At 59.5% G+C, this 91866-nt stretch carries 78 protein-coding genes, 2 tRNA genes, 1 other RNA gene and 2 pseudogenes; 51 read left to right on the top strand and 32 right to left on the bottom strand.

Annotation, left to right across the window (positions count from 1 at the left end):
- Nucleotides 1-88: 88 nt before the first annotated feature.
- From GZ093_RS02840 to merT, 4 genes and pseudogenes are all read right to left on the bottom strand, one after another.
- Nucleotides 89-1012, bottom strand: a pseudogene (locus GZ093_RS02840) (FAD-dependent oxidoreductase); the annotation flags it as partial.
- Nucleotides 1013-1062: 50 nt separating this feature from the next.
- Nucleotides 1063-1470: an organomercurial transporter MerC gene (gene merC, locus GZ093_RS02835; protein ID WP_296481775.1), complete on the bottom strand. Its 408-nt coding sequence runs from the start codon at nucleotides 1468-1470 to the stop codon at nucleotides 1063-1065.
- 29 nt (nucleotides 1471-1499) lie between these two features.
- A complete protein-coding gene (merP, locus tag GZ093_RS02830; RefSeq protein ID WP_296481773.1) occupies nucleotides 1500-1775 on the bottom strand; it encodes a mercury resistance system periplasmic binding protein MerP in 276 nt (91 codons plus the stop codon).
- A 13-nt stretch (nucleotides 1776-1788) separates the two neighbouring features.
- Nucleotides 1789-2139 carry a mercuric ion transporter MerT gene (gene merT, locus GZ093_RS02825; RefSeq protein ID WP_296481771.1) on the bottom strand — a complete coding sequence of 117 codons (351 nt, stop codon included), beginning with the start codon at nucleotides 2137-2139 and terminating at the stop codon, nucleotides 1789-1791.
- A gap of 71 nt (nucleotides 2140-2210) precedes the next feature.
- Here merT and merR point away from each other — a divergent pair, with 71 nt between their 5' ends.
- Nucleotides 2211-2645: an Hg(II)-responsive transcriptional regulator gene (gene merR, locus GZ093_RS02820; RefSeq protein WP_296481769.1), complete on the top strand. Its 435-nt coding sequence runs from the start codon at nucleotides 2211-2213 to the stop codon at nucleotides 2643-2645.
- 392 nt (nucleotides 2646-3037) lie between these two features.
- On the opposite strand, the gene ssrA is transcribed toward merR, so the two are convergent.
- The 6 genes from ssrA to GZ093_RS02790 all read right to left on the bottom strand — a co-directional run bounded on the left by ssrA (nucleotide 3038) and on the right by GZ093_RS02790 (nucleotide 6140).
- Nucleotides 3038-3424: a transfer-messenger RNA gene (gene ssrA / locus GZ093_RS02815) on the bottom strand.
- 12 nt (nucleotides 3425-3436) lie between these two features.
- The gene (locus GZ093_RS02810) at nucleotides 3437-4102 is read right to left on the bottom strand and encodes an HAD-IA family hydrolase (RefSeq protein WP_296481765.1); all 666 of its coding nucleotides are present in this window, start codon (nucleotides 4100-4102) and stop codon (nucleotides 3437-3439) included.
- 14 nt (nucleotides 4103-4116) lie between these two features.
- Nucleotides 4117-4839, bottom strand: a complete 723-nt coding sequence (gene ubiG / locus GZ093_RS02805) for a bifunctional 2-polyprenyl-6-hydroxyphenol methylase/3-demethylubiquinol 3-O-methyltransferase UbiG (RefSeq protein ID WP_296481763.1) — start codon at nucleotides 4837-4839, stop codon at nucleotides 4117-4119.
- Nucleotides 4840-4984: 145 nt separating this feature from the next.
- Nucleotides 4985-5060 (bottom strand) — tRNA-Lys (locus GZ093_RS02800).
- A 140-nt stretch (nucleotides 5061-5200) separates the two neighbouring features.
- On the bottom strand, nucleotides 5201-5749 hold the full coding sequence (locus GZ093_RS02795; RefSeq protein ID WP_296481761.1) for a MerR family DNA-binding transcriptional regulator: 549 nt from the start codon (nucleotides 5747-5749) through the stop codon (nucleotides 5201-5203).
- A gap of 94 nt (nucleotides 5750-5843) precedes the next feature.
- Complete coding sequence (locus GZ093_RS02790; protein ID WP_296481758.1) at nucleotides 5844-6140, bottom strand: SCP2 sterol-binding domain-containing protein; 297 nt, start codon at nucleotides 6138-6140, stop codon at nucleotides 5844-5846.
- Nucleotides 6141-6307: 167 nt separating this feature from the next.
- On the opposite strand from GZ093_RS02790, the gene GZ093_RS02785 reads away from it, so the two are divergent.
- The 15 genes and pseudogenes from GZ093_RS02785 (at nucleotide 6308) to GZ093_RS02715 (ending at nucleotide 27941) form a co-directional block, all read left to right on the top strand.
- On the top strand, nucleotides 6308-7918 hold the full coding sequence (locus GZ093_RS02785) for a carboxyl transferase domain-containing protein (protein WP_296481755.1): 1611 nt from the start codon (nucleotides 6308-6310) through the stop codon (nucleotides 7916-7918).
- A gap of 49 nt (nucleotides 7919-7967) precedes the next feature.
- A complete protein-coding gene (locus GZ093_RS02780) occupies nucleotides 7968-9122 on the top strand; it encodes an acyl-CoA dehydrogenase family protein (protein ID WP_296481753.1) in 1155 nt (384 codons plus the stop codon).
- An 8-nt stretch (nucleotides 9123-9130) separates the two neighbouring features.
- The gene (locus GZ093_RS02775; RefSeq protein WP_296481750.1) at nucleotides 9131-9955 is read left to right on the top strand and encodes an enoyl-CoA hydratase-related protein; all 825 of its coding nucleotides are present in this window, start codon (nucleotides 9131-9133) and stop codon (nucleotides 9953-9955) included.
- Entirely contained in the window at nucleotides 9952-11916 is a 1965-nt protein-coding gene (locus tag GZ093_RS02770; protein WP_296481748.1) for an acetyl/propionyl/methylcrotonyl-CoA carboxylase subunit alpha, read from the top strand. The genes GZ093_RS02775 and GZ093_RS02770 overlap by 4 nt, the downstream gene beginning before the upstream one ends.
- Nucleotides 11916-12788: a 3-keto-5-aminohexanoate cleavage protein gene (locus GZ093_RS02765; RefSeq protein WP_296481745.1), complete on the top strand. Its 873-nt coding sequence runs from the start codon at nucleotides 11916-11918 to the stop codon at nucleotides 12786-12788. Before GZ093_RS02770 ends, GZ093_RS02765 begins: the two co-directional genes overlap by 1 nt.
- On the top strand, nucleotides 12788-14662 hold the full coding sequence (locus tag GZ093_RS02760; protein WP_296481743.1) for a long-chain fatty acid--CoA ligase: 1875 nt from the start codon (nucleotides 12788-12790) through the stop codon (nucleotides 14660-14662). The genes GZ093_RS02765 and GZ093_RS02760 overlap by 1 nt, the downstream gene beginning before the upstream one ends.
- A tRNA-Arg gene (locus GZ093_RS02755) sits at nucleotides 14640-14716 on the top strand. The genes GZ093_RS02760 and GZ093_RS02755 overlap by 23 nt, the downstream gene beginning before the upstream one ends.
- 168 nt (nucleotides 14717-14884) lie before the next feature.
- Nucleotides 14885-14977, top strand: a pseudogene (locus tag GZ093_RS02750) (NERD domain-containing protein); the annotation flags it as partial.
- Nucleotides 14978-15197: 220 nt separating this feature from the next.
- Entirely contained in the window at nucleotides 15198-17927 is a 2730-nt protein-coding gene (locus tag GZ093_RS02745; RefSeq protein WP_296481741.1) for a DEAD/DEAH box helicase family protein, read from the top strand.
- 1 nt (nucleotide 17928) lies between these two features.
- On the top strand, nucleotides 17929-19998 hold the full coding sequence (locus GZ093_RS02740) for a site-specific DNA-methyltransferase (RefSeq protein ID WP_296481739.1): 2070 nt from the start codon (nucleotides 17929-17931) through the stop codon (nucleotides 19996-19998).
- Nucleotides 19999-20180: 182 nt separating this feature from the next.
- Nucleotides 20181-24269, top strand: a complete 4089-nt coding sequence (gene putA / locus GZ093_RS02735; RefSeq protein WP_296481736.1) for a trifunctional transcriptional regulator/proline dehydrogenase/L-glutamate gamma-semialdehyde dehydrogenase — start codon at nucleotides 20181-20183, stop codon at nucleotides 24267-24269.
- 179 nt (nucleotides 24270-24448) lie between these two features.
- Nucleotides 24449-25582, top strand: coding sequence for a branched-chain amino acid ABC transporter substrate-binding protein (locus tag GZ093_RS02730; RefSeq protein ID WP_296481733.1), 1134 nt, complete (start codon nucleotides 24449-24451; stop codon nucleotides 25580-25582).
- 361 nt (nucleotides 25583-25943) lie between these two features.
- Complete coding sequence (locus GZ093_RS02725; RefSeq protein ID WP_296481730.1) at nucleotides 25944-26171, top strand: hypothetical protein; 228 nt, start codon at nucleotides 25944-25946, stop codon at nucleotides 26169-26171.
- On the top strand, nucleotides 26168-26668 hold the full coding sequence (locus GZ093_RS02720; RefSeq protein ID WP_363260062.1) for a DUF2844 domain-containing protein: 501 nt from the start codon (nucleotides 26168-26170) through the stop codon (nucleotides 26666-26668). The genes GZ093_RS02725 and GZ093_RS02720 overlap by 4 nt, the downstream gene beginning before the upstream one ends.
- A 4-nt stretch (nucleotides 26669-26672) precedes the next feature.
- A complete protein-coding gene (locus GZ093_RS02715; RefSeq protein WP_296481726.1) occupies nucleotides 26673-27941 on the top strand; it encodes a DUF3443 domain-containing protein in 1269 nt (422 codons plus the stop codon).
- 8 nt (nucleotides 27942-27949) lie between these two features.
- Here GZ093_RS02715 and GZ093_RS02710 read toward each other — a convergent pair whose 3' ends face one another.
- Complete coding sequence (locus GZ093_RS02710) at nucleotides 27950-28597, bottom strand: GntR family transcriptional regulator (protein ID WP_296481723.1); 648 nt, start codon at nucleotides 28595-28597, stop codon at nucleotides 27950-27952.
- Nucleotides 28598-28752: 155 nt separating this feature from the next.
- On the opposite strand from GZ093_RS02710, the gene scpA reads away from it, so the two are divergent.
- The 11 genes from scpA to GZ093_RS02655 all read left to right on the top strand — a co-directional run bounded on the left by scpA (nucleotide 28753) and on the right by GZ093_RS02655 (nucleotide 42651).
- The gene (gene scpA, locus GZ093_RS02705) at nucleotides 28753-30933 is read left to right on the top strand and encodes a methylmalonyl-CoA mutase (protein ID WP_296481720.1); all 2181 of its coding nucleotides are present in this window, start codon (nucleotides 28753-28755) and stop codon (nucleotides 30931-30933) included.
- Between the two features lie 47 nt (nucleotides 30934-30980).
- Nucleotides 30981-31268 carry a hypothetical protein gene (locus GZ093_RS02700; RefSeq protein WP_296481717.1) on the top strand — a complete coding sequence of 96 codons (288 nt, stop codon included), beginning with the start codon at nucleotides 30981-30983 and terminating at the stop codon, nucleotides 31266-31268.
- On the top strand, nucleotides 31249-31668 hold the full coding sequence (locus GZ093_RS02695) for a PIN domain-containing protein (RefSeq protein WP_296481714.1): 420 nt from the start codon (nucleotides 31249-31251) through the stop codon (nucleotides 31666-31668). The genes GZ093_RS02700 and GZ093_RS02695 overlap by 20 nt, the downstream gene beginning before the upstream one ends.
- A gap of 89 nt (nucleotides 31669-31757) precedes the next feature.
- Nucleotides 31758-32756 (top strand): methylmalonyl Co-A mutase-associated GTPase MeaB, encoded by a 999-nt coding sequence (gene meaB, locus GZ093_RS02690; protein WP_296481712.1) that lies wholly within the window; start codon nucleotides 31758-31760, stop codon nucleotides 32754-32756.
- 62 nt (nucleotides 32757-32818) lie between these two features.
- Nucleotides 32819-34351: an acyl-CoA carboxylase subunit beta gene (locus tag GZ093_RS02685; RefSeq protein ID WP_296481710.1), complete on the top strand. Its 1533-nt coding sequence runs from the start codon at nucleotides 32819-32821 to the stop codon at nucleotides 34349-34351.
- 338 nt (nucleotides 34352-34689) lie between these two features.
- A complete protein-coding gene (locus GZ093_RS02680) occupies nucleotides 34690-36744 on the top strand; it encodes an acetyl/propionyl/methylcrotonyl-CoA carboxylase subunit alpha (RefSeq protein WP_296481708.1) in 2055 nt (684 codons plus the stop codon).
- Nucleotides 36741-37274, top strand: coding sequence for a VOC family protein (locus GZ093_RS02675; protein ID WP_296481707.1), 534 nt, complete (start codon nucleotides 36741-36743; stop codon nucleotides 37272-37274). Before GZ093_RS02680 ends, GZ093_RS02675 begins: the two co-directional genes overlap by 4 nt.
- 164 nt (nucleotides 37275-37438) lie before the next feature.
- On the top strand, nucleotides 37439-39265 hold the full coding sequence (locus tag GZ093_RS02670) for an FAD-dependent oxidoreductase (protein WP_296481704.1): 1827 nt from the start codon (nucleotides 37439-37441) through the stop codon (nucleotides 39263-39265).
- The gene (locus GZ093_RS02665) at nucleotides 39262-41112 is read left to right on the top strand and encodes a 2-oxoacid:acceptor oxidoreductase subunit alpha (RefSeq protein WP_296481702.1); all 1851 of its coding nucleotides are present in this window, start codon (nucleotides 39262-39264) and stop codon (nucleotides 41110-41112) included. Before GZ093_RS02670 ends, GZ093_RS02665 begins: the two co-directional genes overlap by 4 nt.
- Nucleotides 41109-42164 carry a 2-oxoacid:ferredoxin oxidoreductase subunit beta gene (locus tag GZ093_RS02660; protein WP_296481701.1) on the top strand — a complete coding sequence of 352 codons (1056 nt, stop codon included), beginning with the start codon at nucleotides 41109-41111 and terminating at the stop codon, nucleotides 42162-42164. Before GZ093_RS02665 ends, GZ093_RS02660 begins: the two co-directional genes overlap by 4 nt.
- A gap of 46 nt (nucleotides 42165-42210) precedes the next feature.
- On the top strand, nucleotides 42211-42651 hold the full coding sequence (locus GZ093_RS02655; protein WP_296481698.1) for a CBS domain-containing protein: 441 nt from the start codon (nucleotides 42211-42213) through the stop codon (nucleotides 42649-42651).
- Nucleotides 42652-42697: 46 nt separating this feature from the next.
- On the opposite strand, the gene GZ093_RS02650 is transcribed toward GZ093_RS02655, so the two are convergent.
- The 7 genes from GZ093_RS02650 to GZ093_RS02620 all read right to left on the bottom strand — a co-directional run bounded on the left by GZ093_RS02650 (nucleotide 42698) and on the right by GZ093_RS02620 (nucleotide 53388).
- Nucleotides 42698-43489 carry a peptidylprolyl isomerase gene (locus tag GZ093_RS02650; protein WP_296481696.1) on the bottom strand — a complete coding sequence of 264 codons (792 nt, stop codon included), beginning with the start codon at nucleotides 43487-43489 and terminating at the stop codon, nucleotides 42698-42700.
- 10 nt (nucleotides 43490-43499) lie between these two features.
- Nucleotides 43500-44234, bottom strand: coding sequence for a respiratory nitrate reductase subunit gamma (narI, locus tag GZ093_RS02645; RefSeq protein WP_296481694.1), 735 nt, complete (start codon nucleotides 44232-44234; stop codon nucleotides 43500-43502).
- Nucleotides 44231-44950 (bottom strand): nitrate reductase molybdenum cofactor assembly chaperone, encoded by a 720-nt coding sequence (gene narJ, locus GZ093_RS02640; protein WP_296481693.1) that lies wholly within the window; start codon nucleotides 44948-44950, stop codon nucleotides 44231-44233. Before narJ ends, narI begins: the two co-directional genes overlap by 4 nt.
- A gap of 3 nt (nucleotides 44951-44953) precedes the next feature.
- Nucleotides 44954-46477, bottom strand: a complete 1524-nt coding sequence (gene narH, locus GZ093_RS02635; RefSeq protein WP_296481692.1) for a nitrate reductase subunit beta — start codon at nucleotides 46475-46477, stop codon at nucleotides 44954-44956.
- A 70-nt stretch (nucleotides 46478-46547) separates the two neighbouring features.
- On the bottom strand, nucleotides 46548-50357 hold the full coding sequence (locus GZ093_RS02630; RefSeq protein ID WP_296481690.1) for a nitrate reductase subunit alpha: 3810 nt from the start codon (nucleotides 50355-50357) through the stop codon (nucleotides 46548-46550).
- Nucleotides 50358-50478: 121 nt separating this feature from the next.
- On the bottom strand, nucleotides 50479-52107 hold the full coding sequence (locus GZ093_RS02625; RefSeq protein ID WP_296481687.1) for an antiporter: 1629 nt from the start codon (nucleotides 52105-52107) through the stop codon (nucleotides 50479-50481).
- A 24-nt stretch (nucleotides 52108-52131) separates the two neighbouring features.
- Nucleotides 52132-53388, bottom strand: coding sequence for a nitrate/nitrite transporter (locus tag GZ093_RS02620; protein WP_296481685.1), 1257 nt, complete (start codon nucleotides 53386-53388; stop codon nucleotides 52132-52134).
- Nucleotides 53389-53671: 283 nt separating this feature from the next.
- Between GZ093_RS02620 and GZ093_RS02615 the strand changes: the two genes are divergently transcribed.
- From GZ093_RS02615 to mdoH, 6 genes are all read left to right on the top strand, one after another.
- On the top strand, nucleotides 53672-53851 hold the full coding sequence (locus GZ093_RS02615) for a hypothetical protein (RefSeq protein ID WP_296481779.1): 180 nt from the start codon (nucleotides 53672-53674) through the stop codon (nucleotides 53849-53851).
- 2 nt (nucleotides 53852-53853) lie between these two features.
- Entirely contained in the window at nucleotides 53854-55275 is a 1422-nt protein-coding gene (locus GZ093_RS02610) for a HAMP domain-containing sensor histidine kinase (protein WP_296481683.1), read from the top strand.
- Entirely contained in the window at nucleotides 55259-55921 is a 663-nt protein-coding gene (locus GZ093_RS02605; RefSeq protein WP_296481679.1) for a hypothetical protein, read from the top strand. The genes GZ093_RS02610 and GZ093_RS02605 overlap by 17 nt, the downstream gene beginning before the upstream one ends.
- Entirely contained in the window at nucleotides 55918-57351 is a 1434-nt protein-coding gene (locus GZ093_RS02600; RefSeq protein WP_296481677.1) for a sigma 54-interacting transcriptional regulator, read from the top strand. Before GZ093_RS02605 ends, GZ093_RS02600 begins: the two co-directional genes overlap by 4 nt.
- A gap of 204 nt (nucleotides 57352-57555) precedes the next feature.
- A complete protein-coding gene (locus GZ093_RS02595; RefSeq protein WP_296481676.1) occupies nucleotides 57556-59124 on the top strand; it encodes a glucan biosynthesis protein G in 1569 nt (522 codons plus the stop codon).
- Complete coding sequence (gene mdoH / locus GZ093_RS02590) at nucleotides 59100-61103, top strand: glucans biosynthesis glucosyltransferase MdoH (protein ID WP_296481673.1); 2004 nt, start codon at nucleotides 59100-59102, stop codon at nucleotides 61101-61103. The genes GZ093_RS02595 and mdoH overlap by 25 nt, the downstream gene beginning before the upstream one ends.
- Before the next feature lie 325 nt (nucleotides 61104-61428).
- Here mdoH and GZ093_RS02585 read toward each other — a convergent pair whose 3' ends face one another.
- On the bottom strand, nucleotides 61429-62403 hold the full coding sequence (locus GZ093_RS02585) for an NADPH:quinone oxidoreductase family protein (RefSeq protein ID WP_296481669.1): 975 nt from the start codon (nucleotides 62401-62403) through the stop codon (nucleotides 61429-61431).
- 124 nt (nucleotides 62404-62527) lie between these two features.
- On the opposite strand from GZ093_RS02585, the gene surE reads away from it, so the two are divergent.
- The 5 genes from surE to rlmD all read left to right on the top strand — a co-directional run bounded on the left by surE (nucleotide 62528) and on the right by rlmD (nucleotide 67527).
- The gene (gene surE / locus GZ093_RS02580) at nucleotides 62528-63289 is read left to right on the top strand and encodes a 5'/3'-nucleotidase SurE (protein ID WP_296481667.1); all 762 of its coding nucleotides are present in this window, start codon (nucleotides 62528-62530) and stop codon (nucleotides 63287-63289) included.
- Nucleotides 63286-64080 carry a protein-L-isoaspartate(D-aspartate) O-methyltransferase gene (locus GZ093_RS02575; RefSeq protein WP_296481665.1) on the top strand — a complete coding sequence of 265 codons (795 nt, stop codon included), beginning with the start codon at nucleotides 63286-63288 and terminating at the stop codon, nucleotides 64078-64080. The genes surE and GZ093_RS02575 overlap by 4 nt, the downstream gene beginning before the upstream one ends.
- An 11-nt stretch (nucleotides 64081-64091) precedes the next feature.
- On the top strand, nucleotides 64092-64946 hold the full coding sequence (locus tag GZ093_RS02570; protein WP_296481661.1) for a peptidoglycan DD-metalloendopeptidase family protein: 855 nt from the start codon (nucleotides 64092-64094) through the stop codon (nucleotides 64944-64946).
- A gap of 18 nt (nucleotides 64947-64964) precedes the next feature.
- Entirely contained in the window at nucleotides 64965-66026 is a 1062-nt protein-coding gene (locus GZ093_RS02565; RefSeq protein ID WP_296481659.1) for a sigma-70 family RNA polymerase sigma factor, read from the top strand.
- A 67-nt stretch (nucleotides 66027-66093) separates the two neighbouring features.
- The gene (rlmD, locus tag GZ093_RS02560) at nucleotides 66094-67527 is read left to right on the top strand and encodes a 23S rRNA (uracil(1939)-C(5))-methyltransferase RlmD (RefSeq protein WP_296481656.1); all 1434 of its coding nucleotides are present in this window, start codon (nucleotides 66094-66096) and stop codon (nucleotides 67525-67527) included.
- A 24-nt stretch (nucleotides 67528-67551) separates the two neighbouring features.
- Here the strand turns inward: rlmD and GZ093_RS02555 are convergent, their stop codons facing one another.
- On the bottom strand, nucleotides 67552-67926 hold the full coding sequence (locus GZ093_RS02555) for a hypothetical protein (protein WP_296481654.1): 375 nt from the start codon (nucleotides 67924-67926) through the stop codon (nucleotides 67552-67554).
- Nucleotides 67927-68044: 118 nt separating this feature from the next.
- The gene (locus GZ093_RS02550) at nucleotides 68045-68740 is read right to left on the bottom strand and encodes a Bax inhibitor-1/YccA family protein (RefSeq protein WP_296481651.1); all 696 of its coding nucleotides are present in this window, start codon (nucleotides 68738-68740) and stop codon (nucleotides 68045-68047) included.
- A 185-nt stretch (nucleotides 68741-68925) separates the two neighbouring features.
- Between GZ093_RS02550 and GZ093_RS02545 the strand changes: the two genes are divergently transcribed.
- Nucleotides 68926-69333, top strand: coding sequence for a heme-binding protein (locus GZ093_RS02545; RefSeq protein WP_296481648.1), 408 nt, complete (start codon nucleotides 68926-68928; stop codon nucleotides 69331-69333).
- A gap of 60 nt (nucleotides 69334-69393) precedes the next feature.
- The gene (locus GZ093_RS02540) at nucleotides 69394-69864 is read left to right on the top strand and encodes an SRPBCC family protein (RefSeq protein WP_296481645.1); all 471 of its coding nucleotides are present in this window, start codon (nucleotides 69394-69396) and stop codon (nucleotides 69862-69864) included.
- A gap of 46 nt (nucleotides 69865-69910) precedes the next feature.
- On the opposite strand, the gene GZ093_RS02535 is transcribed toward GZ093_RS02540, so the two are convergent.
- Together GZ093_RS02535 and GZ093_RS02530 are read right to left on the bottom strand one after the other, a co-directional pair.
- Entirely contained in the window at nucleotides 69911-71077 is a 1167-nt protein-coding gene (locus GZ093_RS02535) for an HD domain-containing phosphohydrolase (protein ID WP_296481642.1), read from the bottom strand.
- A 152-nt stretch (nucleotides 71078-71229) separates the two neighbouring features.
- Nucleotides 71230-72156, bottom strand: a complete 927-nt coding sequence (locus tag GZ093_RS02530) for a DUF808 domain-containing protein (RefSeq protein WP_296481640.1) — start codon at nucleotides 72154-72156, stop codon at nucleotides 71230-71232.
- Between the two features lie 104 nt (nucleotides 72157-72260).
- Here GZ093_RS02530 and GZ093_RS02525 point away from each other — a divergent pair, with 104 nt between their 5' ends.
- Both GZ093_RS02525 and GZ093_RS02520 read left to right on the top strand, forming a co-directional pair.
- Complete coding sequence (locus tag GZ093_RS02525) at nucleotides 72261-72941, top strand: rRNA adenine N-6-methyltransferase family protein (RefSeq protein ID WP_296481637.1); 681 nt, start codon at nucleotides 72261-72263, stop codon at nucleotides 72939-72941.
- Between the two features lie 153 nt (nucleotides 72942-73094).
- Nucleotides 73095-74213: a beta-ketoacyl-ACP synthase III gene (locus GZ093_RS02520; RefSeq protein ID WP_296481634.1), complete on the top strand. Its 1119-nt coding sequence runs from the start codon at nucleotides 73095-73097 to the stop codon at nucleotides 74211-74213.
- 13 nt (nucleotides 74214-74226) lie between these two features.
- Here GZ093_RS02520 and GZ093_RS02515 read toward each other — a convergent pair whose 3' ends face one another.
- Complete coding sequence (locus tag GZ093_RS02515; protein ID WP_296481631.1) at nucleotides 74227-74754, bottom strand: GNAT family N-acetyltransferase; 528 nt, start codon at nucleotides 74752-74754, stop codon at nucleotides 74227-74229.
- 165 nt (nucleotides 74755-74919) lie between these two features.
- Between GZ093_RS02515 and GZ093_RS02510 the strand changes: the two genes are divergently transcribed.
- The 6 genes from GZ093_RS02510 (at nucleotide 74920) to GZ093_RS02485 (ending at nucleotide 80207) form a co-directional block, all read left to right on the top strand.
- Nucleotides 74920-75501, top strand: coding sequence for a DJ-1/PfpI family protein (locus GZ093_RS02510; protein ID WP_296481628.1), 582 nt, complete (start codon nucleotides 74920-74922; stop codon nucleotides 75499-75501).
- A 61-nt stretch (nucleotides 75502-75562) separates the two neighbouring features.
- Entirely contained in the window at nucleotides 75563-75928 is a 366-nt protein-coding gene (locus GZ093_RS02505; RefSeq protein ID WP_296481623.1) for a ribbon-helix-helix domain-containing protein, read from the top strand.
- A gap of 142 nt (nucleotides 75929-76070) precedes the next feature.
- Nucleotides 76071-76223, top strand: a complete 153-nt coding sequence (locus GZ093_RS02500; protein WP_296481622.1) for a hypothetical protein — start codon at nucleotides 76071-76073, stop codon at nucleotides 76221-76223.
- Between the two features lie 176 nt (nucleotides 76224-76399).
- Nucleotides 76400-78436, top strand: a complete 2037-nt coding sequence (locus GZ093_RS02495; protein WP_296481776.1) for a PAS domain-containing sensor histidine kinase — start codon at nucleotides 76400-76402, stop codon at nucleotides 78434-78436.
- On the top strand, nucleotides 78426-79073 hold the full coding sequence (locus tag GZ093_RS02490) for an RluA family pseudouridine synthase (protein WP_296481620.1): 648 nt from the start codon (nucleotides 78426-78428) through the stop codon (nucleotides 79071-79073). Before GZ093_RS02495 ends, GZ093_RS02490 begins: the two co-directional genes overlap by 11 nt.
- Before the next feature lie 102 nt (nucleotides 79074-79175).
- On the top strand, nucleotides 79176-80207 hold the full coding sequence (locus tag GZ093_RS02485) for an adenosine kinase (RefSeq protein WP_296481619.1): 1032 nt from the start codon (nucleotides 79176-79178) through the stop codon (nucleotides 80205-80207).
- Nucleotides 80208-80226: 19 nt separating this feature from the next.
- Here the strand turns inward: GZ093_RS02485 and GZ093_RS02480 are convergent, their stop codons facing one another.
- Nucleotides 80227-80679, bottom strand: a complete 453-nt coding sequence (locus GZ093_RS02480) for a DUF192 domain-containing protein (RefSeq protein WP_296481617.1) — start codon at nucleotides 80677-80679, stop codon at nucleotides 80227-80229.
- Nucleotides 80680-80760: 81 nt separating this feature from the next.
- Nucleotides 80761-81234: a hypothetical protein gene (locus GZ093_RS02475; RefSeq protein WP_296481615.1), complete on the bottom strand. Its 474-nt coding sequence runs from the start codon at nucleotides 81232-81234 to the stop codon at nucleotides 80761-80763.
- Between the two features lie 212 nt (nucleotides 81235-81446).
- Between GZ093_RS02475 and icd the strand changes: the two genes are divergently transcribed.
- The 3 genes from icd to clpA all read left to right on the top strand — a co-directional run bounded on the left by icd (nucleotide 81447) and on the right by clpA (nucleotide 85703).
- Entirely contained in the window at nucleotides 81447-82700 is a 1254-nt protein-coding gene (gene icd / locus GZ093_RS02470) for an NADP-dependent isocitrate dehydrogenase (protein ID WP_296481613.1), read from the top strand.
- Between the two features lie 165 nt (nucleotides 82701-82865).
- Nucleotides 82866-83228 carry an ATP-dependent Clp protease adapter ClpS gene (gene clpS, locus GZ093_RS02465; protein ID WP_296481609.1) on the top strand — a complete coding sequence of 121 codons (363 nt, stop codon included), beginning with the start codon at nucleotides 82866-82868 and terminating at the stop codon, nucleotides 83226-83228.
- Between the two features lie 147 nt (nucleotides 83229-83375).
- Nucleotides 83376-85703, top strand: a complete 2328-nt coding sequence (clpA, locus tag GZ093_RS02460) for an ATP-dependent Clp protease ATP-binding subunit ClpA (protein WP_296481607.1) — start codon at nucleotides 83376-83378, stop codon at nucleotides 85701-85703.
- 10 nt (nucleotides 85704-85713) lie between these two features.
- Here the strand turns inward: clpA and GZ093_RS02455 are convergent, their stop codons facing one another.
- The 6 genes from GZ093_RS02455 to GZ093_RS02430 all read right to left on the bottom strand — a co-directional run.
- Nucleotides 85714-86757 (bottom strand): extracellular solute-binding protein, encoded by a 1044-nt coding sequence (locus GZ093_RS02455; RefSeq protein ID WP_296481606.1) that lies wholly within the window; start codon nucleotides 86755-86757, stop codon nucleotides 85714-85716.
- A gap of 68 nt (nucleotides 86758-86825) precedes the next feature.
- Nucleotides 86826-87434: a chromate transporter gene (locus GZ093_RS02450; RefSeq protein ID WP_296481603.1), complete on the bottom strand. Its 609-nt coding sequence runs from the start codon at nucleotides 87432-87434 to the stop codon at nucleotides 86826-86828.
- Nucleotides 87431-88030, bottom strand: coding sequence for a chromate transporter (locus GZ093_RS02445; protein WP_296481601.1), 600 nt, complete (start codon nucleotides 88028-88030; stop codon nucleotides 87431-87433). The genes GZ093_RS02450 and GZ093_RS02445 overlap by 4 nt, the downstream gene beginning before the upstream one ends.
- Before the next feature lie 6 nt (nucleotides 88031-88036).
- Nucleotides 88037-88540, bottom strand: coding sequence for a hypothetical protein (locus tag GZ093_RS02440; RefSeq protein ID WP_296481598.1), 504 nt, complete (start codon nucleotides 88538-88540; stop codon nucleotides 88037-88039).
- Between the two features lie 292 nt (nucleotides 88541-88832).
- A complete protein-coding gene (locus tag GZ093_RS02435; RefSeq protein WP_296481595.1) occupies nucleotides 88833-89729 on the bottom strand; it encodes an alpha/beta fold hydrolase in 897 nt (298 codons plus the stop codon).
- A gap of 73 nt (nucleotides 89730-89802) precedes the next feature.
- Nucleotides 89803-91866, bottom strand: a 2064-nt coding sequence (locus GZ093_RS02430; protein WP_296481592.1) for a 3-hydroxyacyl-CoA dehydrogenase NAD-binding domain-containing protein, incomplete at its 5' end; no start/stop codon positions are given.

The following is a 91866-nucleotide window of genomic DNA, read 5'->3' as shown; positions in this document are numbered from 1 at the left end:
AAATCTATCTAACCATGAAGCCCTGAGCGCTGCAAATCACCAACACCCAAAACTAAATTTCGGAAATTTACAGAAAAGAAGTTGCTTTATCCCGAAAAAAGAGCGTGTTGCGCGCCAGGATAGTTACCTTGCTGCCTAGCCTGGCGAATGCTTGCGCCAGCTCTAAGGCCACTACCGAAGATCCGATGACCGCCAGCCGAGGCGGAATCGAAGCACTCACCAGCGCTTCGGTTGAAGTCCAATACGGCGTCTCCTTTAGGCCAGCGATCGGTGGCACAGCTGGACTGGCTCCGGTAGCGATCAGGCATCGGTCGAACGCTACCGTTTGTTCGCCGCCTTCATTCAGGCTAACGATCAGGGTGTGGTCGTCCTTGAAACGGGCGTCGCCATGCAGCACGGAAATAGTCGGCGTGCTGTGCAGGATTCCCTCGTATTTAGCGTGCCGCAACTCATCAACGCGCGCCTGCTGCTGTGCCAGTAGTTTTGCGCGATCAATCGTTGGCTCGGTTGCTTCGATGCCACCGTCGAACGGACTTTCGCGGCGCAGATGGGCGATGTGGGCGGCGCGGATCATGATCTTCGACGGTACGCAGCCGATATTGACGCAAGTGCCGCCGGTAATGCCGCGCTCGATAAGCGTGACGCGCGCACCAAGTTCCGTGGCTTTGAGGGCTGCTGCCATCGCGGCCCCGCCGCTGCCGATGACGGCGATATGCAATGCATTTTCACTGCTACCGGCTTTATCTTTGCCGCCCAACCATCCCAGTGCCTTGTCGAACAAGCCTGCCTGCTTTTCAGTCGGTGGCGCATCGGTGAGTGTGGATCGATAGCCGAGCCCAGCCACGGCGGCCATGAGCGCATCTAATTGGGTGCCCTGTTCAAAGGCTAGTTGCGCCGTGCCCTGCGCGTAGGACACAACCGCCGAGCGCACGCCCGGCACTTTTTCCAGCGCTTCTTTCACGTGTGTCGCGCATGAATCGCAGGTCATACCGGTAATGCTCAATTGGGTCATAGGACTTTCATTTTTCCGTTTCGTTGGTGATGCGTTGGCGACCCTTGCCGTCAAGCCTGTTCGGCGGGTAAGGCGCAGCCGTCTGGCGCGCAGCGGCGATTGGCCGGCGAGACGAAATCCCAGATTGACACGCTGACCATCATGGCCAGCCCGACATAGAGAAGTTTTTCCGCCATCGCGAAGGAGGCGATCAGCACAATTGTTGGCCCAATCATGCCCAGTACGCTGCGATGCCACTGGCGATGCCGAAGCCATCCCAACGCGTTGGCCAGTAGAGCCAGTGCAGCGAAAAACGGCAGCAGCACGGTGATGAACAAGCCTTCGTATTGGCTCAGGAAACCCAGCCCAATGGCGCTGCCGAAGCTCGCGAGCGCAGGAAAACAGGCGCCGCAACCCATAGCCGACACGATACTGCCGAGGCCGCCCGCTTTGTTGCCGATTGAATCAAGTAAGGGCATGGAATATCTCCAGTTTGAGATTAATTCACTCAGCGTTTGACACTTGACGGATAGCCCGCGTTTTCGGTCGCTTGGGTCAGCTTCTGGACACTTGTTTTGCCATCATCGAAAGTGACAACGGCTTCGCGACTGTCATACGTCACACTAGTCTTGCTTACGCCCTCAACCTTGGAGAGCGCTTTCTTGACAGTGATTGGACAGGCAGCACAGGTCATGCCGGGCACCGACAGCGTGACGGTTTGCATGGCGGCCCAAATTGGATTGGAAATGGCAGCGAGTGCGAGGATGGCAAACAGTTTTTTCATAGTGAACTCTGGGTTAGTAAAACAAGGGAAGGACATAAGGAAATCCGAGCGCGATCAAAACCAACACGACCACGACCCCAAAGATGAGTTTGTAGGTGTGGCGCACCCGGGGGATGGCGCAGACCTCGCCCGGTTTGCACGCTTCCACCGGGCGGAAGATGCGCCGCCAGGCGAAGAAAAGGGCGATCAGTGCCGCGCCGATGAAAATCGGCCGGTACGGCTCCAACACGGTCAGATTACCGATCCAGGCTCCGCTCACGCCAAGGCCGACAAGAACCAACGGCCCCAGGCAGCAGGTAGAAGCAAGGATGGCGGCCAGCCCGCCGGTGACAAGGGCGCCGCGCCCATTTTGTAGCTCAGACATGCGCTTTTCTTTCGAATCCTTTTGTGAATAGCGTAAGCTTACTTACGTAGTCATGTACGGAGTCAAGCGGTATGGAAAACAATTTTGAAAACCTGACCATTGGCGTCTTTGCGAGAGAGGCTGGGGTCAATGTGGAAACCATTCGGTTCTATCAGCGCAAGGGCTTGTTGCCAGAGCCAGACAAGCCACAAGGCAGCATTCGCCGTTATGGCAAGGCGGATGTGACGCGGGTGCGCTTCGTGAAATCCGCTCAGCGGCTTGGATTCAGCCTAGACGAGATTGCCGAGTTGCTGCGGCTGGAGGATGGGACCCACTGTGAGGAAGCCAGCAGCCTGGCCGAGCAAAAGCTCAAGGATGTCCGAGAGAAGCAAGCGGACTTGGCACGCATGGCGTCAGCGCTGTCCGATTTGGTGTGTGCCTGCCGTGCAACGAAAGGCAACGTCTCCTGTCCGTTGATCGAGTCGCTGCAAGCGGAGAAAGCACTTCATCCCGCAGGCGCGGCGTAATCGATGATGGTTTGAACTTAACTTACTTTAAATGTTGATTTCGAACCATTTTTGGCAATTAATGACTGCTATAGACAAACCAAACTGAGGAGCAGCTTCCTGCCATGAACAGTCACTCAACGTTCTAATGCACTCCAGACCCTATTCTTCGCTCTCTGTCGCCTGCGCCTGACCAACTTACTTTTCGAACCCATTACGCGCAAACCCGCATGAATGCTGGAAAGTAGGTCGCGAACGCTCGCGAGGCAAACAGAGAACAGAGAGAGAAAATGGCCGGGAATGGCCCCAAAACCAGGTACCCGGGGTGGTGGACGCTCGCGAGAGAAAGTGCCGTTTCACTGGGGGAATAGGCAAAAAAAATCCCAACCGATAAGAGTTGGGATTTCCATATATGGTGGAGCTGGCGGGATTTGAACCCGCGTCCGCAAGCCATCTTCGAGCAGATCTACATGTTTAGTGGTCTGATTTAGGTCTCGCCCTTGTGAACGCGCAGCCACACGCTTTCACAGTCGCCAGCACCCTATTGTCTTGCTCCAAACCAAGGTACCCGGTTCAGCGCCAGCCGATGTGCATGACCTTACAGCCTGGAATCCCTAGCTTGCGCTAAAGACCCCTTGCCCAGCCCATCGGCCTGCTGTTGTAAGGCTCACTGGTGTTTAAGCAGCGAGTGCGAAACGTTCGTCGTTTGCAGTTAGTTTTTTTGAATCAGTTTTACGAGCGCATTCAGCTCGACATGCACCACAGCGATTCCGTACCCACGTCGAAACCAGTGCAGCCCCAAGCTCGCTATTTTAAGCCTTTTGCAGAAATTGCAAGAGGTCAGGTGGAAAATTGATGATTGCGTGCGCGCCCCACTGGCGTGGATCGGCCTTTTGGCCCAGATAGCCATAGGTCGCAGCCACCGTACCCATGCCCGCCGCCCGTCCCGCCACAATATCGCGTTCATCATCTCCAACATAAAGGCAACGCGCTGGGGCAATGGCGAGTCGCCTGGCGGCCTCAAACAGGGGTTCGGGATGCGGCTTGGCGTGGGGCGTAGTGTCACCACTTATCACCACCCTGGCTGAGTCAAACAGCGGCATGCTGCCGGTCAGGGGATCCGTAAATCGCCTGGATTTGTTGGTGACAACACCCCACGGCAGACCTCGCCTCACCAAGCAACTGATCAATTCGTGGACGCCGTCAAAAGCATAGGTTGTCTCTGTCATGCATTGTTCGTAATTTACGAAAAACTCTTCGCGCAAAACGTCGAAATTTGCTTGATCAGGCGTCACCCCCAATGCGACCTCAATCATTCCTCTTGCCCCGGCGCCAGCCATGGGACGATAGTGGGCCATCGGCAGTGAAGGCAGACCACGAACCACACGCATTTTGTCGGCAGCAGCACCCAAATCCGGGGCACTGTCAATCAAAGTGCCATCCAGGTCAAAAAGTACCGCCTGTATGTCGGCAAACATGCCGCGACTGCTTGTCACAGGATGGGTGCCTGCGACTTTTGCGTGGCAAAAAGATAGTTCACGCTGGTGTCGTCGCTCATCCAGTAGCGCCGGGTCAGCGGGTTGTACTGCATGCCGCGCGTGTGGCGCAGGTCAAGTTCCACCGATCGACAGTGACCTGCCAACTCACTGGGGCGAATCATCTTGGCGTATTCGTGGGTTCCGCGTGGCAGAAGGTTGAGTACGTACTCGGCACCCACAACGGCCAGAATAAACGACTTGGGGCTGCGGTTCAGCGTGGAAAAAAATACCCAGCCACCGGGCTTGACCAGAGTGGCGCAGGCCCGAACCACCGAGGCTGGATCGGGGACATGCTCCAGCATTTCCATGCAAGTCACAACATCAAAGCTGCCTGGTTGCTGTGCGGCCAAGGCTTCAACGCTGACTTCCTGGTACTGCAAGTTGGGGGTTTGCGTTTCAAGGGCGTGCAACTGCGCTACTCTGAGCGCCTTGCTGGCCAGATCAATCCCGGTCACCTGGGCACCCAGCCTCGCCATCGAGTCTGCTAGGATGCCACCGCCGCAGCCCACATCAAGGACTTGCTGGCCCGTGAGCGGACAAAGATGGTTGATCCACTCCAGGCGCAGGGGGTTGATTTGATGCAATGGACGAAACTCGCCATCCATATCCCACCAGCGGTGGGCAAGATCAGAAAACTTGGCCAGTTCGGCCGGATCAGCGTTCAGGGTTGAAGTCATGGAGCGATTATCCGCAAAATGGTGTCTGTAAGAGGACTTTGTGGGTGCTCTTGATGTTTTTCTGAAAAGTCCAATCAGCGCCGAAGCCAAAAAAAAAGCCTGCTATTTGATACATAGCAGGCTTTCAATGCCCATACGGGCTAATTGGTGGGATGTGCGGGGGTCGAACCCACGACAAACGGATTAAAAGTCCGCTGCTCTACCAACTGAGCTAACATCCCTTCTTGCTTTGAATCGAAGCTTTCGATACGCTGCAAAGCCGCAAATTATAGCGTCATTTTTTTGACCGTTTCAAAGTCGAATCCTTGCCTGTTAGTTGGAGAACGGCGCTACTGCGCAATATGGCCACGAGCACATGGCTTCAAATAGCGACTTTTCGCTGTTTGGCCTGCGCAGGAGTCTGGGGCAGACGCTTCTTGGTAGGCGTCTGTGCAGAGGGTGGAGGACTGACGCCTGTCTCTGCCGACACTGAATGGCCCTCAACTTGTCGGCGTTCCTGCAGATGTTTGCGGCACGTTGCATTGATGAGCTGCAGTTCGGCAAGCGTTTCATCGATCTGGGCGCGTTTTTGCTCCAGTTCTGCAATGGCGGTGTCGGTGCGCTCAATCACGAAGCCGAGTTGCTGCGCGCGGCCCTCGCCATGGTCGCCATACAAATCCAGGTAGCGTTTGATTTCTGACAGCGGCGAGCCAATGTCTTTGGCCCGAAGAATCAGGGCCAGCCGGGCCCGGTCGCGCCGCGTATACACGCGCGCACCGTTGATGCGCCTGGGTGACAGCAGGCCCTTGTCTTCATAGAAGCGCAGCGCACGCAAGGTGATGCCGAACTGCTGGCATAACTCGGTAATGCCAAACAACTCGGTGGTTCCCTCGTCGCGATGCGCGTCGACAAAGGCCTGCGCGTCGCTCATGACCGCAGCAACCGCGCCAACAGGCTTGCTGCGCGTTCGCGCTGCATTCGCTGTTGAAGTACTTGACGCCACGACCGTGCCAAAAAGGGGGAAGTCAGATGACGCGTTGCAGCCGCATGGCGACGCTCATGTCGCCTGTCACCTTGAGCTTGCCCATCATGAAGCCGGTGGCCGGTTCCAGGTCGCCTGCCAGCATGGCGTTGAGATTCTCCAGCGTGATGCCGACCGTGCAGTCGGCATCCGTATTGCTATTGCTGACCGAGTTGGGCGCGGACTTTCCGTCAATGTAGATCACGCCATCGTCGCCACAGTCAAATTTCAGGGTGGCTTCCAGGCCGCTGTCGGCACCAACTTTGGTGCGAATGGCTTCGGTGCAGGCTTCAATGTTCATGGGTTTCCTATTAAAAAAAGTGGGCAAGCAATGCGCTTGCATTGACTGCGACCGAATGCTATCAGAGCCGCATCACCTAAAGTATAGGGGAAATACCTATACGAAATCTGGTTGACGTTAACGTTACCTTTATGTCTAATGCGGAGCAATCAAGAGGGTTCAATTCAATGCCAGTCATTCGTACCAAGATCAATGCCAAATCCGATGCGTTCGGCGCCAACGCGCAGCGCATGCGTGAACTGCTCTCGGAGGTCCAGCGCCTGGAGCAGATGGTCATTGCAGAGTCGGAGTCCAAACGCGAGAAGTTCGAAAAGCGTGGCCAGCTGCTGCCGCGCGAGCGGGTCGCGCGCTTGCTCGATCGCGGTTCGCCGTTTCTGGAACTCAGCCGCCTGGCCGGGCTCAATATGCACGACGACGATGGCAAAAAGTCGGTTCTGGGCGGGGGCTCCATCGTCGGCATTGGCGTGGTCGCCGGCAAGCGTTGCCTGATTTCTGCGAGTGACAGCGCGGTCAAGGGCGGGACCGTGGCGCCGATGGGCTTGCGCAAGGCCTTGCGAGCCCAGGAAATCGCACGTGAAAACAAGTTGCCGGTGATCTACCTGGTGGAAAGCGGTGGCGCCAACCTGATGTACCAGAGCGAAATCTTCATTGAAGGTGGGCGCAGTTTTGCGAATCAGGCCCGGATGTCGGCTGCAGGTCTGCCGCAAATCGCCGTGGTGCACGGGTCTTCCACGGCCGGTGGCGCCTACCTGCCGGGCTTGTCGGACTACGTGATTCTGGTGCGCGGGCGCTCCAACATCTTTCTGGCGGGCCCGCCGCTGGTCAAGGCCGCTATTGGCGAGGACTGCACCGAGGACGAACTGGGCGGCGCCGAGACCCACGCGCAGGTGACGGGCCTGGGTGAGTACCTGTGTGAAGACGACGCGCACGCCATTGGCATGGCGCGCGAAGTGCTGGACAAGTTGCAGTGGGACCTGGCACCGGCTGCGGCAAATTTTTCGGAACCGCTGTTTGATGAGCAGGAGTTGCTGGGCATCGTGCCGTTTGACGAGCGCGAGCCCTATGACGTGCGCGAAGTGATTGCCCGGCTGGTCGATGGCTCGGACTTTCTGGAGTTCAAGGCCGAGTACGCCAGCGAGATGATGTGCGGCCATGCCCGCGTGCAGGGTCGGCTGGTGGGTATTTTGGGCAACAACGGCCCGATTCAGCCCAGCGGTTCCACCAAGGCCGGGCAGTTCATCCAGCTGTGTGACCAAACCGGCACGCCGCTGATCTTTCTGCAAAACACGACCGGCTACATGGTGGGCTCGGTGGCCGAGCGCAGCGGTGCCATCAAGCATGGCTCCAAGATGATTCAGGCGGTCGCGAATGCGCGCGTGCCCAAGTTCACGGTGGTGCTGGGCGGCTCCTATGGCGCTGGCAACTATGGCATGTGCGGTCGCGGTTTTGACCCGAATTTCATCTTCTCCTGGCCCACGGCCCGCACCGCGGTGATGGGTGGCGCGCAGGCGGCCAAGGTGATGGACATCGTCAACCGCGCCAAGATCGAGCGCACTGGCATGGCCGCCAATGAAGAAGCCCTGAAGGCCATGTCGGACGGCTTGCGGCTGCGGCTGGACAAGGAGTCTGCCGTCCTGTTTGGCACCGCACGCTTGTGGGACGACGGCATCATCGATCCGCGTGATACGCGCCGGCTGCTTGGCCTGTGCTTGGGCCTGGCGCACGAGGCGCAAAGCCGCCAGTTGCACGGCAATACTTTTGGTGTGGCGCGCTTTTAAAGCAACTCTTTCTCTACCTTCTATTTGCCTATTCAACAGCGAGGTTTTCATGAAATTCACCCCCGAACACGAACAAATTGCCGACACGGTGCGCAAATTCGTTGCCAAAGAGATCAATCCGAATCTGCCGCAGTGGGAGGCAGCACAGCACTTCCCGGCGCATGAATTGTTCAAGAAAATGGGCGACCTGGGGCTGCTGGGCATCAAGTACCCGGCGGAGTACGGCGGCATGGGGCTGGACTTCAGCTACTCCATGGTGATGGCCGAAGCGCTGGGCGAATGCAACGCAGGCGGCGTGCCGATGGCCATCGGGGTGCAGACCGATATGTGTACGCCGGCCTTGGCGCGCTTTGGTTCCGATGAACTCAAGCGCGAGTTTTTGGCCCCCAGCATCGCCGGGGACATGGTCGGTTGTATTGGCGTGAGTGAGGTTGGCGGTGGCTCGGATGTGGCGGCCCTCAAGACCACAGCCAAAAAGGACGGCGCTGACTACCTCATCAACGGCTCCAAGATGTGGATCACCAATGGCATGCAGGCCGACTGGTGTTGTCTGCTGGCCAACACCTCGGAAGGGGCGGTGCACAAGAACAAGTCGTTGATCATGGTGCGGCTGGACAGCCCCGGCGTCACGCGGCAAAAGATCCACAAGATCGGCATGGATTCAAGCGACACGGCGCAGCTGTTTTTTGACAACGTGCGGGTGCCCCAGCGCAACCTGATCGGGCAGGAGGGCATGGGTTTCATGTTCCAGATGTTGCAGTTTCAGGAGGAGCGGCTGTATGGCGCCGCCGGCTGCCTGCGCTCGCTGGACCGTTTGATTGACCAGACCATTGACTACACACGTCAGCGCCAGACCTTTGGCAAGCCGATTCTGCACAACCAGGTGGTGCACTTCCGGTTGGCCGAGTTGCGCACCGAAGTGGAGGCCTTGCGCGCCTTGACCTACCGGGCGGTTGAATCCTATATTTCGGGCAAAGACGTGACCAAACTGGCGTCCATGGCTAAGCTCAAGGCCGGACGCCTGAGCCGCGAGGTGGCCGACAGTTGCATGCAGTACTGGGGCGGCATGGGCTACACCTGGGACAACCCGATTGCGCAGGCTTACCGTGACGGGCGTTTGATCTCGATTGGGGGCGGTGCTGACGAGATCATGCTGGGCATCATCTGCAAGTTAGAGGGCACCCTGCCGGGCAAAGGGCAATGACAGTTGCTATGAATTACGAAGCTATAAAGGTAGATCAGACGGGGGCTACGGCTCATATTACCTTGAACCGACCGGCATTGCGTAACGCCATGTCGCTGCAGATGGTGGCTGAGTTGCGCGCCGCGCTCATCACCCTGGAGGCCGATGGCAGCGTGCGCATCGTGGTGTTGCGTGGGGCAGGCGGGCATTTTTGCGCTGGCGCTGATTTGCAGGACATGGCAGCCGCGCGCATGCGGGCGATGCAGAACCCGCCCGCGTCGGCCCAAGCGGGCGCCGCGCTGGATGCTGTGGCGCAGGCCAACGCGCAGTTCGGCGAACTGTGTGTCGCCTACGCCAACACGCCGCTGGCGCTGGTGGTGGTGTTAGAGGGCAGCGTCATGGGCGGTGGCCTGGGCTTGGCCTGCGTGGCGGATGTGGCGCTGGCGAGCGAGTCGGCGGTATTTCGATTGCCGGAAACCGCTTTGGGCGTGGTGCCGGCCCAGATTGCACCGTTCCTGGTCGAGCGGCTGGGCTACTCCCAGGCCAAGCGGCTGGCGGTGACGGGCGGGCGCTTGAGCGCGGCCAATGCCCTGGCGATTGGCCTGGTGCACGCGGTGCATACGCCCGAGCAGATTGACGCCGCCGTTGCGGCCGTGCTGACCGACATCCAGGCCTGCGCGCCTGGTGCTGTTGCGGCCACCAAGGCTTTGATGGCGAAAGCACGTTTTGCCGAGCCCGCCACCCTGGTGCAGGAGGCTGCCCGCATTTTTTCCCGCGCCGCACAAGGCCCCGAGGGGCTGGAGGGCACCACCGCCTTTTTTCAAAAGCGCAAACCAAGCTGGGCCTTGCAATGACCTTCTCAAAAATACTGATCGCCAACCGGGGCGAGATCGCCTGCCGAGTCATGCGCACCGCGCGCAACCTGGGCTATAGAACCGTCGCCGTCTACAGTGATGTTGACAGAGACGCGCCGCATGTGCGCCTGGCCGACGAAGCCGTGCATATTGGGGGCTCAGCGGCAGCGGATTCGTACCTGCGGGTGGATGCCTTGCTGGAAGCGGCGCGCAAGACCGGTGCTGACGCGATTCACCCCGGTTACGGATTCCTGAGCGAAAACGCGGGCTTCGCCCAGGCCTGCCTGGACGCTGCTTTGGTATTTATCGGCCCGCCGCCTGCCGCCATGCTGGCCATGGGTGACAAGGCACGGGCCAAGCGTCGCATGCTGCTGGCGGGCGTGCCCTGTGCGCCGGGCTACCTGGGCGAGGCGCAGGACGATGCGCGCCTAACCGAGGAAGCGCTGAAACTGGGGTTTCCCTTGCTGGTCAAAGCGGTGGCCGGTGGCGGTGGCCGTGGTATGCGCCTGGTACGCTCGGCCAAGGAGATTGCGCAGGCGATCGTCGGCGCGCGGCGCGAGGCGCAGGGCGCCTTTGGCGACGGCACCCTGATGCTGGAGCGCCTGATTGACAACGGCCGGCATATTGAAATTCAGGTCTTTGCCGATGACCACGGCAACGCCGTGTACCTGGGTGAGCGCGACTGCACGGCCCAGCGCAGGCGGCAAAAAGTGATCGAAGAGGCGCCGTCGCCTGTCGTCAATGCGGCAATGCGCGAAGCCATGGGCAAGGACGCCGTGGCTGCCGCCTTGGCCGTGGGCTACCGCGGCGCGGGCACAGTGGAATTCATCGTGGATGCCGACCTCAAGCACTACTTTCTGGAAATGAACACGCGCTTGCAGGTCGAGCACCCGGTGACCGAACTGGTGACGGGCTTTGATCTGGTGGAGTGGCAGCTGCGGGTGGCGGCGGGCCAGCCGCTGCCAGCAATTCAAGCCGACATCAAGCTGACGGGCCATGCGATCGAAGCACGCCTGTATGTGGAAGACCCATACGCCGGTTTTGCGCCGCAAACCGGCACGGTGCGCTTTTGGCGCCCGCAGCAGGCCCTGTTTGACGGTGTGCGCATTGACGCCGGCATTGAAGAGGGCAGCGAAGTTTCTCCCTATTACGACCCGATGGTGGCCAAAGTCATCGTGCACGGCCGTGACCGCGATGACGCGATCCGGCGCCTGCGCGCCGCCCTGGAGAACGCGCCCCTGCTCGGACTGCGCAACAACGCTCGTTTCCTGGCGGACCTGGTGAATCACCCGGCCTTTCGCGCCGCCGCCATGACCACCACCCTGATCGACCAGTGGCAAGAGGCGGGCGAGGCGCTGTTACAACGTCCGCTTGCGGACGACCAGGCCTGGTGTGTGGCGGCATCAGCCCTTGCCATGCAAAGCGGCGCCAACTGGCGTGCTGACAGCGTGGCAGCCTTTGATATTCCCCTGCGCTGCGATGAACTCACAAAAACACTGCGCGTGCATCCGGATCGCAGCGGGCAGGTCACGGTGACGTTGGCAGGTCAACAGCATCGGGTGCGGATCATTGACTTTAAGGACGGCCATCTGCGCTATGAGATCGACGGGGTCACGCGCAGCGCCATCGCGGTGCGGCATCAGCAGGAGCTGCACATCGCGTTGGGAGGCAGCTCCTTTGTCTTGCACGAGGTGTCGCCGTTCCCGAGCAAGGACGCTGCGCTGGACGCCACGCGGGCGTTGTCCCCGGTGGCGGGCAAGGTCACGCAAATTCAGTTTGCGGTGGGCGAGGGCGTCAAAGAAGGGCAGGCACTCGTGTGCGTTGAGGCGATGAAGATGGAAATGTGGCTGACGGCGCAGGCCGCCGGCACGGTGGTGGCGCTGCATGTGAAAGTTGGCGAGCAAGTCGAATCGGGTGCCTTGCTGATCGAAATTGAGCTGCAAGACAAAGAGGAAGCCTAATGGAAAAAGCAATTTTGACTTGCGCCCTGACCGGCGTTCTGACCAACCCGAAGCAGCACCCGGTGCCGGTGACCCCAGCCCAGATGGCGGCCGAGGCGCGCGATGCCTTCAACGCGGGCGCCTCCATCATGCATGTGCATGTGCGCAACCAGGAAGAGGGCATGGGCCATATGCCGTCGTGGGACCCGGATGTGATGGAGTCGGTGGTCAATGCCATCCGCGAAGCCTGCCCCGGCGTCATCATCAACCTGACCACCGGTGTGGTCGGCAAGGACATTTCGGGCCCCTTGGCCTGCATCCGCCGCGTCAAACCCGAGATTGCCGCCTGCAACGCGGGCAGCCTGAACTACCTGAAGATCAAGGAAGACGGCAACTGGGCCTGGCCGCCCATGGTGTTTGACAACCCGGTGGCCAAGGTGCAGCAGTTTCTGGATGTGATGGCCGAATGCGGCACCCACCCCGAGTTTGAGTGCTTTGACGTGGGCATCGTTCGTGCCGTGGGCATGTTCGTGAAAAACGGCATGCTCAAACCCGAGATGGGCCGCCCTGAATACAACCTGGTGATGGGCGTGGCCTCTGGCATGCCGTGCGATGCCGATCTACTGGCCTTGCTGCCCCAGTGGATGGTGACCAACAGCGTCTGGCAGGCCACGCTGATTGGCCGCACTGAAATCTGGCCGGTGCATCAAAAAACCGCCGATCTGGGCGGCATGCTGCGCACTGGCCTGGAAGACACCTTCTATCTGCCCAATGGCGAACGCGCCAGCGGCAACGGTGAACTGATCACTGCCTTAGCCGCCTGCGCCCGCAACGCCGGTCGCTCGGTGGCTAGCCCGGCGGAAGCCAGGGCCTTGCTCGGACTGGCGCGCTGATGAACGCTGCACCCACCCACCCCACCCTGGTCGCGGGCGTTCCCTTTGTTGCGGCGCCGGCGCGTTTTTTGGCCACCGCGCAGCAGCGCGGCGCGGCACCGGCCTACTATGAACGCGGCGACACCGCATGGCAACCGACCAGTTGGACGTCTTATGCGGAGCAGGTGCAGTGCGCAGCGCGGGCACTGGTCGCGCTGGGCGTCAAGCCGGGCGAGGCTGTGTGTATTTTGGGCTTCAATCGCCCCGAGTGGGTGATCATGGATCTGGCCGCGATGATGATTGGTGCGGTCGCGGCGGGCGTCTACTGGACCAGTGCGGCCAGCGAGGTTGAGTACATCATTGACCATTCGCATTGCACGGTGCTGCTCGTAGAAAACGAGACGCAATGGGCCAAGGTGGCAGATCGCCGCGCGGCACTGCCACGTTTGCAACGCGTGGTGCTGATGCGCGGTGCCAAGGCAGACAGTGACTGGCAAATTACCTGGCATGACTTTTTGGCGTTGGGCGAGCAAAGGCATCAGGCCGAGGTGGAACGCCGCCTGGCGGCGTTGGGCCCCGATGATCTGGGTACCCTGATCTACACCTCAGGCACGACCGGTGCGCCCAAGGCCGTGATGTTGTCGCATGGCAATCTGGCCTGGACCGCAGTGACCCTGTCTGCTGCCTTTGACTGCAAGCCGACTGATCGCCTGATCTCGTACCTGCCGCTGGCGCACGTTGCCGAACAGCTCGGTGGTATTCATAACCATGTGACCATCGGTTACGCGCTCTATTTCGCCCGGAGTATTGAATCCTTGGGCGATCATCTCAAAGAAGTACATCCGACGATTTTCTTTGGTGTGCCACGTGTCTGGGAGAAGATGCACGCCGGCATCGCCGCCAAACTGGCGGGCGCCACCGGAGCCAAGGCGGTGTTGGCGCGCTGGGCGCTGACGGTTGGTCAGCGCTGGCACGCCAGCGAGCTGGCCGGCAAGTCGCCGGGCGTGTTGCTGCGGATGCAGAAGGCGCTAGCGTCAAGATTGATTCATCAAAAGGTGCAGAAGGCGTTGGGCCTGGACCAGGCGCGCTTGATGATCTCGGCCGCCGCGCCGATTGCGCCCGAGAATCTGCGGTTCTTCACTGGCCTTGACTTGTTGATCCGCGAGGTTTACGGGCAGTCCGAAGATTGCGGCCCGACCTCCATCAGCCTGGTCGGCAGTACCCGTATCGGTGCGGTGGGCAAGCCACTGGCGGGCAGTCAGGTGCGAATTGCTGACGATGGCGAAATATTGGTGCGTGGACCGCATGTTTTTCAGGGCTACATGGGGCGACCCGAAGATACCGCGCAAACGCTGGTGGCTGGCTGGCTGCATTCCGGTGACCTGGGTCGCTTTGATGAGGATGGCTACCTTTACGTGACGGGTCGGAAAAAAGACCTGCTGATTACCTCCGGTGGCAAGAACATATCGCCGGCAAATATTGAAGCGCAGTTGATGAGTCTTCCTTTGGTCGAGCATGCAGTTGTATGCGGTGATGGGCGCCATTTTTTGACTGCGCTGCTGACGCTCAAGCCCGATGTGCTGAAGTCGCTTCTGGCGGCCAGTGATGTCTCTGATGTTGGCGGCGCAGACGCCTGCCAGCATCCGCTGGTGCTGGCTGAGTTGCAGAAGGGCGTTGACGCGATCAATCAGAGTCAGGCCCACGTTGCGTGGATTCGCAAGTTCAGTGTGCTGACTGAGCCCTTGTCGATTGACACTGGCGCATTGACGGCAACCATGAAGATCAAGCGCAAAGCGGTGCTGGATCGCCACCGCGATGTGGTCGAGAAGATGTATATGTCGGCTGAGCCCGTCGGGTATAGTCCTCATGCGGCTGCCCGTAGCTCAGTTGGATAGAGCAACAGCCTTCTAAGCTGTGGGTCGGGGGTTCAATCCCCTCCGGGCAGACCAGCACAATCCACCACATCAAACAGTTCCGATCCCTATCGAACGCTGTTGATCTCTGCGCTTTCTCTGCCGCAGCCGCAATGCCGCCATACCAGTTGACCCACATCAATCTGCGCAAGTTTTGACCCAGCTCATAATGGGCTCAAAACAAATTCAGGGCCGAGGTGACAAATGGCAACACTGCTACCAGCATTTGGTGCTTGCGCTTCGCGCATGACACCGGGCGAACGCCGGTTGGCCGAGCGGCTGGAACACAAACTCGACGACTAGCCTCTTAATCCCACCCTAGCCGGACGGTGCAGTAGTCCTAGCCCGCCGGGTAAGATTGCGGCCGTCGTCCCTAAGTCGCTCTATGTCATTTTTACTCGAATCACTCCAATATCAAAACCAGGCAGTCGGAGCGATTGTGAAGGTGTTCGCTGGCACTCCGCGTCAGACACCTGATTTTTGGCAAGGCACGTCCGTTTTGCCAAACCGCTGTCCTTTGAGCGGCGAGGACCTTTCCCGCAATCTCGATGTTGTGGCCCGCAAGTACCTGAAAGACCCCACCTCGCTTGAAAAGAGTGTCGCACCTGCGCAGCCATTTCCGCTTGAGCTGTGCGTTGAAATGGAAACGGGCACGGGCAAAACGCTGGTCTATCTGAAAAGCGTCTACGCGCTACACAAACATTACGGATGGAGCAAGTTCATCATCGTTGTGCCGTCCGTCGCTATTCGCGCGGGGGTTCTGAGCACCCTGAAAAGCTTTGGCAGTCAATTGGCCGATGAGCATCAGCTCAATTCCCCTATCAGCCACTTTGAATACGACAGCGCCAAACTCACACGGCTCAAGCAATTCATCACCAACACAGAGCCGCAAATCATGGTGATGACCTTGCAGTCGTTCAGCGCCGATGACCGCGTCATCAACCGCGCCGGACGCGACGACGCTATCGACGGCAAAACTTGGTTCGCAGCACTGGCTGACTGCCACCCCGTGGTGCTCATGGACGAGCCACAAGAAGGCATGGACACAGACAACGCCGTTGAACGCCTTGCCAGCCTCAAGCCTCTGGCCAAACTCCGGTTTTCGGCAACGCATGCCGTGGTCAAGAACCGCATCTTTCGCCTTGCGCCCGCTGACGCTTACGCGCAAGGTTTGGTCAAAAAAATTGAAGTCTTGTCCGTTTCCGAGAAAAACGACGAAGCCACCCTCAAGATTGAACTGATTGAGATACAGGCCACGGATGTGAGCGCCCCCAAAGCCAAGCTACGCCTGTGGATTCGCAATGCCAAAGGTGAATTTATCTGGAAAGAGAGCCGCTGGCTCAAAAAAGACGATGCACTGGCAAAAGTCAGCAACAACATCAGCTATGGCGACTTCACGATTGAGCGTATCTACAAAAAAGGCCTGCGCAATGGCATCTGGACCGTGCTTTTCACCAACGGCATTGAAATGCAGCTCAATCAACGCTCGGGTGACATGGCCGGATTATTCCGAGCTCAACTGAGCTGGCTAATTCAAACCCACTTTGAGAAAAAGGCAAAGCTGGTAAGTAAAGGCATTAAATGCCTGTCACTGGTGTTCATTGACAAAGTCGACAACTACCTGGCCAGCGATGCCACTGCGGCACCCCTCATCAAAACCCTGTTTGAAGAGGAATACAGCCGCATCGTCGGCGAGCGAACGGGTCGTACGCCAACGCCGCAAGAGGTTCATGCAGCCCAAGGGTCTTATTTTTCACGCACAAAATCAGGTGACTACACCGACCGGGCCGACTCCATGGCGGCCAACGCTGAAATTTACCGACGCATTCTCCACGACAAAGAAGGTCTGCTCAAACTAGGTGACCCAATTGAATTCATCTTTTCGCATTCGGCGCTGGGCGTGGGTTGGGACAACCCCAACATCTTCAACATCGCCACGTTGAACCAGAGCTACAGCGAAAGCAAGAAGCGGCAAGAAATCGGACGCGGCTTGCGCATCTGCGTTAACCAAAATGGCCAACGTGTTTATGACGCCATCGATGTGGTTGAAGGTGAAGAAACCAACCTGCTCACCGTCATCCCCAACGAGACCTACGCCACCTTTGCCCGCCAATACCAGCAGCAAGTACAAGACGACTATGGCGATGCCAGCGCGGGTGCCAAACTGCGCGAAAACCACAAAGGCCAGCGCAAACACAACACCATCAACCGCAACGACAAGCTGTTTAACAGTGCGGCGTTCAAGAGCTTCTGGCAGCGCATTGCGCGCACTACCCGCTACACCGTCAGCTTCAACGAAGACGAGATTGTGACGGATGCAGCCCCGAAAATCGACGAAATCGCCATGGCGGTGTACGAGGCAGAAGCAACCCTCACCCGCATCAAAAGCCTGGGCGACAACCCGAACGGGGCGGGCGCACAAAGCAAAGATGAATACGTTTTGAACGGTGAATGGCAAGGCAGCGCGACCGAAACTCTTAAAGCCCGCTTTGCGCCGCTCGATCTGGTCGAAGAGTTATCGGAAGGCACCAGCCTGTCACTGCGCGCCACGCACCGGCTGCTGGCCGGCGTGCTGCAAGACCCGGTTCGCGCGGCCAACCTGCTGCACAACCCCCAGCGTTTTTTGCAGCAAGCCACCACCATTGTGAAAAATGCCGAAACCGAAGCCATGCTGCGCGGCCTGCGTTACGAGCTGGACGGCGGCACCCTCCCTCTGGCAACACTGCAAGCCAGCATCAACACTTATAAATCCGTGGTGGGCACCCCAAAAACCGGCTTGTACGACCAGGCGATGTGCGACAGCGGCAAAGAAATCGAGTTTGCCAGGCAGGCGGACTACGACCCGCAGTTGCTGTGTCTGCTCAAACTGCCGGATGGCTACAAAATTGCCACGCCCATTGGCACCACCTACACCCCCGACTTTGGCCTGGTTTTCAAGGCTGGCAACCGCGCTGCCATGCCCGGCAGCCAAATGAGTTTCGATGACACACGAGCGCTTGACGACAACAGCTTCATCTTTGTGGTCGAAGTCAAAGGCACCAACGACCTGGACGACCGCGCGGCCCTAACAGAGGACGAACGCCTGAAAATTTTGTGCGCCGAAAAGCACTTCAAAGCCTTGGGGTTTGAAACCCGGCGCAACGGCCGCGCCCTGACGCTGCTGCCCGGCCAAGGTGCCTACAGCGCGCCCCACGCCACTTACGACCACTTCAAAACCGGCTTGACGCTGGGCAACCCCAGCACCTGAGATGAGCACCATACCCACCCCTCCCGCCACTGCCGCTGTTGAAGCGCCTCGTATGCCTCAGAGCCCGGACCTGCTGGCCGAACGCTTGGCCCGTTTGAAAAGCGACTTTCCCGACCTGTTCACCGATGAAGGCCGACTGAACCCAGCCGAACTGCAACGCTTGGTGGGCGAAGGCGAAAGCGAGCGCTACGAGTTTCGCTGGCACGGCAAAGGCGAAGCCAAGCGACGCGCCTTCATGCCGACCACGGCGGCGCTGAACTATGACGCATCCCGCAGCATGAACCCGGACCAAGCCCGCGGCAACCTCATCATCGAAGGTGAAAACCTCGAAGTTTTGAAGTTGTTGCTCTCCAGCTACCGGGGCCAGGTCAAGTGCATCTACATTGACCCACCCTACAACACGGGCAAAGACTTTGTTTACAGCGACAACTACACCCAAGACAAGCGCCCCTACTGGGAGCAAACCGGGGTCACCGAAGGCGGCGTGAAGGTCGACACCAATGCACAGGCTGATGGCCGCTACCACTCCAACTGGCTCAACATGATCTACCCCCGCCTGCTGGTGGCGCGCCAACTGCTGCGTGAGGATGGCGTGGTTATGGTGTCGATTGACGATTACGAAATTGACAACCTGCGCCGCACCATGGACGAGGCGTTTGGGGAAGAAAACCACGTTGCCACCTTGGTTTGGGAGAAGGGACGCAAAAACGACGCCAAATTATTTTCAGTCGGACATGAGTACATGGCGGTCTACGCCAAAGACTTGCAGGCCCTGAAAGACGCCAAAACCATCTGGCGCGAAGCCAAGCCCGGCGCCAAGGAGATTTGGGATGAGTATGTGCGTCTGCGCAAAACCCATGGTGAAAGCGACTTGGCGATTGAGGCCGACCTGACGGAGTGGTTTCGCAATCTGCCTGCGGGCCATGCTTCCAAGAGGCTTGCGCGCTATCGGCGGGTGGACAGCAATGGGCCATGGCGCGACCGTGATATCTCATGGCCGGGTGGCGGCGGGCCACGCTACGACGTGCTGCATAAAGACACAGGGCTTCCCTGCAAAGTGCCTGAGCGTGGTTGGGGTATTTCGGCACCGGACGAAATGCAACGGCAGATTGATCTCGACCTGATTGTGTTTCGCGCTGATCACACCGAACCGCCATTCCGTAAAGCACATTTGCGCCCGGTGGCGGATGAGCTGGACCCAGAGAACGGTCTCGATGAAGAGGATGAAAACGCAACGGCCGACCCGGATGACGCTGGATTGGCAATGCAGGTGCGTGGATCGTGCATTTACAAGCAATCGCAAGTGGCCGTCAAGGCGCTGCGCAAGCTGATGGGCGCCAAGGTGTTCCCCAATCCCAAAGACTATGAAGAGTTGGCCAAACTGATTCAGTACGTGACGGGCGGCGACCCCTGCGCGCTGGTGTTGGATTTTTTTGGCGGCAGTGGCAGCACGGCCCATGCGGTGCTCAAGCTCAACAGGGAAGATGGCGGTAACCGGCAGTTTGTAACGGTTCAACTCCCCGAGGAAATCAAACCCAAAGAGGCCGCTTACAAACAGGGTTATCGGAAAATCAGCGACATCACCATCGACCGCGTCAAGCGTGTGATCGCCGGCACGGGTGACAAGCCGCAGCCGCTGGACGCGGGCTTCAAAGTGTTCAGCCTGGTCAAGTCCAACTTTCCGCGTGTTGAATTTGCGCCTGACCCTGACAAGACTGAAGCAGAGAATTTGATCGCACTCAAGGCCTACATTCAAGCCAAAGAGGCCAGTCTATTCAACGTCCTGCCGCGTGAATTGATTCAGGATGAGGTTTTTCTCAAGTGCGGTTTTCAGCTGGACTATCAGTTGGAACGCGTGACGGAATTAACGGGCAACGAGGTCTGGCGAGTGAGTGATAGCCAGGCCACGCCGCGTACCGCTGTGGTGTGTTTTGACACGCAATTGACGGCCGTCACCCTGGACTGGTTCAAAGCGCAAACAGGCCGCGTTATTTTGCTGGAGGCTGCGCTCGACACCACCATGAAGTGGAACCTTCGGCATACGTTGGGGGCAAGGTTCATTGCGTTTTAGGGGTGAATCAGCATTGACGTATTGGGCAGGTAATGCACCACTACCTCGTGCTACCCAATTGCCGGAGCGGTGCCATGGCATGGGTAGCGCAAGCTTCGCAAGCGACGAGGGTTAACCCTGATTAAATATGGGTTGCACCCAAATTAAAATAGGTGCAACTCATTTTGGAAATAGGTGCAACCATGGCCACAGTCACACTCGGTATCAAGGTTGATGAGGCGCTGCGAACGCGCATCAAGGAGGCCGCAATAGCCCAAGGGCGGACGTCCCACTGGCTTATCAAGCAGGCGGTTCTGCACTACGTTGAGAGCATCGAACGCGGACATGTTCCGCTTGGTGCAAACCAAGGCGCAACCAACACCCTCTCCGGCGTCGAGACTGACGAAGAGGAAGACGTGGCGCCGCCGCCCAGTGCACCGTCTTCAGCACCCCAGCCCTTCCTGGACTGGGCCCAAAACGTGCTGCCGCAGACCGAGATGCGCGCTGCCATCACCGCCGCCTGGCACCGTCCCGAGCCTGAATGCCTGCCGATGCTGGTGCAATTGGCGCATGTGAGCGACGCGGACCAGCGCGCCGCGATTGAAGAAGTCGCGACCCGGTTGGTTGAAGGCCTGCGCAGCAACAAGACCGGCGGCGGCGTGGAGGCGTTGGTGCAGGAGTTTTCGCTCTCCAGCCAGGAAGGCGTGGCGCTGATGTGCATGGCCGAGGCGCTCCTGCGCATTCCCGACAACGCCACGCGCGACGCGCTGATTCGCGACAAAATCAGTCACGGTGACTGGCATTCGCACCTGGGCAACTCGCCCTCGCTGTTCGTCAACGCCGCCGTCTGGGGCCTGATGCTGACCGGCAAGCTCACCGCCACCGCCAGCGAGAAGAGCATGGGCAACGCGCTGACCCGCATGATCGGCAAGGGTGGCGAGCCGCTGATCCGCCAGGGCGTGCACCGCGCCATGAAGCTGATGGGCGAGCAGTTCGTCACCGGGCAGACCATCTCCGAGGCGCTGGCCAACAGCCGCGCGCTGGAGAAAAAAGGCTTTCGCTATTCCTACGATATGCTGGGCGAGGCGGCCACCACCGAGGCGGATGCGGAGCGCTATGTCGCCTCCTACGAGCAATCGATCCGCGCCATCGGCATGGCGTCCAACGGCCGTGGCATCTTTGAAGGCCCGGGCATTTCGGTGAAGCTGTCGGCGCTGCACACGCGCTACAGCCGCGCCCAGCGCGATCGTGTCATGGATGAGCTGCTGCCGCGACTGACCAAGCTGGCGCTGCTGGCGCGCAAGTACGACATCGCCATCAACATCGACGCTGAAGAGTCTGACCGCCTGGAACTCTCCCTGGACCTGTTAGAGAACCTGTGTTTCGACCCCAGGCTCAAAGGCTGGAACGGCATCGGCTTCGTGGTGCAGTCCTACCTCAAGCGCTGCCCTTATGTGATCGACCATGTGATTGACCTGGCAAGGCGCAGCGGCCACCGCCTGATGATCCGCCTGGTCAAAGGCGCTTACTGGGACGCAGAGATCAAGCGCGCCCAGCTCGACGGCCTGGACGGCTACCCGGTCTACACCCGCAAGGTGCATACCGATGTGGCTTACCTCGCTTGCGCGCGCAAGTTGCTCGCCGCACCCGAGGCGGTTTACCCGCAATTTGCCACCCACAACGCGCAAACCGTGGCGTCGATTTACCAGATGGCGGGCAACAACTACTACGCCGGGCAGTACGAGTTTCAGTGCCTGCATGGCATGGGCGAGCCGCTGTACGAGCAGGTCACCGGCACGGTGGCCGACGGCAAGCTGGGGCGCCCATGCCGCATTTACGCGCCGGTGGGCACGCACGAGACGCTCTTGGCGTATCTGGTGCGCCGGCTGCTGGAGAACGGCTCCAACTCATCCTTTGTCAACCGCATTGGCGACCTCAAGGTGCAGGTCGATGACCTGGTGGCCGACCCGGTGCTGGAGGCGCAGGCGATTGAGGCGCAGGCGGGCCAGCTGGGCGCGCCGCACCCCAAGATTGCGCTGCCGCGCCAGCTGTTTGCCGCCCTGGGCGCCCAGTCGCGCTTGAACTCATCGGGCCTGAATCTGGCCAACGAACAACAGCTGGCCTCGCTCGCCGCGGGCTTGCTGCGCAGCACGCAAGTGATCCATGCCGCTTGCGCCACGGTGGCGCAGGTGGCGCCAGTCAGTGCGTCCACTGCCGTGGCGCAGGGCTGGCAAGCGGTCTGCAACCCGGCCGACACGCGCGACCAGGTCGGCTGGGTGCGACCGGCTTCGGTGGCCGAGCTTGAGCTCGCAGTTGAGCGCGCCGCTCGCGCGACCCAAATCTGGCAAGTGACACCACCCCAAGAACGCGCCGCCTGCCTCAAGCGCGCCGCCGACTTGCTGGAGCAGCGCACGCAAAGCATCCTGGGCCTGATCGTGCGCGAAGCGGGCAAGTCGCTGCCCAACGCCATTTCCGAAATCCGCGAGGCGGTGGACTTCTTGCGCTATTACGCGGCCCAGGCAGAAGCCACCTTTGACAATCAGACGCAGCGCTCGCTCGGTGTGGTGCTGTGCATCAGCCCGTGGAATTTCCCGCTGGCGATCTTTGCCGGCCAGGTTGCCGCCGCGCTGGCCAGCGGCAACTGTGTGCTGGCCAAGCCGGCAGAGCAAACGCCGCTGGTCGCTGATCTGATGGTGCGCCTGCTGCACGAAGCCGGCGTGCCGCTGGATGCGGTGCAACTGGTTCCCGGCACCGGTGAGGTCGTGGGCACCGCGCTGGTGGCGCACGCGCAGGTGGCGGGCGTGATGTTTACCGGCTCGACCGAGGTGGCGCGGCTGATTGCGCAAACCTTGTCACAGCGCCTGAGCCGGCAGGGCCACTGCATCCCCTTGATTGCCGAGACCGGGGGCCAAAATGCCATGGTGGTCGATTCATCGGCATTGGCTGAGCAGGTGGTGGGCGATGTGTTGTCTTCAGCTTTCGACTCGGCCGGCCAGCGCTGCTCGGCGCTTCGATTGCTGTGCATCCAGGAAGACGTGGCCGACCGGGTCATTGGCATGATCAAGGACGCGATGCGCGAGTGGGTCATGGGCAACCCGGACCGCATGCACACCGATGTGGGTCCGGTGATCGACGAGGAGGCAAGGGTGCAGATTGAGCAGCACATTGAGGCGATGCGCTCAGACGGCCAAGCGGTGACCCGCATGGCGCGCGACGAGAGCGCAGGCCAAGGTCATTTTGTGATGCCCACGCTGATTGAGATCGACCGCATCGAGCGCCTGCAGCGCGAGGTGTTCGGCCCGGTGCTGCATGTGCTGCGCTACCGGCGCGACGACCTCGCCAGTGTGCTCAATGCCATTAACGCCACCGGCTACGGCCTGACCTTTGGGGTGCACAGCCGCATTGACGAGACCATCGCCCAGGTCACGCAAAAGGTGCAGGCGGGCAATATATACGTCAACCGCAATGTGATCGGCGCGGTGGTGGGAGTGCAGCCTTTTGGCGGCATGGGCCTGTCGGGCACTGGGCCCAAAGCGGGCGGGCCGCTCTATCTGTACCGGCTCTTACAGCAAGATGATGCCCAATGCAACCCGGCTTTGAGTGCCCTGGCGGCCTCGCCTGCCAGTCGCGCGCTGCCGCTGGCCAGCGCCGAGCGTCACCTCAACGCGCATCCCGCTTTGCTGGCGCTGCAGAGTTTGATGGCGAGCCTGCAAGGGCCAACGCTGGTGGCGGCAGGGCAAGGGGGCTTAAGCGGCCTGGACATGGCGCAGGCCACGGCCGCGTGCGCAAGGTATCGGGCCGCCAGCGTGCTTGGCCAGGTCTTTCTGCTGCCGGGCCCCACGGGGGAGTCGAACCGCTACCAGCTGCTGGCGCGGGGCGCGGTCTGGGCCGTGCCACAGACGGCGCTTGGGCTGATCCACCAGGTGGCAGCTGCCTTGGCCAGTGGCAACCCGTGCTGGATCGAGACCCCCGCCAGCGACAGCGCCGTGGCCCATGTGCTGAGCACCTTGCCGCCCGAGGTGCAGCGCTTTGTGCAACAGCGCAGCTTTGATCAGTTGCGCAGCGAGCAGCACGTGAGCGCCATGTTGTTTGAAGGTGATGGCGATGCGCTGCAAGCCCTGGCCCCGACCGTGGCGCAGCAGGCGGGAGCCCTCGTGCGCATTGAAAGCTTGTCGCCCGCGCAGTTGGCATCAGGTGCCTGCTACGACTTGAGCGCCCTGATGCATGAGCAAAGCATCAGCACCAACACGGCCGCCGCCGGTGGCAACGCGCAACTCATGACGATGGACTGAGCCGTGCAGCAGGTTCAGGTGCCAGAGCGGCACCCTGAGCTGATTCAAAAGAACCCACAACGAGGAGACCTCAATGAAATTCAAGACACCGCCGTGACGACCGGATCGACCCCAATCCAATCCAATCCAAATCAAAACCCAGGCCCCAAAACCGGCCCCCTTACTTTCAGGAAACACACATGAAACTCAAAAGCACACTCCTTCCCCTGGTTGGCGCTCTGGCGCTGGCCTTTGCCAGCCAGGCTTATGCGCAGGAACAAAAGGTCGTCATCGGCCTGAGCGGCCCCTTGTCAGGCGCCAACGCCTTTGCCGGCAAGGACAACGAAAACGGCGTGCGCCTGGCGATTGAAGACCTCAACAGCAAAAAGATCAGCGTCGGGGGCAAGACCCTTAAATTTGAACTGTTGTCCGAAGACGACCAATGCGACCCCAGAGCCGGCGTCATGGTGGCGCAAAAGCTGGTCGACAGCGGCGTCAAATTTGTCATGGGTCCGTATTGCTCGGGCGTGGCGGTGCCGGCATCGCGCCTGTACAGCCAGGGCGGCGCCATGCTGTCAACCGTGGGCACCAACCCCAAAGTCACGCTGGGCGGCTACAAGAACCTGTTCCGGATCATTGCCAGCGACAACCAGATTGGCGCCAGCATGGCCGCTTATGCGGACAATGTGCTCAAGCTCAAATCGGTGGCCGTGATTGACGACCGCACCGCCTTTGGCCAGGGCGTGGCCGAAGAATTCACCAAAGAAGCCAAGAAGTTGGGGCTGAGCGTGGTGGGTCAGGAATTCACGACCGACAAAGCGACCGATTTCACCGCCATCCTGACCAGCTTGAAGGCCAAGAAGCCAGAAGCCATCTTCTTCGGCGGCTATGCACCGCAGGCCGGACCTATGGCGCGTCAGATGCAGCAGCTCGCGCTCAAGACCAAGTTGCTGGGCGGCGACACGTTGTGCAGCCCTGAAATGGGAAAACTCGGTGGTGAAGCGGTCAATGACGTGGTCTTTTGTGCCCAGGGTGGTTCGATTCTGGACAAGGCCGCCAACGGCCCGGCCTTCAAGGCGAAGTTCAAGAAGCGCTTTGGCCTGGACCCCGATGTGTACGCCGCGCCTTTTTATGACCAGACCATGTTCATTGGCGAGTCCATGCAAAAGGCCAACTCCATCGACCCGAACAAGGTCGGCGCAGAAATCTACAAGTCGAGTTACAAGGGCGTCGCTGGCACCTACAGCTATGACGACAAGGGCAACATGAAGCAGGCGCCGATCACGGTCTACACCTTCAAGAACGCCTTGCCAGTGCCACTGGCAAGTTATTGATATTGAATTAGGTTAGACCCTTGGTCATTTGAGGCCGCCCGCCGCGTGCGGTGGGCGGCCGAAAAAAGTTGTAAATGAATATTTCAAATGGCAACGCCAACGCGGATGTTGTCCCGACTGCCCCGACAATGCCCGAGGCGCTTGCCATGTCAGAGGCTGTTTGCTTTCATATTAATAGCTATGTATGCAATATACACGGGGGCTAGAGGCTTAAAACGTGTAGATGTCTAGTTGACTCGCGATATTGCGTTATTGATGCTCGACCTTGGTAATAATCGAAATTCAGGGGGTCGCCCAGTGGCATCGCAGAGGGGTGGCATGAGGATGAGTTGTTCAGCGCAAGACCAGAAAGAGGTGAGAAATGAGAGCAGGTATGGGTATTTTGGGTTTGTTGTTGGCGCTGGTCGTCGTTGGGCTGCTGGCCAAAAAACAGTTGGGCGCGGTGGCAGGCACAGCACCCGCAACCCAGTCTGGCGTTTCGGCTCCAGTGGGCACGCCGCAGCAACAAAGCCAGCAGTTGCAGGACCAAGTCAAAAAATCGGTTGAAGAGGCGATGCAACAGAAGCGGCCCGAGTCGCCGGATCAATGATGAGCCTGAACCACTTGCTCAATCAGCTTCGGCTGCTGCTCGGCTTGGTGTTGACAGTCAGCGCCGGCGCGGCGACTGCCACTTTGGGGCAGTCACCCTGGGCAGCCGGGGCTACTGCAGCGTCGTCTGCGGTGCCCGCTGCAAAAATGCAGGCTGTCACGCCCGTGGCCCCAAGCAGTCTTTACACGCTTCACGAGATTCAGCTTGAAAATGGAACCACCGTTCGCGAATATGCGACGCCTGCCGGAATTGTTTTTGCGGTGTCGTGGCAGGGGCCGGTGTTGCCCGATCTGAGCGCGCTGCTGGGCACTTATTTCAACACCTTCAAGCAGGAAACTGAACGGCTTCGCGCTGCGGGACGACGCGGAGGACCGGTGAGCATTGAGCATCCCAATCTTGTCATTCAATCGGGCGGCCGGATGCGAAATTTTTTTGGACATGCCTATGCGCCGGCCCTGATCCCGACCGGTCTCAATATCAAAGATGTACTGCAATAAATTCTTGAATCGCGCCCTCGCGCTGGCGCTGGTTGCGACGCTCGTCACGGCGTGCGGTGGCGGCGGTGGCGGCGACTCGACGCCTGTGTCCGTTACGCCTGAAGCGCCGAGTGCACCTGTGGTACAGCCTGTGCCCGCGGCGGCCAACGTGAGCCAACTGACGGTAGACGCTGGCCCCTCCGGCACGGGCTACAACGTCAACCGCCTGTACACCACGGTCAAGGTCTGCAGTCCCGACAGCACGCAATGCAAGACCATTGAGCACGTGCTGGTGGATACCGGCTCCTTTGGCGTGCGGCTGTTGGCCAGCGCGATGGATCCCACCTTGAACCTGAAGCAGTCGACCGGCGCCAACGGTTCTCCTCTGCTCAATTGTGCGAAGTTTGTCGACGACAGCTTTGCCTGGGGCCCGGTGGTGAAGGCCGATGTGGTGATGGGCGGCATGACGGCCGCCAGTGTGCCGATTCAAGTCATCGCAGACCCGGCGTTCAACGGCCTGGCGGCTGCATGTTCGGTCGGCGGTACGGCGATCACCAACGCAACGGTACTTGGCGCGAACGGCATCCTTGGGATTGGCCTGTTCAAGGAAGACTGTGGGGAACGCTGCAACCAAATTGTCAACAACGGTTCTTATTACACCTGCACTGACGCCAACTGCACCGCCACCACCGGTGCGAAAACCAGTATCGCCCAACAGGTGAAGAACCCGGTGCCCTTGTTCGCATCTGACAGCAATGGCGTGCTGATCGACTTGCCAGGTGTGAGTGCGGCCGGTGCACCCAGTCTGAACGGATCGCTGATTTTCGGCATCGGCACACAGCCCAATAACCGATGGACCCCCGGCGCGGTTCTGACAACCGATTCTGTGGGCTATGTCACTACCTTGCTGGCAGGGCAAAACCTGCCCAGCAGCTTTACCAACAGCTTTTTCGACTCGGGCTCCAATGGCTTGTTCTTTGATTCCACGATCACAAAATGTGGGACCAGTGCTGACGGGTTTTATTGTCCAACGTCGCCTGTCAATTTGTCGGCCACATTGGTGGGGGCCAATCGGGCGACAAGTGCCATCTCGTTTTCCGTTGACAAAGCGACCGACTTGTTTGCCGGTGGCGTCAATCACGTGCTGCCCACCTTGGCGGGCGGCATTGGTGACATCCCAGGCCATCCGTCTACCTTTGATTGGGGTTTACCCTTCTTTTACGGCCGACGGGTGTTTTTTGGCATCGAGGGGCAGGCATCGATGCTGGGAACCGGCCCGTTTTACGCCTTCTGAACCACGGTTCAGTTGGCGGCTTCCAGCCCGTTCTTGAAGTGCTCCTGCATCCGCCGCACGGACAGCGCCGCGTCCCGTGCCGCAAGGGCCGCCATCAGGGCACGGTGTTCATTCAATGATTCCTCGATGCGCCCGGATTTCAGCAGCGAGTTGTGGCGGTTGAGCTTCATCACCTTGCGCAAGTCGGCCACCATCTGGTTGCGCCAGCGGTTGTTGGCAATCTCCAGCAAGCGCATGTGGAAGCGTTCGTTAATCTCAAAAAAGAGTTCCCGGTTTTGGCCGTCCGGGGCGGCAGCCGCTTCCAGTTCAAGGTGCAGCGCCTGCAGCTCTTCGATTTGGGGTGCCGTGGCCGTGGTTGCCACCACGCCGGCACCATCAGATTCCAGCAGGCTGAGCAGGTGGTACACATCTGACAAGTCGCGCTCGGATACCTCGGTCACATAAGCGCCACGGCGCACCTTCATGGTGACCAGCCCTTCGGCCGCCAGCACTTTGAGCGCTTCACGCAGCGGTGTGCGGCTGATGCCATAGGCTTCGGCAATTTTCAGTTCGTCAATCCAGCTGCCGGGCGCCAGTTCACGCGTGAAAATGCGCTGACGCAGGAGCTCAGCCACCTCTTCATAGAGTGCGCGAGGAGAAAGGGAAAGCGCTGCCATGGGGCGAATTGTAAGCTTGAAACAATATTCTGAATCAATAATTATAAATAACGTGAACTACAATTGGTTTGCCGAGGCATGCACAGGGCCGCAGGGGTCCGGTGCGATTCGGTACACGATTGACTTCGATCAACCCATTGCGAGCGGCCTCTGTCATGACCCAAAAATATCCTGAATTTCAGACTGCCAACCTTGAGGCCTGGGCCAAAGCGGCCGCCAAGTCCGCACCGGGCGGCAATGTGGAGGCACTCAACTGGCAAACGCCCGACGGCATCACGGTCAAGCCGCTCTACACCGCAGCCGACACCCAGAACCTGCCTTACGCCAACACCCTGCCGGGTTTTGAGCCCTACCTGCGCGGCCCGCAGGCCACCATGTACGCGGTGCGGCCCTGGACGATTCGGCAATACGCCGGCTTTTCCACGGCAGAAGAGTCCAACGCGTTTTACCGCAAGGCGCTGACCGCCGGCGGGCAGGGCGTGAGCGTGGCCTTTGATCTGGCGACCCATCGGGGTTATGACAGCGACCACCCGCGTGTGACGGGGGACGTGGGCAAGGCCGGTGTGGCGATTGATTCGGTCGAAGACATGAAGGTGCTGTTCGACCAGATTCCGCTGGACAAGGTCAGTGTGTCCATGACCATGAACGGTGCTGTGCTGCCGGTGCTGGCTGGTTACGTGGTGGCGGCAGAAGAGCAGGGCGTGAGCCAGGATAAGTTGAGCGGAACGATTCAGAACGACATTCTGAAAGAGTTCATGGTGCGCAACACCTACATCTACCCCCCAAAGCCTTCGATGCGCATCATTGGCGACATCATCGAGTACACGGCCAAAAACATGCCGAAGTTCAACTCGATTTCGATCAGCGGCTACCACATGCAGGAGGCTGGCGCCAACCAGGCGCTCGAGCTCGCCTTCACGCTGGCTGACGGCAAGGAATACGTCAAGACCGCCATCGCCAAAGGCATGGATGTGGACGAGTTTGCCGGGCGACTGAGTTTTTTCTGGGCCATCGGCATGAACTTCTACCTGGAAGTCGCCAAGATGCGCGCCGCGCGCCTGCTGTGGTGCCGCATCATGAAAGGCTTCAACGCCAAATCGCCGAAGAGCCTGATGCTGCGCACGCACTGCCAGACGAGCGGCTGGAGCCTGACCGAGCAGGACCCCTACAACAACGTGGTGCGCACCACCATCGAGGCGATGGCGGCGGTGTTCGGCGGCACGCAAAGTCTGCACACCAACAGCTTTGACGAAGCCATCGCGCTGCCGACCGAATTCAGCTCGCGCATCGCCCGCAACACCCAGCTCATCATTCAGGAAGAGACCCACATCCCCAACGTGATCGATCCCTGGGCCGGCAGCTACATGATGGAAAAGCTGACGCAGGACATGGCGGACGCGGCTTGGGCCATCATTGAGGAAGTCGAAGCCATGGGCGGCATGACCCAAGCGGTTGACAGCGGCTGGGCCAAGCTGAAAATTGAAGCGGCCGCTGCGGAAAAGCAGGCGCGCATTGACAGCGGCAAGGATGTGATCGTCGGCGTGAACAAGTACAAGCTCAAGCTGGAGGACGTGATCGAATCGCGCGACATTGACAACGTGGCGGTGCGCGACGGCCAGATCGAGCGTCTCAATAAAATCAAGAAAAATAGGGACGCAGCCCAGGTGCAGCAAGCGCTGGCAGCTATCGAAACTGCAGCAGCCAGCGGCACCGGCAATCTGCTGGACTTGTCCATCAAAGCGGTGCGCGCACGCGCCACGGTGGGTGAAATCAGCGATGCCATGGAAAAATCCTTCGGCCGCCACCGCGCCGACACGCAAAAAGTGACCGGTGTCTATGCCGCCGCTTTTGACACCGACACCACCGACGGGGACACCATGGATTACTGGAATGCGCTCAAGGCCGAGATTGCCGACTTTGCCGCCGCGCAAGGCAGGCGCCCGCGCGTCATGATCAGCAAGCTGGGCCAGGACGGCCACGACCGCGGTGCCAAGGTGGTGGCCACGGCCTTTGCCGACCTCGGCTTTGACGTCGACATTGGCCCGCTGTTCCAGACCCCCGAAGAATGCGCCCGCCAGGCGATTGAAAACGACGTGCACGCCGTCGGCGTCAGCACGCTGGCAGCCGGTCACAAGACCCTGGTGCCTGCCATCATCGCTGAGTTGCACAAGCAGGGCGCCGATGACATCATCGTGTTCGTGGGCGGCGTGATTCCGCGTCAGGACTACGCCATGCTGTATGACGCGGGTGTCAAAGGCATTTACGGCCCGGGTACGCCGATCCCTGCCAGTGCCAAGGACGTGCTGGCGCAGATCAAAAAAGCCTTGAATGTCTGAATTGACCGTTGTTATACTGTAATACCGTATTTCACCCGGAGCCGATCATGGCTGTGTCTGTTCGCATGGATCCCTTGCTTGAGAAAGAGTTGGAACTTGCCGCCAAGCGCAAGGGCCTGACTAAGTCGCAGTTCATCATCGATGCCGTCGAGCGTGCGCTGGGGCGAAAAAATCCGTTTGAATTGATGACAGCTCTCAAGGCGGAAGAAAGTCGACCTGAATACCAATCGGTCACGCTGGCCTACCAGGGGTGGGAACAGCCTTATGACACCGATGCATCCAGAGCGCAACTGATTGAACGACTCAAGGCCAAGCATGCCAGCAGCACTGATTGATGCCAGCGCGCTGGTGGCTGTTTTTGGCACTGACCAGCCCAAAGGGCAGCATTACCAGACCTTGTTTCAAAGCGCGTCAGAGCAACGTTGGTCTCTGTCAACGACCTGGCCCTGCGTGACTGAGGCCAGTTACATGGTGGCACCGCCGCAGCGTTACACCTTGTTGCGTTGGTTGGGCCATGGCGCCATTTCGGTGTATCCATTTGAACAAGAGGAACTGATTGATTTTGCCGATCTCATGCACCGCTATACGCAAGCACCACGCTCTGAAATGGATCTGGCCGATGCCTCGCTGCTGTGGTTGGCCGAGCAAACGGGTGTCACTCGCATCATGACGCTGGATGTGCGCGACTTCTCGCGCTATCGGCTGCCTGATGGTCGCTCGTTTGAAATTTTATGAGAAATAAGCCTGTAGCCCCCGTCCAGACTGCACAAGCAGCTTCTTATTTAATAGCGGGCTCGGCATCGCAGGGTACGCCTTGGAACCGCTTGCATGAAGCGATTTTGCAGGGCACGCCGCCGCAGCAACGCCGCGCCATCGCCAAAGCCATCACCTTGCTGGAATCGACCCGCGCCGACCACCGGCTGCAGGCTGACGAGCTTTTGACCGCCTTGCTGCCTCACACCGGCAAGTCGTTTCGTCTGGGCATCAGCGGCGTTCCGGGCGTCGGCAAGTCGACCTTTATTGAGGCTCTGGGCCTGTACCTGATTGCGCAGGGCCACCGCGTCGCCGTTCTCACCATTGACCCCTCCAGCACCGTCTCGGGCGGCTCCATCCTGGGCGACAAGACGCGCATGGAAAGGCTCTCGGTGCACGAGCACGCCTACATTCGCCCCAGCCCCAGCAGCGGCACTTTGGGGGGCGTGGCCGAGAAAACGCGCGAGGCAATGCTGGTGTGCGAGGCCGCCGGTTATGACGTGGTGATTGTCGAAACCGTGGGCGTCGGCCAGTCCGAGACGGCGGTGGCCAACATGACCGACATGTTCGTGCTGATGCAGTTGCCCAACGCGGGTGACGATCTGCAGGCCATCAAGAAAGGCGTGATGGAACTGGCCGACCTGGTCGTCATCAACAAGGCCGACATCGACCCCAACGCCGCGACGCGCGCGCGCGCCCAGATCACCTCGTCACTGCGCTTGCTGGGGCTGCACGGCAACCCGCAGCACATGCACCATGACGAAAAAATCTGGCACCCGCAGGTGATCCAGCTTAGCGCGCTGCAGGGGCAGGGCGTTGACACTTTCTGGGCCGCAGTGCTGCAATTCAGATCCTTGCAGCTTGATAGCGGCAGGTTTGGCGCGCGGCGCCAGCAGCAATCGCTGGCCTGGATGTGGGAGCGCATTGATGCCGGCTTGAAACAGGCGTTTCGTGAGCATCCGCAAGTCAATCAATTGCTGCCGCAGTTTACAAAGCAAGTGCTGGAGGGCCGTATGGCGGCCTCCACTGCAGCACGAAATATGCTTCTAGCCCAGGTAAATAGGGCATAGTTAGCTATAAAAGTAATAGTATAAATCGACCGAGACGATCACACCTTAAGAAAGAGAAAACCATGCACGACATCCTTGAACAACTTGAAGCCAAACGCGAGCTTGCGCGCTTGGGGGGTGGCCAAAAGCGCATTGACGCGCAACACAAAAAGGGCAAGCTCACCGCCCGTGAACGCCTGGAGTTGCTGCTCGACGAGGGCACGTTTGAAGAGTGGGACATGTTCGTGGAGCACCGCTGCGTCGATTTCGGCATGCAGGACCAGAAGATTCCGGGCGATGGTGTGGTGACAGGCTACGGCATGATCAATGGCCGCCTGGTGTTTGTGTTCAGCCAGGATTTCACCGTGTTTGGTGGTGCCTTGAGTGAGGCGCACGCGGAAAAAATTTGCAAAGTGATGGATCAGGCCATGAAGGTCGGTGCCCCCGTGATTGGTCTCAACGACTCGGGCGGTGCCCGCATTCAGGAGGGTGTGGCGTCTCTGGGCGGTTACGCCGACGTGTTTCAGCGCAACGTGATGGCCAGCGGCGTGGTGCCGCAGATCAGCATGATCATGGGCCCGTGTGCCGGTGGTGCCGTGTACTCGCCGGCCATGACCGACTTCATCTTCATGGTCAAAGACAGCTCCTACATGTTCGTGACCGGCCCCGAGGTGGTGAAGACCGTGACCCATGAAGAGGTGACCGCCGAGGAACTCGGTGGCGCCATCAGCCACACGACCAAAAGTGGTGTGGCCGATCTGGCGTTTGAGAACGATGTGGAAGCGCTCTTGATGCTGCGCCGCCTCTACAACTACCTGCCGCTCAACAACCGCGAGAGAGCGCCAGTGCGCCGCAGCGGTGACCCGGCCGAGCGCATGGACCTGAGCCTGGACTCGCTGGTGCCCGATAACGCGAACAAGCCCTATGACATGAAAGAGCTGATCGTCAAGACCGTCGACGACGGTGACTTTTTTGAGCTGCAGCCCGAGTACGCCAAAAACATCCTGATCGGCTTTGGCCGCATGGAAGGACAGACCGTGGGCATCGTGGCCAATCAGCCGCTGGTGCTGGCTGGTTGCCTGGACATCAAGAGCTCCATCAAGGCGGCGCGCTTTGTGCGCTTTTGCGATGCGTTCAATATTCCGGTCATCACCTTTGTCGATGTGCCCGGCTTCATGCCCGGCACGGCGCAAGAGTACGGCGGCATCATCAAGCATGGCGCCAAGCTGCTCTATGCCTTTGCCGAGTGCACGGTGCCCAAGATCACCGTCATCACGCGTAAAGCCTATGGTGGCGCTTATGACGTGATGAGCTCCAAGCACCTGCGCGGCGATGTGAACTTTGCCTGGCCCAATGCTGAGATTGCGGTGATGGGGGCCAAGGGCGCGGTGGAAATCATCTTCCGTGAAGACAAGAGCGACCCCGCCAAGATCGCGGCCAAAGAGGCCGAGTACAAAGCCCGCTTTGCCAACCCCTTTGTGGCCGGCGCGCGCGGCTTCATCGACGACGTGATCCTGCCACACGAAACCCGCAAACGCATTTGCCGTTCGTTGGTGATGCTGCGCGACAAGAAGGTTGAGAACCCGTGGCGCAAGCACGGCAATATTCCGCTGTGATTTGCACCGGTATGAATACCAACTCGTGCCGCGCTGGATCGGGCCACCCGGACGTTTTGCTCCGTGTCCCCCGGCCTTCGGCCTCCTCCTTTACCTGCGCAAAACGCCCAGGAAGCCCGATCCTGGGTGTTGGGTATTGCTCTGTCCCTAGCCAAACTTCCTTCGCAGCAATGGGCATGGCGTATCTGCCGCAGCGAAGTAAAGGAGGAGCCCGCTTCGGCGGGCGGGGGACATGAGCGGAGGTAGATACGCCGTGCCCATTGCGGGCTCAGACACGACGCACCACAACCAGAACGAAAGCCAACGCTGGCTCTCTAGAAATTGTTAGGAGTATTGAAATGTTTACCAAAATCCTGATCGCCAACCGTGGCGAAATCGCCTGTCGCGTCATCGTCACTGCCCGCAAGATGGGAATAAAAACGGTGGCGGTGTATTCCGACGCCGACAAGGACGCGCGCCATGTGCTGCTGGCCGACGAGGCCGTCAACATCGGCCCGGCGCCGAGCCGCGACAGTTATTTGCAGGGCGACAAAATCATCGCCGCTTGCAAGCAGACCGGCGCCCAGGCACTGCATCCTGGCTATGGTTTCTTGAGCGAGAACGCCGCGTTTGCAAAAAAAGTGGAAGAAGAAGGCATTGTCTTCATCGGCCCCAAGCACTACTCGATGGCCGCCATGGGCGACAAGATTGAGTCGAAGAAGCTGGCTGGCGCGGCCGGGGTGAACTGCATTCCGGGCGTCAACAGCGCAATAGAAACGGCTGAAAGCGCGGTTGAAATTGCCCAGGGCATTGGCTACCCCGTCATGATCAAAGCCAGCGCGGGCGGCGGCGGCAAAGGCCTGCGCGTCGCCTACAACGACAAGGAGGCGTTTGAGGGCTATACCAGCTGCCGCAACGAAGCGCGCAGCAGCTTTGGTGACGACCGGGTATTCGTCGAGAAGTATGTCGAGGAGCCGCGCCACATTGAAATCCAGTTGATTGGCGACAGCTTTGGCAACGTGGTGTATCTCAATGAGCGGGAATGCTCGCTGCAGCGCCGTCATCAAAAGGTGCTGGAAGAAGCGCCCTCATCCTTCATCAGCGAGGCGACCCGCAAAGCGATGGGCGAGCAGGCCGTGGCCTTGGCCAAAGCGGTGAACTACCAGAGTGCCGGCACGGTCGAGTTTGTGGTCGGCAAGGACCAGAGTTTTTACTTTCTGGAGATGAATACCCGCTTGCAGGTCGAGCACCCGGTGACTGAGTGCATCACCGGCCTGGACCTGGTGGAGTTGATGATTCGCGTCGCCGCCGGTGAAAAGTTGCCTTTGACACAGGCCGAAGTGAAGCGCGATGGCTGGGCGATTGAGTGCCGCATCAACGCAGAAGATCCGTTCCGAAGCTTCTTGCCCTCCACCGGACGTTTAGTGCGATTCCAACCACCGGCGCAGACCATGTTTGCCGCCGACACTGACCATTGGTTCGGCGTGCGGGTCGATACCGGGGTGCAGGACGGCGGCGAGATTCCCATGTTTTACGACTCGATGATCGGCAAGCTGATAGTGCACGGCAAGGACCGCCTGGATGCCATTGCCAAAATGCGCGAAGCGCTCAATGGTTTTGTGATTCGGGGTATCAGCAGCAACATCCCGTTTCAGGCCGCTCTGCTGGCGCATCCCAAGTTTGTGGCCGGGGACTTCAACACCGGCTTCATCGCGGAAAATTATTCAAAAGGTTTCCGCGCCGAAGATGTGCCGCACGCTGATGCTGACTGGTTGATTGCGCTGGCTGCCTTTGTTAACCGCATGTACCGCAACCGCGCCACCTTTATCAGCGGGCAGATGGAGGGTCATGAGGTCGAGGTGGGCGAAGACTTTGTGGTGGTGACCCTCGGTCAGCAAGGCGTCTCCAAGCCGACCCCGGTTGTGGTCACAGATTTTGAAGGTAAAACAGGCTCCAGCCTAGTCAGGGTGGGTGCCAGAAGCTACAAAATTTGTAGCAATTATCATCTCGGTCAAGTGCGTGTGGAGGGCACTTGCAACGGCGATCCGTTCACCGCTCAGGTCGAGCGCGGCAGCTTGGCGGGCAAAAATCCGCTGGCGATCCGGGTCTCGCACAACGGCACGCAAATCGACACGCTGGTGCTGTCCAAGCGTGCGGCCGAACTCTATACCCTGATGCCCTACAAGGCGCCGCCCGACATGAGTCGCTTTGTGCTGTCGCCGATGCCAGGCTTGCTGGTGGAAGTGGCGGTGGTACCCGGGCAGAAGGTGCTCGCGGGTGAGCGCGTGGCGGTGATTGAGGCGATGAAGATGGAAAACGTGTTGTTTGCGACAGCCGATGGTGTGGTGGCCAAAGTGTTGGCGGCCAAGGGAGAGAGTCTGACCGTGGATCAGGCGATTGTGGAGTTTGCATGAGCAGCCAATCGCTTGGACCTTTCGTCAAGCTCAGCACCGACCAGGCGCAGGAGCGGCCCTTTAAGGTGCTGGGTATCCAGCAAGTTGCCATTGGTGGAACAGACAAAACCAGACTGCAAAGGCTCTGGGTTGACATGCTGGGTCTGGAGGTGACCGGTACTTTCAGGAGCGAGCGCGAAAACGTGGATGAAGATATTTGCGCCATGGGTAGCGGCCCGTTCAAGGTCGAGGTTGACCTGATGCAGCCAGTCGACCCCGATAAGAAGCCTGCCGTGCAAAGCACACCGCTGAACCACATCGGACTCTGGATAGACGACCTGCCAGCTGCCGTGCAATGGCTCACGGCCCAAGGTGTTCGCTTTGCGCCCGGGGGCATCCGCCAGGGTGCCGCTGGTTTTGACATCTGTTTCCTGCATCCCAAATCGAATGACGAATTTCCAATCAGTGGCGAGGGCGTCTTGATTGAGTTGGTGCAGGCCCCGGCAGAGGTTGTTGTTGCGTTTGGAAACCTTTTGACAGGGGCCGCCTGACCTTTGGATGCGGGTCAATGTCAGCTATTTGCGTTGGGTCAAAAACTAACGCCTTTGTGGCTCACGACTGCCGGATTCACTTGAGAGTGAATTACAGTCCTACCCGTGTACACTTTTTCAAGCACCCTCGCAGCAGCGGTGTATCAAGGGTATAGGAGACAAAATTGCAAGCTACCAATCTGGGCAATCCGGCTTATTTTCACAAAGTCGTTGACTGTCAATGGGCCTGTCCGGCTCACACCCCCGTTCCTGAATACATTCGTCTGATTGGTCAAGGGCGTTATACCGACGCCTACATGATCAACTGGGTGTCCAACGTGTTTCCAGGCATTCTCGGGCGCACCTGCGACCGTCCTTGCGAGCCCGCCTGCCGTCGTGGTCGGGTCGAGGAAAACAATGGTGTCAAGCCCGAGCCGGTGGCGATTTGTCGCCTCAAGCGCGTGGCTGCGGACAACAAGGATGATGTCAAGGCACGCATGCCGCAGGTGGCGCCGTCCAATGGCAAGCGTATTGCCTGTGTTGGCGCCGGGCCGGCATCGCTCACCGTGGCACGCGACCTCGCGCCGCTGGGCTACCAGGTGACCGTGTTTGAAGGCGAAGCCAAGGCCGGCGGCTTTGTGCGCACCCAAATCCCCCGTTTTCGGCTGCCGGAGTCTGTCATTGACGAAGAAACCGGCTACATCTTTGACCTGGGCGTCCAGTTCAAGAATAACCAGCGCATCGACTCCATGAAGGACTTGTTGACGCAGGGCTATGACGCGGTGTTTGTCGGCTGCGGCGCGCCTCGCGGGCGCGATCTGGATGCCCCTGGCCGCAAAGAGGCTGCTGCCAACATCCACCTCGGCATCGACTGGCTGGCTTCGGTTTCATTTGGCCACGTCACCAGTGTGGGACCACGTGTCATCGTGCTGGGCGGTGGTAACACGGCCATGGACTGCTGCCGCTCTGCGCGGCGTCTCGGCGGCACCGATGTCAAAGTGATCGTGCGCAGCGGGTTCGAGGAAATGAAAGCCTCGCCTTGGGAGAAAGAAGACGCGGTGCATGAAGGCATCCCGATCATCAACTACCACGTTCCCAAGGCTTATGAACACAAGGATGGCAAGCTTGTCGGTATGACTTTCGAGATCGTGAGCGCTGTCTATGACGAAAAGGGTCGTCGCTCTCTGGTTCCAACGGGCGCACCCGATGTGTTTTTCGAGTGTGACACCGTCCTCGTGGCGGTCGGTCAAGAAAACTCGTTCCACTGGATTGAGCGCGATTGCGGCATTGAATTTGACCGCTGGGGCTTGCCGGTGCTGGGAGAGAACACCTTCCAGTCCGGGATGCCCAAGGTTTTCTTCGGCGGCGACGCGGCCTACGGACCCAAAAACATCATCACGGCTGTGGCGCATGGGCACGAAGCCGCGGTGTCGATTGACCGGTTTCTCAATGGCGAGGCGGTTGATGTGCGCCCGGCACCGCGCACCAACCTGATGTCCCAGAAGATGGGCATTCACGAGTGGAGCTACAGCAACGATGTCTCGGGCGACAAACGTTTTGTCGTGCCTTGGGCCAAGGCCGAAGTGGCGCTGGCCAGCATCCGCGTGGAAGTGGAGTTGGGCTTTGATGCGGCGACGGCATTCAAGGAAGCCAGTCGTTGTCTGAACTGCGATGTGCAGACCGTGTTCAACCGCGACACCTGCATCGAGTGTGATGCCTGTGTCGATATCTGCCCCATGGACTGCATCACCTTCACCAGCAATGGTGACGAGGCCGATTTGCGTACGCGGCTGAAAGCCCCGGCGCACCATACGTCGCAAGACCTGTATGTCTCGGGCGAGCTCAAGACCGGGCGCGTCATGGTAAAGGACGAAGACGTCTGCCTGCACTGTGGTTTGTGTGCCGAACGTTGCCCAACCGGCGCCTGGGACATGCAGAAATTCTTGCTGAACACGACCCAGGCCGGTTCCGGGTGTCGTGACAGCCGCAAAGTACAAACGGAGGCCGCATGAAGCGCATTGAAGCCATTAACGATTTCGTCATTAAATTTGCCAATATCAACGGGTCTGGCTCGGCGTCTGCCAATGAGCTGTTTGCCAAGGCCGTGATGCGCATGGGCGTGCCGGTCAGTCCGCGCAACATTTTCCCCAGCAACATTCAGGGCATGCCAACCTGGTACGAAGCGCGGGTCTGCGAAAAGGGCTATCACGGACGTCGCGGTGGCGTCGACATGATGGTCGCCATGAATCCCCAGACCTGGGACGCGGACGTGGCCGAAATCGAGCCCGGTGGCTATCTTTTTTACGATAGCACGCGGCCCATTCCCGAGTCCAAGTTTCGCAAGGACGTGCAGGTCATCGGCGTTCCCCTGACCGAAATCAGCAATGCGGCGTATACCGAACCCCGGCAACGCCAGTTGTTCAAGAACATCATTTATGTGGGCGCACTGTCGGTGCTGCTCGACCTCGACGCCAGTGTCTTTGAAAAGCTCTTTGCCGAGCAGTTCAAGGGCAAGGAGCGGCTGCTTGAGTCCAATGTGCGCGCGATCCATCTGGGCCGCGACTACGTCAAACAGCATATGGAGGCGCCGCTGGGCATTCGGGTGCGCCGGTCTGACAAAGTGGGCGACCAGATTTTTACCGATGGCAACAGCGCGCTCGGTTTGGGTTGCGTCTACGGCGGCGCCACAGTCGCGGCCTGGTACCCGATCACGCCATCGTCCTCGGTGCCTGAGGCGTTCCAGAAATACTGCGACAAGTACCGTATTGATCCGGAAACCGGCCAACACAACTACGCGATTGTGCAGTGTGAGGACGAACTGGCGTCGATCGGCATGGCGATTGGCGCAGGTTGGAATGGGGCACGCTCTTTTACCGCCACCTCTGGCGCCGGCATATCGCTGATGACCGAGTTCCTTGGCCTGGCTTATTTTGCCGAGATTCCGGTCACGCTCATCAATGTGCAGCGCGGCGGCCCTTCCACCGGCATGCCCACGCGCACGCAGCAGTCTGATCTGCTCGCTTGCGCCTATGCGTCGCATGGCGACACCAAGCATGTGATGTTGTTTCCGCAAGACCCGCATGAGTGTTTTGAGCATGCAGCAACGGCACTTGACTTGGCAGACCGACTGCAAACGCCAATTTTTGTGATGTCCGATCTGGACATTGGCATGAATCAGCGTCTGTGCAAGCCTTTTGTCTGGGACGACGCGCGTGAGTACGATCGCGGCAAGGTCATGACCGCTGAAGAACTTGAAGCCGGCAAAGATTTTGGTCGGTATAAAGACGTTGACGGCGACGGCATTCCTTGGCGCACGCTGCCGGGTACGCATCCAAGTAAGGGTTCCTACTTTACGCGCGGCACGTCCAAGGATGCCTACGCCCGCTACTCCGAGAAGGGGCCGGATTACATCTACAACATGGAACGTCTGCTCAAGAAGTTCAAAACCGCCGCCGATCTGGTGCCGCAGCCTTTGCTGCGCAAGGCACCTCAGGCCACCCGTTTTGGTGTGATCTACTTTGGCTCCACCAGCCCGGCCATGCGCGAAGCGCTGGATGTGCTTGAAGAGCAGGGCGTGCATCTGGATGCCATGCGCCTGCTGGCATTTCCGTTCCCGGCCTCGGTGGATCGCTTCATTGCGGAGCATGACAAGGTGTTTGTGGTCGAGCAAAACCGTGATGCGCAAATGCGCTCGCTGCTGGTCAACGAGTTGGAGGTTGATCCCAAGCGCCTGGTCAAGGTGCTGCATTACGACGGCACGCCGATCACGGCGCGCTTTATCACCCAGGCCATCAGCAAGAACCTGAACGCGCTGGTCTCAGATTCTTCCATTACTTCCCTGCAAAAGGAGGTCGCATGACCTACATTGCCAAACCGCGGATGCATCATCCAGAACTGACCAAGAACAAGGTCGGTTACACCCGTCGCGACTACGAAGGCCCGGTTTCTACACTGTGTGCCGGCTGCGGCCACGACTCCATCTCCGCGGCCATTATTCAAGCCTGTTTTGAATTGGACATTGAGCCGCATCGGGTGGCCAAGTTGTCGGGCATTGGCTGCAGTTCCAAGACGCCTACTTATTTTCTGGGCGCTTCGCATGGCTTCAATACCGTGCACGGGCGCATGCCCTCCGTGTTGACGGGTGCCAATCTGGCTAACCGCGACTTGCTCTACCTGGGCGTGTCGGGCGATGGCGACTCTGCCTCCATTGGTTTAGGACAGTTCGCCAATGCCATGCGGCGCGGCGTGCGCATGGCCTACATTGTCGAGAACAACGGTGTTTATGGGCTGACCAAGGGGCAGTTTTCGCCCACGGCCGACCGCGGCTCCAAGAGTAAGAAAGGGGCCATCAACCGTGACAGCCCCGTCGATCTGGTTGGCTTGGCCCTGCAACTGGGCGCAACTTATGTGGCGCGCAGCTTCTCGGGCGACAAGGCGCAGCTGGTGCCCCTGATCAAGGGTGCGATCGAGCACGGTGGTGCGGCGTTCATTGACGTGATCAGTCCTTGCGTGACCTTCAACAACCATGGTGGCAGCACCAAGAGCTACGACTATGTGCGTGCGCACAATGAAGCGGTCAGCCGCATTGATTTCATCCCGCAGCACAGTCCCATCACGACCCAGTACGCGCCGGGCGAGGTGGTCGATGTCGAGCAACACGACGGCTCCACGTTGCGTCTGCGCAAGCTGCACACCGACTACGATCCGACTGACCGTTATGCGGCGCTCAGCTACATCAACGCGCACCAGGAACGCGGCGAAGTGGTCACAGGCCTGCTATACATCGATCCGCTGGCCGTTGATCTGCATGTGTCACAAAACACCAGCGACACGCCCCTGAACAAGTTTGGTGCCAAGCAACTGTGCCCGGGAGCTCAGGCGCTCGACAAGATCAACGCAGCCCTGCGCTGATGCTGGTCCGCACTTTCCCCTCTACTTTTTGAACAGGACGCAAATCATGACTGAACGCACTGTGTTTCAATCAATTCCACAACGCCATGTCGTGAGTCTTTTGCCGCAGGCCAGCGTGTGGGATGCCGCTTGCATCATGACCAAGGCCAACTGCGGCAGTATTTTGGTTATCGATGCGGCCGGGACGCTGCAAGGCATCCTGACCGAACGTGACTTGATGACCCGCGTGTTGGCCAAGGCGCTCGACCCGAAGTCCACGCCTGCGTCGGAGGTGATGACGCGCAACCCCATCAGCATCGTTCCTGAAATGAAAGTGGCCGAGGCCGTGGTGATCATGATCGAGCGTGGCTTTCGGCATTTGCCGATCATCAATGCGGCGGGCAAGATTCTTGGCGTCTTCTCGATTCGCGACGCCATGCCGCGCGAGCTTGGCAATGCCGTCAGCCTGGCCGAGTTCAATGATCAGGTCAACGACGCCCTGGGTTAGAGGGCCGTTTTTTCGTCACGCTTAGGGCTTGTTCACGGACAAGCCCCTATTGCACCAGGGGCGTGCTGGACGCCTCCAGGTCGACGCCGTTGATGAGCGCTTGCCCAGCCAATAGCTGCAAGTATTGACGCAAGGCGGTGACATAGGTCGTTTTCTTGAGTGACATCGCGACCGCGCCGCTGACAGCCTCGAACGGCCGCTCCTGCCCCGGCTCGCGTGCTAGCACTTCAACCACGTGCAAGCCAAAACGGCTGTGCACCAGTCGCGGCAGCACGCCCACCTCTTTGTTCCCAAAAATCTCCTTGGCAAACTCTGGGGCACAGTCTGCTGTGCCAAGCCATCCCAGTTGGCCGCCCTGCGCCCCGCTGGGGCAATTGGACAGCGTGCTGGCGGCCTTCGCAAATCTGTCTTCAGCGGCGCTGCCGTCATGACAACGCACGTCGAGCAAAGTGGTCTCGGCCCGGTTGCGCAGGGCCACCACATCGACGCCTTGGGTCACGGCGAACAGAATGTGCCTCACCTCGACGCGCTCGCCGGTGCTGTAGAGGCTCATGTGTGCGGCGTAATGGCGCCGGCACGCCTGCTCGGAGGGCTCTGGCATGGCCAGGCTCTGCTCCAGCAGGGCTTCAATCGCGCTGCTGGCGTCTTCGCTGAGCACGCCGTTGGTGGACAAGCTGTCGCCGGTCGGCAACAGGCCCTTCGCAATAGCCGCTTGGCGCAGCAATTCGGAGCAGGCGCGTTGTCGCAGTTCGTCGGCCGAGAGATTTTCGCCAGCCGCGTGCAATGCAAAGCCGTTGATGCTGGCAACTTCGGGTGTATCAAGCGTGTTGGTGGGCATGATTGACTCCTTAGACGCCAGCGTCGGGACGACGCGGCTGGTTATGGCCTGCCGGCACGTTCAGGCGACGGGCGCGAACCACCTGGTAGGGGCGGACCAAGTAGCCGACAACCGCAAAGCCACTCCAGACGTGCACCAGCCGGGTGAACGGAAAGATCAGGAAAATGCTCATGCCCAGGAACAGGTGAATCTTGAAGAGCATGCCAGCCCCGGCCAGAAACTCGACTGCGCCGGGACGCAAGGTCACGATGTGTTGCGCCCATTCGCCAAATGCCATCATCAAGCCGCCGTCCATGTGATTAGCCGACACGGCAATGGTCGCCAGACCCAGCGCAAACTGGAGCCACAACAGGAGCAGCAACACAATGTCACTGGTCTTGGAGTTGATGCGAATACGCGGCTCGAACAAGCGGCGGTGCAGCAGCAAGCTCACACCGATAAAGCCCAACGCTCCTGCGATGCCACCGGTGATCATGGCCATCAATTGTTTGTCACCAGCGCTGACAAAGCGCTCATAGACAAAGTGTGGCGTCAGCAGGCCCGCGAAGTGACCGAAGAAGAGAAACAAGATACCAATGTGAAACAGGTTGCTGCCCCAGCGCAACTGACCGGCTTTGAGCAACTGCGATGAGTCGCTCTTCCAGGTGTATTGGTCCCGGTCAAAGCGGATCAGGCTACCGAGCAGGAAAACTGTCAGGCAGATGTACGGATACAAGCCAAACAGAAAATTGTCGAGTGCATTCATAGTGAAACTCCTTGTGGCGTTGCGGTCTTCGCGCTGGTGTGAGCCGCATTTTTTTTGACAAAGTGAATGGGTTGGCTTTGTCCCGGCGCGGCCTGTCCTTTGGATGAGCAGCCGCCGAAGACCACCGGCTCTTCCCAAGCCGCGTCAAGGGCTTCATCGGGGACGACCTTGACGGCATGGGCTTTCTCTCCGGCCAGTTCCAGCAACGCACCCAGCACGCTGGCGTAGGCGCTGCTGCGTTGCTGCAAGGCATTGAAAATGGCGTTGAAGATATGGGCCATTTCGCCCAGGAAGGCGCGCGCCTCTTTGGGCGGCTGGGTGGAGACAAACTCAAGCACCACCGGCAGGTAGTCCGGCATTTCATCGGGACCCAGGTACAAGCCAGCCTTTTCATAGGTCTGTGCCAGGTCGATCATGGCCGGCCCGCGGTCGCGTGAATCACCGTGCACATGCTCGAACAGGTGCAGCGAGGTGGCGCGGCCCCGGTCGAAAATCTCCACGTACTGCGCTTCGATCTCCAGCGCATCGCTGCATGCCAGTGTCGTCATCAGTGCCTCCAGCTCGGCCAGGCGCTCAGCCGGGACCGTTCGGTCGGCGTGCAGCGCGGCGCGCAAGTCGCCGAGTTGGCTGCGCAACTGGGCGTCAGGGTAAGACAGCAGACGAGCCAGGACTCGCAGGCTGATAGACGCGTTGGGTAGGTTCGATAGCAGTCCCATGATTCAGACCTCCGCCTTGATGGGAATGGTGCGGCGCTTGCCGCTGCCAAAGAGACTGGTGTCGCTGGCGCCGTCCGAACAGCCATTGCCGAACGAGAAGCCGCAGCCGCCCCGCATGTCAAAGGTGTTTTCGGCGTATTCACGGTGGCTGGTTGGGATCACGAAGCGGTCTTCGTAATTGGCAATTGCCATCACGTGGTACATCTCTTCCACCTCCGCCTGGGTCATCTGGACTTGGTCCAGCGCCGCGGTGTTGATGCGGCCATCCACGTGCTTTTCGCGCTGGTAGGCGCGCATGGCGAGCATGCGCTCCAGGGCGCGTTCCACCGGCTGGGTGTCGCCCGCGGTCAGCATATTGGCCAAGTACTTGACCGGAATGCGCAACTGCTTGACATCCGGAATCTCACCGTTGGTGCCGAGGTGTCCGGCATTGGCCGCCGCGCTGATCGGGGAGAGCGGTGGTACATACCAGACCATCGGCAAGGTGCGGTACTCGGGGTGCAGCGGCAGCGCGACCTTCCAGTCGACCGCCATCTTGTACACCGGGCTCTTGCGTGCGGCTTCCATCCATTTGTCGGGAATACCGTCGATACGGGCCTGCTCGATCACCTTCGGGTCGTTCGGGTCGAGGAAGATATCAAGCTGCGCCTGGTACAGGTCACGGTCATGCTCGACGCTCGCGGCTTCCTGAATGCGGTCGGCGTCATAGAGCAGCACGCCCAGGTAACGAATACGCCCGACGCAGGTCTCCGAACACACGGTCGGCTGGCCGGCTTCAATGCGCGGATAGCAGAAGATGCATTTCTCGGCCTTGCCGCTTTTCCAGTTGTAGTAAATTTTCTTGTAGGGGCAGCCGCTCACGCACATGCGCCAGCCACGGCATTTGTCCTGGTCGATCAGCACAATGCCGTCTTCCTCGCGCTTGTAGATCGAGCCCGAGGGGCAGGACGCGACGCAGGCCGGGTTCAGGCAGTGCTCGCACAGCCTGGGCAGGTACATCATGAAGGTGTTTTCAAACTGGCCGTAAATGTCCTTCTGGATGTCGTCGAAATTCTTGTCCTTGCTGCGCTTGGAGAATTCGCCGCCGAGGATTTCTTCCCAGTTCGGACCCCACTCGATTTTTTCCATGCGCTGGCCGGTGATCAGGCTGCGCGGGCGCGCTGTCGGCACCGCTTTGGACTCCGGTGCCGATTGCAGATGGTCGTAGTCGAAGGTGAAGGGCTCGTAGTAATCGTCAATCTCGGGCATGTTGGGGTTGGCGAAGATGCGCATCAGCAGCTTCCACTTCGGTCCCTGGCGTGGCTCGATCTTGCCGTTCGCCTTGCGTACCCAACCGCCGTTCCACTTGTCCTGGTTTTCCCATTCCTTGGGGTAGCCGATGCCGGGCTTGGTTTCAACGTTGTTGAACCAGGCGTACTCCATGCCGGGGCGGCTGGTCCAGACGTTTTTGCAGGTGACGGAACAGGTGTGGCAACCAATGCACTTGTCCAGGTTCAACACCATGCCGATTTGCGCGCGTATTTTCATATTGATTCTCCAGATCTTTGTGGGACAGACCGCAGCTACGCGAAGCGAGCCAGCTCTGTCCTCAAACTGATTAGTTGTGGGCGGTGGTGGTAGCACTGGATTCATCGTCCAGCCAATCAATCTTGTTCATCTTGCGCACCACCACGAACTCGTCGCGGTTGGTGCCGATGGTTCCGTAGTAGTTGAAGCCGTAGCTGAACTGGGCGTAGCCGCCGATCATGTGGGTGGGTTTGAGCACAATGCGCGTCACCGAGTTGTGAATGCCGCCGCGGGCACCGGTAATCTCGGAGCCGGGGGTGTTGATGATCTTTTCCTGCGCGTGGTACATCATCACCATGCCGGGATTCACGCGCTGGCTGACGATAGCGCGCGCCGCGATGGCGCCGTTGATGTTGAACAACTCGATCCAGTCGTTGTCGACAATGCCGGCGCTCTTGGCGTCGTCTTCGCTGAGCCAGACCACCGGGCCGCCGCGGCTGAGCGTGAGCATCATCAGGTTATCAGTGTAAGTGGAGTGGATGCCCCACTTCTGGTGCGGCGTGATGAAATTCAGCGCAATTTCCTTGTTGCCGTTGGGCTTGATGCCCTGAATTTCGGACGTTGTTTTCAGGTCCACTGGTGGCCGGTAGCTGCTGAAACCCTCGCCAAAGGCGGTCATCCACGGGTGGTCCATGTAGAACTGCTGGCGCCCGGTGAGGGTGCGCCATGGGATGTACTCATGCACGTTGGTGTAGCCGGCGTTGTACGACACGGTTTCACTCTCGATGCCGCTCCAGGTCGGCGAGCTGATGATCTTGCGCGGCTGCGCCTGAATGTCGCGGAAGCGGATCTTCTCGTCCTCTCGGTGGATCGCCAAATGGGTGTGGTCCAGCCCGGTTTGTTTGCTCAGTGCTGCCCAGGCCTTGACGGCGACGTGGCCATTGGTCTCGGGTGCCAGTTGCAGCACGACTTCGCAGGCGTCGATGTCGGTGTCGATTTTTGGCATGCCGCAGGTAACGCCTTCGTCCGTCACCAGACCATTGAGCTCGCCCAGCTGCTTGACCTCGATCTGGGTGTTCCAGTTGATGCCCTTGCCGCCATTGCCGACCTTGTTCATCAGTGGCCCCAGGGCCGTGAATCGCTTGTAGACATTGGGGTAGTCGCGCTCCACCACCGTCATGTTGGGGCCGGTCTTGCCGGGGATCAGGTCAATCTCGCCACGTTTCCAGTCCTGCACGCCAAAGGGTTGTGCCAATTCAGCGGGAGAGTCGTGCATCAGGGGGGTGAGCACCATTTCGCGCTCGACACCCAGATGGCCAATACACACTTCGCTGAACTTCTTGGCAAAGCCCTTGTAGATATCCCAGTCGCTGCGTGATTGCCAGGCCGGGTCCACCGCGGTGGACAGCGGGTGGATAAAGGGATGCATGTCGCTGGTGTTGAGGTCGTTCTTCTCGTACCAAGTGGCCGTGGGCAGCACGATGTCGGAGTACAGGCAGGTCGTGCTCATGCGGAAGTCCAGCGTCACCAGCAAGTCCAGCTTGCCTTCGGGCGCCTGGTCGTGCCACACCACTTCGGTTGGCTTGGCTTCATCCTTGCCCAGGTCTTTACCCTGCACGCCATGGCTGGTGCCCAGCAGGTGCTTCAGGAAGTACTCGTGGCCCTTGCCGCTGGAGCCGATGATGTTGGAGCGCCAGACAAACATATTGCGTGGCCAGTTGGCGGGATGGTCGGGGTCTTCGCAGCTCATCTTGAGCGAGCCGTCTTTGAGGCCCTTGACGGCGTAGTCTTTAGCATCCATGCCGGCGGCGGTCGCATCGCGCACCACTTGCAACGGGTTGGTCTTGAGTTGCGGCGCAGACGGCAGCCAGCCCATGCGCTCGGCGCGCACGTTGTAGTCGATCATGCTGCCGGCGTACAGTTTTTTGTCGGCCAGCGGTGACAGCACTTCTTCCATGCCCAGCTTCTCATAGCGCCACTGGTCGGTGTGGGCGTAGAAGAAGCTGGTGGAGTTCATCTGCCGCGGTGGACGAATCCAGTCCAGCGCAAAGGCCAGTGCGGTCCAGCCGGTCTGGGGCCGCAGCTTTTCCTGGCCCACATAGTGCGCCCAGCCGCCACCGCTTTGGCCAATGCAGCCGCACATCATCAGCATGTTGATGACACCACGGTAATTCATGTCGGCGTGGTACCAATGGTTCATGGCAGCACCGATGATGACCATCGACTTGCCATGCGTCCTGTCGGCGTTGTCGGCAAACTGGCGCGCCACGGTGATGAGCTGTTCGCGCGGTGTGCCGGTGATGCGCTCTTGCCAGGCCGGCGTGTAAGGCGTGTCGTCGTTGAAGTCCTTGGCAGCGAGTTCGCCGGGAAGGCCGCGGGCGACACCATAGTTGGCGACCTGCAGGTCAAACACGGTGGCGACCAGCGCCTCACGCTGGTCGCCTTCCTTGCCCAGGGAAATGCGCTGCACCGGCACCGTGCGCACCAGCACATTGTTGGCCCCCGCACCGGTGGCGTTGTTCGGGAAGTGTTCGCTGACGATGCCGCCAAAGTAGGGGAAGCCCACCTTCGCGGTCTCTAGGCTGGGGTTTTCACCTTCCATCACCGACAGTTTGAGCTTCACCTCGCCGCCGTGGCGTGCTTCCTTGGCCTGCAGATTCCACTGGCCTTCGTCGGCCCGGCCGTCCGGGCCCCAGCGGAAACCGATGGCGCCGTTGGGTAGAACGACTTTGCCGGTGTCGTCAAAAGCGACGGTTTTCCACTCGGGGTTGTTGGCTTGCCCGAGCTTTCCATTGAAATCAGAGGCGCGCACATAGCGATCCGGCACCATGACGGTCTCACCACCGGGCAACTGATGTTCTTTGAGCATCACCAGCATCGGCATATCGGTGTAGCGGCGCACGTAGTCGTCGAAGTAGGCGCTGCGTGGCTTGCCGCCGTCGGGAAAGTAAAACTCCTTCAGGATGACATGGCCCATCGCCATCGCCACCGCAGCGTCGGTGCCCTGCTTGGGCTTCATCCAGATGTCGGACAGCTTGGCGACTTCGGAGTAGTCGGGTGTCACCGCCACTGTTTTGGTGCCTTTGTAGCGAACCTCGGTGAAAAAGTGCGCATCGGGTGTGCGGGTTTGCGGCACGTTCGAGCCCCAAGCAATGATGTAGCTCGAGTTGTACCAGTCGGCCGATTCGGGCACGTCGGTCTGTTCACCCCAGACTTGGGGAGAAGCCGGTGGCAAGTCGCAGTACCAGTCATAAAAGCTCATGCTGACGCCGCCGATCAGGCTCAAATAACGGCTGCCGGCCGCATAAGAGACCATCGACATGGCGGGAATGGGCGAGAAGCCGATGATGCGGTCCGGCCCGTGCTGCTTGATGGTGTAGACGTTGGCTGCCGCCACCATCTCATTGACTTCATCCCAGCTGGAGCGCACAAAGCCGCCCAGGCCGCGCACGCTCTGGTATTCCTTGCGCTTGGCGTCGGACTGGGCAATCGAGGCCCAGGCATCGACCGGGTCATTGGCGGTGCGCGCTTCGCGCCAGAGTTTGAGCAAACGCCCGCGCACCATCGGGTATTTGACCCGGTTGGCGCTGTACAGGTACCAGCTGTAGCTGGCGCCGCGCGAGCAACCGCGCGGCTCGTGGTTGGGCATGTCCCAGCGCGTGCGCGGGTAGTCGGTCTGCTGGGTTTCCCAGGTGACGATGCCGCCTTTGACGTAAATCTTCCAGGAGCAGGAACCGGTGCAGTTCACGCCGTGGGTGGAGCGCACGATCTTGTCGTGCGCCCAGCGGTCGCGGTAAGCGTCCTCCCAGGTGCGGTCTTCACCCGTGGTGACGCCGTGGTCGCCGGAGAAGGACTCCCGGGCTTGTGAAAAGTAACTGAGTCGATCCAGAAAATGGCTCATGGGATACCTCGTCAAAAAAAGAAAAAATTTATATAAAAACAGGCTCTATCCCCCGTCTATCATGCGCATGTAGCTATTAAATCAATAGCTAAATGATGCGATGAATGGCGGGCTTGCTGGCTTAGGGGTTCTTGATCTCCGAGCCTGCACGCAGGTAGAACCACCAGTTGAGCACCAGGCACAGCGCGTAGAACACGGCAAAGCCATACATCGCCATCTGCGGTGTGCCGGCCTTGATCTGGGCGCCAATCACCACGGGGGCGATAAAGGCGCCGTAAGCGGCCACGGCGGAAGTCCAGCCCAACACCGGGCCCGCCTGCTGGCGGTCAAAAATGACGCCAATGGTGCGGAAGGTGGAACCGTTGCCGATGCCGCTGGCAGCGAACAAGAGTACAAAGAGCCACATGAAGGTGGAGAAATACTGCTCGGGCGTGGCCGAGGCATAGGCTTGCATCATCACGTAGCCAACCGAGCCGGAGGCCCCGACCATCACCGCCGAGATCACCTGCGTCACGATCGAGCCGCCAACCTTGTCAGCGATCCAGCCGCCGACCGGGCGAATCAGGGCGCCGACGAAGGGACCGATCCAGGCGTAGGTCAATGCCGAGGGGGCATTCGGATTTTTCAGTGCATGCTGCATCACGCCAGCGGCATCAGGGATGTGGCTGACGCCGAAGATCACCGTGATGGACAGGGGAAGCGCCATCGAGAAGCCGATGAAGGAACCGAAGGTCACGATGTACAAGAGCGTCAACGACCAAGTGTGCTTGTTCTTGAAGATTTCAAACTGCTTGGCGATGTTGCCCTTCATCTCGCCAAACGCGGCAAGCTTCATGGCCGCCAGGGTAGCCACGATGGTCAACGGCAAGGCGATCCACATGTTGAGCAGACCCAGACCGGTTGGCGCGGGCAGGTACAAGTACAAGCCCAGGCCGCCAATGACAAAGGTAATGCCCCACAGGTAAAGGATCTTGCTGAACGCCTTCACCGTGCCGCCGTAGTTGGGTGACAGCGGCAACAGGTTGTTCATGCCAAACCAGGCAGCAATGACCAGCGGCAGCAAGATGGCGGCCCAGATGAAGCCGGCGTTCTGGATGAAGGTGGGGGTACCCGCCAGGATTTTGCCCATGATCCAGCCGCTGTCCTTGGTCAGCACCATGGAGCCGCCGCCGACCGCGCCAAACAGGCCGACCGTCATCACCAGCGGAATCAGCACTTGCATGGTGGTCACGCCGAAGTTACCCAGGCCGGCGTTGAGGCCCAGTCCCGTGCCCTGCAGGCGTTTGGGGAAGAAGCCGGTGATGTTGGACATGGAGCAGGCAAAGTTGCCCCCGCCAATACCTGACAAGAAGGCGCAGGCCTGAAACACCCACAGCGGGGTGTTCTTGTCTTGCAGCGCAATGCCGGTCCAGATTGCCGGAATGATCAGCAGCGCAGAGGTCAGGAAGATGGTGTTGCGCCCGCCCGAGAGTCGAATGAAGAACGAGGCCGGGATGCGCAGCGTGGCGCCCATCAGGCCGGCAATGGCGGTCAGGGTGAACATGTCTGCGGGCTTGAACGGAAAGCCCAGGTTGATCATCTGCACGGTGATGATGCCCCACATGGCCCACACCGCAAAGCCGCACAACAGGTTGGGGATTGATATCCACAGATTGCGGTTGGCAATGCGCTTGCCGGTGCTTTCCCAGAACTGCTCGTCTTCAGGGCGCCAGTCGGCAATGTCAACACCGGATTGCTTTTGATTGTTCATCGGGTTCTTTCAGTGAATGGGAAATCAGTTCGGCGCGGTCGATGGGCTGGCCTTGTTGCCCAGGTATTCGCTGCCCCGCACCTCGGTCCAGTACATCCAGATCAGCGACACCCAGACGATGCCGTACAGCAGCATGAAGGCGCTCGAGCGCATGCCCGTCAGGTCCATCAGGGCGCCGAACATGATGGGCAGCAAGAAGCCACCCATGCCACCGGCCAGACCGACAATGCCGCTGATGGCGCCGATGTTGTGCGTGTAGTCATCGCTGATGTACTTGAAGACACTGGCTTTGCCAAAAGCCCAGGCAACGCCCAGCGTGAACATCAAAATCGTGAACATATAGACGTTCAGGCCGATGTGAAAGGTTTTGGGCCCCGACGTGGTGGCGATCGTCAAGTCGGTTTGCGGGTAGCTGAGCAAGAACAGGCAGACCCAACTCACCCACAGCACCCACCAGGTCATGGAATGGGCGCCGTATTTGTCCGACAACCAGCCTCCGACCGCGCGCAGGATGCCCCCGGGCAAGGAAAAGCAAGCGGCCAGCAGGGCGGCGGTGCGAATGTCAAGCCCGAATTCGCCCACGTAGTACTGCACCATCCACAGCGACAAGGCGACATAGCCGCCAAACACGATGCTGTAGTACTGGCAGTATTTGAAAACTTTGGGGTCCTTGAGCGACTTGAGCTGGTTCATGAAGCTCACTTGTTTGGCCGCATGGTGCTCCGGGTCAGTGTGGCTGAACAGCCAGAACAGGATGACAGTGCCGAGCATGATGCCCGCATACACCTGCGGCACCATGGTCCAGCCAAAGCCCACCACCAGTGCCGGTGCCACAAACTTGTTGACGGCGGCGCCCGCATTGCCCATGCCAAAGATGCCCATCGCAAAACCCTGCTGGTTTTTCGGGAACCAGCGCGCTACATAGGGGGTTCCGACCGAAAATGACCCCCCCGCCAAGCCGACAAACAGGCCAATGACCAGGTAATGCCAGTAGGCGGTGGCGTAAGCCATGAGCCAGATGGCGGGTACGGTGCAAGCCATCAAAGTGGCAAACACAATGCGGCCGCCAAACTTGTCAGTCCAGATGCCCAGAGGCACGCGCACCAAGGAGCCGGTCAGCACCGGCATGGCCATCAACAAACCAAACTGGGTTGAGTTGAGGTCAAGTGCCTTCTTGATCGGAATGCCGATCACCGCAAACATCATCCACACCATGAAGCACACGGTGAAGGCGAATGTGCTCACAATCAGCACCGAGAGCGCTTGCCCTTTCTTGGTCATGTCGAAAACTCCTTTTTGGATTGACATGACTTTAGGTTTTGCGACCCTGCGACGCTATCCCTCTATGGAACAGGTTTTTATTGAAAATGGAACTATGCGCGATGCGACTCCCCTAGTTCTAAAGAACTAGGGGCAGCGGGTTTGCGGGTTTGGAAATGCGCCCGATTAAACTACCAATCGATGCACTTTTTAGTTGAATCTTCACAATAAAACAGGCTGTAGCCCCCGTCAATAATGAATAATGTGCTATAAAAATAGCAGTAACTTATTTGAAATCTCCGCCATGTCCAAAAGAGTTCTTATCAAAATCTTCGGCCGCCAGATGAACGGGTACGGCTCGGACAAGATAGCCGACGTGCTCCACGCCGCGCAAGGCGATGAGTCCACCGACAAAGTGGACAACATCGATGAAGCGGCCTCGTTGACCGGCATCACTTTCACGACCTCACCTCCTGGCCTTTGAAAATGCTGCAGAAATTTTCGTTCCGGCAACTGCTGGTGATCGCTTTTTTGCTGATTGCCGCTTTGCTGGGGGCGGCTTCGTTGCGCGCCCTGTTCACGCTGGAAGACCTCACGCTGCAAAGCCGCAACGGCGCGTCCCGATCGTTGGAGCTCAGCCGGCTCGCTCAGTCACTGAGCGAGCTCAGCGTTTCAATGGAACGCACATCGCGCCAGTCCGTGGTGCTGGACGACCGCGTCCTGCGCCTGCGCTTTTCCGACCAGGCACGCGAGGCCAGCGGCATCCTCGGCAGCCTGACAGCGCAAGGCCTGCCAGACGGCCCCAAACAGCAGTGGCAGACGCACCTGCAAGCTGCTGGCGTCCTGTTGACCGGCGCGCCCGAGACCGCGCTGGAGCGGGAACGCCAGATAGCCCAAAAGTTTCGCTCACTCGATCGTGTCAATTCGGCCATCGCGGTGCAGGTGCAAAAGACCATCCAGCAACGCAACCTGGCGCTGGAAACCAAGCTCGAAGAAAGCCGAAGTCACCTGGCGCAGCAGGTCACCTGGGCCATCGCGCTGGCGGTCGCCATGGCGCTGGCTTTCGGCATCTGGTTCACGGTGCCCCTGAAGCGGCTGGAACACGCCATCGTCGGCCTGGGTGAGAACCGGCTCGATCAGGTGATCGCCATTCGGGGGCCGGCCGACCTGGTCATGGTGGGGCAGCGGCTGAACTGGCTGCGCCTGCGACTGGTCGAGCTCGACGCCGACAAGTCACGCTTTTTGCGTCATATTTCCCATGAACTCAAGACCCCGCTGGCATCGCTGCGTGAAGGCGTGTCCCTGCTGGAGGACGGCGTGGCCGGCGAACTGAGCCATGAACAGAGTGAAATCGCGCAAATCCTGCGGCACAACACCGGTGTCTTGCAGGGCCAGATTGAAGACCTGCTGCGTTTTAATACAGCGGCGTTTGAGGCCCGCCAGTTGCACCGCCAGACCACCGACTTGCTGGAGCTGGTTGAAGCGCAGGTTGACGCGCAGCGTCTGCAATGGCGCGCCCGTGAGCTGTCGGTCACCGTCGTCGGCAAGCCGATCCTGGTGGCGCTGGACCCCGAAAAAATCGGCACGGTGCTGGCCAACCTGTTGTCCAATGCCATCCGCTACTCACCGCTGAAAGGCGAGATCCGCCTGGAGCTGAGTACACTGCCGGGCCTGGTCCGCATCGACATTCACGACCAGGGTGTGGGGGTGGCTGCGGCTGATCGCGAGCGGATTTTCGAGCCGTTTTACCGTGGCGAGCGCCAACCCAGCGACGTGGTGCGAGGCAGCGGCATTGGTCTGTCCATCGTGCACGAATATATTGCCGCGCACGGCGGCCGCATCGAGCTGCTGCCGGATCCAGTCGGTGCCCACTTCAGAATCGAGTTTCCTCATGTTTTTAAGTCCTGATTTTCGACATTCCCGTCGCCTGGTCCGTCTCGGTCTGGTGGCATCCATCGCTGTATCGGTGCTGGCGGGCGGCTGCGCTGGCCATTTCGGTCAGCGCGGTGACGACGCGACGGGCGCAACAGTCACGCCGTCTGCTGCCCCCAGACCCCAGCTCTGCCTGCCAGAGTCGCCGGCCAGCCCGGCCGCGCCGCTGGCGACTGACGCCGTCACACGCATGCTGGCCTATGCGGACCGGGTGCGCCGGCTGGCGCCGGCAGAGTTGAGCCAGGAAGTGATCCGGCTGGGCGACGCGGCCGGCCCGACCCAACAGCTGCAGCTGGCCTTGGCCCTGAGTCAGCTTCATCAGCTGAGCGAGCTGCTACGTGCCCAGGAACTGCTGGGACGCGTGCTGGCCAATGCCGATACCGAGGCGCAGACGCTGCATCCGCTGGCCGGCATGCTGGCCGCGCGCTACGGCGAGCAGCGCCGCGTGGAAGAACAGCTTGAGAAGCAAACGCAGCAGACACGCGACATGCAGCGCCGGCTGGATCAGACCAATGAGCGGCTGGAAGCACTCAAGGCGATCGAACGCAGCCTCACGAGCCGTCCGCCCGCAGCCAGCGTTCCGGCGCCGGGCAATCGTGGCACGCGCCCCCCAGCGCCATGAGCGATCTGCCCAGCCCCCCTGTCGCGCCGCCCACCGCGGTGCCTCCGGCACCCGGCCCCCATCTGCTGGTGGTTGACGACGACGCCGACATGCTGCGCCTGCTGACCATCCGGCTCACAGCGGCGGGCTACCGCGTGACGGCGGTCACCTCGGCCGAGGCCGCCATGACCCAGCTGCATATCGAACGGCCGCAGCTGGTGCTCAGTGACGTGCGTTTGCCGGGCCGCGACGGCCTGGCCCTGTTTGACGACATTCGCGCGCAACACCCCTCGTTGCCGGTTATTTTGCTGACCGCCCATGGCACGATTCCCGATGCGGTCCAGGCCACCGAGCGCGGTGTCTTCTCCTACCTGACCAAGCCCTTCGATGGGAAGAGTCTGCTCGACAAGATTGCGCAGGCGCTGTCGCTCAGCGCCCCGGCCCATTCGGCCAAGCCCGGCAGCCCGCAGGCGTGGCAGAACCAGATCATCAGCCGCTCCAGCCGCATGGCCGAAGTGCTGGCGGAAGCGCGCATGGTGGCGCAATCGGACGCCAGCGTGCTGCTGCGCGGCGAAAGCGGCACCGGCAAGGAACTGCTGGCCCGGGCGATTCACCAGGCCGGCTCGCGCGCCAGCAAACCCTTCATCGCGGTGAACTGCGGTGCCATTCCGGAGCCCTTGCTGGAGTCGGAGCTGTTTGGCCACGTCAAGGGTGCATTCACCGGCGCCGTGGCGAATCACATCGGGCTGTTTCAGGCGGCCGACGGTGGCACCCTGCTGCTCGATGAGATTGGCGACATGCCGTCTGCGCTGCAGGTCAAGCTGCTGCGCGTGCTGCAGGAGCACATGGTGCGGCCCTTGGGCTCGAGCCAGTCGATTCCCGTGGATGTGCGCATCATCTCGGCCACGCACCGCGACCTCGACCTGGCGATGGCTGAGGGCCAATTCCGCGCCGACCTGTATTACCGGCTCAATGTCGTCACCTTGACCTTGCCGCCGTTGTCCGAGCGGCGCGAGGACATCGCGCTGCTGGCCAACTATTTCTTGGTCAAATTGGCCGACAAATACAAAAAACGCCTGAGCGGATTCGCGCCCGAGGCCCTGATCGCCTTGACCACGGCCGCCTGGCCGGGCAATGTGCGCCAGCTCTACAACGTTGTGGAGCAGGTCTGCGCCCTGTCGACCTCGCCGCTGGTGCCGCTGGCCCTGGTTCAGCGTGCCCTGCGCTCGCCCAGCGTCGAGGTGCTGACCCTGGCCGAGGCCCGGCAACGCTTTGAGCGCGACTACCTAGTGGGCCTGCTCAAGCTCACCGACGGCAATGTGGCCGACGCCGCCCGTCTGGCCGACCGCAACCGGACCGAGTTTTACCGCTTGATGCAAAAGCACGGCCTGACGCCCGGGCTGTTCAAGGCCGACAGCAGCGGGCTAGCCTCACCCACCGTTTCAAGCTGAGTCGCTCACAGGCGACAGCCCTAAGCGCTTGATTTGAAAGGGATTTCAACTTAAGAGGCCGGATGTTGTCGCTATTCGGCGACAAAAACGCCGGTTTGCGCCGGATTCCGTCCAGTTTTCCGGGCCGTTGTTTTCTGAGTGTTGCCAAGCTGTTGATTTAAATAGATTTTTAAGGGTTGGCATAGGGTTTGCACTAGTATTGCCATGCCCACTATTTGCCTCCCTTATTACCATCGTCGCGGACACACCTTTGCGGCCCGCTTTGTCACCCTGATAGTTGCCAGCGTCCTGGCCTTGGTTGCCGGTCAGGCACAGGCGTGGACGCTCGACGATGTCGCCGGGCTCGCTCGCCAGCAAGCCCAGGCACCCTTTAAACCGGCAAGCCACGCGATTCCGGTGGAACTCGCCAATCTTGATTACGACGGTTACCGGGACATCCGCTTCAACGCGGCCAGCACCTTGTGGCGGGCGGACAAGCTGCCTTTTGAGGCCAATTTTCTTCACATCGGGAAAAGCGGCGACTCCGTTCGTGTCCATGAGATCACGCCGCAAGGCATCAAGCCAATTCCCTACAACCATGCCGACTTCAACTTCGGAAAAAACAAGGTGTCACCGCAGACCTGGGGCAATCTCGGCTTCGGTGGCCTGCGCGCCTTCAACAACCTGAACTCGGCGACGTACAAGGACGAACTTGTCGTTTTTTCCGGCGCCAGCTACTTCAGGGCGCTGGGCAGCGGCCAGCGCTACGGCCTGTCCGCACGCGGCCTGGCGGTTGACACGGCGGGCAGCGCCAAGGAAGAGTTCCCGCGCTTCACCGAGTTCTGGCTTGAAAAGCCGGCCGCCGATGCCAAGCAACTCACCATCTATGCGCTGATGGATTCGCCGCGCATGACGGGCGCCTACCGTTTTGACATCACGCCCGGCGAGCAGACCGTGACCGAAGTGCATGCCCGCATCTTCATGCGCCCGACCGACACGCCCGTGGCGACGCTGGGTCTGGCGCCGCTGACCAGCATGTTCCTCTTTGGCGAGAACCAGCCCCGTCCCGGCGACTTTCGCCCGGAAGTGCATGACTCCGACGGCTTGATGGTGGCCACCGGCGAAGGCGAATGGCTGTGGCGACCGCTGCAAAACCCGGCGTCACCGCTCACAACCTCGTTCAGCATGAAGAGCTTGAAGGGCTTTGGCCTGATGCAGCGCGACCGTGCCTTTAACAGCTTTGAGGACACCGAAGCCCGCTATGAACTCCGACCCAGCGCCTGGGTCACGCCCTTGGGCGACTGGGGCGCCGGCCGGGTCGAGCTGCTGCAATTTGCAACACCCGACGAAACCCACGACAACGTGGCCGCCTATTGGGTCCCAGAAAAAATACCGAAACCTGGTCAATCGCTGGATGTCGCCTACACCATTCACTGGCAGGGCAAAAACCAGCAGTTGCCACCCAACGGCTGGGTCACGCAATCGCGCCGCGGCACGGGCTACACCAAGATCGGCGCCGAGGCCCTGGGTCAGCAAATCCAGTTCGTGATTGATTTTGCCGGCCCGGCCCTGGATGCATTGCCCGAGGACGCGCCGGTCAAGGCCATCGCCACCGCCAATGCCAATGGCCGCGTGCTGGAGAGCCTGGCCTACAAGAACCCCGCCACCGGCGCCTGGCGCATGACATTGCGCGTGCAGCGACTCAATCCGGCCCAGCCGGTCGAGCTGCGCGCCTTCCTGCAACACAACAACCAAACACTGAGCGAAACATGGACCAACCTGATCACACCGTGAGCCCCATCAGCGGGCGCAGCGTCTTGCGCGAAGAACGTCACCCCAACGCAGTCACGGCACCGCCGGTGAACCGCGGCAGCATGGTGCCGCGGCCATGGCGAGGTTTCTGGAACAGCCTCGCCAGTGCGGCCCTGCTGCCCGTTCTCAAGCAGACGGGGAGGGTCCAGGCCGAGGCGCTTCCAACTGCTTCGATCGCTGACAAGCCTGAGCCGTGGCAGCAGGCCGCCAGACGCCGGCGCACCGTATTTTTGCTGCTGACGGTGATCAGTACGGTACTGGCCACCAGTCTCTTTGCGGACATACAGCCCGACTACGACAACGCCTTCTTGCAGTACGGCCAGGCCACACTGTTTGCCTTGCTGTCGGCCTGGGTGGTGACAGGCTTCATGACCGCGATGATGGGTTTTTACGTGATGCTGCGCGGCGACAGCCACAGTTTGTCGGCCAAAAAGGTTCAGCACCATACGCTCGATGCCGCCACGCGCACCGCCATCATCATGCCCATCTGCAATGAAGATGTGCGCACGGTGTTTGCCGGCCTGCGCGCCACCTGTGAATCGGTGGCGCTAACAAAGCATGTCCAGGCCTTTGACGTGTTTGTGCTGTCTGACAGCAACGACGTCGCGATTCAGAAAGCGGAACGCGCCGCCTGGGAAGAGCTGCGGGCCCAACTCGCCAGCCAGCCCGACCAGCCGCAAATCGAGGTCTATTACCGTCTGCGCAAGCGCCGCACCGACCGCAAGTCCGGCAACGTGGCCGACTTCTGCCGTCGCTGGGGCAAGGACTACCGCTACATGGTGGTGCTGGACGCCGACAGCGTGATGAGCGGCGACTGCCTGGTCTCCATGGTCAAGCTGATGGAAGCCAACCCGACCGCTGGCATCATCCAGACCGCCACCCAGGCCATCGGCCATGTCACCTTGCACGCCCGGGCGCAGCAGTTTGCCTCACGCGTCACGGGGCGCCTGTTCACGCTGGGCATGCAGTTCTGGCAAATGGGCGAGTCGCACTACTGGGGCCACAACGCCATCATCCGCGTTGCGCCATTCATGCAGCAATGCGCGCTGGCGCGCATTGCGGGCACCGGCGGCATGTCGGGCAGCATCATGTCGCATGACTTCGTCGAAGCGGCACTGATGCGCCGCGCCGGTTACCACGTCTGGCTGGTGGCCGATCTGGTGGGCAGCTACGAACAGCAGCCGCCTGATCTGCTGGCCGAACTGCAACGCGACCGCCGTTGGTGCCAGGGCAACCTGCAAAACTCGCGACTGATTGCCGAGCCCGGCATTCACCCGGTGCACCGCTCCATGTTTGCCACCGGTGCCATGGCTTACCTGTCAGCGCCTCTGTGGTTGAGCTTTATGACGCTGGGCACGGCGCTGTGGCTGTCGGGTTCGCCGATGGTTGCCAACTGGATGCTGCTGCCTGGCGAATTGGTAGCGCTCTGGGTCTGGACACTGAGCATGCTGTTCTTGCCGCGCATTCTGGGCCTCGCCGCCGTGCTGCTCAGCCGCCAGCAGCAGGCTTATGGCGGCACGGCCAGCCTGCTGCGCAGCGCCCTGCTAGAAACTCTCATCGCCTTGCTGCAGGCGCCCGTTCGCATGCTGGCGCATTCGCTGTTTGTGGTGGTGGCGCTCACTGGTCTCAAACTGGAATGGAAATCGCCCCCGCGCGAAGCGGCGGCAGTGCCGTGGCGTTATGCACTGGCGCAACTCGCCCCCATGAGTTTGATGATTGCGGTACTGGCTGGCGGCGTCGCCATGATCGACCCACGCGCCCTGGTCTGGTTGCTGCCCGTCGGGCTGCCGTTGCTGCTGTCCATTCCCATGACCGTCGTGACCAGTCGCGTCGGCTTGGGGACGGCGATGCGGGCGCAAAATTTCCTGCTGATTCCCGAAGAAACCAAGTCGCCGACCGTGCTGCGCCGTGCTTGGCTGCACGCCAGCCAGCGGGCCAGGCCACGGCTGCGAGCCGCCTGAGCCTGTCAGCAGCAAAGGGTCCGGGACTCTTTGCTTCTAAAGTTATAGCTGTATAAGCAATAAAGACGGGGGCTAGAGGCCAAAATCCATAAATGTTGGTTGATCATCGCGCTGGCGCACTTCGTGTCGCTGCGATCCGTCCCACAAGTTGAACAGCTCCACCGATCAGTGGCGTGTGAATGGATGAGATCAAGCAATAAGACGCGCCAAATGATGCGATGCGCCTGATCAGCGCATGAACCATCATTGCAGCTATCGCGGGCCAGGAACCCAGGTGGCTAGAAATATTGGGAAAACTCGCGACTCAGCCCCATCCGTGTCCCGGTCAGTTCACCATCACCAGCTTGCCCTTGACGCCGCGTGAGCCCATGTGGGCAAAAGCGGCTTTGAGCTCGGCCATTGGCAGGGTGCTGTCGATGACCGGCTTGATCTTGCCCTGGCCGTACCATTGGGCCAACTCCATCATCATGGCGGCGTTGGCCTTGGGTTCACGCTTGGCAAAGTCGCCCCAGAACACGCCGACGATGGAGGCGCCTTTGAGCAGGGCCAGGTTGAAGGGCAGGGCGGGAATCGGCCCGGCGGCAAAACCCACCACCAGGTAGCGCCCGCGCCAGGCAATGGAGCGAAAGGCGGGCTCGGCGAAGTCGCCCCCGACCGGGTCGTAAATGACATCCGGGCCCTTGCCATCGGTGAGCGTCTTGACCGCCTCGCGCAGATTTTCACGGCTGTAGTTGATGGTGGCATCGGCGCCAATGGATTGGCACAGCGCGCATTTCTCATCGGTCGAGGCCGCCGCAATCACTTTCGCCCCGCAGGCTTTGGCAATCTGGATCGCTGCGGTGCCGACGCCGCCGGCAGCACCGAGCACCAGCACGGTCTCCCCGGCTTTGAGTTGCGCCCGGTCCACCAGCGCGTGGTGCGAGGTGGCGTAGATCATGATGAAAGCGGCGGCATCCACAAACGGGAATCCATCGGGCAGCGGCAGGCACAGCGCTGCCGGCGCCACCGTGTGCGTGCCAAAGCCGCCGGTGCCGGACAGGCAAGCCACGTGCTGGCCAACCTTGAGGTGGGTGACGCCATCGCCTACGGCCTGTACCACGCCCGCATATTCGGAGCCCGGCACAAAGGGCAGCGGCGGTTTCATCTGGTATTTGTTCTGCACGATCAGGAGATCGGGGAAGTTCAGGCTCGCCGCCTTGATCTCGATCAGGACTTCACCCGGCTTGGGGCTCGGGGTGGGCAATTCTTTCCAGGTCAGGGCATCAACGCCCACGGGGTTTTCACAAAGCCAGGCATGCATGAGGGGGAGTCTCCTAAATAGTTGCGTAGATGATAGTGGCTCGCAACTTCTGAAAATGTCGCTCGCGTGACCGGGCCGACCGGGGCCCTGTGCCACCTACAATAAATATCAACTGGGCTCCAACATGAAAATTCTTATTTGCAATGACGATGGTTACCAGGCGCCGGGCCTGGTGGCGCTGTATGAGGCCCTGAAAGACGTGGCGCAGGTCGAGGTGGTCGCGCCGGAGCAAAACAACAGCGCCAAATCCAACGCCTTGACGCTGCACACCCCCATGTATGTCTGCAAGGCCAGCAACGGCTTTCGCTACATCAACGGCACGCCGGCCGACTGCGTGCACATTGCGCTGACCGGTTTGCTGGGCTACCGGCCCGACCTGGTGCTCGCCGGCATCAACAATGGCGCCAATATGGGCGACGACACGATTTATTCGGGCACCGTGGGTGCAGCGATGGAAGGTTATCTGTTTGGCATACCGGCCATCGCCTTTTCCCAGGTGGAGAAAAACTGGAGCCACTTGGAATCGGCCGCGCGCAAAGCCCGTGACCTGGTCCTGCAGATGGCGCAGCAAAACCTGATTGGCGCCAACCCCTGGCTGCTCAATGTGAATATTCCCAACCTGCCTTATGACGAAATCGCCCATGTGAAGCTGTGCCGGCTCGGGCGGCGCCATGCGGCCGAGGCCGTGATCACCCAGCTCAGCCCACGCGGCGAGACCATGTACTGGATCGGTGCTGCCGGCCCGGCCAAAGACGAGGCCGAGGGGACGGATTTTCACGCCACCAGCCAGGGCCATGTGGCGATGACGCCGCTGAAGGTGGATTTGACCGACCATGACAATTTGGGCTATTGGGCTCAGACCGCCGCCAAGTTGACCGGCGCATGAAGGAGCGCCCCCCTTTTCCGGTCCGGCTGGATTTCTCCTCGGGCGGGCCGACCGACAGACGCTCCGTCCCGAGGTACGCTGGCTTGAGTCAGAGCTCGGGTGCCAAGCCGTTGGCCAACCCGCTCTCAAGAGGCCTGGGCATGGACTCGAGTGCGGTTCGTGCCAGCATGGTGCGCAAGCTGGCTCAGCAAGGCGTCAGCGACCCGCTGGTGCTGGCGGCGATGCAGGCGATTGAGCGCCACCGCTTTGTCGATACGGCGCTGGTGAACCAGGCCTATGAAGACACCAGTCTGCCGATTGGCCTGGGGCAGACCATCTCCAAGCCCGGTGTCGTGTCGCGCATGCTGGAATTGCTGCGCAACGGCGCGACCGGCAAACTGGGGCGCGTGCTGGAGATCGGCACCGGCTGCGGATACCAGGCCGCCGTGCTCAGCCAGCTCGCGCGTGAGGTCTACAGCATTGAGCGCCTGCGCGGTTTGCATGACAAGGCGCGTGACAATCTGCGGCATCTGGCGCTGCCCAACCTGCATCTGCTGTTCGGGGATGGCATGGTGGGCTATGCCAAAGGCGCACCCTATGCCGCCATCATCGCCGCTGCAGGGGGCGAGGCCGTGCCCCAGGCCTGGGTGGACCAGCTGGCCATGGGCGGGCGCCTGGTGGCGCCGGTGGCGGCAGGTGCCGGGTCGCCGGGCAGGCAGGCGCTGGTGGTGATTGACAGAACGCCACAGGGACTAAGGCAGACCGTGTTGGAGGCGGTTCACTTTGTGCCTTTAAAATCGGGCGTCGCATGAAGGGGTATCGTATGTTTGGTTTGAGTGCTCGCCTGAGCGTGGTGTTTGTTGTTGTCATCAGCGGGGTGCTGGCTGGCTGTGGATCGAGAACGCTCAATCGGGCGCCGGTGGAGGACCGCAGTGCCCGCATGGGCCAACCTGAAACGGTGGTGATGGACCCAGCGACTCAGGCGGTCCAGCAGCTGCCAGGTTTCGAGAACGCCGGCAAACCCGGTTACTACAGCGTCAAACCCGGTGACACGCTGATCCGCATTGGCCTCGAACACGGGCAAGCCGCCAGGGACATTGCGCGCTGGAGCAATTTGGAGAACCCCAACCGGATCGAAGTGGGCCAGGTGCTGCGGGTGGTGCCACCAGCGCCAGCCATTGTGGTCAACGGCGGGGTGGTCGCCAAGCCGGTTACATCGGCCATTGCCACGCCGGTTCCGGCCGCATCCGCGCCGGTTGCCCCTTCGGCCAGCTCGACGCCTGCGCCTACTGCTGCCACGACAGCGGACGATGACATCGACTGGATCTGGCCGACCAACGGTGCCGTGCTCGCCGGGTTTGATGAGGTCAAGAACAAAGGCCTCGACATTGGCGGTGTCGCGGGCGACCCGGTCGTTGCCGCCGCCGATGGTCGGGTTGTTTATGTTGGGGCCGGTCTGCGTGGTTACGGCAACCTGATCATCCTCAAGCACAACAACACCTACCTGACGGCCTATGCCCACAACAAGACCTTGTTGATCAAAGAAGATCAGGCGGTGCGCAAGGGGCAAAAGATTGCCGAAATGGGCAGCAGTGATAGCGATCGCGTCAAATTGCACTTTGAAGTTCGTCGACAAGGCAAACCGGTAGATCCGGCCAGATACTTGCCAGCGCGGTGACGGGTACGGGACCGGGCCATGAAAAAGAGCCCCATGCCTGGTCCTGGCAACGCGCCCAGACGGCCGCCGCGCGGTGTGTCATCTTCTATGGAAAATGTGCCTCCAGCCCCCGTAGATATTGGTTATAAAGCTACTAATTTGGTAGTAAAACATGCGCCATCGGAGAATGCCGCACCGGCGCTGCCGAGTGTAGCCAAGGAAGCACTGGAAGCACTGGAAGCGGCGGGCGAGTCCAGTGACGCGTTGACCATCTACCTGCGCCAGGTGCGCCGCACCGCCCTGTTCACGCCGCAAGAAGAATTTGAACTGGCCAGCAAGGCCCGCGCTGGCGACTTTGCCGCCCGCCAAAGCATGATTGAACACAATCTGCGGCTGGTGGTGAGCATTGCCAAGGCCTATATGGGGCGCGGCGTGCCCTTGTCGGACCTGATCGAAGAAGGCAACCTGGGTCTGATGCACGCCATTGACAAATTTGAGCCGGAACGGGGATTTCGATTTTCCACTTATGCCACCTGGTGGATTCGCCAATCGGTAGATCGTGCCTTGATGTGCCAAGGACGGGCGGTGCGCCTGCCGGTGAACGTGGTTAGGGAGTTGCAGCAAGTTCTGCGGGCCCGCCAGGCGCTGGAGAGTGATGCGGCGTTCGTGGTGAGTCGACCCGATGGCATTCGAGTCGACGATGTGGCCGCCTTGTTGGGCCGCGACCCGGTCCACGTTGCCGATTTGCTGGGCCTGGCGGAGGCGCCCAGGTCCCTGGACGCCGCCCTGGACCGCTCGGGCGAGTCTCAGACGTTGGGGGATTCACTGGTCGATGAAACCACGGCGGATCCGTCTGGTGTGACGCAGGTCCACGAGGTGGAGCGTTTGCTGGAGGAGTGGGTTGGCACCTTGTCTGAACGTGAAAAAGAGGTGCTGGAAGGTCGCTTCGGCTTGCATGGCCGCGAGCCTGAGACGCTGGATGTGCTCAGCGCGCGTCTGGACCTGACGCGTGAGCGCGTGCGACAGGTCCAGAACGAGGCCTTGGCCAAGCTCAAACGCTATCTGGCGCACCGCGGTATCACACGGGACGCCCTGATTTAGGTTCGTTGATCCATTCTGGGGTACTCAAATCGTTTTGAGGTGATCCGGTGCCTGAGACAATAGCGCCATGACCGACGACATCCATAAAACCGAGAATTTTCCGCCCGACTGGCTGCTGGTTGAATCACTTGACCTGGAGGCCCAGGGTGTAGCCCACCGCGCCGACGGCAAGGTGGTGTTTATCAAGGGTGCGTTACCGTTTGAGTTGGTGAGCGCCAATGTGCACCGCAAGAAAAACAACTGGGAGCAGGGCGCAGTGACCGCGATTCACCGCGAGTCCTCGCAGCGCGTGCAGCCGGGTTGCCCACATTTTGGTTTGCATGAAGGCGCTTGTGGCGGCTGCAAGATGCAGCATCTGCACGCAAGCGCCCAAGTCGCGGTCAAGCAGCGCGTGTTGGAAGACAACCTGTGGCACCTGGGCAAGGTCAAGGCGGATACCATTTTGCGGCCGATCGAAGGCCCAACATGGGCTTACCGTTACCGCGCCCGCTTGTCGGTGCGCTATGTGCGCAAAAAGGGCGAGGTGCTGGTTGGTTTTCATGAGCGCAAAAGCGGCTATGTGGCCGACATGAAAGCGTGCCCGGTGTTGCCACCGCATGTGAGCGACTTGCTGCTGCCGCTGCGGCGGCTGATTGCCTCGATGGAGGCGATGCAGACCTGTCCCCAGATCGAACTCGCCTGTGGCGACCACGTCACCGCGCTGGTGCTGCGCCACATGGAGCCGTTGAGTCCAGGCGATTTGGTATTGTTGCGCGACTTTGCCGCCCGCCATGCCGGGGTGCAGTGGTGGTTGCAGCCCAGCGGGCCCGAGACGGTCCATCTGCTTGATCAAGGGGGCGAGACGTTGAGCTATGACCTGCCGGAGTTCGGCGTACATATGCCGTTCAAACCGACCGACTTCACGCAGGTCAATCCGCATATCAACCGGGTGTTGGTATCGCGCGCGTTACGACTGCTGGATACAAAAAAGCATGAACGCGTGATTGACTGGTTCTGTGGCCTGGGCAATTTCACGCTGCCTTTGGCGACGCAGGCGGGCGAGGTGCTGGGGGTGGAGGGCAGCGAGGCGCTGGTCGCGAGATCGCGTGAAAATTTTAAGCTAAACCAGGCTCTAGCCCCCGTCAATAAAGCTTTAGCAGCTACTAATTTTGTAGCTAGAAATCTGTTCGAAATGACGCCTGAATTACTGATCCAGGACGGTGCAGCTGACAAATGGCTGGTGGATCCGCCGCGTGAGGGTGCTGTTTCCCTGGTGCAGGCGTTGGCTGACCTGCATCAACAAAAGCTGGACCCCGTCAGTCATCCAGCCACAGTCGGAGCCGCGGGTTGGACAGCTCCGAAACGCATTGTCTATGTCAGCTGCAACCCGTCCACGCTGGCGCGCGATGCTGACCTGCTGGTGCATCAGGCCGGTTATCGCTGTTCTTTTGCGGGCGTGGTGAACATGTTTCCGCACACGGCGCATGTGGAGAGCATGGCGGTGTTTGACCTGGAGGTTTGAAGGCAAGGGCCAATCAGCGCGCGATCATTGGGTTGATGCTGTCGCGGCTTTATTGGTCAATTTTGGGGGCGTTGTATCGGCGACGACGGCCTTCGCTTTTTTGTCTTCCAGAATGACTTCGACCGGTTCAGCTTTGGCGACTGCGGCGCGAACGCCCTCAATCTTGTTCTCACGCATGTACTGGTCCATGTCTTTCCAGCCGTCAAAGATGGCGGCTTTGGACGCCTCTTCATTCAGGCTGTAACAGTCCTCAATGCTGCGCAGCCCATGGCGGCAGGCCCCACCAATTGCCTTCGCCTCGGCTTCGCGCTGGGCGATTCTCGGGTCCGGCTCCATGCCAGGGATGACGCAGCCCGCGAGTAACAGGGTGATCGTGGTGATGAGCAGGCGTACGTTCATGGTGTGTGACAGAAAGATAGTCTCTTTATCGGTCAATTTTGTGTTGCGCTGAAGTCATCCGTTGACGCAATCAAGAAAAAAGACCCGGGAAGGGTCTTTTTTTGGAAGTAGAGCGGTCTTAATCTCGCTCACCTCCCGCAATACCCAGCAGGGCGAGCAGTGCCTGAAACACATTGATGACGTCCAGGTACAAAGCCAGCGTTGCGCTGATGTAGTTGGTTTCACCGCCGTCGACGATGCGCTTCAGGTCATACAGCATGTAGGCACTGAAAATGCCGATGACGGCCACCGAGATCGCCATCATGGCCGCCGTGGAGCCTACAAACACATTGATGATGCCGCCGACGATCACCGCCATGGCCCCAACAAATAGCCATTTGCCCATGCCGGAGAGGTCGCGTTTGATGACGCTGGACAGGCTGGCCATGACAAAAAACACACCCGCTGTGCCGCCAAAGGCAGTCATGATCAGCTCCGGCCCATTTTTGAAACCCAGCACCATGGCGATCATGCGAGACAGCATCAAGCCCATGAAAAAGGTGAAGCCCAGCAGCACGGGCACGCCAGCCGCCGAATTCTTGGTCTTCTCGATCGCGTACATGAAGCCAAAGGCGCCGCCCAGAAACACCACCAGACCCAGACCGCCGCTCAATGAGCGCGTGATGCCGGTGGCCACGCCCAGCCAAGCCCCTAACACGGTGGGTACCAGGCTCAAAGCCAACAGCCAGTAGGTGTTGCGCAGCACTTTGTTGCGCTGCTCGGCGGAAACCGCATGGCCGTAGCTGCGGTCAATTGATTGAACGTTGTCAGTCATCGTCAAGCTCCTTGGTAGTCTGAACTGGTTACAAGTCATCATTCTAGGGGCAGTCAGGTGCCGCCGTCGCAGTCATTCGGACCGGTTGCCTACAGTTCGTAAGGACACTTGCGTTTTGGCGACTTGCAGTCAAGACGGGACAGTCGCTATGCTTGAGGCCTTTACCCACAAAACCCTTTAGCCCAATGAAAACCAAACTCATACTCGAACTGGCTGATGTCAAGACCATCGCGGCGGCGGCGGAAGCCGAAGCCCTGAAAAACAACTGGGCCGTGTCCATTGCCATCGTCGACGATGGCGGTCACTTGTTGTGGCTGCAACGCCTGGATGGTGCCGCTTCTATTTCCGCCCATCTTGCACCCGCCAAGGCGCACACGGCCGCCTTGGGCCGGCGCGAGAGCAAAGTCTATGAGGACATTGTGAATGGTGGACGTACCTCTTTTTTGAGCGCGCCCGATATCAAGGGGCTGCTGGAGGGTGGGGTCCCGGTGATGAAAGACGGCCAGTGCCTGGGCGCGGTTGGGGTCAGTGGTGTGAAATCCAGCGAAGATGCCCAGATCGCCCGGGCTGGCATCGCCGCGCTGGGTCTTTGAGATCGGACTCTATACTTTGCGCTGACTGCCACTCCGCATCAACCATTTAGTGAGTTTTCCATGACCCTCAACGTCAATGTCGACCTTGGTTACGAGTTTGAAGTCAAAGCTGGTGTCAAGGAAGTCTTTGACGTGCTGTCTCATGTCCCCACTGCAGCCAGTTTCTACCCCAAGGTGGACAAGCTGGTGGACCTTGGTGATGATGCGTATCGCTGGGAGTTTGAAAAGATTGGCATCGCCCAGTTCCACTTGCAGACTATTTTTGCCTGCAAATACGTCTCCAACCGGACCAAAGGGACGATCAACTGGACGCCTGTCAAAGGCGAAGGCAACGGCTTGATCGGTGGTGGCTGGAAGCTGACCGACAAGAACAAGTCAACCAAAATTGTCTTGCATCTCACGGGCGAGCTCACGCTGCCCGTACCCGGCCTGTTGAGAATGGTGATTACACCGCTCGTCGAGTCTGAATTCGAAAAAATGACCGAGCAGTGGGTTGCCAACCTGATCAAGCGTTTTGGCGGCGAGGTCTGATCCGCCCGCCAGCCCCCTTGCCGCTCTTGCCTTCATGGCATCGGCGCTAATGCGCCGGTTTGGGTGGCACCACCGGCGCCGGCGGTGCCACTGCAAATCCGAAGAGCCGCTCGGGCGGCAAACGCATTAGCATGACTTTGTCGGTCGCGGTGGCCTTGATCGCGAATTCGGGTTGCGCCGTGTCATGGCGCACGGTATGTGGGACCGGGCGACCGGCCGTGTCGGTGATGGAGGCCACAATGGGCGCTCGCGCGTTAGCCGTGCGTTGCACCACGATGCCCAATTCGCCGGAGGCGAGTTTGACGAAATCACCGGGCGGATAAATGCCCAATTCTTTGATGACGGCCGTTGACAGGGGACCACCTTTGTCCTCTTGGTACAGTTGCCGTGCGGCCTCCTGGGGCGACAGCGCCGGACGCATGACACGTGGACTTATTCTTGATGTGAATGTATCTGCCACGCGCAGCGCGACCGCCATCTCGCAGACTTCGGTAGAGCCCAGCGGGTAGCCGGTTCCATCCGGTCGCTCATGATGTTGTGCAATGGCAGTCAGCCAGTCGGTATCTGTGACTCCGGCTTTTTCAAGCCATTCAACGGATTCGATTGGATGGGCGTGAATGGCAGCGCGCTGTTTGTCTTTCATGGGGACATCCTGTCCCGCCATTTGGCCCTGCAAATCAAGAATGGGCTGGTTCATGGTGAGCGCCGCCTTCACCAAGCTCATCAAACGGGTCTCGGGCCAATGCAAATGGCGGGCCATCAAAATGCACAACATGGCAGTATGAACGGCGTGGTCGTAGCCGAAATAATAATGCTGGGCGTTGTCCTGGCGCACGCATCGATAAATGGCGATGTCAGCGTTGCAGTCAACCAGCTCCAGCAGGTGGCGCGCGAACTTGTCGATGTGCTCAGAGAAATCGTCTGGGTGTGTCGCGCTGTCGAGCAACTTTTTCAGAGCATCTGTGGTTTGATCCCATAAGCCAAAAATATTGGGTGGTGGCACGAACGCCTTTGGCGGCTCAGGGGCCTCTGCCCGTGCGACGGCTCTGGCTTCTTCGGCATCCACAAAGGCTCCGCGTTGCAGTAACTGGTCCAGCAGATGCTCGTTTTCGACCAGATGACCTTTGGAGAGCAACAATATTCCGTGCTCATCGCGCACGCTCCAAGGTAGCGGCGTGCCGATCTGCACTTTGGAGCGCGGTAGCCGCAACATTTTCAAAATCAATGTCCTCCTGTTGACGTCCGGCGCACCAAGCAGACGCCTGAGCGAAATGATAAACCTCTGGTCTCAGTGTGTACAGAGATTTCGATATTGTTTTTATAGCTGCCAGCGCATATTCTATAAGGGCTAGAGGCCAAAACAGTTCAAATATATCGCTGCTTGAGTCGTTTCACCAGCGTCACGCCGGTCAGGACCACGGCCCCTGCCAGCAGGCCCCCCAGCGCATTCAGCGTCAAAGCGGCCACCGGTTGCAGCGCCGAGCCTGCGAACAGGCTCCAGTGCTCCATCAAGCGGCCAGCCACTGGTATTCCGTGGATCAAGATGCCACCACCGACCAAAAACATCGCCGCGGTGCCCGCTACCGACAGCGTCTTCATCAGATAGGGGGCCGCTACAAGGATGCCTCGCCCCACACTGCGCTGCAGGCGCGCTGCCCCGCCAATGCCAGCCTGTTGCGTGAGGTAGAGCCCGCCGTCATCGAGTTTGACAATGCCTGCCACCAGGCCATAAACGCCAATCGTCATCAGCACGGCGATACCACTGAGCACGCTGATCTGGGTTATGAGTGGACTCGCTTGCACCGTACCGAGCGTGATGACAATGATTTCGGTCGACAAGATGAAATCGGTACGCACCGCACCTTTGATTTTTTCCTTTTCCAGTGCCACCAGATCAAGCGACGGATCTGCCAGCGCCTGCACCAATTTGGCATGTTCCGCCGCCGTTTCAACCTCACTTTGCAAGAATTTGTGCGCCAGTTTTTCAAAGCCCTCAAAGCACAAAAAAGCGCCGCCCAACATCAACAGCGGTGTCACCGCCCACGGCGCGAAGGCGCTCAAGGCCAGGGCGGCCGGAACCAGGATGGCTTTGTTGATCATTGAGCCTTTGAATACCGCCCAGACCACGGGCAGTTCGCGCTCGGCTTTGACACCGGCGACCTGCTGCGCATTGAGGGCCAAGTCGTCCCCAAGCACCCCGGCTGTTTTCTTGGCGGCCGCCTGGGTCAAAACTGACACATCGTCCAGCACGCTGGCAATATCGTCAAGCAGTGCGAGCAGGCTAGTGGCCATGGGTCTGATCTTTCTTGGTGGTGTCTGATGGTGCGAGTGCCCATTGTCGCTGTTGATGGCCGTGCACTGGCCAGCCCTCAAAGCCGGCGTTGAATGACTGGCAGTTGACTAAAGTCAACAAGTTCAGGGGCCGCCTGGCCGAGTATCAAAAACAGGCTTTCGCAGGCTGTCAAATTGAATTTCAGGCGATACGTCCAGTATCTGGTTTTGAAGAACTCAGCCCACCTACCAAGCACAAAATGCCTTATTCCTACATCCTTCGGATGCTGAAGAACCCGCGCACCACGGGCGCGCTGGCTCCCTCTTCTGCTCGTCTGGCGCGTGAGCTTGCCAATTTGGCGAAAGACTCGGAGAACGTTCTGGAGCTTGGTGCGGGCACTGGTGCCGTCACGCAAGCGCTCTCCAAAGTAGTCAATGAAGAGAAGCTGCAAGTCGTTGAATTGCAAAAAAAGTTGGCTGCCTCTTTGAAGAAGCGATACCCAAATTTGAAAGTCTTGCATTCGACCGCACACTGTGCACTTGACAATTATCGACAATGCGGGTCAGTGGCCGTCGTGTCAAGTTTGCCTTTTCGGTCATTGCCACCTGCGATGAAGCACTTGACAGTGCAGAGCCTGCTGGCTTTCCTGAGGTCATCGCCTGACTCCCAGCTTATTCAATACACGTATGGCCTGAGCGCCCCATTTAGAGCCCCGGCCGGGTTCAAGTGGCAGCAGATCAAGTGGGTCTTGACAAATTTCCCCCCCGCATGCATCTGGGTGCTGACCAAAACGCCCGACCAGTAGCCCGTTTTCAAGGATTCAGATTTCGTGAGTCTGCCTTGCTGGTGTCAGCGGCAGGGCGACTGAATCGGCGCGGCGCGCAAGCCACGAGTAACTCCGCGGATAATCGCGGCATTGTTGGACTACTCCAGCCCCGTACTTTTCAGGACAAACGTTATGCATCGTGTCGCCATCAGTAGCACCGGACTCTACATTCCACCGCACGTCATTACCAACGAAGAGTTGGTGGCATCATTTAACTCTTTTGCAGCGCAGGAAAACAAGGAGCATGCTGCTGCCATTGCCGCAGGCACGCGCCAGCCGATTCCCCAATCCAGCGTTGAATTCATTGAGAAAGCGTCGGGTATCAAGCAACGTTATGTGATGGAAAAATCCGGGGTACTCGATCCGCAGCGCATGCGCCCGCGCTTGCAGGCCCGCCCCGATAGCGAGATTTCCTTGATGGCTGAAATCGGTGTGGCTGCCGCGCGCGATGCGCTGGCCCGCGCTGGTAAACAGCCCGAAGATATTGACGGCGTGATTTGTGCTGCCGCCAATATGCAGCGTGCCTACCCAGCCATGGCGGTGGAAATTCAGACCGCGCTGGGCATTCAGGGCTTCGGCTTTGACATGAATGTGGCTTGTTCATCGGCCACCTTTGGCCTTGAGATGGCAGTCAACGGGGTCAAAACCGGCTCGGCCCGGGCCATTTTGGTGGTGGACCCGGAGATAACTTCATCGCATCTGGCCTGGAAAGACCGCGACTGCCATTTCATTTTTGGTGACGTCTGCACCGCCATCCTGATCGAGCGGCTGGAGAATGCCCCCGCAGGTGCCTTTGAAGTGCTCGGCACCCGCTTGCTCACCACGTTTTCCAACAACATCCGCAACAATGCCGGCTATATGTGGCGCAGCGAGGACCGCGACCCTGACGACCGCGATCTGCTTTTTTATCAGGAAGGGCGCAAGGTCTTCAAGGAAGTCTGTCCGATGGCTGCCGAACACATGACCAGCCACCTGGCGGCACATGGCCTTGCGCCCGATGGGGTACGTCGTTTTTGGCTGCATCAGGCGAATCTGGCCATGAACCAGTTGATTGGCCGCAGACTGCTGGGGCGTGATGCCACGCGGGACGAAGCGCCTGTGATCCTGGATGAATTTGCCAACACCGCATCGGCCGGTTCGATCATTGCCTTCCACCGGCACCACGACGATATCCAGGCCGGTGAGGTCGGGATCATCTGCTCCTTTGGGGCCGGTTATTCGATCGGTAGTGCGGTGTTGCGCCGCACGTGAATCAGGTGACGTTCTAGTTCAAATCGCGCTTCAGGCGAATTTCTTCGACTTTGACCGTGCCCACGGGCACGGTCTTGATGCTGGTCATTTCACGCTTGAAGCCCGCCAGGTCATGAAAGTGCAGGGCGCGCTCGTTGCCCAGGGGGATCCAGATCGTGACCTTGGTACAGCCTTCCTCCAGCAAACCCTCGCGTGCTGCGTCCCACAGCGCCAACCCAACGCCCTGTCCCCAGTGCGAAGTGGCCGCAAAGATGGCCCAGATTTCACCGGTCGTCGACGGTGTGCCCTTGTCGCGTGAACGATCGAAACCGACGAAGCCGACAACCTGGCCCTCATCAAGTGCCACAAAAACTTGGGGTTCGCTGAATTCAATGGCGTCACACCAGTAGGCCTGGCTCTTGTCGACAGTCATGGCAGGCGCCTTTTCGCCAGGGAATAGGGCCTTAAAGGCCGCCTGACTGGCGTTGACATGAATTTCGGCAATGGCTTTGGCATCGCGCACAGTGGCGGGCCGGACTTCAAAGTTGGTGGTGTTGGACATTGAGGATGCTTGGGTGAGCAAGCGAGTAATAAAAATTGGAGCTAGATTGTCGCTGCAATCAGCCGGGGTCCTTGGGGAAAACGCTTAGTGCCGTAGTAATGCGCTGTTACCCGCCCGGCGATGCTACGCAGCAGACTGATACTTTCAATTTTTCAGGAGACTGTCATGGCCAAGAGGATTTTGATGCTGTGTGGTGATTATGGTGAAGACTATGAAACCATGGTGCCGTTCCAAACCCTACTCGCCGTCGGCTGCACCGTGCATGCGGTATGCCCGGATAAAAAAGCGGGCGACTACCTGATGACCGCAATCCACGACTTTGAGGGGGCGCAGACCTACAGCGAAAAGCCGGGTCACCGCTTTGTTTTGAACGCAAATTTCGCCGATATCAACACCGCTAATTACGATGCGTTACTCATCCCCGGCGGACGCGGACCCGAGTATTTGCGGCTCAACGCCCGCGTCCTGGCCATCACCAAGGAGTTTGCCGACGCCGGTAAGCCGATTGCGGCGGTGTGCCACGGCGCACAACTGCTGGCCGCTGTGCCCGGCATCATCCGAGGCAAGCGCATCAGTGCCTATCCGGCCTGCCGACCAGAGGTCGAGTTGGCGGGTGCCCTGTTTGCCGAGATTGCCATCGACGCCGCCGTCACCGATGGGCAGTTCGTTACTGCGCCCGCCTGGCCCGCCCACCCCGCCTGGCTGTCGCAGTTTATGGCGGTGTTGGGCATCAAAATCTCCCACTAGCCACAAGGGGCTTCGGCGCTTATGCTTTGGGGCCATTCTTTGAAACGCGAAGGAGACCGGTATGTGTCAAATTTTCGTCCGCGCCAATCCGCAGAGCTATGAGGCCACGACGCGCAGCATCCGCTTGCACGGCGTGGTCACCAGTGTTCGACTTGAAAACCTGTTTTGGGACACGCTGGAAGAAATTGGCGCCCGCGACGGCATGACGGTGCCGCAACTCCTCTCCACGCTCTACGACGAATTGTTGACTCACCGCGGTGACATTCCGAATTACTCGAGCTTTTTGCGGGTTTGCGCTTTGCGTTACCTGAGCCTGCAGGTGCATCAGCGCGTACCAAGCGACATCCGCATACCGATCCGGTCGCTCGATGCCAATGCCGTGCTTGGCGGTGCGCGCTCCGGCCTGGCGCAAGTCGGCGCAAGATAGCCTTCTAGAGACCCGGTGCGCGATCCGCCGGCAAATATGACCCTGCTTTTTTGAAGGAGTCCTGAAACAGTCGTTTGCGGGAAGATAATCTAGCGCGCCAGCCTCAATTTGAATGGCCGGACATACAACTCTGGAGCAAAAAATGGCAAAAGGTCAGCAAAGCAACAAGATGGTTAAAAAGCCAAAAAAAGATACCTCACCACCCAAGCCGGTATCACCTGACGCTGTGCGCCCAACCGTCACCACGGTGGTGCCGGTGCGCGGGAAGCTCAAGAATGCACCGTCAAAGACTTGATTTCGGGCTCTAGATCGGCAGCCGAAAAGGCGGGGTATGCACGGAAAAGACCAGCACCGATGAGGATATTGTCCAGGCCCAGAAAGCCCGCCGTACTCAAATTAAAGCGTCTTCTGCGCGGTCGCACGCCGGGCCAAAGGCAACCGGTTCTTTCCAAGGGCTATTCCCTGGCACAGATGGTGGAGGATTTGCGCAGCTACCAGGCTGAGCTGGAAACACAAAACAAGGCGCTGCGGTACAGCCAGATCGCTGCCGAAGGCGCTTCGGAGCGCTTTTTAACGCTTTTTTCAAATGTGCCGTTGGCATTGCTCGTGGTGGATGAAAATGGCTTGGTGCTGGAGAGCAATGCCATGGCTTTGCAACTTTTTCGACCTCTGGAGAGTGATCCGCCACTGAATTTCTTGTTGCCACTGGTGAGCAGTGAGTACATTGACAAAGTCGCGCAGGCCTTTGTCAGTGCCATGACGACCGGAACCGACGAGACAACCGAGGTCGTCTTTTCGCGCGGTTCCAGCGGCGTTTTCACGGGGGACTTGCACATCGCCAGAATCGAGTCATTTCAAGATGATCCGGCTCAATTCATCTGCGCGGTTATTGACCAAAGTCCTTTGCTGACCCAGCGTCAAGCCCTGCAGGTCAGTGCCGCAGAACTGCAGCAGCGCAATGAAGAACTTCAATTGAGCAAGAACAGACTGGCCTCGATCATCAATTCGTCACTGGACGCCATTATTTGCATCGATCAGAATTACCTGATTACGATTTTTAATCCTACTGCGGCAGCGCTGTTTCAGTGCCCGTCGTCGCAAGCGCTCGGTAGCCAGCTGACGCGCTTTCTGCCAGACGCGGTGCAAACACTCACCTACAACAAGCTCACCACGCATGCGCAATTAGGTGAAATGACGGGGTTGACGACCAGTGGCAACAGCGTCGCAATTGATGTCAGCGTGTCGTTTGAGTTGTATCCGGATGGTGACACCACAACCATCTTCGCGCGTGACCTTACCAGCCGCAAGAAAATCGAGGAGCATCGCAATGCATTGGAATCGCAATTGCGGGAATCGCAAAAGATGCAGGCCGTAGGCACCATGGCGGGCGGTATTGCGCATGATTTCAATAACATCATCGGTGCCATCCTGGGCAACGTGGAACTCGCCAAACAAGATGCTGACGCATGGTCGCCTGCGCTTGTCAGTCTTTCTGAGATTGACAAGGCGGCGCGACGCGCCCGCGATCTCGTGCGACAAATATTGACCTTTAGTCGCAATGAATCACCCAAGCGGATTCCGATTCAGCTGGCTGACGTGCTGCAGGAAACTGTGCATTTGCTCAAAGTCACCTTGCCGCCATTGGTCGACATGCAGGTGCGTATCGACCCCAGCACCCCGCTCGTGCTGGCCGATGCAACCCAAGTGGAACAAGCCCTGCTCAATCTATGTACCAATGCCATCCATGCCATTGGCGCCCGGCGCGGAACCCTCAGCATTGAGCTAGGGCACAAGCAGGCGACTGATTTGGGTCGGATTGAGCGCCGAGGCGGCCTGCGCGGCCAGCACGTCAGATTAGTAGTTCGTGATACCGGCAGCGGTATCGACACCCAGACGCTGCAGCGCATTTTTGAGCCGTTCTTTACCACTAAGCCCGTGGGCCAGGGCACCGGTTTGGGACTGGCGGTTGTTCATGGCATCATGCGCACCCACCAGGGCACGGTCGATGTGAAAAGCACCCCTGATACCGGTAGCGTGTTCACGCTTTATTTCCCGGTCGCCGACTTTGTTGCCTTACCCGATACCCCGAATGCCGCAAACCTACCGGAGCCGCAGGCGGTGCAGGGCATGGGCAAACGGGTGATGTACGTGGATGACGATGAAGCGCTGGTTTTTTTGGTTCAACGCGTGCTCAAACGCAAAGGTTTTGTGGTCACCACCTTCACAGATCCGCGTTTGGCCGCTGCAGCCCTGCGCGCCAATCCGCTGGACTTTGACCTGTTGGTGACGGACTACAACATGCCAGGTTACAGCGGCATAGAACTCTTGCGGGAAACCCGTTTGATTCGACCTGATCTCCCCGTCGCTTTGGCATCGGGCTATGTGACGGCGGAGATCGAACAAAGTGCGCTCAGTGCCGGTGCGCGGGCCCTGATCCACAAACCCAATGATGTGGACGAACTGTGTGAGACGGTCCAGCGACTTCTACAGAGTGTCGATGCACCCTGACGAGTTGACGGTGATCTATGCGGACGACGCCTTGCTGGTGCTGGACAAGCCAGCCGGCCTGTTGTCGGTGCCGGGTCGGGGCGAGGACAAGCAGGATTGCCTGAGCGCGCGCGCGCAAGCCCAGTACCCGGATGCGCTGGTGGTACACCGGCTGGACATGGGGACGTCAGGTTTGATCGTGATGGCGCGTGGGGCGGCGGCACAGCGCGTCTTGAATCAGGCCTTTGCCAGCCGCAGCGTCGGCAAGCGATACGTCGCCGTCGTCGATGGGCAATTGGCGCCACCATCGCAATCCTGGGGTGTGATTGACCTGCCGATCATGGTGGACTGGCCGCAAAGGCCGCGCCGGATCATCGATTGCCAGCTTGGCAAGCCCAGCGTGACGCACTGGCGTGTCCTGTCCCACAACGCGTCCGATGGAACGACCAGGATTGAACTGGAACCCTTGACCGGCAGGTCGCACCAATTGCGCGTCCATCTTCTGGCCTTGGGGCACGCCATTGTGGGTGACGCGCTGTATGGCAGTGCGCGCGTGCACGCCATGGCCAACCGACTGCTATTGCATGCCTGCTCACTTGAACTCAGTCACCCCGTGACTGCGCAACCCATGCGCTTTGTCAGTACTGAAGATTTTTAGGTTGTGACGCCATGCAGGACTTGGCCTGTGCGCCTCGATCATGCCGATACACTCCAAACCTTCAGCGCGACAACGCTGCCGCCAAATCAAAAGAATGCCAGTATGAAAACCTACGACCTCTACGCCATCGGCAACGCCCTGGTGGACGCCGAATATGAAGTCTCAGATACCCAACTCCAGGTCATGGGGGTGGACAAGCGGCATATGACCTTGATCGATGCCGCGCGGCGCTCTGAGTTGCTGGGCCATTTGGACACGGCCACAGCACGGCGCACCGGGGGTGGGTCGGCGGGCAACACCGTGGTGGCACTGGCTCAGCTTGGCGGCCAGGCGTTTTATTCTTGCCGCGTGGCTGATGATGAGCTTGGCGCGTTTTATACCCAGGACCTGATTGCCAACGGCGTGGCGACGAATCTCACGCGTTCGCTGCCGGCACCGGGGCAGACCGGCAGCTGCCTGGTGATGGTGACACCCGATGCCGAGCGGAGCATGAGCACTTTTCTGGGGGCCACGGCTGAACTTGACCACACCGCCTTGCACCAGCAGGACATTGCCAAGTCAAAAATCTATTACATGGAAGGCTACCTCGCCGCATCCCCAACCGGCCTGCAGGCGGCACTGCAAGGGCGGCAAATGGCCCAAGATGCTGGCGTGGCCCTGGCCACCACCCTGAGCGATGTGAGCATGATCAACTTTTGCCGACCCGGTCTGGACGCCATAATCGACCAAGGGCTGGATTATCTTTTCTGCAATGAGGAAGAAGCCCAGGTCTGGTGCGGCACGCAAGACCTGCAGGTGATTTGCCAGCACTTCAGCCAGTTGGCGCGCACCGTTTGCCTCACGCGTGGCCCCCACGGCTGTGTCGTGTTAGAGGGTAAAAAACAAACCTCCGTGCCGGCGGTCCTTGTACAAGCGCTCGACACCAACGGTGCGGGTGATATGTTTGCCGGGGCTTTCCTCTACGCTGTAACGCACGGACACAGTCACGCGCAGGCCGCCTGGCTGGCTAACCAGGCGGCAGGCCAAGTGGTCAGTCAGTACGGCAACCGTCTAACGCGCGAGATATTGGCGCGCATCAGCAATCACGCCGAAGAGCGGCGGCTTGTGGATGGCGCTCGCTGCAACGGAAAATGAACAGTACACGTGTCTATCTTCACTTGGTTTCAAACGGCTGGCCACCGAGTTTGAATCCGGCCCTGATGCCTCTCTTGTCAAACCAGTCTTTGTTCATCTCCAGCACATAACGCACTGGCTCCTTGGAACAATGAGAATCAGTGGTTTGCGGTTTCATGTCGGCCAGGTTGACAATCGTGCCATCGTTGGAAACGAAGGCCGCCGTCAAAGGCAAGAGGGTGTTCTTCATCCAGAAGCATTGCACGCTGGCTTGTTCAAAGGCAAACAGCATCCCCTCGGATTGCGGCATCTCCCGGCGGAACATCAGCCCGATTGAGCGTTGATCCTGAGTTGCTGCCATTTGGGCATCAATCAGATGCATCCCCGCCGATAGCTTGACGCGGGGCAAGTCCATCTGCGGCGCGCTCTGCGCGTGACTTGGGTTGACCAGAGCGGCTGTCAAGCCAAGGAGTGCGACTGCAATATATTTCATGGGTCGATTCTGATGCAAGTGGAGAAACTGCACGAAAAAATGCCCGCGTGTGCGGGCATTTTTAGTTCGAATTGTCAAGAATTACTTCTTGGCAACTGCCTTTTCTTCTTTGGCTTTCAAGGCGGCGGCAGCTTTTTCTTCGTTGGCGGCCTTGGCGGCAGCAGCTTTGTCTTCTTTGACTTTCTTGGCTGCAGCAGCTTTTTCTTCTTTGGCAAGCTTGGCAGCAGCGGCCTTGTCTTCTTTGACTTTCTTGGCAGCCGCAGCTTTTTCGGCTTTGGCAAGCTTGGCAGCAGCAGCCTTTTCAGCTTTGGCCGTCTTTGCATCTACCTTGGTCGCTGCAGCAGCTTCAGCGGCAGCAGGCGCGGCAGCGGCAGCTGCTGCGGCCGGTGCTGCAGCAGCAGCGGCTGCAGGGGCAGCAGCCTTGGCCGCAGCGGGTGCGGCAGCTTTTGCGGCAGCAGGAGCAGCAGCCTTGGCAGCAGCTGTAGCAGGAGCGTCGGCAGCGAATGCGCCAGCAGCGAAGAGACCAGCGATCAAAGCCGCGAGAAGTTTGTTCATGTTCAGTTTCCTTGAGGTAGGTCAAATAATTCCCTCCCAAACCTTGAGAGGCATGTCCGTAACGGGGTTGGTTGGCCCCTGGTTGACAGAAATCAGTAATTTTCGGGACTAAAATTCACCGACGCCTTCAAGCTAGCCAGGAAAGAGCATTCTCGGGTGGTTTCGGCTTCAATTTGCTCACAAATTCAACGAATTAACGGAGAAATAGCTATATGTACCAACACATCAAGGTTCCCACGGAAGGCCAAAAAATCACCGTCAATGCTGACATGTCATTGAATGTGCCTGATCAACCCATCATTCCTTTCATTGAAGGTGACGGCACGGGCTTGGACATCACGCCCGTGATGATCAAAGTGGTCGATGCCGCAGTGGCCAAGGCTTATGGCAGCAAGAAAAAAATCCATTGGATGGAAGTCTATGCCGGAGAGAAATCAACCAACGTGTATGGCCCTGACGTATGGTTTCCCAATGAAACCCTGGAGGCTCTGCGTGAATATGTGGTGTCCATCAAGGGCCCGTTGACAACCCCCATTGGCGGCGGCATCCGCTCGCTCAATGTCTTTATGCGCCAAGAGCTTGACCTGTTTGTCTGCCTGCGCCCCATCCAGTATTTTGAAGGCGTACCCAGCCCGGTTAAAGAGCCGGAAAAGACCAATATGGTCATCTTCCGTGAAAACACCGAGGATATTTACTGCGGTATCGAATTTGAAGCTGAGTCGCCCAAGGCGCAAAAGCTCATCAAGTTCCTGCAGGACGAGATGGGCGTTACCAAAATCCGTTTTCCCGCTACCTCTGGGATTGGTATCAAACCTGTGTCGCGTGAAGGCACCGAGCGTTTGGTGCGCAAGGCGATTCGCTACGCGATCGACAATGACAAACCCAATGTGACACTGGTTCACAAAGGCAACATCATGAAATTCACCGAAGGTGCATTCCGTGATTGGGGCTATGCCTTGGCACAGAAAGAGTTTGGTGCCGAGTTGATCGACGGCGGCCCGTGGTGCAAATTCAAGAACCCGAAAACGGGCAGTGAAATCATCGTCAAAGACGTTATTGCAGATGCCTTCCTGCAGCAAATCTTGTTGCGCCCGGCTGAATACAGTGTGATCGCCACCTTGAACTTGAATGGCGACTATATTTCTGACGCTCTGGCAGCTCAAGTCGGCGGCATTGGCATTGCAGCAGGTGCGAATCTGTCCGACTCGGTAGCTTGCTTTGAAGCCACCCATGGCACGGCGCCCAAATACGCTGGTAAAGATTATGTGAACCCAGGTTCTGAAATTCTCTCGGCCGAGATGATGCTGCGTCACATGGGATGGACTGAAGCGGCAGATGCCATCATCAATTCGATGCAAAAATCCATCAAGAGCAAGAAGGTGACCTATGACTTCGCACGCCTAATGGATGGTGCGACCCAGGTCAGTTGCTCCGGGTTTGGTCAGGTGATGATCGACAACATGTAACTGCAGCCTGCTGGCTCTCGGCGAGGCTTGGGCCCGCCGATACCTGAACCGCTCTGGCCTGGCCGCTGTGAGCGGTTTTTTTGTCTCTGCTGCTTGAATGCTGGCAGATTGTCACCAATTCACAGGGGCGGCGCAGTGAAACGGTGCGCTCGATAGAATCAAACCATGGCAAGCAAATCACCCGAAATTCCCAAAACGCCGCCGGTTCAGGCGCCTGACCCGGATGAGGGCGGTACCGTTGTACTTGAACGGCGAACGCAAAGGACCAAGCCTCCGCACATGTACCAAGTTGTCATGCTGAATGACGACTACACGCCGATGGAATTTGTGGTGGTGGTGATCCAGGAGTTTTTTGGCAAGGATTTGGAGGGAGCCACAAGGATCATGCTCAAGATTCACCTCGATGGCAAAGGCGTTTGTGGGGTCTACTCGCGTGACGTGGCCGCCACCAAAGTGGATCAGGTGCTCGATGCGGCCAACAAGGCCGGACATCCGTTGAAGTGCATCAGTGAGCCCGTCGATTTTTGAATGTTTTGGCGGGGCCGTCCGAAGCCAGGTGCGCCATCTGGGCTCGCTCTGCCCTTGATGGATAGGGACATCTTGGCATCTCGTCAGAATTGATATTGAAATCAGATTACAGTTAATCATTAAAGTAAAGGCTATAAAGGAAATCACATGATTGCCCAAGAATTGGAAGTTAGCCTTCATATGGCATTTGTTGAGGCGCGCCAGCAGCGTCACGAATTCATCACCGTTGAGCATTTGTTGCTCGCCTTGTTGGACAACCCCAGTGCGGCTGAAGTGCTGCGGGCGTGCTCAGTCAATATCGATGATTTGCGCAAGTCTTTGGCAAACTTCATCAAGGACAACACGCCTCAGGTGGCGGGTTCAGACGATGTGGACACGCAGCCCACCCTGGGTTTTCAGCGTGTGATTCAGCGCGCCATCATGCACGTTCAATCCACTGGCAGCGGCAAGAAAGAGGTCACTGGCGCCAACGTGTTGGTGGCCATTTTTGGGGAGAAAGACTCTCACGCCGTGTACTACCTGCATCAGCAGGGCGTGACTCGCCTGGACGTGGTGAACTTCATCGCGCACGGTATCAAGAAAAACGATCCGCCGGAGCCGACCAAGTCGGGCGAAAGTCAAGCTGAAAGCGAGGAAGGTGTCTCTGAGAAAAATGAGAAATCGTCTCCTCTCGAACAGTACACCCAAAACCTCAATCAGTTGGCCAAAGACGGCAAGATTGATCCTTTGATTGGCCGCGAGTATGAGGTCGAGCGTGTCATCCAGATATTGTGCCGTCGTCGCAAGAACAACCCCCTGTTGGTCGGAGAGGCCGGCGTCGGAAAAACGGCCATTGCGGAAGGTTTGGCATGGCGAATTACGCAAAAAGACGTGCCCGATATTTTGGCCGAAGCGATAGTCTATTCACTCGACATGGGCGCTCTGCTGGCGGGCACCAAATACCGGGGCGACTTCGAGCAGCGACTGAAAGGGGTGTTGAAGTCCTTGAAGGACAAACCCAATGCCATTTTGTTCATCGATGAGATCCACACCCTGATTGGTGCCGGGGCGGCGTCGGGCGGCACGCTTGATGCGTCCAACCTGCTCAAACCAGGTTTGAGTTCCGGTGCGCTCAAGTGCATTGGGGCAACCACATTCACTGAATATCGCGGCATTTTCGAAAAAGACGCCGCGCTGTCGCGTCGCTTCCAGAAGATTGACGTCGTCGAGCCGACGGTTGAGCAAACGGTGGAGATTCTCAAGGGCCTTAAATCACGTTTTGAGGAGCATCACAACGTCAAGTACGCGGTGGCGGCCTTGCAGGCGGCAGCCGAGCTGAGCGCCAAGTACATCAACGACCGCCATCTGCCTGACAAGGCGATTGATGTGATTGACGAAGCCGGTGCCGCGCAGCGCATCTTGCCGCCATCCAAGCGCAAGAAGATCATCAGCAAGGCTGAAGTGGAAGAAATCGTGGCCAAGATTGCACGGATTCCTCCCGCGAATGTGTCCAATGACGATCGCGGCAAGCTCAGAACGCTGGAGCGCGACCTGAAGAATGTCGTGTTTGGGCAAGACAAAGCGCTGGACATGCTGGCCTCAGCCGTCAAGATGGCGCGTTCTGGACTGGGCAAGGGCGATAAGCCGATCGGTGCGTTCTTGTTCAGCGGCCCCACCGGGGTCGGCAAGACCGAGGCGGCGAAGCAATTGGCTTACATCATGGGCATTGACCTGATTCGCTTCGACATGAGCGAATACATGGAGCAACACGCGGTGAGTCGCCTGATCGGTGCACCGCCTGGCTATGTGGGCTTTGATCAGGGCGGCCTGTTGACTGAAGCCATTACCAAGAAACCGCACTGTGTCTTGCTGCTCGATGAAATCGAGAAGGCGCACCCGGCGATCTTCAATGTGCTGTTGCAGGTCATGGACCATGGCACCTTGACTGACAACAACGGGCGCAAGGCCGACTTCCGCAACGTCATCATCGTCATGACGACCAACGCCGGTGCTGAGACCATGAACAAGTCCGTCATGGGGTTCACCAATGTCCGCGAGGCGGGCGATGAAATGGCCGATATCAAGCGGTTGTTTACGCCGGAATTCCGCAACCGGCTCGATGCCGTCGTCAGCTTCAAGGCGCTCGATGAAATCGTCATCCTGCGCGTGGTCGACAAGTTCTTGCTGCAACTTGAGGCCCAGTTGGCCGACAAGAAGGTGGATGTCACCTTTACCGATAAGTTGCGCAAGCACCTGGCCAAGAAGGGTTTTGATCCCCTCATGGGCGCACGCCCGATGCAGCGCTTGATCCAGGACACGATTCGTCGTGCGCTGGCTGATGAATTGCTCTTCGGCCGCTTGACCGAAGGTGGCCGGCTGACGGTTGATCTGGACGACACGGATGAGAGCAAGACCGAGGTCTTGCTCGACATTCAACCGTTGTCGAAAAAAGAGGGCAAAGCCAAGCCCGAGCCGCAAGCGGCAACGATCATTTGACGCTGTAATTTCATCTGAAGCCAACGCGGTCCAGCATCTGCTGGACCTTGACCTGGTTCATCCCCACCACACTGATGGGGATGGTTTCGCTCTTGAAGCTGCCACCGTTCATGGCCTGCAAGGCCGGGTTGTTGATCTTGACGCCTCTGGCCACCGGCCATTCGTTGTTGCCGTTGGCAAACTGGTTCTGCGCCGGGGCGCTGGCCAGGTACTCCAAGAATTTGACGGCGTTGGCCGGGTTCTTGGCATGTCTGGCCACCGCGCCACCGGCGATGTTGACGTGGGTGCCCCACGTCTCCTGGTTCGGGAACACAACACCCACCCGCTCAGTGATGGCCTTGTCCTCGGGCTTGTCGGAACGCATCAGGCGCGCCAGGTAATAGGAGTTGGTCACCGCGACGCCACATTCGCCCGAGGCTACGCCTTTGATCTGGTCGGTATCACCGCCTTTGGGTGTGCGCGCCATGTTGTCGACCATGCCTTTTAGCCAAGCTTGCGTTTTCTCTTCGCCCAAGTGCTCAAGCACTGCGCCAAAGAGCGACAGGTTGTACGGGTGTGAGCCAGAGCGGATGCACAGTTTCCCCTTGTTTTTGGACTCGCCCAGTTCCTCGTAGGTATCAACATCCTCTTTTTGGACTGTGTCTTTGTTGTACACAATGACCCGGGCACGGGTGGAAAAGCCGAACCAGGCAGAAGCACCATCGGCCGTTGATTTGCCATGCAGCTGCGCGGGAATGGCCTCATTCAGAATTTTCGACTTGATGGGTTGGAACAGCCCTTCAACCTCGCCCTTCCACAGGCGTGCGGCGTCGACCAGCAAAATGACGTCGGCCGGCGATGCACTGCCTTCTGCCTTGAGTCGCGTGAGAATCCCCGCGTCATCGGCGTCGACACGATTGATCTTGATGCCGGTGGCTTTGCTGAAATTGCTGTAAAGCGTCTCATCGGTCGGGTAGTGGCGGGCCGAGTAGATATTGAGCACCTGGTCTTGCGCCGCGACCGCAGTGCAGGCGAACAAGATCGCGCAGGCGGTGGGGATGTGTGACTTGAGCATGTCGTGTGAACTCCAAATAATGAAGATTTCATGTTATCACAAATGCGAATGATTCTCAACACAGTTTGCTAAGCCAAGCCGATCCAACCCAAGAAGCCTCCCGCCGCCAACAGCCACAACAAGTGCAAGCGGGTGCGCCAGACCAGCAGGGCACTCACCGCTGTCAGCAGCCAGACGGGCCAGTTACTCAAGGAACTGCCGTGGCCGACAGCCAGAATCCACCCGGTCGCCAACAGCAGCGCAATCACGATCGGGGCCAACCCCTGCTTGAAGGCGCGCACCCAGCGCCGTTCCCGGTTGCGGTGACCCCAGCGGGCAGCCACGAAGGTGAGTGTTGTGCTGGGCAACATGATGCCCACCATGGTGATCACGACCCCGAGCAGGGCATAGACCCAAGCCAGCACACCTGCGTCCATGCCGCCCCCAGCATTCAGGCCCACGTTCCAGCCCAGCAAGGCAACAAACAGAACGTTGGGTCCGGGTGCGGCTTGCGCCAGCGCGATGGAGGAGGTGAATTGGCTGTCGCTCAGCCAATGCTGCTCAATCACCAGGTAGCGGTGCATGTCGGGTGCCGTGGTGATGGCGCCCCCAATGGCCAGCAGCGACAGCGATAGGAAATGGCTTAGCAAAGCCAGCCAATCGGCGAGCGTCAGATTCAATGTCAGGCTTGCACTCATTCTGCGTTTGCCCGCGCCTGAATTTTGCCCAGTTGCCGGTGCGCCCAGACACAGGCCAGCGTCCCGGCGCCCAGCAGAACCCATGCCAATTGCACATGCAGTATGGCAATAGCTATAAAAGTAATAGCTACTAATAACCAGCAGACAATGGCTCCCATCACATTAGTCCTTAAGGAATTGATAAGCTTCAATCCCGTACCGGCGATCAGACCCGCCGCCACGGCACCCATACCGCGTAGCGCGCCTTGAACCCCAGGGGAATCAGAAACTCCCGCAAACAGCGCCGCCAACGCCAGCACAATGATCAGCGGGAAGGTCAGCATGCCAGCCACCGCCGTCAAAGCGCCACGCCAGCCAAAGTAGCGGTCGCCAATCATCATGGAAAGATTGACCACATTCGGGCCCGGTAAGATCTGCGCCACTGCCCAGTCCTCCATGAACTCCTCAGGTGTGAGCCACTGCTTCTTTTCGACCAACTCGCGTTGCACGATCGCCAGCACGCCGCCAAAGCCCTGGAGTGCCAGCACTGTGAACGACCAGAACAGGTCAGTCAGGGAGTCTGGACGCGGCGAGCCGCCATCTTGATGCGCAACCACAGAAGACTATTCGCTGCCACGCAGTTGCGCGGGCGTCATGCTGTTGATGTTGGCCGCCAATGCATCCACCCGGTCTAGCCACGCCTGCAGGTTATCTGGATAGGTGCCATCGGGTTCGACATGCCAGCGCCGTTTCGCTTGGCGCGCCAGCGTGCGCAATTGCCAGGCCGCTTCTTGCGCCAAAGGTGTCAGCTCCAATTGAAGAAACTCGTCCAGCGCATCGCCGCCCAGTTGTGCCAACTGCTGCGGCGCCACGCCGACATTGGCCAGTGTGCGGCGCAACTGGGCCGACTGCTCCGCCGCGGCGGCCAGGCTTGCCTGGCGCGGCGCGCTCAGGACCGTCCATTGGGTCATGTCGATCGGCCAGTCGGACAGGGTTGCGTCGATTTCCAGGAGGCGACCGACCGGATCAGCCATGACGGCCACACCCTTGCTCTGCGGCTCGGTTTGTGGCTCCAGGTTCTGCATCACGCTCTCGACCAGTGCCTCGTCATAGCGATGTTTGTTCATGCGCAGCAGTACCCAAAGCCGCACCTCGGAACCTGGCGCATCGGACGACAACAGGGATGTGACCAACTCGCCAAGCGAGAGAAAGCGCCCCAGCGAACTGATGGAATTGCCAGCGAGATTGCCGGGATAGTCTGTGTCGTCAGCACTGGGCGTTTTTCACCGAGTTCGGTGACCGCCTCGATAAAGTGTTTTGGGTCAGTTTCCATGTCCATCATGACATGGGTTTTACCAGATACCGGCGCGGGCGATACCTGATTGAAGTGATTGTGCAGGTTGCCAGCGGGCCGATGACTCAAGCAGGCACCACCGGATCATCAAGTTGCTGCAAGACCCAGGCAATGACGGCCCGGTTGCCGCAGAGCTCTAAGTGCCCCAGTCCGTCAAATACGGTGACCGGCACCCCGGGCAGCACCTGCTCGCGCTGCGGGTACACGATGTGGTCTTGGGGCGTGAGGGCGATGCGCATCAGGGCACGGGTCTGCGGCGACTCGCTCTTTTCCAGTTCTTGCAGCCAGGCGCTGCGCCAGACCATCTGTTGCCCGTTCGGCGTTCTGGTGCGCCGGGCGACCTGCGTGCCGGCGTGGGGTGTGCCCAGCGTGATCACCCGGTACACGCGGGCCGTGCCAAAAGCGCGCATCCAGGCCCGGATGACCACACCGCCCATGCTGTGACCGATGAGCGCGACTTTGGCGGCACCAGTTTGGCTGCACAGCTCGGACACCGCCTGCTCCACTTGGGGGGCGTAGCTGTCAATCGGTGCGAACACGGGTTCCAGGTCAATTTGCATGACCGGGTGGCCGGCGTTGTTCAATTGACGCGCCATGGCATCCCAGACCCGGTGGTTGCACAGATAGCCATGCACCAGCAGCACCGGGGTGCCCATCGTGGCGCCCGGCGCAGGCATGGCCACTTGCGTCGTTCTGGCCCAGGGGAGTTGCCACAGAGAGGCCCGGACCATGGCCGCGTATTCAAACAGCAGCGAACGCAACCAGCGGCTATTTGCGCCTGGCACGCGTGAGTTGAGCGCAATGGTGATGACCACCAGCAGCACCCCCAGCAGCGGCAAGGCCAGCGCCATGAGCACCACCAGCCAGCGCGTGGCACCCGTCTGCCAGGCCAGCAGCCCGCCCAGCAGTGCGCCGATCACAATCTGGCCCAGCAACAGGCGGCGCATCAGGCGTGAAAGCATCAAGAGCCTCCAGGTTTTTTGGGACTACCCGTGATTGCACCCAATGACGAACGGTGTCTGGCCGTGCTGAATGTCAATAAACCGGCTGATAGCGGGCAATTGCGGCCTTGACCTCATCCGTCAATGCAAAGCCGTCCCCGAACTTGGCTGCCAGTTCGTCCGCCCGTTTGACAAAGGCGTCGATCCCCATGCCGTAGATGAACTGCATGGCGCCCCCCGTCCAAGCCGGGAAGCCAATGCCGAAGATCGAGCCGATGTTGGCGTCATGTACGCTGGTGAGCACGTTCTCGCTCAAGCAACGGGCCGTTTCCACCGCCTGACGATAGAGCAGGCGGTCTTTCAGGTCGTTGATGTCCCATTGAACATCGGCTTTCTCAAACAGAGCCTTGAGCTGTGGCCAGAGGAATTTCTTGACGCCTTTTTCCGCAGGATATTCGTAGAAGCCAGCGCCACCCGCGCGCCCGGGCCGCTGGTGCTCTTTCACCATGGTGACCAGCAGCGCCTCGCCCGGGCTGGCGACATAAGTCTTGCCCTCGGCCGCAAAGTCGGCGCGGGTTTGCGCCATCACATGCAGACTCAGTGTGAGCGAAGTCTCATCGAGCACCGCCAGCGGGCCGACCGGCATGCCACTGTGGATGCCCGCATTTTCGATGGCTGCTGCCGCAATGCCTTCACCGAGCATGGCGACACCTTCCATCACAAAGGTGCCAAACACGCGGCTGGTAAAGAAGCCGCGTGAATCGTTCACCACGATGGGCATCTTGCCGATGGCCTGCACGTAGTCATAAGCCCGCGCCACGGTGTCGTCGCTGGTTTGCGCGCCGCGAATAATCTCCACCAGCTTCATCTTGTCCACCGGGCTGAAGAAATGGATGCCGATGAATTTGTCAGCCGCAACACTTGCCGTGGCCAGGCCGCTGATGGGCAATGTCGAGGTGTTGGACGCGAAAAAGCCGCCCGGGGCCAGCATGGGCTCGGCCTCTTTCGTGACTTTGGCCTTGAGTTCGCGGTTTTCAAACACCGCCTCGATGATCAGGTCGCAACCGGCCAGGTCCGCCACTTTGTCGGTGGTGTGAATGCGCTCCAGAATGGTTTGCTGCTCGGCCGCGCTCATGCGGCCTTTGTCCACGCGCGCCTGGGTGATCTTGGCGCTGTACGACTTGCCCAGATCAGCCTTGTCCTGCCTCACGTCTTTGAGCACGGTGGCGATGCCTTTGCTGGCCTGGGAAAAGGCAATGCCCGCGCCCATCATGCCGGCACCGAGCAAACCGACCTTGGCCGGTTTGAAGCGCGGCGCGTTGCCGGGGCGCGACTGGCCGCTCTTGATCGCGTTGAGGTTGAAGAAGAAGGTGTTGATCATGGCGCGGGCATTGATGCCGGTCATGAGTTTGGCGAGGTAGCGGCTCTCGATTCGCAGCGCGGTCGGGATATCGACTTGCAGACCCTCGACCATGCAGGCCATGATGGCTTCGGGCGCCGGGTACAGGCCGCGCGTTTGCTGCTTGATCATGGCCGGTGCGACCACCAGCATTTGCGCGACTGCCGGGCTGGAGGGCAGGCCGCCGGGCACCTTGTAGCCCTTGGCTTCCCAGGGGTGCTGGGCGCTGGGGTTGGCTGCTATCCAGGCCAGGGCCTTGGCGCGCATGTCAGCGGCGGCGGTCTCGCCCGCTGCGACCAGTTCATGCACCAGTCCCAGGCTTTTGGCTTCTTTGGGCGAGAAAGTCTTGCCTTCCACCAGGTAGGGTTGTGCGCCCATCAGGCCCAGCATGCGCGTCATCTTGGTCACACCGCCCGCGCCCGGCAACAGGCCCAATGTCACTTCAGGCATGCCAAACTGGGTCTTGGGATTGTCAATTGCGATGCGGTAATGGCCCACCAGCGCCACCTCCCAGCCGCCGCCCAGCGCGCTGCCGTTGAGGCAACTTACCACCGGCTTGCCCAGAGTCTCCAACGTGTGGAAGTTCTTCTTGAGCAATTCAATCTGGGTGTAAACGGCGCTGGCGTCCGAGGGCTTGAGGCGCATCGTGCCCTTGAGGTCAGCGCCCGCAAAGAAGGTGGATTTGGCAGACGTCAGAAGGATGCCTTTGATCCTGTCCTGGTCCGCCAAAACCTGGGCTACCAACTCCGACAGGTCTTC

Origin of the sequence: Rhodoferax sp. (assembly GCF_010365055.1) — a bacterium.
In the GTDB taxonomy this organism is placed as follows: domain Bacteria; phylum Pseudomonadota; class Gammaproteobacteria; order Burkholderiales; family Burkholderiaceae_C; genus Rhodoferax.
The sequence above is the reverse complement of the archived record's forward strand: the minus strand, read 5'-3'. Positions and strand labels throughout refer to the sequence as shown.

What these genes read in the sequence shown, in the direction of transcription:
- GZ093_RS02795 (WP_296481761.1), bottom strand. Translation starts at nt 5,749, where the DNA reads ATGAGCGACGCGCAGGCCTTTGTCGACGCGCATCGCGACGAGGGAACC.
- surE (WP_296481667.1), top strand. Translation starts at nt 62,528, where the DNA reads ATGAAAATTCTTATTTGCAATGACGATGGTTACCAGGCGCCGGGCCTG.
- GZ093_RS02775 (WP_296481750.1), top strand. Translation starts at nt 9,131, where the DNA reads ATGAATTACGAAGCTATAAAGGTAGATCAGACGGGGGCTACGGCTCAT.
- GZ093_RS02790 (WP_296481758.1), bottom strand. Translation starts at nt 6,140, where the DNA reads ATGAACATTGAAGCCTGCACCGAAGCCATTCGCACCAAAGTTGGTGCC.
- GZ093_RS02615 (WP_296481779.1), top strand. Translation starts at nt 53,672, where the DNA reads ATGTCCAAAAGAGTTCTTATCAAAATCTTCGGCCGCCAGATGAACGGG.
- GZ093_RS02710 (WP_296481723.1), bottom strand. Translation starts at nt 28,597, where the DNA reads ATGGCAGCGCTTTCCCTTTCTCCTCGCGCACTCTATGAAGAGGTGGCT.
- rlmD (WP_296481656.1), top strand. Translation starts at nt 66,094, where the DNA reads ATGACCGACGACATCCATAAAACCGAGAATTTTCCGCCCGACTGGCTG.
- GZ093_RS02675 (WP_296481707.1), top strand. Translation starts at nt 36,741, where the DNA reads ATGAGCAGCCAATCGCTTGGACCTTTCGTCAAGCTCAGCACCGACCAG.
- GZ093_RS02485 (WP_296481619.1), top strand. Translation starts at nt 79,176, where the DNA reads ATGAAAACCTACGACCTCTACGCCATCGGCAACGCCCTGGTGGACGCC.
- GZ093_RS02450 (WP_296481603.1), bottom strand. Translation starts at nt 87,434, where the DNA reads ATGAGTGCAAGCCTGACATTGAATCTGACGCTCGCCGATTGGCTGGCT.
- GZ093_RS02810 (WP_296481765.1), bottom strand. Translation starts at nt 4,102, where the DNA reads ATGTTTGCCGACATACAGGCGGTACTTTTTGACCTGGATGGCACTTTG.
- GZ093_RS02455 (WP_296481606.1), bottom strand. Translation starts at nt 86,757, where the DNA reads ATGCTCAAGTCACACATCCCCACCGCCTGCGCGATCTTGTTCGCCTGC.
- GZ093_RS02665 (WP_296481702.1), top strand. Translation starts at nt 39,262, where the DNA reads ATGAAGCGCATTGAAGCCATTAACGATTTCGTCATTAAATTTGCCAAT.
- GZ093_RS02495 (WP_296481776.1), top strand. Translation starts at nt 76,400, where the DNA reads ATGGTGGAGGATTTGCGCAGCTACCAGGCTGAGCTGGAAACACAAAAC.
- merR (WP_296481769.1), top strand. Translation starts at nt 2,211, where the DNA reads ATGGAAAACAATTTTGAAAACCTGACCATTGGCGTCTTTGCGAGAGAG.
- GZ093_RS02760 (WP_296481743.1), top strand. Translation starts at nt 12,788, where the DNA reads ATGAACGCTGCACCCACCCACCCCACCCTGGTCGCGGGCGTTCCCTTT.
- GZ093_RS02625 (WP_296481687.1), bottom strand. Translation starts at nt 52,107, where the DNA reads ATGAACAATCAAAAGCAATCCGGTGTTGACATTGCCGACTGGCGCCCT.
- GZ093_RS02540 (WP_296481645.1), top strand. Translation starts at nt 69,394, where the DNA reads ATGACCCTCAACGTCAATGTCGACCTTGGTTACGAGTTTGAAGTCAAA.
- GZ093_RS02500 (WP_296481622.1), top strand. Translation starts at nt 76,071, where the DNA reads ATGGCAAAAGGTCAGCAAAGCAACAAGATGGTTAAAAAGCCAAAAAAA.
- GZ093_RS02595 (WP_296481676.1), top strand. Translation starts at nt 57,556, where the DNA reads ATGCCCACTATTTGCCTCCCTTATTACCATCGTCGCGGACACACCTTT.
- GZ093_RS02585 (WP_296481669.1), bottom strand. Translation starts at nt 62,403, where the DNA reads ATGCATGCCTGGCTTTGTGAAAACCCCGTGGGCGTTGATGCCCTGACC.
- GZ093_RS02575 (WP_296481665.1), top strand. Translation starts at nt 63,286, where the DNA reads ATGAAGGAGCGCCCCCCTTTTCCGGTCCGGCTGGATTTCTCCTCGGGC.
- GZ093_RS02550 (WP_296481651.1), bottom strand. Translation starts at nt 68,740, where the DNA reads ATGACTGACAACGTTCAATCAATTGACCGCAGCTACGGCCATGCGGTT.
- narH (WP_296481692.1), bottom strand. Translation starts at nt 46,477, where the DNA reads ATGAAAATACGCGCGCAAATCGGCATGGTGTTGAACCTGGACAAGTGC.
- narI (WP_296481694.1), bottom strand. Translation starts at nt 44,234, where the DNA reads ATGAATGCACTCGACAATTTTCTGTTTGGCTTGTATCCGTACATCTGC.
- GZ093_RS02660 (WP_296481701.1), top strand. Translation starts at nt 41,109, where the DNA reads ATGACCTACATTGCCAAACCGCGGATGCATCATCCAGAACTGACCAAG.
- GZ093_RS02435 (WP_296481595.1), bottom strand. Translation starts at nt 89,729, where the DNA reads ATGCTTTCACGCCTGATGCGCCGCCTGTTGCTGGGCCAGATTGTGATC.
- GZ093_RS02770 (WP_296481748.1), top strand. Translation starts at nt 9,952, where the DNA reads ATGACCTTCTCAAAAATACTGATCGCCAACCGGGGCGAGATCGCCTGC.
- mdoH (WP_296481673.1), top strand. Translation starts at nt 59,100, where the DNA reads ATGGACCAACCTGATCACACCGTGAGCCCCATCAGCGGGCGCAGCGTC.
- putA (WP_296481736.1), top strand. Translation starts at nt 20,181, where the DNA reads ATGGCCACAGTCACACTCGGTATCAAGGTTGATGAGGCGCTGCGAACG.
- GZ093_RS02480 (WP_296481617.1), bottom strand. Translation starts at nt 80,679, where the DNA reads ATGAAATATATTGCAGTCGCACTCCTTGGCTTGACAGCCGCTCTGGTC.
- narJ (WP_296481693.1), bottom strand. Translation starts at nt 44,950, where the DNA reads ATGGGACTGCTATCGAACCTACCCAACGCGTCTATCAGCCTGCGAGTC.
- GZ093_RS02725 (WP_296481730.1), top strand. Translation starts at nt 25,944, where the DNA reads ATGAGAGCAGGTATGGGTATTTTGGGTTTGTTGTTGGCGCTGGTCGTC.
- GZ093_RS02475 (WP_296481615.1), bottom strand. Translation starts at nt 81,234, where the DNA reads ATGAACAAACTTCTCGCGGCTTTGATCGCTGGTCTCTTCGCTGCTGGC.
- GZ093_RS02655 (WP_296481698.1), top strand. Translation starts at nt 42,211, where the DNA reads ATGACTGAACGCACTGTGTTTCAATCAATTCCACAACGCCATGTCGTG.
- GZ093_RS02720 (WP_363260062.1), top strand. Translation starts at nt 26,168, where the DNA reads ATGATGAGCCTGAACCACTTGCTCAATCAGCTTCGGCTGCTGCTCGGC.
- GZ093_RS02765 (WP_296481745.1), top strand. Translation starts at nt 11,916, where the DNA reads ATGGAAAAAGCAATTTTGACTTGCGCCCTGACCGGCGTTCTGACCAAC.
- ubiG (WP_296481763.1), bottom strand. Translation starts at nt 4,839, where the DNA reads ATGACTTCAACCCTGAACGCTGATCCGGCCGAACTGGCCAAGTTTTCT.
- GZ093_RS02695 (WP_296481714.1), top strand. Translation starts at nt 31,249, where the DNA reads ATGCCAGCAGCACTGATTGATGCCAGCGCGCTGGTGGCTGTTTTTGGC.
- scpA (WP_296481720.1), top strand. Translation starts at nt 28,753, where the DNA reads ATGACCCAAAAATATCCTGAATTTCAGACTGCCAACCTTGAGGCCTGG.
- GZ093_RS02515 (WP_296481631.1), bottom strand. Translation starts at nt 74,754, where the DNA reads ATGTCCAACACCACCAACTTTGAAGTCCGGCCCGCCACTGTGCGCGAT.
- GZ093_RS02520 (WP_296481634.1), top strand. Translation starts at nt 73,095, where the DNA reads ATGCATCGTGTCGCCATCAGTAGCACCGGACTCTACATTCCACCGCAC.
- merP (WP_296481773.1), bottom strand. Translation starts at nt 1,775, where the DNA reads ATGAAAAAACTGTTTGCCATCCTCGCACTCGCTGCCATTTCCAATCCA.
- GZ093_RS02620 (WP_296481685.1), bottom strand. Translation starts at nt 53,388, where the DNA reads ATGACCAAGAAAGGGCAAGCGCTCTCGGTGCTGATTGTGAGCACATTC.
- GZ093_RS02650 (WP_296481696.1), bottom strand. Translation starts at nt 43,489, where the DNA reads ATGCCCACCAACACGCTTGATACACCCGAAGTTGCCAGCATCAACGGC.
- GZ093_RS02545 (WP_296481648.1), top strand. Translation starts at nt 68,926, where the DNA reads ATGAAAACCAAACTCATACTCGAACTGGCTGATGTCAAGACCATCGCG.
- GZ093_RS02740 (WP_296481739.1), top strand. Translation starts at nt 17,929, where the DNA reads ATGAGCACCATACCCACCCCTCCCGCCACTGCCGCTGTTGAAGCGCCT.
- GZ093_RS02605 (WP_296481679.1), top strand. Translation starts at nt 55,259, where the DNA reads ATGTTTTTAAGTCCTGATTTTCGACATTCCCGTCGCCTGGTCCGTCTC.
- GZ093_RS02630 (WP_296481690.1), bottom strand. Translation starts at nt 50,357, where the DNA reads ATGAGCCATTTTCTGGATCGACTCAGTTACTTTTCACAAGCCCGGGAG.
- GZ093_RS02680 (WP_296481708.1), top strand. Translation starts at nt 34,690, where the DNA reads ATGTTTACCAAAATCCTGATCGCCAACCGTGGCGAAATCGCCTGTCGC.
- GZ093_RS02490 (WP_296481620.1), top strand. Translation starts at nt 78,426, where the DNA reads ATGCACCCTGACGAGTTGACGGTGATCTATGCGGACGACGCCTTGCTG.
- GZ093_RS02600 (WP_296481677.1), top strand. Translation starts at nt 55,918, where the DNA reads ATGAGCGATCTGCCCAGCCCCCCTGTCGCGCCGCCCACCGCGGTGCCT.
- GZ093_RS02505 (WP_296481623.1), top strand. Translation starts at nt 75,563, where the DNA reads ATGTGTCAAATTTTCGTCCGCGCCAATCCGCAGAGCTATGAGGCCACG.
- merC (WP_296481775.1), bottom strand. Translation starts at nt 1,470, where the DNA reads ATGCCCTTACTTGATTCAATCGGCAACAAAGCGGGCGGCCTCGGCAGT.
- GZ093_RS02730 (WP_296481733.1), top strand. Translation starts at nt 24,449, where the DNA reads ATGAAACTCAAAAGCACACTCCTTCCCCTGGTTGGCGCTCTGGCGCTG.
- GZ093_RS02440 (WP_296481598.1), bottom strand. Translation starts at nt 88,540, where the DNA reads ATGAACAAACATCGCTATGACGAGGCACTGGTCGAGAGCGTGATGCAG.
- GZ093_RS02780 (WP_296481753.1), top strand. Translation starts at nt 7,968, where the DNA reads ATGAAATTCACCCCCGAACACGAACAAATTGCCGACACGGTGCGCAAA.
- GZ093_RS02510 (WP_296481628.1), top strand. Translation starts at nt 74,920, where the DNA reads ATGGCCAAGAGGATTTTGATGCTGTGTGGTGATTATGGTGAAGACTAT.
- GZ093_RS02535 (WP_296481642.1), bottom strand. Translation starts at nt 71,077, where the DNA reads ATGTTGCGGCTACCGCGCTCCAAAGTGCAGATCGGCACGCCGCTACCT.
- merT (WP_296481771.1), bottom strand. Translation starts at nt 2,139, where the DNA reads ATGTCTGAGCTACAAAATGGGCGCGGCGCCCTTGTCACCGGCGGGCTG.
- clpS (WP_296481609.1), top strand. Translation starts at nt 82,866, where the DNA reads ATGGCAAGCAAATCACCCGAAATTCCCAAAACGCCGCCGGTTCAGGCG.
- GZ093_RS02555 (WP_296481654.1), bottom strand. Translation starts at nt 67,926, where the DNA reads ATGAACGTACGCCTGCTCATCACCACGATCACCCTGTTACTCGCGGGC.
- GZ093_RS02700 (WP_296481717.1), top strand. Translation starts at nt 30,981, where the DNA reads ATGGCTGTGTCTGTTCGCATGGATCCCTTGCTTGAGAAAGAGTTGGAA.
- icd (WP_296481613.1), top strand. Translation starts at nt 81,447, where the DNA reads ATGTACCAACACATCAAGGTTCCCACGGAAGGCCAAAAAATCACCGTC.
- GZ093_RS02785 (WP_296481755.1), top strand. Translation starts at nt 6,308, where the DNA reads ATGCCAGTCATTCGTACCAAGATCAATGCCAAATCCGATGCGTTCGGC.
- GZ093_RS02610 (WP_296481683.1), top strand. Translation starts at nt 53,854, where the DNA reads ATGCTGCAGAAATTTTCGTTCCGGCAACTGCTGGTGATCGCTTTTTTG.
- GZ093_RS02565 (WP_296481659.1), top strand. Translation starts at nt 64,965, where the DNA reads ATGAAAAAGAGCCCCATGCCTGGTCCTGGCAACGCGCCCAGACGGCCG.
- GZ093_RS02530 (WP_296481640.1), bottom strand. Translation starts at nt 72,156, where the DNA reads ATGGCCACTAGCCTGCTCGCACTGCTTGACGATATTGCCAGCGTGCTG.
- GZ093_RS02570 (WP_296481661.1), top strand. Translation starts at nt 64,092, where the DNA reads ATGTTTGGTTTGAGTGCTCGCCTGAGCGTGGTGTTTGTTGTTGTCATC.
- clpA (WP_296481607.1), top strand. Translation starts at nt 83,376, where the DNA reads ATGATTGCCCAAGAATTGGAAGTTAGCCTTCATATGGCATTTGTTGAG.
- GZ093_RS02685 (WP_296481710.1), top strand. Translation starts at nt 32,819, where the DNA reads ATGCACGACATCCTTGAACAACTTGAAGCCAAACGCGAGCTTGCGCGC.